The 113,113-nt window shown below is 73.3% G+C and carries 108 protein-coding genes, 1 pseudogene and 1 riboswitch (1 of these 110 cut by a window edge); of the genes and pseudogenes, 69 read left to right on the forward strand and 40 right to left on the reverse strand.

The window, feature by feature from the left end:
- A pseudogene (locus AB0D32_RS11810) lies at nt 1-174 on the forward strand (IS5/IS1182 family transposase); the annotation flags it as partial.
- A 5-nt stretch (nt 175-179) separates the two neighbouring features.
- Here AB0D32_RS11810 and AB0D32_RS11815 read toward each other — a convergent pair.
- Together AB0D32_RS11815 and AB0D32_RS11820 are read right to left on the reverse strand one after the other, a co-directional pair.
- Entirely contained in the window at nt 180-494 is a 315-nt protein-coding gene (locus AB0D32_RS11815) for a hypothetical protein (protein WP_357088116.1), read from the reverse strand.
- Between the two features lie 129 nt (nt 495-623).
- On the reverse strand, nt 624-2,303 hold the full coding sequence (locus tag AB0D32_RS11820) for a DNA repair helicase XPB (RefSeq protein ID WP_357088119.1): 1,680 nt from the start codon (nt 2,301-2,303) through the stop codon (nt 624-626).
- A gap of 176 nt (nt 2,304-2,479) precedes the next feature.
- Between AB0D32_RS11820 and AB0D32_RS11825 the strand changes: the two genes are divergently transcribed.
- Both AB0D32_RS11825 and AB0D32_RS11830 read left to right on the forward strand, forming a co-directional pair.
- Complete coding sequence (locus AB0D32_RS11825; protein ID WP_357088122.1) at nt 2,480-3,367, forward strand: L,D-transpeptidase family protein; 888 nt, start codon at nt 2,480-2,482, stop codon at nt 3,365-3,367.
- A 124-nt stretch (nt 3,368-3,491) separates the two neighbouring features.
- A complete protein-coding gene (locus AB0D32_RS11830; RefSeq protein WP_357088125.1) occupies nt 3,492-3,740 on the forward strand; it encodes a hypothetical protein in 249 nt (82 codons plus the stop codon).
- Between the two features lie 10 nt (nt 3,741-3,750).
- On the opposite strand, the gene AB0D32_RS11835 is transcribed toward AB0D32_RS11830, so the two are convergent.
- Complete coding sequence (locus AB0D32_RS11835; protein ID WP_357088128.1) at nt 3,751-6,231, reverse strand: helicase-associated domain-containing protein; 2,481 nt, start codon at nt 6,229-6,231, stop codon at nt 3,751-3,753.
- Nucleotides 6,232-6,314: 83 nt separating this feature from the next.
- Here AB0D32_RS11835 and AB0D32_RS11840 point away from each other — a divergent pair, with 83 nt between their 5' ends.
- Nucleotides 6,315-6,938 carry a haloacid dehalogenase-like hydrolase gene (locus AB0D32_RS11840; RefSeq protein ID WP_357088130.1) on the forward strand — a complete coding sequence of 208 codons (624 nt, stop codon included), beginning with the start codon at nt 6,315-6,317 and terminating at the stop codon, nt 6,936-6,938.
- A 34-nt stretch (nt 6,939-6,972) separates the two neighbouring features.
- Nucleotides 6,973-7,359 carry a cold shock domain-containing protein gene (locus AB0D32_RS11845; protein ID WP_357088132.1) on the forward strand — a complete coding sequence of 129 codons (387 nt, stop codon included), beginning with the start codon at nt 6,973-6,975 and terminating at the stop codon, nt 7,357-7,359.
- On the opposite strand, the gene AB0D32_RS11850 is transcribed toward AB0D32_RS11845, so the two are convergent.
- Entirely contained in the window at nt 7,320-8,195 is an 876-nt protein-coding gene (locus tag AB0D32_RS11850) for a 1,4-dihydroxy-6-naphthoate synthase (RefSeq protein WP_357088134.1), read from the reverse strand. The genes AB0D32_RS11845 and AB0D32_RS11850 overlap by 40 nt on opposite strands.
- Before the next feature lie 745 nt (nt 8,196-8,940).
- Here AB0D32_RS11850 and AB0D32_RS11855 point away from each other — a divergent pair.
- Complete coding sequence (locus AB0D32_RS11855; protein WP_357088136.1) at nt 8,941-9,804, forward strand: GNAT family N-acetyltransferase; 864 nt, start codon at nt 8,941-8,943, stop codon at nt 9,802-9,804.
- A gap of 31 nt (nt 9,805-9,835) precedes the next feature.
- Here the strand turns inward: AB0D32_RS11855 and AB0D32_RS11860 are convergent, their stop codons facing one another.
- Together AB0D32_RS11860 and AB0D32_RS11865 are read right to left on the reverse strand one after the other, a co-directional pair.
- Nucleotides 9,836-10,486 (reverse strand): futalosine hydrolase, encoded by a 651-nt coding sequence (locus AB0D32_RS11860; RefSeq protein WP_357088138.1) that lies wholly within the window; start codon nt 10,484-10,486, stop codon nt 9,836-9,838.
- Nucleotides 10,483-12,213, reverse strand: a complete 1,731-nt coding sequence (locus AB0D32_RS11865) for an MFS transporter (RefSeq protein WP_357088140.1) — start codon at nt 12,211-12,213, stop codon at nt 10,483-10,485. The genes AB0D32_RS11860 and AB0D32_RS11865 overlap by 4 nt, the downstream gene beginning before the upstream one ends.
- An 87-nt stretch (nt 12,214-12,300) precedes the next feature.
- Here AB0D32_RS11865 and AB0D32_RS11870 point away from each other — a divergent pair, with 87 nt between their 5' ends.
- Entirely contained in the window at nt 12,301-13,140 is an 840-nt protein-coding gene (locus tag AB0D32_RS11870; protein ID WP_357088142.1) for a DUF3027 domain-containing protein, read from the forward strand.
- A gap of 34 nt (nt 13,141-13,174) precedes the next feature.
- On the opposite strand, the gene AB0D32_RS11875 is transcribed toward AB0D32_RS11870, so the two are convergent.
- Entirely contained in the window at nt 13,175-13,423 is a 249-nt protein-coding gene (locus tag AB0D32_RS11875; RefSeq protein ID WP_357088145.1) for a DUF2530 domain-containing protein, read from the reverse strand.
- An 87-nt stretch (nt 13,424-13,510) separates the two neighbouring features.
- Between AB0D32_RS11875 and AB0D32_RS11880 the strand changes: the two genes are divergently transcribed.
- The 5 genes from AB0D32_RS11880 to thpR all read left to right on the forward strand — a co-directional run bounded on the left by AB0D32_RS11880 (nt 13,511) and on the right by thpR (nt 18,112).
- Nucleotides 13,511-14,989 carry an NCS2 family permease gene (locus tag AB0D32_RS11880; RefSeq protein WP_357088147.1) on the forward strand — a complete coding sequence of 493 codons (1,479 nt, stop codon included), beginning with the start codon at nt 13,511-13,513 and terminating at the stop codon, nt 14,987-14,989.
- Between the two features lie 121 nt (nt 14,990-15,110).
- Nucleotides 15,111-15,560, forward strand: a complete 450-nt coding sequence (locus AB0D32_RS11885; RefSeq protein ID WP_357088150.1) for a MarR family transcriptional regulator — start codon at nt 15,111-15,113, stop codon at nt 15,558-15,560.
- Nucleotides 15,561-15,628: 68 nt separating this feature from the next.
- Nucleotides 15,629-16,912, forward strand: a complete 1,284-nt coding sequence (locus tag AB0D32_RS11890; protein WP_357088154.1) for an MFS transporter — start codon at nt 15,629-15,631, stop codon at nt 16,910-16,912.
- 100 nt (nt 16,913-17,012) lie between these two features.
- Complete coding sequence (locus AB0D32_RS11895) at nt 17,013-17,522, forward strand: hypothetical protein (protein WP_357088156.1); 510 nt, start codon at nt 17,013-17,015, stop codon at nt 17,520-17,522.
- A gap of 11 nt (nt 17,523-17,533) precedes the next feature.
- Nucleotides 17,534-18,112: an RNA 2',3'-cyclic phosphodiesterase gene (gene thpR / locus AB0D32_RS11900; RefSeq protein ID WP_357088158.1), complete on the forward strand. Its 579-nt coding sequence runs from the start codon at nt 17,534-17,536 to the stop codon at nt 18,110-18,112.
- Nucleotides 18,113-18,123: 11 nt separating this feature from the next.
- Here the strand turns inward: thpR and AB0D32_RS11905 are convergent, their stop codons facing one another.
- The 4 genes from AB0D32_RS11905 to AB0D32_RS11920 all read right to left on the reverse strand — a co-directional run bounded on the left by AB0D32_RS11905 (nt 18,124) and on the right by AB0D32_RS11920 (nt 22,989).
- Nucleotides 18,124-19,110, reverse strand: coding sequence for an aldo/keto reductase (locus tag AB0D32_RS11905; RefSeq protein ID WP_357088160.1), 987 nt, complete (start codon nt 19,108-19,110; stop codon nt 18,124-18,126).
- 75 nt (nt 19,111-19,185) lie between these two features.
- Nucleotides 19,186-20,265 carry a septation protein SepH gene (sepH, locus tag AB0D32_RS11910; RefSeq protein WP_357088162.1) on the reverse strand — a complete coding sequence of 360 codons (1,080 nt, stop codon included), beginning with the start codon at nt 20,263-20,265 and terminating at the stop codon, nt 19,186-19,188.
- Nucleotides 20,266-20,451: 186 nt separating this feature from the next.
- Nucleotides 20,452-21,579, reverse strand: coding sequence for a phosphoserine transaminase (serC, locus tag AB0D32_RS11915; protein WP_357088164.1), 1,128 nt, complete (start codon nt 21,577-21,579; stop codon nt 20,452-20,454).
- Nucleotides 21,580-21,882: 303 nt separating this feature from the next.
- Nucleotides 21,883-22,989 (reverse strand): citrate synthase 2, encoded by a 1,107-nt coding sequence (locus AB0D32_RS11920; protein WP_357088168.1) that lies wholly within the window; start codon nt 22,987-22,989, stop codon nt 21,883-21,885.
- 285 nt (nt 22,990-23,274) lie between these two features.
- Here AB0D32_RS11920 and pdxH point away from each other — a divergent pair, with 285 nt between their 5' ends.
- The 6 genes from pdxH (at nt 23,275) to AB0D32_RS11950 (ending at nt 28,236) form a co-directional block, all read left to right on the forward strand.
- A complete protein-coding gene (gene pdxH, locus AB0D32_RS11925) occupies nt 23,275-23,904 on the forward strand; it encodes a pyridoxamine 5'-phosphate oxidase (RefSeq protein ID WP_357088575.1) in 630 nt (209 codons plus the stop codon).
- Nucleotides 23,901-25,202, forward strand: a complete 1,302-nt coding sequence (locus tag AB0D32_RS11930; RefSeq protein ID WP_357088170.1) for an MFS transporter — start codon at nt 23,901-23,903, stop codon at nt 25,200-25,202. The genes pdxH and AB0D32_RS11930 overlap by 4 nt, the downstream gene beginning before the upstream one ends.
- A 53-nt stretch (nt 25,203-25,255) precedes the next feature.
- Entirely contained in the window at nt 25,256-26,185 is a 930-nt protein-coding gene (locus AB0D32_RS11935; protein ID WP_357088173.1) for an aldose 1-epimerase family protein, read from the forward strand.
- A 12-nt stretch (nt 26,186-26,197) separates the two neighbouring features.
- On the forward strand, nt 26,198-26,800 hold the full coding sequence (locus AB0D32_RS11940; RefSeq protein WP_357088176.1) for a nitroreductase family protein: 603 nt from the start codon (nt 26,198-26,200) through the stop codon (nt 26,798-26,800).
- Nucleotides 26,801-27,013: 213 nt separating this feature from the next.
- Entirely contained in the window at nt 27,014-27,319 is a 306-nt protein-coding gene (locus AB0D32_RS11945; RefSeq protein ID WP_089002310.1) for a type II toxin-antitoxin system VapB family antitoxin, read from the forward strand.
- A 152-nt stretch (nt 27,320-27,471) separates the two neighbouring features.
- Nucleotides 27,472-28,236, forward strand: a complete 765-nt coding sequence (locus tag AB0D32_RS11950; RefSeq protein WP_357088181.1) for a DUF4230 domain-containing protein — start codon at nt 27,472-27,474, stop codon at nt 28,234-28,236.
- 95 nt (nt 28,237-28,331) lie between these two features.
- Here the strand turns inward: AB0D32_RS11950 and AB0D32_RS11955 are convergent, their stop codons facing one another.
- Nucleotides 28,332-28,538: a PspC domain-containing protein gene (locus AB0D32_RS11955; RefSeq protein WP_357088183.1), complete on the reverse strand. Its 207-nt coding sequence runs from the start codon at nt 28,536-28,538 to the stop codon at nt 28,332-28,334.
- Nucleotides 28,539-28,827: 289 nt separating this feature from the next.
- On the opposite strand from AB0D32_RS11955, the gene AB0D32_RS11960 reads away from it, so the two are divergent.
- The 9 genes from AB0D32_RS11960 to AB0D32_RS12000 all read left to right on the forward strand — a co-directional run bounded on the left by AB0D32_RS11960 (nt 28,828) and on the right by AB0D32_RS12000 (nt 41,351).
- Complete coding sequence (locus AB0D32_RS11960; protein ID WP_357088186.1) at nt 28,828-30,198, forward strand: L-serine ammonia-lyase; 1,371 nt, start codon at nt 28,828-28,830, stop codon at nt 30,196-30,198.
- Nucleotides 30,199-30,255: 57 nt separating this feature from the next.
- Nucleotides 30,256-31,083, forward strand: a complete 828-nt coding sequence (locus AB0D32_RS11965) for an ABC transporter permease (RefSeq protein ID WP_357088189.1) — start codon at nt 30,256-30,258, stop codon at nt 31,081-31,083.
- A gap of 2 nt (nt 31,084-31,085) precedes the next feature.
- On the forward strand, nt 31,086-31,832 hold the full coding sequence (locus tag AB0D32_RS11970; protein WP_357088193.1) for an ABC transporter ATP-binding protein: 747 nt from the start codon (nt 31,086-31,088) through the stop codon (nt 31,830-31,832).
- A 41-nt stretch (nt 31,833-31,873) separates the two neighbouring features.
- Nucleotides 31,874-33,817: a DUF5941 domain-containing protein gene (locus tag AB0D32_RS11975; protein WP_357088577.1), complete on the forward strand. Its 1,944-nt coding sequence runs from the start codon at nt 31,874-31,876 to the stop codon at nt 33,815-33,817.
- Nucleotides 33,818-33,832: 15 nt separating this feature from the next.
- Nucleotides 33,833-36,043, forward strand: coding sequence for a bifunctional glycosyltransferase family 2 protein/CDP-glycerol:glycerophosphate glycerophosphotransferase (locus AB0D32_RS11980; protein ID WP_357088197.1), 2,211 nt, complete (start codon nt 33,833-33,835; stop codon nt 36,041-36,043).
- Between the two features lie 222 nt (nt 36,044-36,265).
- On the forward strand, nt 36,266-37,561 hold the full coding sequence (locus tag AB0D32_RS11985) for an ABC transporter ATP-binding protein (protein WP_357088199.1): 1,296 nt from the start codon (nt 36,266-36,268) through the stop codon (nt 37,559-37,561).
- A gap of 142 nt (nt 37,562-37,703) precedes the next feature.
- A complete protein-coding gene (locus tag AB0D32_RS11990; protein WP_357088202.1) occupies nt 37,704-38,168 on the forward strand; it encodes a DUF4442 domain-containing protein in 465 nt (154 codons plus the stop codon).
- 61 nt (nt 38,169-38,229) lie between these two features.
- Nucleotides 38,230-38,982 carry an HAD-IA family hydrolase gene (locus AB0D32_RS11995; protein WP_357088206.1) on the forward strand — a complete coding sequence of 251 codons (753 nt, stop codon included), beginning with the start codon at nt 38,230-38,232 and terminating at the stop codon, nt 38,980-38,982.
- Nucleotides 38,979-41,351, forward strand: a complete 2,373-nt coding sequence (locus AB0D32_RS12000; protein ID WP_357088209.1) for a glycoside hydrolase family 65 protein — start codon at nt 38,979-38,981, stop codon at nt 41,349-41,351. Before AB0D32_RS11995 ends, AB0D32_RS12000 begins: the two co-directional genes overlap by 4 nt.
- Nucleotides 41,352-41,525: 174 nt before the next feature.
- Here the strand turns inward: AB0D32_RS12000 and AB0D32_RS12005 are convergent, their stop codons facing one another.
- The gene (locus AB0D32_RS12005) at nt 41,526-41,705 is read right to left on the reverse strand and encodes a hypothetical protein (protein ID WP_357088211.1); all 180 of its coding nucleotides are present in this window, start codon (nt 41,703-41,705) and stop codon (nt 41,526-41,528) included.
- 161 nt (nt 41,706-41,866) lie between these two features.
- Between AB0D32_RS12005 and AB0D32_RS12010 the strand changes: the two genes are divergently transcribed.
- The gene (locus tag AB0D32_RS12010) at nt 41,867-42,526 is read left to right on the forward strand and encodes a dienelactone hydrolase family protein (RefSeq protein WP_357088214.1); all 660 of its coding nucleotides are present in this window, start codon (nt 41,867-41,869) and stop codon (nt 42,524-42,526) included.
- Nucleotides 42,527-42,545: 19 nt separating this feature from the next.
- Here AB0D32_RS12010 and AB0D32_RS12015 read toward each other — a convergent pair whose 3' ends face one another.
- Nucleotides 42,546-43,676 (reverse strand): AI-2E family transporter, encoded by a 1,131-nt coding sequence (locus AB0D32_RS12015; protein ID WP_357088217.1) that lies wholly within the window; start codon nt 43,674-43,676, stop codon nt 42,546-42,548.
- Between the two features lie 190 nt (nt 43,677-43,866).
- Between AB0D32_RS12015 and AB0D32_RS12020 the strand changes: the two genes are divergently transcribed.
- Together AB0D32_RS12020 and AB0D32_RS12025 are read left to right on the forward strand one after the other, a co-directional pair.
- Nucleotides 43,867-44,049, forward strand: a complete 183-nt coding sequence (locus AB0D32_RS12020; RefSeq protein WP_357088219.1) for an antitoxin — start codon at nt 43,867-43,869, stop codon at nt 44,047-44,049.
- A 311-nt stretch (nt 44,050-44,360) separates the two neighbouring features.
- A complete protein-coding gene (locus tag AB0D32_RS12025; protein WP_357088222.1) occupies nt 44,361-44,597 on the forward strand; it encodes a ferredoxin in 237 nt (78 codons plus the stop codon).
- 123 nt (nt 44,598-44,720) lie between these two features.
- On the opposite strand, the gene AB0D32_RS12030 is transcribed toward AB0D32_RS12025, so the two are convergent.
- The 9 genes from AB0D32_RS12030 to eccB all read right to left on the reverse strand — a co-directional run bounded on the left by AB0D32_RS12030 (nt 44,721) and on the right by eccB (nt 52,524).
- Nucleotides 44,721-45,605: an aminoglycoside phosphotransferase family protein gene (locus AB0D32_RS12030; RefSeq protein WP_357088579.1), complete on the reverse strand. Its 885-nt coding sequence runs from the start codon at nt 45,603-45,605 to the stop codon at nt 44,721-44,723.
- A 137-nt stretch (nt 45,606-45,742) separates the two neighbouring features.
- Nucleotides 45,743-46,420, reverse strand: coding sequence for a C39 family peptidase (locus tag AB0D32_RS12035; RefSeq protein WP_357088225.1), 678 nt, complete (start codon nt 46,418-46,420; stop codon nt 45,743-45,745).
- A gap of 224 nt (nt 46,421-46,644) precedes the next feature.
- Nucleotides 46,645-47,052, reverse strand: a complete 408-nt coding sequence (locus AB0D32_RS12040; RefSeq protein ID WP_357088228.1) for a TIGR03618 family F420-dependent PPOX class oxidoreductase — start codon at nt 47,050-47,052, stop codon at nt 46,645-46,647.
- A gap of 133 nt (nt 47,053-47,185) precedes the next feature.
- On the reverse strand, nt 47,186-47,518 hold the full coding sequence (locus tag AB0D32_RS12045; protein WP_357088231.1) for a YkvA family protein: 333 nt from the start codon (nt 47,516-47,518) through the stop codon (nt 47,186-47,188).
- A 46-nt stretch (nt 47,519-47,564) separates the two neighbouring features.
- The gene (locus AB0D32_RS12050; RefSeq protein WP_357088234.1) at nt 47,565-48,383 is read right to left on the reverse strand and encodes a hypothetical protein; all 819 of its coding nucleotides are present in this window, start codon (nt 48,381-48,383) and stop codon (nt 47,565-47,567) included.
- Nucleotides 48,384-48,627: 244 nt separating this feature from the next.
- Nucleotides 48,628-49,008, reverse strand: a complete 381-nt coding sequence (locus AB0D32_RS12055; RefSeq protein WP_357088236.1) for a hypothetical protein — start codon at nt 49,006-49,008, stop codon at nt 48,628-48,630.
- Nucleotides 49,009-49,197: 189 nt separating this feature from the next.
- Nucleotides 49,198-50,478: a WXG100 family type VII secretion target gene (locus AB0D32_RS12060; RefSeq protein WP_357088238.1), complete on the reverse strand. Its 1,281-nt coding sequence runs from the start codon at nt 50,476-50,478 to the stop codon at nt 49,198-49,200.
- The gene (locus tag AB0D32_RS12065) at nt 50,471-50,839 is read right to left on the reverse strand and encodes a hypothetical protein (RefSeq protein WP_357088241.1); all 369 of its coding nucleotides are present in this window, start codon (nt 50,837-50,839) and stop codon (nt 50,471-50,473) included. Before AB0D32_RS12065 ends, AB0D32_RS12060 begins: the two co-directional genes overlap by 8 nt.
- A gap of 107 nt (nt 50,840-50,946) precedes the next feature.
- Nucleotides 50,947-52,524, reverse strand: coding sequence for a type VII secretion protein EccB (eccB, locus tag AB0D32_RS12070; RefSeq protein WP_357088244.1), 1,578 nt, complete (start codon nt 52,522-52,524; stop codon nt 50,947-50,949).
- A gap of 151 nt (nt 52,525-52,675) precedes the next feature.
- Between eccB and AB0D32_RS12075 the strand changes: the two genes are divergently transcribed.
- The gene (locus tag AB0D32_RS12075; protein WP_357088246.1) at nt 52,676-53,857 is read left to right on the forward strand and encodes a type VII secretion protein EccE; all 1,182 of its coding nucleotides are present in this window, start codon (nt 52,676-52,678) and stop codon (nt 53,855-53,857) included.
- A gap of 22 nt (nt 53,858-53,879) precedes the next feature.
- On the opposite strand, the gene eccD is transcribed toward AB0D32_RS12075, so the two are convergent.
- Nucleotides 53,880-55,277: a type VII secretion integral membrane protein EccD gene (eccD, locus tag AB0D32_RS12080; protein ID WP_357088249.1), complete on the reverse strand. Its 1,398-nt coding sequence runs from the start codon at nt 55,275-55,277 to the stop codon at nt 53,880-53,882.
- Between the two features lie 169 nt (nt 55,278-55,446).
- Between eccD and eccCa the strand changes: the two genes are divergently transcribed.
- From eccCa to AB0D32_RS12130, 10 genes are all read left to right on the forward strand, one after another.
- Nucleotides 55,447-59,409, forward strand: coding sequence for a type VII secretion protein EccCa (gene eccCa / locus AB0D32_RS12085; RefSeq protein WP_357088252.1), 3,963 nt, complete (start codon nt 55,447-55,449; stop codon nt 59,407-59,409).
- 99 nt (nt 59,410-59,508) lie between these two features.
- Nucleotides 59,509-59,931, forward strand: a complete 423-nt coding sequence (locus AB0D32_RS12090; RefSeq protein ID WP_357088255.1) for a YbaB/EbfC family nucleoid-associated protein — start codon at nt 59,509-59,511, stop codon at nt 59,929-59,931.
- 16 nt (nt 59,932-59,947) lie between these two features.
- Nucleotides 59,948-60,241, forward strand: a complete 294-nt coding sequence (locus tag AB0D32_RS12095) for a hypothetical protein (RefSeq protein ID WP_350920436.1) — start codon at nt 59,948-59,950, stop codon at nt 60,239-60,241.
- A 31-nt stretch (nt 60,242-60,272) separates the two neighbouring features.
- Nucleotides 60,273-60,998: a hypothetical protein gene (locus AB0D32_RS12100; RefSeq protein ID WP_357088259.1), complete on the forward strand. Its 726-nt coding sequence runs from the start codon at nt 60,273-60,275 to the stop codon at nt 60,996-60,998.
- Nucleotides 60,999-61,286: a hypothetical protein gene (locus tag AB0D32_RS12105; RefSeq protein ID WP_357088262.1), complete on the forward strand. Its 288-nt coding sequence runs from the start codon at nt 60,999-61,001 to the stop codon at nt 61,284-61,286.
- Between the two features lie 164 nt (nt 61,287-61,450).
- Entirely contained in the window at nt 61,451-61,759 is a 309-nt protein-coding gene (locus AB0D32_RS12110) for a WXG100 family type VII secretion target (protein ID WP_101413904.1), read from the forward strand.
- A 28-nt stretch (nt 61,760-61,787) separates the two neighbouring features.
- The gene (locus tag AB0D32_RS12115) at nt 61,788-62,066 is read left to right on the forward strand and encodes a WXG100 family type VII secretion target (RefSeq protein ID WP_101413905.1); all 279 of its coding nucleotides are present in this window, start codon (nt 61,788-61,790) and stop codon (nt 62,064-62,066) included.
- A gap of 81 nt (nt 62,067-62,147) precedes the next feature.
- The gene (locus AB0D32_RS12120) at nt 62,148-63,740 is read left to right on the forward strand and encodes a S8 family serine peptidase (protein WP_357088266.1); all 1,593 of its coding nucleotides are present in this window, start codon (nt 62,148-62,150) and stop codon (nt 63,738-63,740) included.
- A gap of 33 nt (nt 63,741-63,773) precedes the next feature.
- A complete protein-coding gene (locus AB0D32_RS12125; RefSeq protein WP_357088268.1) occupies nt 63,774-64,355 on the forward strand; it encodes a hypothetical protein in 582 nt (193 codons plus the stop codon).
- Between the two features lie 17 nt (nt 64,356-64,372).
- Nucleotides 64,373-65,680 carry a pentapeptide repeat-containing protein gene (locus tag AB0D32_RS12130; protein ID WP_357088270.1) on the forward strand — a complete coding sequence of 436 codons (1,308 nt, stop codon included), beginning with the start codon at nt 64,373-64,375 and terminating at the stop codon, nt 65,678-65,680.
- A 116-nt stretch (nt 65,681-65,796) separates the two neighbouring features.
- On the opposite strand, the gene mycP is transcribed toward AB0D32_RS12130, so the two are convergent.
- On the reverse strand, nt 65,797-67,044 hold the full coding sequence (mycP, locus tag AB0D32_RS12135; protein ID WP_357088272.1) for a type VII secretion-associated serine protease mycosin: 1,248 nt from the start codon (nt 67,042-67,044) through the stop codon (nt 65,797-65,799).
- A 92-nt stretch (nt 67,045-67,136) separates the two neighbouring features.
- Complete coding sequence (locus AB0D32_RS12140; protein ID WP_357088276.1) at nt 67,137-67,478, reverse strand: MarR family winged helix-turn-helix transcriptional regulator; 342 nt, start codon at nt 67,476-67,478, stop codon at nt 67,137-67,139.
- 212 nt (nt 67,479-67,690) lie between these two features.
- On the opposite strand from AB0D32_RS12140, the gene AB0D32_RS12145 reads away from it, so the two are divergent.
- Nucleotides 67,691-68,443 (forward strand): carbonic anhydrase, encoded by a 753-nt coding sequence (locus AB0D32_RS12145; protein WP_357088278.1) that lies wholly within the window; start codon nt 67,691-67,693, stop codon nt 68,441-68,443.
- A gap of 81 nt (nt 68,444-68,524) precedes the next feature.
- Here AB0D32_RS12145 and AB0D32_RS12150 read toward each other — a convergent pair whose 3' ends face one another.
- Both AB0D32_RS12150 and AB0D32_RS12155 read right to left on the reverse strand, forming a co-directional pair.
- Nucleotides 68,525-69,541, reverse strand: a complete 1,017-nt coding sequence (locus AB0D32_RS12150) for a hypothetical protein (RefSeq protein ID WP_357088280.1) — start codon at nt 69,539-69,541, stop codon at nt 68,525-68,527.
- A gap of 3 nt (nt 69,542-69,544) precedes the next feature.
- Nucleotides 69,545-69,676: riboswitch (cyclic di-AMP (ydaO/yuaA leader) on the reverse strand.
- 166 nt (nt 69,677-69,842) lie between these two features.
- Nucleotides 69,843-71,195, reverse strand: a complete 1,353-nt coding sequence (locus AB0D32_RS12155) for a YibE/F family protein (RefSeq protein WP_357088283.1) — start codon at nt 71,193-71,195, stop codon at nt 69,843-69,845.
- Nucleotides 71,196-71,415: 220 nt separating this feature from the next.
- On the opposite strand from AB0D32_RS12155, the gene AB0D32_RS12160 reads away from it, so the two are divergent.
- On the forward strand, nt 71,416-71,916 hold the full coding sequence (locus AB0D32_RS12160; RefSeq protein ID WP_357088285.1) for a hypothetical protein: 501 nt from the start codon (nt 71,416-71,418) through the stop codon (nt 71,914-71,916).
- Between the two features lie 79 nt (nt 71,917-71,995).
- The gene (locus tag AB0D32_RS12165; protein WP_357088287.1) at nt 71,996-72,628 is read left to right on the forward strand and encodes a DUF305 domain-containing protein; all 633 of its coding nucleotides are present in this window, start codon (nt 71,996-71,998) and stop codon (nt 72,626-72,628) included.
- A gap of 88 nt (nt 72,629-72,716) precedes the next feature.
- Here AB0D32_RS12165 and AB0D32_RS12170 read toward each other — a convergent pair whose 3' ends face one another.
- A complete protein-coding gene (locus tag AB0D32_RS12170; RefSeq protein ID WP_089002271.1) occupies nt 72,717-73,019 on the reverse strand; it encodes a metal-sensitive transcriptional regulator in 303 nt (100 codons plus the stop codon).
- 149 nt (nt 73,020-73,168) lie between these two features.
- On the opposite strand from AB0D32_RS12170, the gene AB0D32_RS12175 reads away from it, so the two are divergent.
- The 4 genes from AB0D32_RS12175 (at nt 73,169) to AB0D32_RS12190 (ending at nt 76,999) form a co-directional block, all read left to right on the forward strand.
- Entirely contained in the window at nt 73,169-73,378 is a 210-nt protein-coding gene (locus tag AB0D32_RS12175) for a heavy-metal-associated domain-containing protein (RefSeq protein ID WP_357088290.1), read from the forward strand.
- A 28-nt stretch (nt 73,379-73,406) separates the two neighbouring features.
- Nucleotides 73,407-74,405 (forward strand): hypothetical protein, encoded by a 999-nt coding sequence (locus AB0D32_RS12180; protein WP_357088292.1) that lies wholly within the window; start codon nt 73,407-73,409, stop codon nt 74,403-74,405.
- 10 nt (nt 74,406-74,415) lie between these two features.
- Nucleotides 74,416-76,674 carry a heavy metal translocating P-type ATPase gene (locus AB0D32_RS12185; RefSeq protein WP_357088294.1) on the forward strand — a complete coding sequence of 753 codons (2,259 nt, stop codon included), beginning with the start codon at nt 74,416-74,418 and terminating at the stop codon, nt 76,672-76,674.
- 151 nt (nt 76,675-76,825) lie between these two features.
- Nucleotides 76,826-76,999, forward strand: coding sequence for a CsbD family protein (locus tag AB0D32_RS12190; protein WP_357088297.1), 174 nt, complete (start codon nt 76,826-76,828; stop codon nt 76,997-76,999).
- Nucleotides 77,000-77,389: 390 nt separating this feature from the next.
- Here AB0D32_RS12190 and AB0D32_RS12195 read toward each other — a convergent pair whose 3' ends face one another.
- The 5 genes from AB0D32_RS12195 to yidD form a co-directional block, all read right to left on the reverse strand.
- Entirely contained in the window at nt 77,390-78,628 is a 1,239-nt protein-coding gene (locus AB0D32_RS12195; protein ID WP_357088299.1) for a DUF2786 domain-containing protein, read from the reverse strand.
- Nucleotides 78,629-78,757: 129 nt separating this feature from the next.
- The gene (locus AB0D32_RS12200; protein WP_357088302.1) at nt 78,758-79,717 is read right to left on the reverse strand and encodes a sensor histidine kinase; all 960 of its coding nucleotides are present in this window, start codon (nt 79,715-79,717) and stop codon (nt 78,758-78,760) included.
- Nucleotides 79,714-80,547 carry an MEDS domain-containing protein gene (locus AB0D32_RS12205; RefSeq protein ID WP_357088305.1) on the reverse strand — a complete coding sequence of 278 codons (834 nt, stop codon included), beginning with the start codon at nt 80,545-80,547 and terminating at the stop codon, nt 79,714-79,716. The genes AB0D32_RS12200 and AB0D32_RS12205 overlap by 4 nt, the downstream gene beginning before the upstream one ends.
- A 96-nt stretch (nt 80,548-80,643) precedes the next feature.
- Entirely contained in the window at nt 80,644-81,099 is a 456-nt protein-coding gene (locus AB0D32_RS12210) for an ATP-binding protein (protein ID WP_357088309.1), read from the reverse strand.
- Between the two features lie 48 nt (nt 81,100-81,147).
- On the reverse strand, nt 81,148-81,537 hold the full coding sequence (yidD, locus tag AB0D32_RS12215; RefSeq protein ID WP_357088312.1) for a membrane protein insertion efficiency factor YidD: 390 nt from the start codon (nt 81,535-81,537) through the stop codon (nt 81,148-81,150).
- Between the two features lie 184 nt (nt 81,538-81,721).
- On the opposite strand from yidD, the gene AB0D32_RS12220 reads away from it, so the two are divergent.
- The 9 genes from AB0D32_RS12220 to AB0D32_RS12260 all read left to right on the forward strand — a co-directional run bounded on the left by AB0D32_RS12220 (nt 81,722) and on the right by AB0D32_RS12260 (nt 91,321).
- Nucleotides 81,722-82,129: a four-helix bundle copper-binding protein gene (locus tag AB0D32_RS12220; protein WP_357088316.1), complete on the forward strand. Its 408-nt coding sequence runs from the start codon at nt 81,722-81,724 to the stop codon at nt 82,127-82,129.
- A gap of 154 nt (nt 82,130-82,283) precedes the next feature.
- A complete protein-coding gene (locus AB0D32_RS12225) occupies nt 82,284-84,398 on the forward strand; it encodes a heavy metal translocating P-type ATPase (protein WP_357088319.1) in 2,115 nt (704 codons plus the stop codon).
- A gap of 69 nt (nt 84,399-84,467) precedes the next feature.
- Nucleotides 84,468-85,076 carry a helix-turn-helix domain-containing protein gene (locus AB0D32_RS12230; RefSeq protein ID WP_357088324.1) on the forward strand — a complete coding sequence of 203 codons (609 nt, stop codon included), beginning with the start codon at nt 84,468-84,470 and terminating at the stop codon, nt 85,074-85,076.
- A gap of 1 nt (nt 85,077) precedes the next feature.
- Nucleotides 85,078-85,836 (forward strand): SRPBCC domain-containing protein, encoded by a 759-nt coding sequence (locus AB0D32_RS12235; protein ID WP_357088327.1) that lies wholly within the window; start codon nt 85,078-85,080, stop codon nt 85,834-85,836.
- A 315-nt stretch (nt 85,837-86,151) separates the two neighbouring features.
- On the forward strand, nt 86,152-87,747 hold the full coding sequence (locus AB0D32_RS12240) for an ABC transporter substrate-binding protein (protein WP_357088330.1): 1,596 nt from the start codon (nt 86,152-86,154) through the stop codon (nt 87,745-87,747).
- Nucleotides 87,714-88,784: an ABC transporter permease gene (locus AB0D32_RS12245; protein ID WP_357088333.1), complete on the forward strand. Its 1,071-nt coding sequence runs from the start codon at nt 87,714-87,716 to the stop codon at nt 88,782-88,784. Before AB0D32_RS12240 ends, AB0D32_RS12245 begins: the two co-directional genes overlap by 34 nt.
- Nucleotides 88,777-89,646, forward strand: coding sequence for an ABC transporter permease (locus tag AB0D32_RS12250; protein WP_357088336.1), 870 nt, complete (start codon nt 88,777-88,779; stop codon nt 89,644-89,646). Before AB0D32_RS12245 ends, AB0D32_RS12250 begins: the two co-directional genes overlap by 8 nt.
- A complete protein-coding gene (locus tag AB0D32_RS12255) occupies nt 89,643-90,659 on the forward strand; it encodes an ABC transporter ATP-binding protein (protein ID WP_357088340.1) in 1,017 nt (338 codons plus the stop codon). The genes AB0D32_RS12250 and AB0D32_RS12255 overlap by 4 nt, the downstream gene beginning before the upstream one ends.
- Nucleotides 90,656-91,321, forward strand: a complete 666-nt coding sequence (locus AB0D32_RS12260) for an ATP-binding cassette domain-containing protein (RefSeq protein ID WP_357088343.1) — start codon at nt 90,656-90,658, stop codon at nt 91,319-91,321. Before AB0D32_RS12255 ends, AB0D32_RS12260 begins: the two co-directional genes overlap by 4 nt.
- A 31-nt stretch (nt 91,322-91,352) precedes the next feature.
- On the opposite strand, the gene AB0D32_RS12265 is transcribed toward AB0D32_RS12260, so the two are convergent.
- The 4 genes from AB0D32_RS12265 to AB0D32_RS12280 form a co-directional block, all read right to left on the reverse strand.
- Entirely contained in the window at nt 91,353-93,473 is a 2,121-nt protein-coding gene (locus AB0D32_RS12265; protein WP_357088346.1) for a bifunctional copper resistance protein CopD/cytochrome c oxidase assembly protein, read from the reverse strand.
- A gap of 112 nt (nt 93,474-93,585) precedes the next feature.
- Nucleotides 93,586-94,221 carry a copper resistance CopC family protein gene (locus AB0D32_RS12270; protein WP_357088349.1) on the reverse strand — a complete coding sequence of 212 codons (636 nt, stop codon included), beginning with the start codon at nt 94,219-94,221 and terminating at the stop codon, nt 93,586-93,588.
- A 78-nt stretch (nt 94,222-94,299) separates the two neighbouring features.
- On the reverse strand, nt 94,300-95,055 hold the full coding sequence (locus tag AB0D32_RS12275; protein WP_357088352.1) for a zf-HC2 domain-containing protein: 756 nt from the start codon (nt 95,053-95,055) through the stop codon (nt 94,300-94,302).
- Between the two features lie 88 nt (nt 95,056-95,143).
- A complete protein-coding gene (locus tag AB0D32_RS12280) occupies nt 95,144-95,713 on the reverse strand; it encodes a sigma-70 family RNA polymerase sigma factor (RefSeq protein WP_357088355.1) in 570 nt (189 codons plus the stop codon).
- Nucleotides 95,714-95,914: 201 nt separating this feature from the next.
- Between AB0D32_RS12280 and AB0D32_RS12285 the strand changes: the two genes are divergently transcribed.
- Entirely contained in the window at nt 95,915-97,522 is a 1,608-nt protein-coding gene (locus AB0D32_RS12285) for an amidohydrolase (protein WP_357088357.1), read from the forward strand.
- A gap of 33 nt (nt 97,523-97,555) precedes the next feature.
- Here the strand turns inward: AB0D32_RS12285 and AB0D32_RS12290 are convergent, their stop codons facing one another.
- Nucleotides 97,556-98,539, reverse strand: a complete 984-nt coding sequence (locus AB0D32_RS12290; protein ID WP_357088360.1) for a hypothetical protein — start codon at nt 98,537-98,539, stop codon at nt 97,556-97,558.
- A gap of 146 nt (nt 98,540-98,685) precedes the next feature.
- Between AB0D32_RS12290 and AB0D32_RS12295 the strand changes: the two genes are divergently transcribed.
- The 10 genes from AB0D32_RS12295 (at nt 98,686) to AB0D32_RS12340 (ending at nt 111,331) form a co-directional block, all read left to right on the forward strand.
- Nucleotides 98,686-99,165, forward strand: coding sequence for a TrkA C-terminal domain-containing protein (locus AB0D32_RS12295; protein ID WP_357088364.1), 480 nt, complete (start codon nt 98,686-98,688; stop codon nt 99,163-99,165).
- Between the two features lie 122 nt (nt 99,166-99,287).
- A complete protein-coding gene (locus AB0D32_RS12300; protein WP_357088367.1) occupies nt 99,288-102,125 on the forward strand; it encodes a Na+/H+ antiporter subunit A in 2,838 nt (945 codons plus the stop codon).
- Nucleotides 102,122-102,601 (forward strand): Na(+)/H(+) antiporter subunit C, encoded by a 480-nt coding sequence (locus AB0D32_RS12305; RefSeq protein WP_357088369.1) that lies wholly within the window; start codon nt 102,122-102,124, stop codon nt 102,599-102,601. The genes AB0D32_RS12300 and AB0D32_RS12305 overlap by 4 nt, the downstream gene beginning before the upstream one ends.
- Nucleotides 102,598-104,178 carry a Na+/H+ antiporter subunit D gene (locus AB0D32_RS12310; protein ID WP_357088372.1) on the forward strand — a complete coding sequence of 527 codons (1,581 nt, stop codon included), beginning with the start codon at nt 102,598-102,600 and terminating at the stop codon, nt 104,176-104,178. The genes AB0D32_RS12305 and AB0D32_RS12310 overlap by 4 nt, the downstream gene beginning before the upstream one ends.
- Nucleotides 104,175-104,801 carry a Na+/H+ antiporter subunit E gene (locus AB0D32_RS12315; protein ID WP_357088375.1) on the forward strand — a complete coding sequence of 209 codons (627 nt, stop codon included), beginning with the start codon at nt 104,175-104,177 and terminating at the stop codon, nt 104,799-104,801. Before AB0D32_RS12310 ends, AB0D32_RS12315 begins: the two co-directional genes overlap by 4 nt.
- A complete protein-coding gene (locus tag AB0D32_RS12320; protein ID WP_350920563.1) occupies nt 104,798-105,061 on the forward strand; it encodes a monovalent cation/H+ antiporter complex subunit F in 264 nt (87 codons plus the stop codon). Before AB0D32_RS12315 ends, AB0D32_RS12320 begins: the two co-directional genes overlap by 4 nt.
- Complete coding sequence (gene mnhG, locus AB0D32_RS12325; protein WP_357088378.1) at nt 105,058-105,420, forward strand: monovalent cation/H(+) antiporter subunit G; 363 nt, start codon at nt 105,058-105,060, stop codon at nt 105,418-105,420. The genes AB0D32_RS12320 and mnhG overlap by 4 nt, the downstream gene beginning before the upstream one ends.
- A 279-nt stretch (nt 105,421-105,699) precedes the next feature.
- A complete protein-coding gene (locus AB0D32_RS12330; RefSeq protein ID WP_357088381.1) occupies nt 105,700-106,929 on the forward strand; it encodes a trypsin-like peptidase domain-containing protein in 1,230 nt (409 codons plus the stop codon).
- Between the two features lie 287 nt (nt 106,930-107,216).
- Complete coding sequence (locus tag AB0D32_RS12335) at nt 107,217-110,270, forward strand: amino acid adenylation domain-containing protein (protein ID WP_357088582.1); 3,054 nt, start codon at nt 107,217-107,219, stop codon at nt 110,268-110,270.
- A gap of 2 nt (nt 110,271-110,272) precedes the next feature.
- Nucleotides 110,273-111,331, forward strand: coding sequence for an LLM class flavin-dependent oxidoreductase (locus AB0D32_RS12340; protein ID WP_357088585.1), 1,059 nt, complete (start codon nt 110,273-110,275; stop codon nt 111,329-111,331).
- Here the strand turns inward: AB0D32_RS12340 and AB0D32_RS12345 are convergent.
- The gene (locus tag AB0D32_RS12345; protein WP_357088384.1) at nt 111,288-112,223 is read right to left on the reverse strand and encodes a thioesterase domain-containing protein; all 936 of its coding nucleotides are present in this window, start codon (nt 112,221-112,223) and stop codon (nt 111,288-111,290) included. The two genes, AB0D32_RS12340 and AB0D32_RS12345, sit on opposite strands and share 44 nt — an antisense overlap.
- Before the next feature lie 250 nt (nt 112,224-112,473).
- Between AB0D32_RS12345 and AB0D32_RS12350 the strand changes: the two genes are divergently transcribed.
- Nucleotides 112,474-113,113: the start of an SDR family NAD(P)-dependent oxidoreductase gene (locus tag AB0D32_RS12350; protein WP_357088387.1), read on the forward strand. The gene runs 4,760 nt beyond the window's last position; only the first 640 of its 5,400 coding nucleotides appear in the window; its start codon is at nt 112,474-112,476; its stop codon lies off the right edge, out of view.

A 113,113-nucleotide genomic window follows, 5' to 3' on the forward strand; every position in this document is an offset into this window, starting at 1 on the left:
TCCAAGGGCGGCCGCCCACCCGCCTTCGACCCGCAGCTTTACCGGCTACGCCACGCCGTCGAGAACGGCATCAACCGACTCAAACGCCACCGCGGGGTCGCCACCCGATACGACAAACTCGCCGTCCGCTTCCAAGCCGTCCTGACCATCGCGATCATCACCGAATGGCTCTGACCGGCTTATGAAACACGCCTTAGCTGCGACACGCGCTGCGGGGAGATGCCAAGTAGCGCGCCCGCGTCGCGGACCGTGTAGCCCTTTGCGAGTAGTGCGCGTGCGGCGGTGACGGTCGCCTCTTCGGCGGACTCTTCGGCCTTGCGTAACTCGCTGCGGGCCCTGCGAGCCCGGGTCACCTCTTGCGGCAGGTCGGGCTGCACGTCAACGTCGAAGCTGTGCGGGGCGACGTCGAGCATGAGGGCGATGGCTTCACGTGCCATGCCTTCGACCTGGTCGAGACGGCGAGCCTGAGAGAAAACACCCTTGATCTCCGGCACGCTGATCGCCCACCAAGCACCCGAGCGTACGCATCTGGCGGTGTACCTCATCGGCGACAGCTCCCCTCTCACCTCAAGCCCACGTCGGCACGTCCGGCGGAAGCTCAGGGTCGCCTGACGGGTGTGCAGTCAGTCGATCGTCGGCAGCTTCGGCCCCAGGACGTCGTCGGCGTCGACGATCGTGTACGCGTAGCCCTGTTCGGCGAGGAAGCGTTGCCGGTGCGCCGCGTACTCGGTGTCGATGGTGTCGCGGGAGACGACGGTGTAGAAGTGGGCCTGTCGGCCGTCGGCCTTGGGCCGCAGCACCCGGCCGAGCCGCTGTGCCTCCTCCTGCCGTGACCCGAACGTGCCGGAGACCTGGATCGCCACGGCCGCCTCGGGCAGGTCGATGGAGAAGTTGCCGACCTTCGAGATGACGAGGGTGCGCACCTCGCCGGAGCGGAACGCGTCGAAGAGCCGTTCGCGTTCCTTGTTGGTGGTGGAGCCCTGCACGATCGGGGCGTCGAGGTATTCGCCGAGTTGGTGGAGTTGGTCGATGTAGCCGCCGATGACGAGCACCTGCTCGTCGGGGTGCCGGTTGACCAGGGCCTTGATGACGGGCAGCTTGGTGCGGGCGGTCGCTGCCATCCGGTAGCGTTCCTCGGCTTCCGCCGTGGCGTACGACAGGCGCTCCGCGTCGGTGAGGGTCACCCGCACCTCGGTGCACTGGGCGGGGGCGATCCAGCCCTGTGACTCGATGTCCTTCCAGGGCGCGTCGTACCGCTTCGGGCCGATCAGGCTGAACACGTCGCCCTCGCGGCCGTCCTCGCGTACCAGAGTCGCCGTGAGGCCCAGCCGGCGGCGGGCCTGGAGGTCCGCGGTGAACCGGAAGATCGGCGCGGGCAGCAGGTGCACCTCGTCGTAGACGACCAGACCCCAGTCGCGGGCCCCGAACAGGTCCAGGTGGGTGAAGGCGCCGCCGCGCCGCGAGGTGAGCACCTGGTACGTGGCGATGGTGACCGGCCGGATCTCCTTGCGCTCGCCCGAGTACTCCCCGATCTCCTCCTCCGTCAGGGACGTGCGGGCGATCAGCTCGCGCTTCCACTGCCGGCCGGCGACCGTGTTCGTGACGAGGATCAGGGTGGTCGCCTTCGCCTCGGCCATCGCCGCCGCCCCGACCAGCGTCTTGCCGGCGCCGCATGGCAGCACCACGACGCCCGACCCGCCGGCCCAGAACGCCTCCACGGCCTCCCGCTGGTACGACCGCAGCGTCCACGGCTTCCCGCCGTCCTTGCCGGCCTCGGCCAGCTCGATCGGGTGCGCCTCGCCGTCGACGTAACCGGCCAGGTCCTCCGCCGGCCAGCCGAGCTTGAGCAGCGCCTGCTTGAGCCGGCCCCGCTCGGACGGGTGCACCGCGATCGTGTCGTCGTCGAGCTTCGCGCCGAGCATCCCGGCGAGCTTCTTGCTCTTGGCGACCTCGATCAGCACCACCCGGTCCAGCGCCCGCAGCACCAGCCCGTGCGCCGGGTCGTTGGCGAGTTGGAGGCGGCCGTACCGGTCCATCGTCTCGGCGACGTCGACCAGCAGCGCGTGCGGCACCGGGTAGCGCGAATACTTGATCAGCGAGTCCACCACGCCCTCGGCGTCGTGGCCGGCGGCGCGCGCGTTCCACAGCCCCAGCGGGGTCAGCCGGTACGTGTGCACGTGCTCGGGGGAACGCTCCAGCTCGGCGAAGGGCGCGATGGCCATCCGGCACGCCTGCGCGTCGGGGTGGTCGATCTCCAGCAGCAGGGTCTTGTCCGACTGCACGATCAGGGGTCCGCCGCTCACGCCAGCGCCTCTCCTCCACCTCGGGTCGTCGGCTGTCCGGAAGGCGACTGACCCGCCCCAGGCCGACCCACCAGTGTTGCACGTAACCGGGTGAGCACAGAAAAATCTGGCCACCAGGAGCAACCGGAGCGGTCCTCGCAACGTCTAGCAAAGAGGACAACTGTCAGGGAGGCGTCATGAAGCACGTCCGGATCACCACCCGGTTCGTCGCCCTGGCCGTGGTCACGCTGGTCGGCGCCGGTGCGTGCGCGTTCGATCCGCAGGCCGACGGTGGCGGGGGCGGGGGACCCGTCGCGGCCGGGGCTGTGGAGGGGGCAACGGGGGCGAGCGGTACGCCCGGGCCTGACCAGCGGGCGAAGCCCGGCACGACCCCGCCGAAGCCGAAGGCCACGCCGACCCGGAGCACGCCGAAGCCGAGCACGCCGAAGCCGACGCGTCCCGCGGCGAAGCCCACCGGGTCGCCGTCCGCCGCCGGCTGCCCGCAGGGCGAGCACCAGCGCGAGGTGGAGACCCACCTGGCCCGGCTGGGCGGGTTCGGCCCGGTGACCGTCGACGGCCGGCAGTCCGCCGCCGACTGCGCCGCCATCAAGAAGTTCCAGAAGCGGTACGACATCCGCCCCGCCCACGGCCGCGCCGGGCCCACCACCCACGACGTGGCGAAGCGGCTCGCCGCCACCGACACCGCGAGCTGCCGGGCCGGCTCGGGCACCACCTTCTGCATCGACCTGACCCGGCAGACCACCTGGGTCATGCGCAGCGGCAAGGTGCTCGTGAAACCGACCGTGACCCGTACGGGCATGCCCGGCTACCGCACCCCGGCCGGCACCTTCAAGATCAACTACCGCAACATCAAGGAGTGGTCCGACCCGTACGAGGTGTGGCTGCCGTACTGGCAGCACTTCACCCAGGGCATGGGCTTCCACCAGACGACCACCTACCTGCATGACAAGTCGATCGGCTCGCACGGTTGCGTCAACCTGCTGCGCGGCGACGCCGTCCGCTACTGGGAACTGGGCAAGGTCGGCAGCAAGGTGGTGCTGATCGGGCGGCGCCCCGGCACCTGAGCAGCCCCTCCGCCGGGCCGAAGGCGTCGCACATCTCGTCCGATCAGGGGTTTATCCCCTGTCACCTTCGGCAACGGGGTGACACGCTGGACGCAGGCGTCGAACCGGACGGGGAGGGCTGGAGATGACGGTCGACCGTGAACTGGTCCCGGAGCACGCCCCCGAGCACGACCGATCCCCCACGGAGGAGGTCTCCACCGCCACCGTGGTCGCGTACGCGGTGGCCGCGATCGTGCTCGTCGGCTGGTTCCTCTTCGGCTGGCTGGTGCTCGAGCAGGGTTTCGTCGACTCGGTCGGCGAGTCGGCCGGCGCCGGGTTCGCGCTGCTGCTGATCGTGTCCGTCGTCGGGACGGTACGCCGCAGCCGGCGCTGACCCGACCCGTTCAGTCCTCCCGCACCGCCGCCGTGACCCGGTGCAGGGCGAAGGTGTGCAGCATCTCCGTCCGCTCGTCCTCGGCGCGCAGGTAGCCGGCCCCGATCGACACCGGCCGGACGAGCCGGGACGCGGTCGCCCCGTGCGCGTCGACGTAACCGACCCAGACCAGCGCCCTGTCCCGCACCGCCTGCTGGAGCACGGCGAGGGCGTCGCTGTGGGAGTGCACCGGCGCCGGGCCGGTACGCCCGACCCCGCCCCGGACCACGGCCGGTGCCCGCCGGGCGGCCCGGGCCGCCGCGTCGCCGCGCCGGATGTGCTCCACCACGCCCAGCAGGCGCGGCATGGCCAGCTTCGGGGTGGTCAGCGGGTCGAGCGTCCGGGTCGTCACCGGCACCCGGGCAGGTGCGCGCCGGGTCTTCGGGCGAGCGAGCACCGCCGCCCCGCTCGCGTCCTCCGGCACCGGCGCGTAGCCGGCGTCACGCAGCGCCGTCAGCATCCGGCCCACGTGGTACGGCGTCGACAGCACCGTCGGCGCCAGCCGGCGCAGCGCCAACGACTCCAGCCGCCGGTCGGCGAGCACCTCGGTCAGCAGCGCCTCGTCGTCGCTGCGCACATACCCCCCGGCGGAGCCGACCCGCAGCCCGCCGTGCTTGCGGGCCACGTCGTCCACCAGGTAGCTCAGCCCCTGCGGAACGGGGGTGCGGGACCGCTGCCGGAACAGGGCGTGCAGGTCGTCGGCCGAGTAGCCGGCGTCCAGGGCCCGGCGCACGCTGGCCGGGGTGACCCGGTGCACGCTGGCGCCACCCGCCGACTCGTGCTCCGCCACCGCCTCCAACTCGGCGGCGAGCGCCGGGTCGGGCGGGCCGGGCACCACGACGGTCAGGTCCGCCTGCACGAGGAAGTGGTCGACCGGGGCGGGCAGCAGGGCGTCCAGCGCGCGTACGGCACTGGACGGGTCCCCGCTCTCGGCGTCCGTCCGCAGCCCGAGCGGGTCGTCCCCGCCCCGCTCGTCGGCCGCGGTCACGTCGGCGAGCAGCAGCCGCCCGTACGAGGTGAGCGCCCCCAGCCCCGTCACGCCCAGCGTGGCAGCCTCGGCCAGCACCTCGCGGTGCGCGGCCTCCCGCCCCCGGCTGCGCCGCGGCGCCCGCCAGTCGAGCAGGGCCAGCACCTCCTCGGGGGCGGGCCCGGTGGCCGGCTCCAGGCCGGCGAGCACCTCGAGCACGGCCCGCCGGGCGGCCGGCGCGCCGGCCCGTTCCGCCTCGGCGGAGAGCACCGTGATCGGCCGGTCCCGGTCGTCGCGCTGCCCCACCAGCCCGGCCTGCCGGGTCATGGTCAGCCAGGCGCGGGCGAGCTGTTCCCAGCGCTGCGCGAGCGTGCCGGCCCGCCACACCTCGTACCCGGCGGTGGGCAGGACCTGCTGGTCGGCGCCGTACCGGGTGGTGGTGGCCCCGGGCAGGTCGACCTCGCCGACGAGCCCGCCCGCGTACGCCGCCTCCAGCAGCAGGGCCGCCGTCGGCTCGTCCACCCCGACGGCCCGGGCCAGCCGGCGCAGGTCGCGGACGCCCAGGCCGCCCGAGCGGAGCACCGGCGCCGGTTCGGCGGCGAGCTGCTCCAGCAGGGCCTCGGTGTGGCGTACCACCTCCATGGTCTGACCGGTCCCGGCCGAGTCGGCGACCTTCGGCTCGCGCGGCGGGGTGACCACCGGCGGTGGGCTGCTGCGCAGCGGGCCGAGCGGGCCGCTGTCCCGGCGCAGCAGCAGGCCGACCTCCCGGGGCAGCTCGACGGTGCCCGTGGCGCCGGCCTTGCCGCCCGAGACCGGCACCAGCAGGTGGTGGTCGACGAGCCAGCGCACCGGCGAACCGGTGGGCGCGCCGCCGTTGGTCGGGTCCGGGGGCAGGTCGTCCTCCGCGCCGACCGGGGGCGCCTGCAACGCGCCGGCAGGCACGCTGCCGACCGGCGGTCCGGCGGCCAGCCGATCCAGGATCGCCCGGGCCGAGGGCGGTGCGGCCAGCAGCGTCCGCCGCAGTTTCGCCGGGTCCGCGCAGAGGGCCGCCGCCCGCGGGTCCAGGTCCGCCGCCGGTCGTCCCAGCCCCGCCGGGTACGGCGAGACCTCGTCGACGCTCGCCACCACGTGCAGGCCGCTCTCGGGGCCGTACAGCAGGAAGAGCGCGCGCAGCCGGTTGACGGCGGCACGGACGGTGGCGGGGGCGGGCCGGTGCGGGCCGGCGGTGGCCATGGCGAGCACCGCCTCGGTGGAGGTGGTCCCGTCGGCCGCGTCCCGGGTCAGCCGGGCGGCGTCCAGCACCAGCAGGGTGAACTGGTCCAGCGCGTCGAGCGCGCGGGCCACCGAGACCCGGGACTGGGCCCGGGTGGCGAGCGCGGAGACGTCGGCCGGCACGGGCACGACGAGGTCCGGTCGCAGCTGGAGGAGGGCGGCGAGCGACTCGTCGGGCAGCGACCGCAGGTGGTCGGCGAGTGAGGTGGTCATTGTCGTTCCACGCTAGCCCGGACGGGGGTCCTCCCGCCCCTCGGACGTCCGGCTGACCCGGGGATGGGCGGTACGTTCTCCGCATGGCAGCGCTGACGGTCGGCTTCGACCTCGACATGACCCTGGTCGATTCGCGTCCCGGCATCGCCGACACCTTCCGGGCGTTGACCGCGAGTACGGGGGTGCACGTGGACGCGGTGGCCGCCGTGTCCCGGCTCGGCCCGCCGCTGCGCACCGAGATCGCCCGCTGGTTCCCGCCGGAGCAGGTCGACGCGGCCGTCCGGACGTACCGCGAGCTGTATCCGGCGTACGCGATCACGCCCACCGTCCCGCTCCCCGGCGCCGCCGCCGCGATCGACGCCGTACGCGAACGCGGCGGGCGGGTGCTGGTGGTCACCGCCAAGCTGGGCCGCCTGGCCCGGCTGCACCTCGGCCACCTCGGCCTGGTGGTCGACGAGGTGGCCGGCGACCTGTTCGCGGAGGAGAAGGCGACGGCCCTGCGGCAGCACGGCGCGACCCACTACGTGGGCGACCACGTGGCGGACATGGTGGCCGCTGGCGCGGCGGGCGTTCCCGGCATCGCGGTCGCCACCGGCCCGTGCACCGTCGACGAGCTGCGCGCGGCGGGGGCGGAGGTGGTGCTGGATGATCTCACCGGATTCCCGGCGGCGCTGGACGGCATGATCCGGCTAGCCTTGGAGCGGTAGACGTTCCAAGCTCAAGCGAAGCAGGGGTTCTCAGGTGCCGACGGGTCGAGTGAAGTGGTTTGACGCGGCCAAGGGATACGGATTCGTCACCAGTGACGAGGGTGGCGACGTGTTCCTTCCCAAGACCGCGCTACCGACGGGTGTCTCCGAACTCAAGGGCGGCCAGCGGGTCGACTTCAGCGTGGTGGACAGCCGCCGGGGCGCGCAGGCGATGGGGGTCAAGCTGCTCGACGTGCCGCCGTCGATGGCGGAGCTGCGTCGCCGGCCGGCGGAGGAACTGCACGGCCTCGTCGAGGACATGATCAAGGTGCTGGAGGCGAAGGTCCAGCCGGACCTGCGCCGGGGTCGTTTCCCGGACCGCAGGACGGCGCAGAAGATCGCTCAGCTGGTCCACGCGGTCGCCAACGAGCTGGAGGTCTGAGGCACGAGCCCGGCGTCGGCGGCCCGGCCGAGCAGCGCCTCCACGGCGGCGAACCCCGCGTCCCCCAGGTCGGCGGTGAACTCGTTGACGTAGAGCCCGATGTGCCGGTCCACCACGTCGGGCTCCATCTCCTGCGCGTGCGCGAGCACGTACTCCCTGCTGGCGGCCGGATCGGCCCAGGCCTGGCGGACCGACTCGCGGATCCATCCGGCTGCGGCCTGCGGGTCGACCGCGCCGCGCCGGGCCAGGATGGCGCCGAGGGGAATGGGAAGGCCGGTGTCGGCCTCCCACCACTCGCCGAGGTCGACGAGGGCGGTCAGGCCGTGCCGTCGGTAGGTGAACCGGGCCTCGTGGATGACGAGTCCGGCGTCGTACCGGCCGGCGGCGACGCCCGGCATGATCTCGTGGAACGGTACGACCTCGATCCGCGCCGGAGGCCGCTCGGCCGCCCACAGCCGGAAGAGCAGGTACGCCGTGGTCCGGTCACCCGGCACCGCCACGGTGGCGCCGCTCAGGTCGGCGCGGCCGGCAGGGTCGGGACGGTCGGCGTGGCCGGGACGGTCGGGGTGGCCGCTGCGGGTCAGCACCAGCGGGCCGCAGCCACGGCCGAGCGCACCCCCACAGGGCAGCAGGTGGTAGTCGTCCAGCAGCCACGGCAGCGCCGCGTAACTCACCTTGACCAGGTCGAACGCCCCGCGTTCGGCGGCCGTGTTGGTGACGTCCACGTCGGCGTACGTGACGTCGACCGGCGGGGCGCCGGGCACGCGGCCGTGCACCAGGCCGTGGAAGACGAACGTGTCGTTGGGGCAGGGCGAGATCGCCAGCGAGAGCGCCACGCCCCCACCGTAGCCCCGCGCTGTGCGGGTCACCCGATCGTGGCAGCCTCGATGTGACCTGGATCCGTTCCGTCGAGTCAGCGGCCACCCGGCCGGGTGCGGCCTGTCCGCGGCGGTGGCGGCCGAGGGGTTCCATCCACCCCCGCACGGACGAACGCGCGCCTGGCGGACAGGAGCGTGTGTCCCGCTCTGCCGGTTAACCTTGCCCGGCGGCGCCTTTCGAGCTGATGTCGTAAACGATTCAGCCCTGCACGATGCCCGCCGCCACTGACCCCCGCCATCCGCTGCCGCCGTCGTCCGCCGCCCCCGTCGTCCGCCGCCCCCGTCGTCCGCCGCCCCCGTTGTCCGCCGCCCCCGTCGTCCGCCGCCCCGTCGTCCTCCGTGCGCCGCAGTCCGTCGTGCGCCGTCGTCCGTCGTTAAGGCCTGCCGCTGCCGCCTGACAACCGCTGCTCGTCCGCGGCTCCGCAGCACCCTTGTCGTTCGGCTGCGGTCCTTTCTGCGACCAGAGCATGATCATCTGTTCGCGGCAGCTGGCGGGTTGCAGTGTTTGATGTCGTAGACGATTCAGCTCTACAGCGTCGTAGCAGAGTCCGGTTCGAGCCCGTGGCCAGGCCGTTTCAGCCGGTTGACGAACTGGCGCGACGGTCCGGCCGGCCGGTCGATGGCCGATGTTTGTCCACAGGTTTGTCCACAGGCGGCGGGTGGTTGTTGAGGACACAGCGTTGCGCCGGGGAGCATGTTTTCCGTGGCAGAGCTGACGGATTCCGTTGACCTTGGCGCGACCCTGCGGGCTCTGCGACGCCGAGCGGACCTGAGTCAGCGGCAACTGGCCGAGCGGTCCGGGGTGCCTCAGGCGACTCTGGCCCGGATCGAGTCGGGCCGGGCTGCCGACCCACGGTTCCGGACGGTGGAGCGGCTCGTCCGGGCTGCCGGTGGGGAGGTGGCAATCAGCGTGCGCGACACCACCGCGAGCGCCGACACCGCCGACACCGCCGGAGCGGCCGGAAACGCCGGCCGGTCGCTGCCGGCAGTGCCGCACGACCAGTTGCGGGACGGAGCGGGACGTCGCTATCCGGCTCACCTCGACGTCTGGGAGGTGAATGAGCCGAAGGACTGGCCGGGTGCCTGGTGGGCGAACTGGTACAACCTGCCCCCGGCGCTCTGGCCGCTACCGCTACCACCGGCCACATACGAGCGGAGTCGTGCCTACCGGGATCGGCGTCGACGGGCCGAGGAGATCCGGCGGACGGTCCGGCTGCGACGGGTGACTGACCGTGGCCTGCCGGCGACGTCGTGGCGGTTCGTGGCCGAACTGCCAGGTGGCGAGCTGGTCGGCGAGCTGCGGGCCCACGAGCGCAGCCCACACCTGGTGTACGGCGACGACCCGAGTGAGGAGCGGGAGATCGTCATCGACGGTGTCCTCGTCGCCGGGGACTGCCGCCGGCTCGGCATCGGGCGCCGGCTGGTCGGACTGCTCGCGGACGAGATGGACCGGGCGGGTATCCGGACCGCCCACGCGATCGCCGAGTTCGGCGGCGTCGACCTGCTGCTCGGCTGCGGATACCGGCTGGAGGCGAGCCGGCCGTGGGCCCTGCGGCTCGACCGTTGACCAGCGGCTGCGGACTGACCGTCAGGCCAGGTCAGGGCAGGGCCGCTGCGGCGGTGGTGAGGGCGGCGAGTGCCTCGCGCATACGCCAGGCGTCGCGGTCGCGGGGGCCGATCGGGTTGGAGACGGTACGCAGTTCGACGAAGGGGACGCCGGCCTGCGCGGCGGCGACGGCCACGCCGTACCCCTCCATGGCCTCGGCGACCGCGTCGGGGTGACGCCGGCGCAGGGCGTCCGTGCTGGCTGCGGTGCCGGTCACGGTGCTGACGGTCAGCACCGCGCCCACCGTTGCCGTCGGCAGCCCGGCCCGCAGGGCGGCCAGCAGCTCCGGGTCGGCGGCGAGCGTGACGCCGCCACCGAGCCACTCCGGGGGCATGCCCAGCTCGTCCACGGGAAGGAAGCCCGCCGGTGACTCGGCGCCCAGGTCGGCGGCGACGGAGCCGGAGCCCAGCACCGTCGCGCCGACCTCCACCCGGCCGGCGAAGCCGCCCGCCACGCCCGCGCTGACCACAGCACGGTACGGACGCCCGGCTGCCTCGGCGAGCACCAGCAGCCGGGCTGTGGTGGCGGCGGCCACGGCCGGCCCCACCCCCACCGGCAGCACCGTCGTCGACGGGTCCGTGAGGCCCGCGCGGACGGCCTCGGCCTCGGCGGGCACCGCCGTGACCACCAGCAGGCCCCTCACGGCAGTGGCCCCTGCGGTTCCCTGCGGGTCTCGTCGTCCGCCCCGCCCGGCCCGCCGACGGCCGACGACGGCCGGTAGATGTGGTATCCCGGCGGGGCCAGGGCCGGGTCGTCCAGCGGCGAGCCGACCTGCGCCGGGGCGGGCGACACCGGCGCCGCCTCGGCCTCGGTGTCCGCGCCGGCGTCGGTGCCCGTGCCGGCTCTGGTGCCCTGACCGGCCCTGAGGTCCGTGCCGGCTCTGGCATCCTGGCCGGCCGTGGTGTCCTGGCCGACCCGGGTGTCCGCGCCGGGACGGGTGTCCGTGTCGGGTTCGTCGGTCTTGTCGGCCAGTTCGTCGTCGGCGAGCGGGCGACCGACCAGGCGTTCGGCGCGCAGGCGGCTCGCCACCACCACGCCCCGGACGGCGGCCAACGTGCCGACCCCGGCGACGACGGCGATCCCGATCCGGCCGTCGAAGGGTACGAGCCCCAGCCCGCCCCCGGCGACGAACGCGAGCATCAGCACCGTCTCGGAGTGGGCGAACGAGCTGGCCCGTAGCCGCTCCGGTATGCGTTCCTGGATCGAGGCGTCCACCGCGAGCTTGGCGATGCCGCTGATCAGCGCGGCCACCAGGCAGAGCAGGGCGACCATCGGCAGCGAGAACATCACCGTGGTGAGGACCCCCACCCCGCCCACGATGATCATGCCGCTGGACTGGAGCGCGACGGGTCGGTGGATGCGCAGCCGGGTGCCGATCGCGGTGGCGAGGAAGGTGCCCACGGCCAGTGCCGCACCGACGAGGCCCAGCGCCCCCTCGTCGCCCAGGTCCCGGCCGAAGACGACGGTGGTCAGGTCGCCGGCCTTGATCGCGAAGGCGAGGAAGAGCAGCAGGAAACCGTAGACGCCGCGTAGCGTCGCGGAGTTGATCAGGGTGGCCATCACGAGCCGGCCGGCGGGCCGCCCCCGGCCCAGCGGGCGGTCACCGTTGCGCCTGCCGAGCGCCCGCAGCGGCCGGGGCACCCGCTCCGGCGGCTCGGAGTCGGCCTTCGGCGGCAGCCGCAGGGCGATCACCATGCCGACCAGGAAGATGACCGAGGCGACCCGGAGCGGCCACTGCGGCCCGAACCAGAAGGCGGCCAGACCGATCGGGGCGACCAGGGCGCCGGCCACCGTGCCGTACACGCTGGCCCGGGCGCCCACCTGGGAGAGGCCGAGCCCCTCCGGCAGCAGTCGCGGGACGGCCGCGGACCGGGCCACCCCGTACGCGCGGGAGAGCGCCAGCACGCCGAAGGCCGCCGGATAGAGGCCGAAGCCGTGGATGTAGTCGGAGATCAGCCAGGCCAGGAAGGCGCGGCCGAGCATGGTGGCGGCGAGCGCGTACCGGCGGCCGTGACGGAAGTGGTCGAGCAGCGGGCCCACCACCGGGGCGAGCATGGCGAACGGCACCATGGTCACCAGCAGGTAGAGGGCGACCTTGCTGCGCGCCTCGCCGAGCGGGACGTTGAAGAAGATCGTGCCGGCGAGCCCGATGGCGATCAGCGTGTCCCCGGCGCAGGAGACCGCGTGCAGGTCGAAGAGGCGGACCATGCCGACCTCGCCCCCGGCACCCCGGGTGCGGGCCCGGCCCGCCCGGCGGGTCATCCAGCGTCCACCGCTGACCGAACCGCGCAACAGCAGGCGGACGGCCTTGATGCCGGTGCCGACGGTCCGCCCGAGCGCGGACCGCCCGGAGCGGGAGAACGACGGCATGCCCACCATCCTCACCCATCCGGTCCGTCCGCGCCGCACCACTGTCCCAGAACGTCGTCGGCGGGTGCCTGTCGGTCAGCCGTACGCATGGGGAACAATGGTCTGGTGACCAGGCCCGCCTCCGCCCGTGCCGCTCGTCTCGACCAGGTATGCGCCGCCGCCGTCGAGGTGGCACGTGACGCCATCACCGAGGTCGACCCCTCGGACATCGGCGACCACCTACAGGCCGTCGCGGAGGGCGACCGGCTCGTCACGCACTACTTCGAGTGCCGCCTCGCCGGCTACCGCGGCTGGCGGTGGGCGGTCACCGTCACCCGCGTGCCGCGCAGCCGCCACGTCACCGTCTGCGAGACGGTGCTGATTCCCGGCACGGACGCGATGCTCGCCCCCGGCTGGCTGCCCTGGCAGGAGCGGCTCAAGCCGGGCGACCTCGGCCCCGGCGACCTGCTGCCCACCCCGGCGGACGACGACCGGCTCCAGCCCGGCTACCTGCTCTCCGACGACCCGGCGGTCGAGGAGACCGCCTGGGAGCTCGGTCTCGGCCGGGCCCGGGTGCTCTCCCGGGAGGGCCGCAGCGAGGCCGCCCAACGCTGGTACGACGGCGACCACGGCCCGTCGGCCGCGATCTCGACCGCAGCCCCCGCCGCCGCCCGCTGTGGGACCTGCGGCTTCTACCTGCCGCTCGCGGGCGCCCTGCGGCAGTCCTTCGGTGCCTGCGGCAACTTCTACGCCCCCGACGACGGTCGGGTGGTCAGCGCCGACCACGGCTGCGGGGCGCACTCGGAGACGCTGATCGAGACCGCCGACACCCCGGTCGACGACCTGCCGACGGTCTACGACGACAGCGCGGTCGAGCCCGTGGCGGTCAGCCGGGCACCGGGCTCCGTCGAGGCCGCGGAGCCGGCGGAGCCGTACGGCCACCCCTGACGGAGCTGGCGCGACGCCGACCGGGCGCTCTTCCTCACACCTCGGCGCGGCGGCGACGCCGGTTGGCGTCGTGCCGCATCATCACGGCGAGACCGGGGAAGCCCCACAGGAAACCGGCCAGGCAGGTCCACAGCCAGTCCTGGTGATCGTGTGCCGTCAGCCAGTCGCGGAAGAAGACCAGCAGCACCAACCCGGCGAGCGCCCACGCCGCTATCCCGGCGAGAGCGAACGGCACCATCGGCGGGTCGAGCGGCTCCGGCCGCGGTGGCTGCTGCTTCGGCACGCGGCAAGCGTACGCGATCAATTTTTCCTGCTGGCCGGTGATCTGCGACGATGCGCGCGACAACGGTAGATCACCTGCGAGGATCTGATGAAAGTAGCGCCGCCCGAGAACGGCACACCACCCGACCCAGCACACCCGCGTAGCGGTTTCGACCGGTTCTTCGAGATCTCCGCCCGTGGCTCGACGATGAGCCGCGAGGTACGCGGTGGCCTGGCGACCTTCTTCACGATGGCGTACATCGTGGTGCTCAACCCGCTCATCATCGGTGGTGCCGTCGACGGCGACGGCCAGAAGCTCCCCATTCCCGCCCTGGCCGCGGCCACGGCCCTGGTCGCCGGCCTGATGACCATCCTGATGGGTGTGGTCGGCCGGTTCCCGCTGGCGCTCGCCGCCGGCCTCGGCGTCAACGCGCTGGTCGCGTACGAGATCGCCCCGGAGATGACCTGGGCGGACGCGATGGGCCTCGTGGTGATCGAGGGTGTGATCATCGCGGTGCTGGTGCTGACCGGCCTGCGTACGGCGGTGTTCCGTTCGGTGCCGACGCAGATGAAGACGGCGATCGGCGTCGGCATCGGCCTCTTCCTGACCATCATCGGCCTGGTCAACGCCGGTTTCGTCCGCCGGGTGCCGGACTCGGCGAACACCACGGTCCCGGTCGGGCTGGGCTTCGACGGCAGCCTGGGCAGTTGGCCCATGCTGGTCTTCGTGGTGGGTCTGCTGTTGACCGTGGTGCTGATGGTGCGCCGGGTCAAGGGCGCGATCCTGATCGGCATCCTCGGCTCCACCGTGCTGGCGATCGTCGTCGAGGCGTTGGCGAACATCGGGCCGTCCTTCGTCGACGGCAAGCCGAACCCGAAGGGTTGGGCGCTGAACGTCCCCGAGCTGCCGGCGACCTGGGTGGACGTGCCGGACCTGTCGCTGCTGGGCAACTTCAACGTGTTCGACTCGTGGAGCAAGGCCGGCTGGCTCGTCGTCCTCATGTTCGTGTTCACCCTGCTGATCACGGACTTCTTCGACACGATGGGCACGATGGTCGCGGTCGGCCAGGAGGGGAAAATGCTCGACGAGCGGGGCACCCCGCCGCGGGCCAAGGAGATCCTGCTGGTCGACTCGATCGCGGCGGCGGCCGGCGGTGCGGCGAGCACGTCCAGCAACACGTCGTACATCGAGAGCGCCGCCGGTGTGGCGGAGGGTGCCCGGACGGGCGCGGCCAACCTGGTCACCGGCGGGTTGTTCCTGCTGGCGATGTTCCTGGCGCCGCTGGTCGTGGTGGTGCCGTTCGAGGCGGCGTCCACCGCCCTGGTGGTGGTCGGCTTCCTGATGATGACCGCGGTGCGGACGATCGACTGGTCCGACTACGAGATCGCGATCCCGGCGTTCCTGACGATCGCGGTGATGCCCTTCACGTACTCGATCTCCAACGGCATCGGTGCCGGCCTGATCTCGTACGTGGTGGTGAAGCTCGCCAAGGGCAAGGCCCGGGAGATCCACCCGCTGCTGTACGGCGTGGCCGCCCTCTTCGTGCTGTACTTCCTGCGCGGGCCGATCGAGTCCGTGGTGCTCTGACCACCTTCTGCTCCGGGCCGGTGGCCGAATCGGGCGTCCGGCCCGGAGCAGGGGTGAACCTCCCCGTGAGCCTGGTCATATCGCATCTCATTCGCCAAGCTAATTAGTTAGGCTAACTATCGTGACGGAGCGGACGGTGACGGCGAAACGCATGCCACCGGCGCAGCTGGCACCCCAGCTGCGTGATGCGATCACCCGGCTCAACCGACGGGTCCGACAGGCCCGGCCGGTTGGCGACCTCACGGTCACCCAGCTCTCCGCGCTCACCAGCCTCCAGCTGGCGGGTGCGCTGACGCCTCGGGAACTGGCCGACGTGGAACGGGTGCAGCCGCCCACGATGACCAGGATCGTCGCGAAGTTGGAGGAGCGCGGCCTCGTGCAGCGCACCCCCCATCCAACCGACGGCCGGCAGGTCATCCTGGCGGTGACCGAAGGAGGACGGGCGGTGCTCGAACAGTTCGAGCGGGTCCGCGACGAGTGGCTGGCCAGCCGGCTGGCCGCGCTGACCGAAGCCGAACGGGAGACCCTGCGGCAGGCGGCCGAGATCCTTCAGCAGGTCGCCCGCGCCTGACCCGCGCGTCGTGCCACCGCGCCGTCCGACGTCGATGACGCGTACGACCGCGAGGAGGCGCACTAAGAGTGCGGGCAAAGATGAGCACGATGTTCCAGTCCCTAGAGGTTCGCAACTACCGGCTTTTCGCATCCGGGCAGCTGATCAAGCTGATCGGCGTCTGGATGATGTTCATCGCCCAGGACTGGCTGGTCCTCGAGCTCTCCGACAACTCCGCCACCGCGCTCGGCGTCGTCACCGCACTCCAGTTCGCCCCCGTGCTGCTGCTCACGCTGCTCTCCGGGCGGCTCGCCGACCGCTACGACAAGCGGATGCTGCTCTTCGTCGCGAACGCGTTCTGGACCGTGCTGGCGCTCGCCATGAGCCTGCTGGTGATCACCGGCGTCGTGCAGCTCTGGCACGTCTTCGCGTTCGCGGCCCTGCTGGGCGTCGCCAACGCCGTGGAGACCCCGGTCCGGCAGGCGTTCGTCTCCGAACTGGTCGGCACGCCGCTGCTGCCGAACGCGCTCTCGCTGAACGCGGCCGTGTTCAACTCCGCCCGGATCGTCGGGCCGGCCGTCGCGGGCCTGGCCATCGCCGCCTTCGACGTCGGGCCGGTCTTCCTGTTCACCGCCGTCAGCTCGATCGCCCCGCTGGTCACCGTGATCCAGATGCGCCCCGCCGAGCTGCACCGGGAGGTGCTGCCGCCGCGCGACGAGCGGGCGTCGGCCAAGGTGATCGACGGGCTCCGCTACGTCTCCCGCCGCCCCGACCTGCTGCTGCCCATGGCGGTGATGTCGGTGATCGGCATGTCGCTGTTCAACTTCCAGCTCACCCTCGCCGCGCTGGCCAAGACCGTGTTCCAGACCGGTGCGGCCTCGTTCGGGCTGTTCAGCACCGCGCTGGCCGTCGGCGCGCTGGTCGGCGCGCTCGCCGGCACCGGGCGGCGTAGCCGCCCGTCGGTGTGGCTGGTGCTCGGCGCGGCGGTCGGCTGCGCCAGCTTCGGCACGCTGGTGGGGGTCGCCCAGGCGTACTGGATGGTGGTGGCGCTGCTGCTGCCGACCGGGTTCTTCATGGTGTTCTTCGCCCAGGCCGCCAACCAGCGGGTCCAGCTCGGCACGGACGCCGCCTTCCGCGGCCGGGTGATGGCCCTCTGGGTGCTGGTCTTCCTCGGCACGAACCCGGTCGGGGCGCCGCTCATCGGCTGGGTCGCCGAGACCTACGGCGCCGGCGCCAGCATCTGGATGGGTGGGCTGATCTCGCTGGCCACCGCCCTGGCCGCGCTCACCTGGCAGCTCCGCCGCTCCGGCGCCCGGCTGCGTTTCCGCATCCTGCCGATGCCGCGCTTCTACGTCACCTCCACGGACTGCTGAACGTCCCCGCCGTCCCGGGATGGGCCGACCGGTCCCATCCCGGACGACGGATGACACGAAAGCGGTGGCGATCAGGGGTCACGCGGCTTAGCGTCGATATGTGGAGCCTGGGCGCGCGCTGCTGTTGATCCTGGCCTTCGTCGCCGTGGCCAGCCTGCCGGCGGTGATCGCCATGATCTTCTGCGCCGACGAGATCATCGACCGGGTCGCCTGCGGCTACGCCGAGTGGCGGGAGCGCCGGCGGGAGCGGCGCACCATCGGCCGCCTCGACCGGGCCGTCGAGGCCGACGCGCTGACCCGCGACATCGACCTCAGCGCTCTCGACCGGCCCGACCGGCGCCCGCTGGAGGAACTCGCCGCCGACCTGCGCCGCCTGCGCAGCCAGCGGGTCGGTTTCGACGGCCGCCAGCCCGTCTGGCACGGCATGGTCCTCAAGGCGTACGACGACCGGCTCCGGCTGGCCTGCCAGGCGCTCGGGCTCACCGAGCACCTGGCCGAGCTGGAGGGCGTCGACCTGGAACTGGAACGGGTCCGGGTAGAGGGCGTACTGCACGCCGCCGGGCTGACCCTGCCCGCCGCCCGGGCGAGCCACCGGCAGCGCCACCGCTGAGGCCGGCCGGCTTGAGACTCTTCGTCGCGATCTACCCGCCGTCCGAGGTGGTCGCGCACCTCGGCGTGCAGGTCGCCCGGCTGCGGGCCGGCGCGAGGGCCGCCGCCGGGATCGACGTCCGACTCGCCGACCCGGCCGACGCGCACGTCACCCTCGCCTTCCTCGGCGACGTCGAGGCGGAGCGGCTGGTCGCGGTCCAGAGCGCGCTCGGGCTCGCCGCCGACCGGTTCCGGGACGGCCGCCCCGCCGCGCCCCGGCTCCGGCTCGCCGGTGGCGGGCGGTTCGGGCAGGACCGGTCCACGGTGCTCTGGGTCGACCTGCGGGGCGAGGTGGAGTCGGTGGAGACCCTGGCCCAGCTCATCCGCTCCCGGCTACGACACGCCGACCTGTCGTACGACGAGCGGCCGTTCCGCCCGCACCTGACCGTCGCCCGCCCCGGCGACCGGATGTCACCGGTCGACGTGGCTGCCGACACGGCCACCCTCGACGACTACGAGGGCCCGCAGTGGCCGGCGACCGAGATGGTGCTCGTGCGCAGCCACCCCGGCCCCCGCCACACGTACGAGCGGCTGGCCGCCTGGCCCCTCTGACCGACGGGGCTCTACCAGGCCCAGGCCTCCGGGCCCGGCCCGCCGTTGCCGACGGGTGGGAAGAGCTCGTCCAGCCGGGTGAGGGTGTCCTCGTCGAGGGAGACGGCCAGGGCGCCCAGGGAACGGTCGAGCTGGTCGACGGTGCGCGGCCCGATGATCGGGGCGGTCACCCCGGGCCTGGACAACAGCCAGCCGAGGGCCATGTCCGCAGCGTCGTGACCGAGGTCGCCGCAGAGCTTCTCGTACGCCTCGATGGTCGGCCGGTGCTCGGCGAGCGCGTCGGCGGAGCGACCGCTGGCCCCGCGCGCGGCCCCGCCCTCGGCCATCTTCCGCAGTACGCCGGCGAGCAGCCCGCCGTGCAGCGGCGACCACGGGATGATGCCCAGGCCGTGGTGTTGCGCAGCCGGCACCACCTCGAGCTCGACGTGTCGGGTCATCAGGTTGTAGATGCACTGTTCGGAGACGAGACCGAGGAAGTGGCGCTTCCCCGCCGCCTCCTGCGCCACGGAGATGTGCCAACCGGCGAAGTTGGACGATCCGACGTAGAGCACCTTGCCCTGGGCGACCAGGGTCTCCATGGCCTGCCAGATCTCCTCCCACGGCGTGCTCCGGGAGACGTGGTGCATCTGGTAGAGGTCGATGGTGTCGGTCTGGAGGCGGCGCAGCGAATCCTCGCAGGCCCGGACGATGTGCCGGGCGGAGAGGCCCTGCTCGTTGGGCCAGTCGCCCATCTTGCCGTAGACCTTGGTGGCCAGCACGACCTTCTCCCGCCGGCCGCCGCCCTGGGCGAACCAGCGCCCGATGATCTGCTCGGTGATCCCCTCACCGGTCTGCCAGCCGTAGACGTCGGCGGTGTCGAAGAAGTTGATCCCGTGTTCGAGGGCCCGGTCCATGATCGCGAAGCTGTCCGGCTCGGTGGTCTGCGGCCCGAAGTTCATCGTGCCGAGGCAGAGGCGGCTGACCGACAGGCCGGTACGGCCAAGGTTCGTGTACTCCATGAGGCCACCCTGCCACGGCGGGACTTCGAGCGCCTCGCGTCGACGCCGGCGACGGTCGTCGCCGGCGTCAGACGGTCACGAGGACTCGCGGGCGGCCGGGCCGCTGCCGAAGAGCACGTCGTCCCAGCTCGGCAGGCGCTTGCGCGGCTTGCCACCGGCGTCGGTCGCCTCGGCGGCTGCCGCCGGCGCACCCGTGCGCCGGGGCCGGAGCACCGCCAGCGACGGCACGGCCGGCACCTCCTTCGGCGCGTCCGAATCGTCGTCGAAGGCGGAACCCTGACCACCGCCGAGCAGTGCCGCCGCCCCACCGCCGACCGGCCGCTGGCGCGGCGCGTCCTGCCCGGCCAGGGCAGCCGGGGTACGCGGTTCGAGGCCGCGGCCCGAGGTCGAGCCCAGCGGACGGTCGAGGGAGGCGAGCAGGGCGTCCCGCCCGGCCCGGATCGGATCGCGGCCGGGGCGGCTGTGCTCGGCCGCCGCCGGCAGGCCGTGCCCGCCCCGGCTCGGCTCGCCGCGCGACGGACCGGGCAGCGCGTGGCCGCCCCGCTCCGGCGCCGGCTCCTGGCCGAGGATCGGGGTGGGGCGCTCGGCGCAAAGATATTGCGCCATGTCGTCGTGCGGGGTGACCGTCTGCCGGGTCTTGTCGAGATCCCAGATCGCCTGCGCGGTCGCCTTGCCCGACGGCCAGGTCGCCACGATCCGCCAGGTGCCGTCGTCGCGGCGCCACGCGTCCCAGGAGATCTTCTCGGTGTCGATCCCGTGCTGGGCCAGCCGGCCGTTGACCACCTCGGCGAGCGGGGTGGGCTTCTCGGCGCCCTTGAGCCGGGTGCGCCGGGCGTGCTGGGCGAGCATCGCCCGCTCCTGGAGCACCGGGCCGGCGTAACGCAGCACCCGGTCGACCGGCACGCCGGCGATGCGGGCGACGTCCTCGGCGGACTCGCCGGAGCGGATCTTCGCCTGGATGTCCCGTGGAGAGAGTGAGGGCACCGGGTCGACGCCGGCCGCCGGGGCCACCGCGAGCGGCGGGGCACCGGGCTCGGCGTGCAACGCGCCGGCGATGCGCTCGTCGATGGGCAGGGCGAGCAGTCGCCCGACCTCGTCGGCGAGCACCATGGCCTGGCCGTCCTCGGAGAGGGCGACGAAGCGTACTGGGCGCATGCGTTGCCTCCGTCCCGCTTCGCTGGCCGTCACGCCACGAGCCGGCCACCCGGGCGTCCTCGCACCACCGTACGCGCATCTGCCCGGAGGTGGGGGATGCGACACCCGCATGTCGTGACTGAGCTGCGGCAATGATCACGGTCGGTGGCCGCCGACACATTCTGCGGCCACCGACCGTGACGACGATCAGAGCCGCTCGACCACGTAGTCGATCGACGCGGTAAGGGCCTCGACGTCGGCCGGCTCGACGGCCGGGAAGAGCGCGACGCGAAGCTGGTTGCGGCCCAGCTTCCGGTACGGCTCGGTGTCCACGATGCCGTTGGCGCGCAGCACCTTGGCGACCGCGGTGGCGTCGACGGAGTCGGCGAAGTCGATGGTGGCGACCACGTTGGAACGCAGCGCCGGGTCGGTGACGAACGGCGTCGCCACCTCGGAGCGCTCCGCCCAGCCGTACACGATCGCGGCGCTCTCGGCCGTGCGCTTGGCCGCCCAGGCCAGCCCGCCCTGGGAGTTCATCCAGTCGGTCTGCTCGGCGGCCAGGAAGATCGTGGCCAACGCCGGCGTGTTGTAGGTCTGTTCCAGCCGCGAGTTGTCGATCGCGGTGACCAGGTCGAGGAAGGCCGGGATGTACCGGCCGGACGCCTTGATCTCACCGGCGCGGTCCAGCGCGGCCGGGGACATCAGGGCCAGCCACAGGCCACCGTCGGAGCCGAAGCACTTCTGCGGCGCGAAGTAGTAGACGTCGGTCTCGCCGACGTTGACGTCCAGGCCGCCGGCGCCCGAGGTGGCGTCGACCAGCAGCAGCGAGCCCGGGTCGGCGCCGGCCACCCGGCTGATCGGCACCGCGACACCCGTCGAGGTCTCGTTGTGCGGGGTGGCGTAGACGTCCACCCCGGCCTCCGCGGCCAGGGTGGGGGCGCTGCCGGCCTCCGACTTGCGGATGGTCGGCTCGCCGAGGAACGGGGCGTCCCTGACCGACTTGGCGAACTTCGCGCCGAACTCGCCGAAGCTGGCGAACTGTGCCCGGTCCCGGACCAGGCCGAACGTCGCGACCTCCCAGAACGCCGTGGTGCCGCCGTTGCCCAGCACCACCTCGTAGCCCTCGGGGAGGGAGAAGAAGTCGGCGATGCCGCGGCGCAGCCGGGCCACCTGGTCGCGGACGGTCTTCTGCCGGTGCGAGGTGCCCAGGTAACTGGTCGTCACGTCGGCGAGGGCGGAGACCGCCGCCGGACGGACCTTGGACGGCCCGCAGCCGAACCTCCCGTCGGCGGGCCTGAGGTCGTCGGGAATCCGGATGGTCGGTGCGTCAGCCACGGTTGTCGAGATCCTTCCGCATGGGCGAGAGCGGGCCCGGTGTTCAGGTGGGCGCGGATCGACGGCGGACGCGCGCTCAGGCGCACGACGTGGCCGGGACCCGGGCCCGGTCCGGCGACACTGCCGGCCTTCATCCTCCCACCCGGGCCGGCCCATTCGGCTGCTGGTCCCACCAGCGGCGCTGAGTCGTGCACCACAACGCCAGCCGGCGCCGCCCCGGCCGCCGCCGCCCGCGGGTGCCCAGGTGTGAGGAAGGGCCTCTTCCTATCGCCCAGGCGATAGGAAGAGGCCCTTCCTCACAGGTCAGACGCCGTGCGGGATGGCGTCCCAGCCCTCGACCTCGCTCGGCTTGCGGGTGCCCGGGCCGACGTAGCGGGCCGACGGGCGGACCAGCCGCTGGAGCTTCTTCTGCTCCAGGATGTGCGCGCTCCAGCCGCCCATCCGGGCGCAGGTGAACATGGAGGTGAACATGTGCGCCGGCACCTCGGCGAAGTCCAGCACCACGGCCGACCAGAACTCGACGTTGGTGGCGAGCACCCGGTCCGGCCGGCGGGCCTGGAGCTCGGCCAGGGCGGCCTTCTCCAGCGCCTCGGCGATCTCGAAGCGCGGCGCGCCCAGCTCCTTGGCGGTGCGGCGCAGCACGCGGGCGCGCGGGTCCTCGGCCCGGTAGACGCGGTGACCGAAGCCCATCAGCCGCTCGCCCCGGTCGAGGACGCCCTTGACGTAGCCCTCGGCGTCGCCGCTGCGCTCGACCACCTCCAGCATGCTGAGCACGCGGGACGGGGCGCCGCCGTGCAGCGGGCCGGAGAGGGCGCCGATGCCGGAGGAGATGCAGGCCGCGGCGTCCGCGCCGGTGGAGGCGACGATCCGGGCGGTGAAGGTGGAGGCGTTCAGGCCGTGCTCGGCGGCCGAGATGAAGTAGGCGTCGACGGCCTTGACGTGCCGCGGGTCCGGCTCGCCCCGCCAGCGCTTCATGAAGCGCTCGACGATGGTGGACGCCTTGTCGATCTCCTTCTGCGGCACCGCCGGCAGGCCCAGGCCGCGCGCCGACTGGGCGACGAAGGAGAGCGCGGTGACCGACACCCGGGCGAGGTCCTCGCGGGCCTGCTCGTCGGAGATGTCGAGCAGCTGGTTGAGACCCCAGTACGGGGCCAGCATCGCGACCGCGGACTGCACGTCCACCCGGATGTCGCCGGAGTGCACCGGCACCGGGAACGGCTCCGCCGGCGGCAGGCCCGGGCCGAACCGCCCGTCGACCAGCAGCGCCCACACGTTGCCGAAGGAGACCTGACCGATCAGATCCTCGATGTCGACCCCGCGATAGCGCAGCGCGCCGCCCTCGCGGTCGGGTTCGGCGATCTCGGTCTCGAAGGCTACGACGCCCTCCAGCCCGGGTTTGAAATCGGCCATCTCGTTCTCCTGGATCTGCTCGGTGCGCCCGCCCGGGGCTCCGGTCCCGGCCCAGCCGGGCGAACGCCTTAGGCGACCCTCAGGGATGTGTTCGTGACATCTTGCCTGCTGGGTAACCAGATCCGCGACCCACAGCGAATGTGCCGCACGCGACATCCCCGGTCGGGGACGCCCGGGCCGCGTCGGTGACACTGGGCGGTACGGGCTGGCCTGCGCCGCAGGGGGTGGGTCGGGCTGACGAGAAGGAGAGGGAACGTGACGGGGGACACAGCCCGGCCGGCCGCCATGCGTAACGAGTACGCCGCGGAGCTGGGCCTTTCCGACGCTGACCTGGCCGCCGACTGGCACAGCCAGTTCGCCCGTTGGTTCGCCGACGCGGTCGCCGCCGGGCTGCCCGAACCGAACGCGATGGTGGTCGGTACCGCCGACGCCACGGGCCGCCCGAGCGCGCGGACCGTGCTGCTGAAGGGGTACGACCCGCAGGGCTTCGTCTTCTTCACCAACTACGGGTCGCGTAAGGGCGCCGAGGCGGCCGCCAACCCGTACGTGAGCCTCGTCTTCCCCTGGTTCCCGATGCACCGGCAGGTGGTGGTGGCCGGCCGGGTCGAGCGGGTCGACCGGGCGGAGACGGAGGAGTACTTCGCCAGCCGGCCGCGCGGCTCCCAGCTCGGCGCCTGGGCCAGCACCCAGTCCCGCGTGATCCCCGACCGGGTCGTGCTGGACGAGGCGTACCGGGCGGCGGCGGAGCGGTTCGCCGAGGTCGAGCCGATCCCCGCCCCGCCGCACTGGGGCGGGCTGCGGGTGCGGCCCGAGTCGGTGGAGTTCTGGCAGGGCCGGGCCAGCCGGCTGCACGACCGGCTGCGGTTCCGGCTCACCGGGCCCGGGGAGTGGATCGTCGAGCGGCTGGCGCCGTGACCCAGCTCAGGGACGCCCGGGCACGAGGGCTGCGCCGGTTCGCGATCGACGTGAGTCCGCTGGCCGTGCCGGCGTACCGGCGGATGTGGCTGGGCAACGGCATCGCGATGTTCGGCATCCAGCTCACCGCGGTCGCCGTGCCGGTGGAGATGTACGCGCTGACGGGAAGCTCCCTCTGGGTCGGCCTGATCGGGATCGCGGCGTTCGTACCGCTGCTGGTCTTCGGGCTGTGGGGCGGCGCGGTCGCCGACGCGCACGACCGGCGCAAGGTGCTGCTGGTGACGGCGGCGGTGCTCTGGGCCGCCACGCTCGGCCTGGCGGTACAGGCCGTGCTCGGGATCGGCAGCCCGCTGCTGCTGCTCGCCCTGGTGGCGGTGCAGTCGATCGCCTTCGCGGTCAGCTCGCCCACCCGCAACGCGATCCTGCCCCGGCTGGTGCCGGCGGAACTGGTGCCGGCGGCGAGCACCCTGAACTTCACCACCTACACGGCCGCCTCGGTGTTCGGCCCGCTGGTCGCCGGCCTGATCTTCGCCTGGTGGGGCACCGGCCTCGGCCTGCCGATCGCGTACGCGGCCGACGCGGTGCTCTACACGGTCGCCGTCTGGGCGACCGTGAAGCTGCCGGCCATGCCACCGGAGCCGGACCCGGACGGAACGGACACCCCACGGCGGGCCGGGCTGGCCAGCATCGTCGACGGGCTGCGCTACCTGGCGACCACGCCGGTGTTGCTGCTCTCCTTCGTCATCGACCTGATCGCGATGGTGCTGGCGATGCCCCGGGCGCTCTTCCCCGAGGTCGCCGAGGAACGGTTCGGCGGCGGCGCGGCGGTCGGCTGGCTCTACAGCGCGATCGCGGCGGGCGCGATGCTCGGCGGGCTGACCTCCGGCTGGATCGGCCGGCTGCGCCGGCAGGGGCTGGTGCTGGTGGGGGCGGTGGTCGGCTGGGGCCTGGCCGTGGCGGCGGCCGGGCTGGCCGGCCAGCTCTGGCTGATGGTGCTGCTGCTCGCGGTGGCCGGGGCGGCCGACCTGGTCAGCGCGGTGCTGCGGCAGTCGATGCTGCTGGTCTACGCGCCGGACCGGATGCGTGGTCGGCTCATGGGCGTCAACACGGTCGTCATCGCCGGCGGCCCGCGCCTCGGCGACCTGCGGGCCGGCGCGGTGGCGGCCGGCTTCGGCGGCGGCGTCGCCTGGGTCGGCGGCGGGCTGCTCTCGGCGGCGCTCGCGGTGCTGCTCGCGGTGGCGTTCCCGGTGCTGCTGCGCTACCGGGCGGCGGCGTCCTCCGGCGAAGGCCGGGCGTGACGGGCCCGGTCGGGGCGAGCGACGGCGGAACGGGAACCGTTAGGGTCCCCCGCATGGACACCCCCGACCAGCGTCCGCCCTCGGGCGCACAGTGGACCATTTCCGCCGCCGGCCACGAGGCCGTCATCGTGGAGGTGGGCGGTGGGGTCCGGACATACCGTCTCGACGGGACCGACTGCCTCGACGGGTACGACGCCGACGAGATCTGCCCCGGCTGCGCGGGGCAGGTGCTGACCCCCTGGCCGAACCGGATCCGCGACGGGCGCTACACGTTCGGCGAGCGGTCGTTGCAGCTCACGCTCAGCGAGCCGGACCGGGCGGTGGCGATCCACGGGCTGGTCAACTGGGTGCCGTGGCGACTGGTGGAGCGGTCGCCCGAGGCGGTGACCGTCGGCTACGACCTGCCGCCGCAGCCGGGCTACCCGTGGCCGCTGCGGCTGAGTACCCGGTGGAGTGTCGGCCCGGACGGGCTGCGCGCGGAGCACGAGGCGACGAACCTCGGCACCGAGCCCGCGCCGTTCGGCTTCGCCGTGCACCCGTACCTGCGGGTGCCCGGGGTGGCGGTGAACGACCTGTCGATGCGGCTGCCGGCCCGGATGCGGTTGCAGGTGGACTCGCGGCTGCTGCCGATGGGCGGCACCCCGGTCGCCGGCACCGAGTACGACTGGACCAGCCCCCGCCGGCTCGGCGACGCCCGGCTCGACCTCACCTTCGGTGACGTGATCCGCGACGACGACGGCGGTTCGGTGGTGAGCCTGGCCGCCCCGGACGGGGTGGCGGGGGTGCGGATCTGGGCGGACCGGGAGTTCGGCTGGTGGCAGGTGTTCACCGGCGACGCCCTGCCCGGCGACCGGCGACGCCGCTCCGTGGCGGTGGAACCGATGACCTGCCCGCCGGACGCGTTCCGCTCGGGGCGCGACGTGATCACCCTGAAGCCGGGTGCGACGTGGCGGGGTGTGTGGGGCGTACGGCCCGGGGCCTGAGCGGGGGAGCGCATGGAGTTCAGCGAGGTGGTCCGGCGACGCCGGATGGTGCGTAACTACGACCCGGACCGTCCTGTCCCGCCCGACGTGGTGCAGCGGCTGCTCGACCACGCCGTCCGCGCGCCGTCGGCCGGCTTCGCCCAGGGCTGGGGTTTCCTGGTGTTGGAGACGCCGGAGGACCGGGAGCGGTTCTGGGCGGCGACCACGCCGGGCGGCGGCGGCCGGGAACGGTGGCTGGCGGGGATGCGCCGGGCCCCGCTGATCGTCGTCCCGCACGCGAACCGGTCGGCCTACCTGGAGCGGTACGCGGAACCGGACAAGGGCTGGGCGGACCGCTCGACGGAGCGCTGGCCGGTGCCCTACTGGTACGTGGACACCGGCTTCGCCGCCCTGCTGATGCTGCTGACCGCCGTGGACGAGGGGCTGGGGGCCTGCTTCTTCGGCATTCCGTCGCCGCGCCTCGACGCGTACCGGGAGGCGTTCGGGGTGCCGGCGGAGTACGAGCCCGTCGGTGCCGTCACGGTGGGTTATCCTGCGCCCGACCACCGGTCACCGTCGCTGCGCCGGGGGCGCCGCCCGGTGGAGGAGGTGGTCCGGCGGGGGCGGTGGAGCTGACCGGGGGGCGATGTCCGGTCAGGTGCCTCATCAGGTGTTTCGTCCGGTGGCGAATCGGACGGTGGGTAGTGAAACTGACATCAGGGAGCAGAACGCGGTGTGCCACCGCCCGCTACGCTGGCACGGTCATCGGTGCCGCGGGTCGCGGTGCCGCGCCGCGACCCGACCCGGTGTCGTGGGTCGGCCCTGCCAGGGGGAGGGGAGCGTACCGTCGTGATCTTCAGAGCGGTTCGGGACGGGCGTCCCTACCCGGAGCACAACCTGACGCTCAAGCAGTGGGCGGAGATCCCGCCGAGGCCGCTGCGCCTGGACCAGTTGATCACCACCAAGCGCGAGCTGGCGCTGGACAAGCTCCTCGCCGAGGATTCCACCTTCTACGGTGACCTCTTCCCGCACGTGGTGCAGTGGAACGGCGGGCTCTACCTGGAGGACGGGCTGCATCGCGCCCTGCGGGCGGCGCTCCAGCAGCGCAACCAGATCCACGCCCGGGTGCTCGTCCTCTCCGGGCCGATCGAGTAGCTCGGCCGGTCGGCTTTCCGACCCGTGCTGACCTGCGGTTTCGCCAAACCGGCGCGGCGGTTCCGCCCGGTCGTTCCGCTCAGCGAGCGGCTGTCGTACGAGAGCCGTACCGTCATCTTCAGACGACGTGTCTGACGAGGACGGTGAGGGCCATGGCCCGCGACGGTGACATCAACGAGCCCACGAGGGAGTTTCCCGGCTACCCGACCGGCGAGGCGCTCAAGGAACGGTCGGCTGTCACACCCGAGGCGGAGCGGGGTGCGCCACAGCCGGCGGGTGGCCCCGCCCGGGGCCTGCTCTGGGTGCTCGGCGTGGCGGCGATGGCGGTGGTCGTGCTGCTCGGCGTGCAGGCCACGGGTCTGCTGCCGGACTTCCGCAACCCGTTCGCCAAGGAGCAGACCGACCGCAGCCAGCCGCCCCTGCTCAAGTCGATCCAGGATCTCAGCCGCTACGTCGCGGCCGAGGGCAACTTCCAGGTGGTCGTCGATCTCCAGAACGACCGGCGCAACGTGCCCGACTGGCTGCTCAGCCAGCGCACCCTCTTCGTCGGCGCGGGCAGCGTCGAGGCGTACGTCGACTTTGCCAAGATCTCCGAGGGTGCGGTGGTCGAGTCGGCCGACGGCAGGTCGGTGGAGATCAAACTACCGGCGCCGCAGCTCGGCAAGGCCAACCTCGACCTGGAGAAGAGCTACGTCTTCGCCGAGGAGCGCGGGCTGCTCAACCGGGTCGGCGAGCTGGTGAAGGGCGACCCCAACCGCCAGCAGCAGGTCTACCAGCTCGCCGAGGAACGGATCACCGGCGCCGCCCGCGACAGCGGCCTGACCCAGCGGGCCGAGGGGAACACCCGCAAGATGCTGGAGGGACTGCTCCGCTCCCTCGGCTACGAGAAGGTGACGGTCACGTACACCGCTCCGTGACGGCGGGCCCCACCGACGCGACGGCGCCCGCCCCGGTCGACGGGACGGGTGCCGCTGCGGTGCTCACCTCCGTGGCTGGGCGGGGGTGGGGTGGATCAGTAGCGGGCGGCGGCGTAGCGGTCCTCGTTTGGCATCAGGACCCAGAGGACCAGATAGATGACGACCTGGGTGCCGGGCAGCAGCAGCGACAGCAGGAACAGCAGCCGGACGAAGCCGGCCGACCTGCCGAAACGCTGGGCCAGGCCGGCGCAGACGCCGGCGAACATGCGCCCCTGGCGGGGCCGGACCAGTTTGCGACTCATCGTCGTACTCCCACTCTGCGGCGTACGCCGCCGCTGTCCTCAACGGTAGGAAGGGGTGGCCGCCGCGCCCTCGGTCGCGAGGAGGATCGGCGGCGCCCGTACCCGTAGGTGGTTACCCAGGGAGCACCCCCGCGACGCCCCCGGTCCGCGATCACGGGCAGCCGCTGAGCTGGGCGGGTAGGCTCGCCGGTTGGGCACCCACACCCCGGGTGCCGCACGGCCGCCCGGACCGGGTCGGCCACGAACGGGCCGGCACCCCGCGAGGGTACGACGGCGAGGAAGTGCAGTCATGATCAGCGTTTTCGACCTCTTCAGCGTCGGTATCGGGCCGTCCAGCTCGCACACGGTGGGGCCGATGCGGGCAGCCCGCACCTTCGCCGCCGGGCTGAAGGCCGACGGGTTGCTGGCCGGCACGGTGCGGGTGCAGGCGGAACTCTTCGGCTCGCTGGGCGCCACCGGGCACGGCCACGGCAGCGACCGGGCGGTGCTGCTCGGGCTGGCCGGCGAGGCCCCGGAGACGGTCGACACCGACACGGTCGACGCGCGGGTCACCCGGATCCGCGCCGAGCGTCGGCTGAGCCTGCTCGACGCGCACGAGATCGACTTCGATCCGGACCGGGACGTGGTGCTGCACCGGCGCCGCTCGCTGCCGTACCACCCCAACGGGATGACCTTCGTCGCGTACGACGACAGGGGCGCGGAGCTGCGGGTCCGGACGTACTACTCGGTCGGTGGCGGATTCGTGGTGGACGAGGCGGCGGCCGGGGCGGACCGGATCAAGCCGGACGCCACGCGCGTACGGCACCCGTTCCTCACCGGTGCGCAACTGCTGGACGTGACCGCGTCGACGGGGCTGTCGATCAGCGAGGTGATGCTCGCCAACGAGCTGTCCTGGCGCAGTGGGGGCGAGGTGCGCGCCGGCCTGCTGGAGATCTGGCGGGTGATGCGGGAGTGCGTCGAGCAGGGCTGCTCGCGGGACGGGGTACTGCCCGGCGGGCTGAAGGTCCGCCGCCGCGCCGCCGAGCTGCGCCGCAGCCTGGAGACGGAGTCCGACTCCACCGACCCGCTGCGGGCGATGGACTGGGTGACCCTCTTCGCCCTCGCCGTCAACGAGGAGAACGCGGCCGGCGGCCGGGTCGTCACCGCACCCACCAACGGGGCGGCCGGGATCATCCCGGCGGTGCTGCACTACTACACCCGGTTCGTCCCGGGCGCCTCCGAGGACGGGGTGGTCCGGTTCCTGCTGGCGGCAGGCGCGATCGGCGTGCTGTTCAAGGAGAACGCCTCGATCTCCGGCGCCGAGGTGGGCTGCCAGGGCGAGGTGGGCTCGGCCTGCTCGATGGCCGCCGCCGGGCTGGCCGAGGCGCTGGGCGGCACCCCGGAGCAGGTGGAGAACGCCGCCGAGATCGGCATGGAACACAACCTCGGGCTCACCTGCGACCCGGTCGGTGGTCTGGTGCAGATCCCCTGCATCGAGCGGAACGCGGTGGCTAGCATCAAGGCGATCACGGCCGCCCGGCTGGCGCTGCGCGGCGACGGGGTGCACCACGTCTCGCTGGACAAGGTCATCAAGACCATGCGCGAGACCGGCGCGGACATGAAGGTCAAATACAAGGAGACGGCGCGCGGCGGACTGGCCGTCAACGTGATCGAGTGCTGAGGAATCTCGCTCACCGACTGCTAGCCTGTCGTCCGTCCGGTGAGGCGGGAGGCGGCGGTGACCTCTGGCATCGCGGCGTTGTGGTCGCACCGCACCTCGCTGCGCATCCTCGTCAGGCGCGACCTCGCCGTGAAGTACCAGCAGTCCGTGCTCGGGTACCTCTGGTCGCTGATCGAGCCCCTCGGCATGGGGGCGATCTACTGGTTCGTCTTCGGGGTGCTGTATTCCCGGGACACCAACCGCCACCTCGGTGACGCGGCCGACTCGTACCCGCTGTTCCTGCTCACCGGGATCTTCGCCTGGATGTGGACCAGTTCGGCGCTGAGTGAGGCGACCAACGCGCTGACCGGCCAGGCGAGGCTGATCACGACGATGAACGTGCCACGGCAGGTCTTCCCGATCGGCCGGGTCACCGGCCGCTTCGCCGAGTACGCCGCCGGCCTGCCGATCCTGCTGGCCATCGCCATCGGGTACGCCGCGTCCGGCGGGATCCGGCTGGGCTGGTCGCTGCTGGCCCTGCCGCTCGCGGTGGCGGTGCAGGCGGTCCTGCTGGTCGGGCTGGCGCTGCTGCTCTCGGCGACCAACGTGCTGATGCGCGACGTCGAGCGCTTCATGCGGCTGGTCGTCCGGGTGCTCTTCTACGCCACCCCGATCATCTACCCGTTGAGCCTCGTGCGGGACGCCGGACTGCCGGGCTGGCTGAAGGTCGCGTACGAGCTGAACCCGCTGGTCGGCATCTTCCAGCTGCACCACGCGGTCTGGTACCCGGACGAGTTCCCGGACGCCCGGTTGCTCGCCACCACCGTCGGCGTCAGCCTGCTGGTGCTGGCCGCCGGCTGGTGGTCGTTCCGCCGGCTCGAACCCGCCGTGCTCAAGGAACTGTAGAGATGGCCGACCCGATCATCGAGGCGGAGGGGCTCGGCATCCGGTTCGTCCGCAACCGGCGGCGGCAGTTGCGGCTGCGGGAGCTGTTCATCCACGGGGGGCGGCGTGGCGCGGCCGACGGCCGGTTCTGGCCGCTGCGGGATGTGTCGTTCTCGGTCCGGGCGGGGGAGACCGTCGGCGTCATCGGCCGCAACGGCACCGGCAAGAGCACCCTGCTGCGGCTGATCGCCGGCGTGCTCATCCCCGACGAGGGCCGGATCCGGGTGCGCGGGGACGTCGCGCCGCTGCTGGAGCTCTCCGCCGGGTTCTCCAACGACCTGACCGGGCGGGAGAACCTCTACCTGGTCGGCGGTCTGCACGGGCTCTCGGCGAGCTACCTGCGGCGACACTTCGACGACATCGTCTCGTTCGCGGGCGAGCAGGTGGAGCGCGCCGTCGACACGGCGGTGCGGCACTATTCGTCCGGCATGAAGGTCCGGCTCGGGTTCGCCATCATCTCGCACCTGCCGCACCCGATCCTGCTCATGGACGAGGTGACCGCGGTCGGGGACGACGAGTTCCGCAAGAAGTGTTATGCGACGATCGACCGTCTGCTCGGGGAGGGGCGAACACTGGTGCTGGTGTCACACAACGAAAAGGACCTGACCCGGTTCTGCCGTCGGGGGCTGTACCTCGACGGGGGCCGGCTGAGCGTCGACGGCACGATCGCCGAGGCGCTGCACGCGTACCACGCCGCGGTTCCGCGGTGACGCTCGCGATCGTGCTCGCCGCCGACGCCCCGGCCGCGAGCCTGCCGACCGGCTCGGGCGAATCCCTCGCCGATCGGCTGGCCGACCAGCTGCGTCGGGCCGGGGCGGACGAGGTGCGTCAGGTCGCCGACCTGGCCGAGCTGGCCACCCTCGTCGACGCGGCCACCGGCCCGGTGCTCGTCACCGGCGCCGACCTGGTCGCGCACACCGCCGTCCTGCGGCACCTGGCCACCAGCCCGGTCGGGCCGACGGTCGCGCTGGTGCTCACCGACCCGCCCGGGCACGGGCGCACGGCCGTGCGCGAGGAGCGCGGCCAGGTGGTCGAGGCCGGGCCGGCGGAGACGCTCGGCGGCGGGGCGACCGGCGTCTTCGGCGGCGCGCTGCGGGTCGGCGTCGACGACCTGCCGTCACTCGCCGCCGCCGCGCGCGCCGCCGCCGGGGTGACGCCCGCCGCCGCGCCGCCGGTGACCGGGCCCGCCGTGGACCGGCTCTTCGCGGGCCTCACCGGGCTCGGTGGGTTGACGTTCGCCCAGCGGGTACGCCTGCTCGTGGCGCACCGGGTGGGCGACCCGGCGGGGCTGGCCGCCGCGGAGGCGGCCGTGGCCGCCGTCGACGAGGACCGGGCCGAGCTGAAGCTCTCGGTGAAGGAGCGGGACGACTTCTTCACCACCTTCTTCGTCAGCACCTGGTCCCCGTACGTGACGAAGGCGTCGGCCCGGCTCGGGCTCGGCCCGACCGCCGTCACGATGATCTCGGTGGCCTTCGCGGTGGCCGCCGCCGTGCTCTTCGGCGTCGGCGGGCGCCCGGCGCTGGTCGTCGGGGCGGTGCTGCTCTACCTCGGCTTCGTGCTGGACTGCGTGGACGGCCAGGTCGCCCGCTACACCCGGCACTTCAGCGCCTGGGGCGGTTGGCTGGACACCATGGCCGACCGGGCGAAGGAGTACGTGGTCTACGCCGGCCTCGGCTTCGGGGCGACCCAGGCCGGCTTCCGGTACGGCTGGGCGCTGGCGATCGCCGCGATCACCCTGCAGACCGTCCGGCACATGACGGACACCTGGTACGGCGTGCTGCACGACGAGGCGGCCCGCCGGCCGAAGGCGACGGAAGCCGGGGGAGGTGGCATCGGCGACAAGTTGAACGCCGCCTCCAACCGGGTGCAGGCCGACACGGGTTCGGTGTCGTACTGGCTGAAGCGGACGGTGGTCTTCCCGATCGGGGAGCGGTGGGCGCTGATCGCGCTGACCGTGGCGCTGTTCGGCCCGCTGGTCAGCCTGTACGCGGTGCTGGCCTGGGGGGTGCTGGCCTTCGCGTACACCGGGGCGCTGCGTACGCTGCGGGCCCGCTGGATGCGGGTGCCGGTGCTGGACACGGTCGACGCCACCCTGTACCGCGACGACGGGCCGCTGGTCGCCCGGTTCCCGCTGGCCCGCCGGCCGGGGCCGCTGACGTTGGCGGTCCTGTCCGCGCTGCCGGCGGTGATCCTGTTGCTCGTCGCGCTACGCGGGGGCGAGGCCGCCCCGCCGCCCCGGTGGACGCTGCTGCTGGCCCTGGCGGGGCTGCTGCTGGCCGGCGGCGGGGCGCGGGCGGCGCACGACGGGCCGCTGGACTGGCTGGTCCCGGCCGCGTTGCGGGCCGGCGAGTTTCTGTTCGCCATCGCGGTCGGGGTGGTCGGCGACGTGCCGCCGTGGCTGATCTTCGGGTACCTCTTTGTGCTGACCCTGCACCACTACGACCTGACCGCGCGGCTGGAGAAGCGGCAGGCCGCCCCGCCGCTACACGGTGGCACGCTGGGCTGGGAGGGGCGGTCGGTGCTGCTGGCCCTGGCGGCGATCGTCGGTTTTGCGGGTATCGGGATGGCTACACTCGGTACGTACCTTCTCGTGGTTTTCGTGGGGAGTGTCGCCCTCGCCTGGGTCGTCCTGCCCGCCCGCGCCGCGCGGGCGTCGGTGGGCCTGGTCGGCGCGGGAGGTCGCTCGCCGGGCTGACGGAGGGGCCGGCCGATGACCTTGATCAGCTTCGTCGTGCCGGCCTACCGGGTGCAGGGATACCTGCGCGAATGCCTGGACTCCATCCTCGACCAGCCGGTCGACGACATCGAGGTGATCGGTGTCGACGACTGCTCGCCGGACGACAGCGGCGAGATCCTCGCCGAGTACGCGGCCCGCGACCGGCGGATGCACGCCGTCCGGCTGACGGAGAACGTCGGGCTCGGTCCGGCCCGCAACCTCGGGCTGGACCGGGCCACCGGCGAGTACGTCTGGTTCGTCGACGGCGACGACTGGCTCGCCCCCGACTGCCTCGCCGAGGTGGTCGAGCGTCTCCGCGCCAGCCGGCCGGACGTGCTCCTGGTCGACCACGTCCGGACGTACTGGAACGACACCACCAGCCCCAGCGCCATGGCGGAGGTGTTCCCGGAGCCACCCGGCGAGGAGACCTTCCGGCTGCGGGACCGGCCTGAGGCGCTGGGGCTGCTGCACACCGCCTGGAACCGGCTGGTCCGCCGGCAGTTCCTGCTCGACCTCGGGCTGCGCTTCGCCCCCGGCTGGTACGAGGACGTCTCGTTCAGCTACCCGGTGCTGATGGCCGCCGAGCGGATCGCCGTGCTGGACCGGGTCTGCGTCAACTACCGGCAGCGCCGCACCGGGGCGATCACCAGGACCAGGGGTGAGCGGCACTTCGAGGTCTTCCACCAGTGGCACCGGGTGTTCCGGCTGATGGACGACTGGGGGCCGACGGTCGACGACCTGCGCCCCGCGGTCTTCGAGCGGATGATCTGGCACTACCTGAGCGTGCTCGGCAACGGGGAGCGGATCGCCCCCGAGCTGCGGCCGGCCTTCTTCGCCCGGATCACCGCCGACCACACGCGCTGGATGCCCCCGGGTGGCTACCCGGCGCCGGCCGGTGCGGAGGGGCTCAAGCACCGGCTGGTGGCCACCGGCCGCTGGCGTACGTTCAGCGCGCTGCGCACCGCGTACCAGGCGCGGGACGCCGCCCGGCGTACCGCCCGCACCACCCGGCGGCGGGTCGCGCCCCGGGCCCGGCAGGTGGCCAGGCTGACCCGGGACACCCTGCTGCGGGAGTACTACCGGGCCGAACTACGCCGGCCGGTCGACCCGACGCTGGCCGTCTACGCGGCCTACTGGTACCGCGGGTACGTGGACAACCCGGCGGCCGTCTTCGAGGCGGCCCGGCGGCTGGCGCCGGAGGTCCACGGGGTGTGGATCGTCCGGCGGGACCGGGTGCACACCGTGCCCGAAGGCGTCGCGTACGTGGTCGCGGGGACGCCCGCCTACTACCGGGCGCTGGCCCGGGCGCGGTGGCTGGTCAACAACGTCAACTTCCCGGCCTTCGTCCGCAAGCGGCCGGGCACCGTGCACGTGCAGACCCACCACGGCACGCCGGTGAAGGTGATGGGGCTCGACCAGCAGCGGTACCCGATCGGCGCGGTCGGGATGGACTTCGCCGGGCTGCTGCGCCGGGTGGACCGGTGGGACTACAGCGTCAGCGCCAACAGCTTCTCCAGCCAGATGTGGGAACGCGCGTACCCGGCCGCGTACACCACCCTGGAGGTCGGCTACCCGCGCAACGACCGGCTGGTCACCGCGACCACCGAGGAGATCCTCCGGCTGCGCGCCGGGCTCGGCCTCGGCCTCGGCGAGCAGGTCGTCCTGTACGCCCCGACGCACCGGGAGCACCTGCCCGGCTACCGGCCGCCGTTCGACCCGGAGCGGCTGCTCGACGCGCTCGGCCCGGCCGGCCGGCTGCTGATCCGCAGCCACTACTTCCACGACCGGGACCGGAGCACCCGGCGGCCCACCCGGGACCGGGTACGCGACGTCAGCGACCATCCGCGGGTGGAGGACCTCTACCTGATGGCGGACGTGCTCATCACGGACTACTCCTCGGCGATGTTCGACTACGCGGTGCTCGACCGCCCGATCGTCCTCTACGCCCCCGACTGGGAGGCGTACCGGCTGGCCCGCGGCGTCTACTTCGACGTGACCGCCCAGCCGCCGGGCGCGGTGGCGACCAGTTTCACCGGCCTGCTCGACCTGTTCCGCACCGGCGGGGTCGACTCGGCGGCGACGCGCGAGGCCCGGCAGCGGTTCCGGGACCGGTTCTGCGCGCTCGACGACGGGCACGCCGCCGAGCGGGTGGCCCGCTGGGTCTTCCTCGGCGAGCAGCCGGAGCCGGGCGGGCCCGGCTGCTGACGGCGACGTCGCCCCGGCTGCCGGCGCGGTGCTCCGGCACGGCCGGACCGGATCCCGGCGGGACGCGTCGGACCGGACCACGGCGGGCCGCGGCCGGACCGCTGACCGGTGGACGTCACAGGGCCGTCACAAGCCGAACATGGCACGTTTACCCGATGTGCGAACCCGATGATCCTCGTCACAGTCATTCCGGGTTCGGTCGCGAGCTGGGGGGAGGGCACGGTGACAACCGTCGCGCTCAAGGATGTCTCGAAGGTGTTCAGGGACGGCACCCTCGCCGTCGACAGCGTCAATCTGGACGTTGTCGACGGCGAGTTCATGGTACTGCTCGGCCCCTCGGGCTGCGGGAAGTCCACGGTGCTGAGGATGGTCGCCGGGCTGGAGGACCCGACGTCGGGCGCGGTGCTGCTCGACGGCGAGCTGGCCAACGACCTGCCGCCGCGCGACCGGAAGATCGCCATGGTCTTCCAGGACTTCGCGCTCTACCCGCACATGACGGTCGGCGACAACATCGCCTTCCCGCTCCAACTGGCTGGGATGGAACCCGCGTCGCGTGGCGAGCGGGTCACCGACGTGGCCAGCGCGCTCGGCATCGGCGACGTGCTCGGCCGCAAACCCAGCCAGCTCTCCGGCGGGCAGCGCCAGCGGGTCGCGATGGGCCGGGCGATCGTCCGCCGGCCCGGCCTGTTCCTGATGGACGAGCCGCTGTCCAACCTCGACAGCGGGCTCCGGGCCGAGCTGCGCGCGGAGATCTCCGGCCTGACCCGGGAACTGGGCGTCACCACCATCTACGTCACCCACGACCAGGCCGAGGCGCTGACCATGGCCGACCGGGTCGCCATCATGCGAAAGGGCGTGCTCCAGGACGTCGGCACCCCCACCCAGGTCTACGGCCGCCCCGCCACCCTCTACGTGGCCGCGTTCCTCGGCAGCCCGCGGATGAACCTGCTGGAGGCCTCGGTCTACGTCCACCTCGACCGCTACGTGACCCTCACCCTCGGCGACCAGGTGCTCCACCTGCCGTGGGACGACATCCGCAGCCGGGCCGTCGCGCACTACCACGGGGAGCGGATCGTGGTCGGCATGCGGGCCGAGGCGCTCACCCCGGTCGCGCCGGACACCCGGGGCGACGTACTGCACGGCCGGATCCGCTACCTGGAGCACCACGGGCACGAGTCGCTCGCCTTCCTCGACATCGGGGCCACCGCGATCGTGGTGGACGAGATGGGCACCCGGGTCGACGCGCCCACCAGCCAGCGGGGCCTGCGCCGCGTCGGGCAGGTCGTGCAGCGGCTGACCGGTCGCGCCGCCGAGGAGGAGCCTGCTCCGGCCACCGCCGCCCGCACCAGCGTCCTCAACGACCCGGGCCGGCACCACCGTCGCCCCGCCGAGCTCGCGGTGCGGCTCGCGCCGTACCCCGGGGTCTCCGCCGGTCACGCCCTGGCCGTCTCCGTACGCATGGACGCGCTGCACTTCTTCGACGAGCGCGGTGACCGGATCGACGTCGGCTGGCGCTGACCGCCGGCGGCGCCCCGCGCAGCGCCTCGGTGATCAGGACGCCATGGACGTTACCCGGCCGTTTTAGGGTCAATGGCGTCCCGATCACCGATGTGGCCTGGGGTGGGTTGTGGGTGAAGTTACTGGCTAGTAGCGTCGGGTCATGACCATCGACTCGCGCCAGGTGGCGGCCGGCATCATCGAGGCCGTGCCGTTCGCCCGCACGCTCGGTATCGAATTCGTCGAGGTGGCTCCCGAGGCGGAGAGCGGGGTGCGGGCGACCGTACGGTTGCCCGACTCGCCGGCCACCCACAACCACGTCGCCGGCCCGCACGCCGGTGCCATGTTCACTCTCGGCGAGACCGCCTCCGGCGCAGTCGTGCTGGCCGCGTTCGGGCAGCTGCTCGACCGTGCCACGCCGCTGGCGGTACGGGCCGAGATCGCGTACCGGAAGCTGGCCCTGGGCCCGGTGCGGGCCACCGCGCGCCTCGGCCGGCCGGTCGCCGAGGTGGTCGCGGAACTGGAGTCCGGCCGGCGGCCGGAGTTCCCGGTGCGGGTGGAGATCGCCACCGAGGAGGGCAAGCCGACCGGCGAGATGACCGTGGTCTGGACGCTGCGCCCGAACTGAGCCGCGCAGCGAGCGGACCGAAAGCGGTTTGCGGGCGCGGAGGTCTGGATAGATTCGTACCGTGCTGGGCCTACCTGCTCATGTGACCGCCTGCCTCTTCGATCTGGACGGTGTGCTGACGCAGACCGCCCGGGTGCACAACGCCGCCTGGGCCGAGACGTTCGACGGCTTCCTGCGCCGCCGCGCCGCCACCACGGGCGAAGCGTTCCGCCCCTTCGATCCGGGGCCGGACTACAACCGTTACGTCGACGGCCGGCCGCGTGCCGACGGGGTGCGCACCTTTCTCGCCTCCCGGGGGGTCGTGCTGCCCGAGGGGTCGCCCGACGACCCGCCGGACGCCGACACCGTCAACGGGGTCGGTAACAGCAAGAACGTGTTGCTGCTGGAACAGCTGCGCACCCACGGCGTGGACGTCTACCCCGGCTCGGTCGACTACCTGAAGGCGGCCGCCGCTGCCGGCCTGCGCCGGGCGGTCGTCACGGCCAGCGCGAACGGCCGGGAGGTGGTTGCCGCCGCCGGACTGGAACCGCTGCTGGAGGCACGGGTGGACGGGCTCGTCGCCCGTTCCGAGGGGCTGCGCGGCAAGCCGCAACCGGACACCTTCCTGGCCGGCGCGAGGCTGCTCGGGGTCGACCCGCGCAACGCCGCCGTCTTCGAGGACGCCCTCGCGGGGGTCGCCGCCGGGCGAAGCGGCGGGTTCGGGTACGTGGTCGGGGTGGACCGGGTCGGCCAGGCCGACGAACTGCGGGCGCACGGCGCCGACATCGTCGTCACCGACCTTGCTGACCTGCTCGACACCGGAGAGTTCGCGTGATCCGGGAGCGCGCCTATCCGGTCGAGCCGTGGTACGTCCGGGAGACGCGGCTGGACATGGACGTCCTGGCCCAGTCCGAGTCGGTCTTCGCCCTCTCCAACGGGCACGTCGGGCTGCGCGGCAACCTGGACGAGGGGGAGCCGCACGGCCTGCCCGGCACGTACCTCAACTCCTTCTACGAGCTGCGCCCGCTGCCGTACGCAGAGGCCGGTTTCGGGTTCCCCGAGTCCGGCCAGACGGTCGTCAACGTGACCAACGGCAAGCTGATCCGGCTGCTGGTCGACGACGAGCCGCTCGACGTCCGCTACGGCGAACTCCTCGCCCACGAGCGGGTCCTCGACCTGCGCGCCGGCACCCTGCACCGGGAGCTGCACTGGCGCTCCCCGGCCGGTCGCGAGGTCAAGGTCCGCAGCACCCGGCTGGTCTCGTTCACCCAGCGTGCCGTCGCCGCGATCAACTACGAGGTGGAGGCGGTCGACGGACCGCTGCGGCTGATCATCCAGTCGGAGCTGGTGGCGAACGAGACGCTGCCCGCGCAGAGCCGGGACCCGCGGGTCGCGGCCGTGCTGGAGTCGCCGTTGCAGGCCGAGGAGGAACTCACCACCGACGACGGCGGGCTGCTGATCCACCGGACCAAGGTCTCCGGGCTGCGGGTGGCCGCCGCGATGGAACACGAGGTGTACGCCCCGGGCCGCAAGACCATCGAGTCGGAGGGGTACGAGGACTGGGTCCGTACCACGATCGGGTGTGTGCTCAAGCCCGGCGAGACGCTGCGGGTGGTCAAGTACCTCGCCTACGGCTGGTCGAGTCGCCGGTCGCTGCCGGCGATGCGCGACCAGGTCGAGGCGGCCCTCACGGGTGCGCGGCTCGACGGCTGGGACGGGCTCCGCCGCGAGCAGCGCGAGTACCTCGACGAGTTCTGGGACACCGCCGACGTGGTGGTGGAGGGTGACCCGGAGATCCAGCAGGCCGTCCGGTTCGGCATGTTCCACGTGCTCCAGGCCGGGGCCCGGGCCGAACGGCGGCCCCTCACCGCGAAGGGCCTTACCGGCCCGGGGTACGACGGGCACGCGTTCTGGGACACCGAGATGTTCGTCCTGCCGGTGCTCACCTACACCCACCCGGCCGCGGTGCGGGACGCGCTGCACTGGCGGCACGGCACCCTGGCCGCCGCCCAGGAGCGGGCCCGGACGCTCAACCTGGAGGGTGCGGCGTTCCCCTGGCGCACCATCGAGGGATCGGAGTCGTCGGGGTACTGGCCGGCGGGCACGGCGGCCTTCCACATCGCGGCCGGCGTCGCCGACGCCCTGCGGCGCTACGTCCAGGTCACCGGCGACACCGCGCTGGAACGCGAGATCGGGCTGGAACTGCTGGTGGAGACCGCCCGGCTGTGGCGGTCGCTGGGCCACCACGACCGGCACGGCCAGTTCCACATCGACGGGGTCACCGGCCCCGACGAGTACACGGCGGTGAAGAACGACAACATCTACACCAACCTGATGGCGCAGCGGAACCTGGTCGCCGCCGCCGACGCCGTGATGCGCTACCGGGACGAGGCGTTCCACCTCGGCGTGACCGACGAGGAGTCGGCCGCCTGGCGGGACGCGGCGGCCTCCATGCACATCCCGTACGACGAGGAGATCGACGTCCACGAGCAGGTGGAGGGGTTCACCCGGCTCCAGGAGTGGGACTTCGAGCACACGCCGCCGGAGAAGTACCCGCTGCTGCTGCACTACCCGTACTTCGACCTCTACCGCAAGCAGGTCGTCAAGCAGGCTGACCTGGTCCTGGCAATGCACTGGCGGGGCGACGCCTTCACCCCGGAGGAGAAGCTGCGCAACTTCCTCTACTACGAGCGGCGGACGGTACGCGACTCGTCGCTGTCGGCGTGCACCCAGTCGGTGCTGGCGGCCGAGGTGGGCCACCCGGAGTTGGCGCACGTCTACCTGCGCGAGGCCGCGCTGATGGACCTGCACGACCTCAACGAGAACACCCGTGACGGCGTGCACATGGCCTCGCTCGCCGGTGCGTGGATCGCCCTGGTGGCCGGGTTCGGCGGGCTGCGCGACCACGACGGCAACCTGTCCTTCGCGCCACGGCTGTCCAGCCGGCTCGGGCGGCTGGAGTTCTCGCTCCAGTGGCGCGGCATGCGGCTGCGGGTGGACGTCCGGTCGGACCGGACCACGTACGCGCTGCGCCACGGCGAGCCGGACGACGTGCTGGAGTTACGCCACCACGGCGAGACGGTCCGGGTCAGCCGCGCGGAACCGGTGACGCTGCCGATCCCCCCGGCGGAGGTGTCCGGGCCGGCCCCGGAGCAGGCTCCGGGCCGTGCTCCCCTGCTCCGCCTGCCGGAGAACGAGCCGTGACCGACGCCGCCGGCCCGCGTGACGAACGCGGGCCGGCGGCGTGTGGATCAGCGTGGGCCCCGCCGTGGCGGCGGGCCGGCGGCGTGGATCAGCGTGACCTGCTGCCCCGGTGCGGCGGCCGGCCGGCGCCGGTCAGAGCGGCTTCCGGGCATGACAGGCGGCCTGCTGCGCCGGTCAGAGCGGTCTGCCCTGTGACGGGCGGCCGGCTGCGTCGCGGGGCGCCATCGCCCGCGGGTCGTCGGCCGTGCGCGCCTGGGCCGCGTCGTCGGCCCAGTCCCGGCCGCGCTCGGTGTCCTGTTCCCGCCGGTCCCGGTCGGCGGTCTGCTGCTGCGACTTCCGCTGCTGCTGGGCCATGACGATCCTCGCGATCCGTCGGGGCGCGGTTGCGCCGGTACGGCCTGCGGTCACCCGTCGCCTACCCGAGGCCCCCGGCGACAAACGCCGGGGCTGCTTGCCGGCGCCGCGGACGGGTATGCGGCAGCGAGGGGGGACGACCGAGGACGTACGGAGGCGAGATGGACGTGCGCAGCAGTGCGGTGACGATCCCGGCGGGGGAGGCGGAGCTTCCGGCCGACCTGCTGGTGCCGCCGGAGCCGGCCGGCGTGGTGCTCTTCGCGCACGGTAGCGGCAGTTCCCGGCACAGCCCGCGTAACACGGCAGTGGCGCACGTGCTCAACCGTGGCGCCCTCGGCACCGTGCTGGTCGACCTGCTGACCCCGGCGGAGGACCGGGTGGACGCCCGTACGGCCGAGCTGCGCTTCGACATTCCCCTGCTCGCCGATCGGCTCGCCGCGATCGTGGACTGGCTGGCGGCGGAGCGGCCCTTCGGCGCGGTGCCGGTCGGGTTGTTCGGGGCCAGCACCGGGGCCGCCGCGGCCCTGGTGGCGGCGGCGGCCCGACCGGAACTCGTCGGCGCGGTGGTCTCCCGTGGCGGCCGTCCCGACCTGGCCGGCCCGGCCCTCGGTCAGGTGCGCGCGCCCACGTTGCTGCTGGTCGGCGGCCTGGACGAGCAGGTGATCACGCTCAACGAGCAGGCGCAGGAGGCGCTGCCGGAGACGGCCGAGCTGACGGTGATCCCGGGGGCGACCCATCTCTTCGAGGAGCCGGGCGCCCTGGAACAGGTCGCCCACTGCGCCGCCGACTGGTTCACCACGCACCTCTCCGCCTCCCGCTGAGCGCCGGCCACCGGCCGGGTCAGGTGGAGGGCGGCGGTGTGACGGTGGGCGTGGGGTGTTGGCGGTGTTGCTGAATGGTGTCGATGATTCGCCACACGACGGCGGTGACCGGCACCGAGACGAAGGCTCCGGCGATGCCCGCGACCAGGGTGCCGGCGGTGACCGCCACCAGGATCACCGCCGGGTGCAGGCGTACCTGACGCTTCATGATCAGTGGCTCCAGCAGGTTGCCCTCGACCTGCTGCACGATGATCACGGCGGCCAGGACGAGCAGCGCGGTCACCGGCCCCTTCGCCGCGAGCGCGACCAGCACCGCCACGGCGCCGGCCACGGTCGCCCCGATGATCGGGACGAAGCCGCCGAAGAAGGTGATGAGCGCGAGTGGGAAGGCCAGCGGCACCCGGAGCACCACCAGGGCCACGCCGATGCCGATCGCGTCGATCGCGGCGATCATCATCGTGCCCCGGCTGTACGCGCCGAGCGTCCGCCAGCCCGCCCGGCCCGCCTCGGCGGTCACCGCCCGGTTCGGTCCGGTCATCCGGGACAGCGTCCAGTGCCACATCGAGCGGCCGTCCTTGAGCAGGAAGAACAGCAGGACGAGTGCGAGCAGTGCCGAGCCGAGCACCTCGGCGGCCGTCCTGGCGCTGGACACCGGGTCGAGGGAGCCCTGCCCGAGGCCCTGACGGGCCTGATCGAGCAGCCGGTCGAGCTGCTGGTCGCTGACCGGCAGCGTGGAGGTCACGAACTCCCGGGTCCGGCGCAGGCCCTGTCCCAGTTCCTGGCTCAGCTCGCTGAACTGACCGGCGGTGAGGCTCCACACCAGCGCGCCGACGCCGACCAGCACGCCGAGCAGCAGCAGCACGGTGAGCAGGGCGGCCGGTGCGGCGGGCAGCCGGAGCCGGCGCAGCGCGAGCTGCACCGGGTCGAGCAGCGCGGTGAGGAAGATGGTGGCGGCGAGCGCGATGGCCAGCGGCGCGAGCAGCACCGCGATCTTCCCCAGCAGGTACAGCCCGGCGACGGTCACCACCAGGCAGGCGCTCCACACCACGGCCGAGCGGACCAGCCAGGGAAGCGCGGCCCAGGTCTGTCGGGGACCCGCGCCGCGGCCCGCCGCCCCTTCGGGCGTACGCCCGGCATCGTCTGCGACCACGTCGGCCCTCCTCGATCTCCGGCGAGTCGGTACCCGGCCGGCGTCCTTCCGACACCCGCGTCCCCTTGCACGCTAGATAGGTGGGCGAGGCGTCGGAGGGCCTAACGACCGTTTTCCGGCCGTCTGTCCGTCTGTTTGCATCGCCCGTCCCAGGGAAGGCGGAGGTCCGACCCGGATTCGAGGAGGCCCGATGAGCGACTTCATGGACAAGGCCAAGGACTTCGCCGACAAGCACGACAAGCAGGTCGACCAGGGCGTGGAGAAGGGCGGCGACATGGCCGACCAGCGCACGGGCGGCAAGTACGACGAGCAGATCGACAAGGGTGTCGACCAGGCACAGGCGCGTACCGGGGAGGGCGACCAGGTTCGCTGACCGCATCGGGCCGTCCCGGGTCGCCGCGTGTCGGTGGCCCGGGACGGCTGCTTTCGTACGGATCGACGAACGCCGCTAGCCAAGGCTCGGCCACTGTCGATACCATCCGCAGTCGAAGCATGACTCATCGTGGAGTTGTCCCCGAGTGGACCGGCACCCGACCCCTGGGGTGCCGCGACGAGAGGAAGCCTGCTGGTGACCGAGGCCCCCGAGACGACCGTCCCCCAGCGCTGTCCGTTCAGCGACCCCGACCGGCTCAACCTCGATCCGCTTCCGGGGCCTGCTCGCCATGCCGGTGAGCTGGTGATCCGATGAGCGCGAAGAACGAGCAGTGGCGGGTGCACGTGGACCCGATGCGGTGCATCGGGTCGGGGATCTGCGCGGGTACCGCGCCGGGGCACTTCGTGCTGGTGGGCGGGTTGTCCCGCCCGCTGGCCGAGCGGGTCGCACCGGACGACGCGCTGGTGGACGCGGCGGACTCCTGCCCGATGGAGGCGGTCATCGTGTCCGAGGCGGACGGCCTGCGCCGGATCGCCCCGGAACCCTGACCCGTCCCGACACCGGGACCTGCCGCTACGCCGGGATCGCCGCTACACCGGGATTCGCCGCGGTGCCGGGACCGTCACGGCCGCCGGGGACCCGTCCCGGCGTCGTCCGGCCGGGACCGCGCCTCAGTCGAGGACGGCGTCCAGGGTGCGTCGGGCGGTCTCGGCCATGACCGGGTTGCTGTCGACGTAGTAGGAGAGGGCGCCGATGGCCTGGACCACGGCCCAGCCCCGCCCGCGTGCCCAGGTCGCGTCGTCGACCCCGAGCACCCGCCGGTAGGTCTCCCGCGCGTCGGGCCGCAGCAGGTTCCACGCCGGCATGAGGTCGACCGCCGGGTCGCCGACGCAGGCCGTCTCGAAGTCGATGACCGCCGCGAGCCGGCCCTCGCGGACCAGCAGGTTGCCCGGCATCAGGTCGGCGTGGAGCCACACGTCGGGCCCGTCGTGCACGGGCGCGTCCCGGCACTCCCGCCAGATCCGGGCGAGCCGCGCGGTGTCGGTCAGGCCGACGCTGTCGGCCAGGCACCCGCGCACGAAGTCGTCCCGGCCCGCCAGCGGGCCACCCCGGGAGTGCCCGGACCACACCAGACCGCCGGTGTCGACGTCGTGCAGCGCCCGGACGAACCCCGCGAGGTCGCGGGCGAACCCGACCGGGTCGCCGATGCTCCGGTCGCTCGCGGTCTCGCCGGGAATCCAGCGGTACGCGCTCCACGGCCCCGGGTAGCCCTCGCCCGGCTCGCCGAGGGCCAGCGGCTCGGGAACCGGCAGCGGCACGTGCGGCGCGAGGCGGCGGACGTTCTCCTGCTCCCGTCGCAGGTCCTCGCGGAGTTCGGGGTCGAGGCCGGGGCGCAACGGGAAGCGCAGCACGATGTCGTCGCCGAGGCGGAAGAGCACGTTCACGGTGCCGTACGAGGTGACCGGGCGCACCGGCCGGTCACGCCACAGGGGAAACTGGTCGGCGACGAGGGCGGCGACGACGTCCACGGTGACGTCGACCTGGTCGGCATGCATCTTCACCGGCCGATCCTCGCTGCCGGCCCACGGACTGGTCGACCCGTTTTCGGCCCCCGGCCATGCCCGGTGCCGGCCGTCCCGCCGGAACGCGCAGGGGCCGGCCCCGTGCGGGCCAGCCCCTGCCAGGGGTCGGCTCAGGACGAGTAACCGCGCTCGGCGATCCAGTTGGCGACCTTCTCCAGGGTCATCCAGTACTCGCCCTCGGGGGCGGCCGGGTCGGCGATCCGGACGAGGTCGCCGCCGTCCCGGTAGCCCACCAGGGTCAGGTAGTGCCCACCCTCGTACGAGTGCGGGTTGCCGGCGGTGTCGACCGCGGTGCCCTTGATGTTGGCCACCACCGGCCGGCCCCTGTCCAGCGCCGCGACGACGTCGGACCGCAGCCGGTCGACCTGCTCCGGCTTGGCCACCGGGTCCGGGATCTCGGTGGTCCGGTACCCGCCGCCGGTCAGCTCGTTGAGCACCCGGGTGGTGTCCAGGGCCGAGTCGGTGCCGGCCTCGGTGGTACCCAGCTTCTTCGCGACCTCGTCCTGAGGGAGCGCCTTGCCCAGCGCCGAAAGGGCGATGCGGGTCGCGGCCGGGCCGCAGTAGTAGAAGTTGGGCTGCGCCTGGTACTCGATGCCCACCCTGCGCTCGGCCCGCCGGTCGGCGCGGCCGTTCTTGTCGGCACGGCCGTCCCGGTCGGTGTGCACCGAACCGGCCGGGGTGATCGCCGCCGGTGCCGCCTGGGCGGTCACCGCCGGACCTGCGAGGCATCCGCCGGCGACCAGCAGGCCGACGACGGAGAGGCCGCTCTTCTGGACGATCGGGCTCATGGTCGGGCTCCAATCGGGGGTCGACGCCTCCGGGGGCCGGGGGCGCACAGCACCGGGAGAGGCGCTCGGCTCGGGGGTCTCGGTGGCCCGGGGCGGTCGGCCCACGGGCGTGCTCAGGGGATGCAACGGCCCTGATCAGGCGGGCATTCCGGGCCCAGGCCGGGGCGCGTGCCCCGCCGCACGTCGAGGTTCGTGTCCCGTCCGGGGACGAACCGGTCAGACCGTTACAGGCTTCCCAGCAGGCGGGTCACGGTGATCTCGATGACCACCCGGTGCGGATTCGGGCGGGGCGTCCGGTAACGCTCGGCGTACCGGCGTTCGGCCTCGGCGACCGCCGCCCGGTCGGAGCGCAGCACGGCCCGTCCCTCGATGGTGAGCCAGCGTCGTCCGTCGACGTGGCAGACGGCCACCGGGGCGCCCCCCGGCCCCGCGGCGGCGACGTGTCGCGCCTTGCGGGACGCCCCGTCGGTGATCACCCGGGCCAGGCCCGTCGCCGCGTCGAAGGTGACCCCCACCGGTACGACGTGCGGGGTGCCGTCCGGGCGCGGAGTGGTCAACGTGGCCAGGTGCCGTTCCCGGCAGAACGCGACGACCCGTTCGTCCTGCGGTGTCAGTCGACGGTCGCCCGGCATGTCCGTCCCCTGTCTTGCGCGGTTGCGGCACCGATCATGGCAGCGCGGCACCGATCGTGGCAACGCGGCACCGATCGTGGCAACGCGGCACCGATCGTGGCAACGCGGCACCGACCAGGCACCGCGGCACCGATCATGGCACGCGGCGGCGGGCCCGGTCGGGGTCGGACGGCGCGTCGGGTGTGCCGGGCAGCGGGGCGTTCGCGGCGCGACGCCGCCGGACCAGCCGGCCGAGGTAGAGCAGCGCGCCGGTCAACACCGCCATGTCGTCCAGGTAGATGGGGTCGGGAAGCAGGTCCACCGGCAGGATGGTGTAGATCAGCGCGCCGTAGAAGGCGACCTTGCCGTTCACGCCGAGCGTGCCGAGCAGCCGGCGGGCGCGGATCACGCGGACGGCCAGCACCACCGCGCCGACCAACGTGGCGACCGCCACGACGCCGACGACGACCCACGCCTCCCTGGACATACCGTCACGCTAGCCCAGCGGAACCGGTTCCGCCCGGTCCTGCCGGTCAGTACGCGACGACCGCCGCCCGGCCCTGGGCCACCGCCGGCACCTCCCGGCCGGTCACCGTCGGAAACTCCCGGGTCTGCTCCACCGCCGAGGCGCCCTCGATCAGCGGCAGCAGCGACTGCGACTCCTCGGGTTGGCGGTTGACCGCGGCGAACGTCTCCTCCCGCAGGCTGCGCGCCGCCTCGGCGGCGGTCTCGGCGGCCCGCCACGCGGCCTGCTCCCGCTCCCGGGCCGCCTGCTGCCGGGCGAGCAGGTTGTCCCGTACCGCCCGGCGCAGCACCAGCTCCTGCTCGACCGGGTGCAGCCGGGGGTCCCAGCCGTTGCGGTGCGCGAAGACGTCGCTGAGCTGCTCCACCGACAGATCCTTCCGCCAGTACGCGTCGAGGGCGGCCCGGTGCAGGAAGCGCTCGCGCTCGGCGTACTCGGCGGGCGTCCGCACGGTACGCGGAAGGGGCATCGCCTCGGCGACGGCCAACCGGCGGACGTCCGCCTCGGCGGCCTCGTACGCCTGCCAGGCGGCCTCGACCTCCTCCTGTGCGGTCAGCCACTCGGCCCGCAGCCGGGCGGCGGTGGTGGCGGACCGTTCCGCGGCCACCGCGACCTCCTCGGCGTACCGGGAACGCTCGCGCGCCTCCTCGGCCCGTTCCAGCTCGCTCGGCATGGCGGCGCGACGGATCCGGGAACCGGCGTCGAACCGGAGCCGGCCGGGCCGCAGCAGCAGGCCGGCCACGGTGACGGCGACGACGCCGAGCAGGCTCAGCCAGATCACGGCGGCCCGGGGCACATCGAGCAGGACGGAGGAGAACACGTTTTGCATGGTCAGCACCTCGCAATCGATCGAGGGAATCGACAGGGTCTGTGCCCGGCGTGCGGGCGGGTGGGCACTCGCGGGCCGCGTGCGGGGCGTACGGCTCCGGCAGCGGGCGGCCCCGGGGCGGCAGGCCGACGGGCGGACGCCGGCGACGTGGCGTCCGGAGCATCGGGGCGGGGTGGACGGACGCGTCGTACGACGGCGGTCCGTGGCGGCCGGTGCCCCGGATGCGGAGCCGGTGGCCGACGGGTCAGGCGGTGGGCGGACCGCGCCGGGCGGGAACACCCCGGCCGGGGCCACGGGCGGGGGCGTCCGGGCGGGCGGCCGGAACGGTGGAGGCGCCGGCCGAGGTGTCGGCCCGACGGGCCGTCTGCGGGGCGGCGGTGTGGTCGGCCTGCTCGGCCGTCGGCCCGTGAACCGGCAGCGACTGTGCGGCTCGAAGGCTCGCGGCGGCCGGACCGACGGCGATGACGGCGGCCGGACCGGGGACGGCGGCGGACGGCGTCGGTGCGGTGGCCGCACCTCCGAGGCCCACGGCGAGCACCAGCGCGGCGAACGCCAGCCGGGTCAGCTCACGCAACGAGCGCAGCGTGACCGACCAGAACGGGTCGACGGACGCTACGGACGGCACCCGTCCAACCTATCGCCCGGGCCAGGCTCATGCAGCGTGGCGACGGCCCGGGATCGGGTGACAGCCACCACCATGTCCGAAGTGGATCACCGGATCGGAGAGCGGCGCGTTCGCCGTAAACGATGCGGACGTGCGACGGCCCACCCGGTGGTGCGCCCGCCGGATGGGCCGTTGTCGTGCGAGTGTGCGTCAGCCGTCGGTGCCGAGCACGGGCGGAGCGGCGGCGGCGCCGTCCCCCCAGACCATGTCGTCCTCCGTCAGCCAGGTCAGCCGGCCGTCGGCGTCGTCGTCGTGCACTCCCTGACCGGCGCCGAGGATGCCGTGGCGGTTGCCCGCACCGCGGGCGCCACCCGGCCGCCCGGCACCGGTGGCCGCCCGGTCGCCGGCCCCCTGCCGTGCGCCGTCCCGCGAGTTGTCGAAGCGCCGGCCCATCCCCGTCGCGGACCGGTTGTCCGCCACCGGACTGCCGCCGGCGGACCGCACGGCCGAGTTCGGCGCGCTGCCGCTCGAAGCGGCGAGAGCCCCGGTGCCGAGCACACCGCCCGCCGGGCTGCTGCCCTGCGGGCCGAACTGGAGGCCGGCCGAGGCCGTCGAGGTGCCGCCCGGCCCGCCAGGGCCCGTCACGGGGGCCGGGCTGGTGGTCAGGGGCGTGGCCCCGGCGAGGGAGGTGCCCGTGTCCACGATGCCGGGCGCGCCGCCGACCGCGCCGCCGCCCGGATGTCCGCCGCCGACGGCGCCCGGGATGAGAGCCCCGGAGTCGCCGCCGCCCGGTCCGGAGCCCGGCCGGTCGGGCGCCGCGACGGTCGCCTTGTCCCGCCGGCCGGTGAGGCCGGTGGTGGTCGGCGTGGCCGTCGGCGTGGTGGCGCCCGGCCCGCTGCGCGGGGTCGTGGAGGGATCGCGGCTGGTCAGGCCCGGGGTGTCGGGGTGCGGCGGAGGCGGCGGGACGAGCCGGCCGTACGCGGAGAGGTCATAGCCGGCGGCCAGCTCGGCCACCACGTTGACCATGCGCTTGTGCGCCTTCTCCTGCTCGGCCTTGTCCTGCTGGTGGCCCAGCAGCCCGCCGACCACCATGCCCGGCACGCCGAACACGGCACCCTTGGCCGCGCCGGAGATCGCCTGGTCGTGGTCGTCGGTCTCGGCCGGGCTCTCCGCCTGCTTGCGGGCGGTGCGCAGCTCGCCGGCCATCAGGGTCAGGCCCCGGCTCACGTCCGCCATGCCCTCGCCGAGCTTGTCGGCGTAGTCGGTGACGAGCGTCAACCGGCGCTGGAACTCCTGCGAGGCCGAGCCCGTCCAGGTGTTGGCGAGCTTGTCGAGGTCGCCGCTGAGCTCGCGGGACAGCCCGTCGAGCATGCCCTTGAGCGACGTCCACTGCGCGGCGACGCCGTCGATCTGACCCGGCTGGCCGGCCATCACGGCGTCGTAGAGCTCCTGATGGCTTACGGGCTGGTAGCGGCTGGTGTACTCAGACACGGGGAGCCTCCTTCCGCTTCAGCGCGTCGTCCACCCCGTTCAGCGCGGCGGAGATGTCGGCGGAGTTGGCCGCGTTGCGCTCCTCGGCGGTGCGGTAGTTGGCCAGGATCGTCGCGGTGGCACTCTGCGCCGCCTTCACCGCGGCACGCAGCCGGTCGACCTGGTCCACGTAGGACTGCTGGATCTCGGAGTAGCGGCGGGAGTTCTGCGTGGCGTCGGTGAACGAGCCCAGCGCCGGGGGCCGGCACTGCATCTCGGTGCTCAGCTTCCGCAACGCCTTCTCCGCCTCGGCCAGCCGGTTGGCCAACTTCTGGTGGAAGTCTTCCAGGGACATCAGGTCGACTGTCGTGCGCCCGGTCATGGCAGCATCCCCGTACGTCATCGTCGATAACCGTTGGCAGGGCACAGGTTAGTCGACCGGCGCGACTCGGGCGACCCGCCGCCGGCACCGATCCACCAGGTGCGTACTCAGTCGCCCGACCCGGGGGAGGCCGGCGACGTGCCGGGAGAGGCCGGCGCCTTCGACGTGGGTCCGCGGGAGGGCGCCGCCGGCGTGCCGGACGTGCCGGACCGCTCCGGCGTCGGGCTTGCCGGGGGCTTCGTGGGGCTGGCTGTCGGCTTCGCCTGGCCGCCCGTCGGGGCCGACGGCGCGGGGCCGGGCGCGAAGTGGGAGAGCGCGTCGTCCCGCGAGAGGGTCGGCCCCGTGGGCACGAGGGCCAGCAGCGACGCGGGTACGGCCAGCGGGGTGACCCCCTCGTAGCCGAGGGCCGACATGGCGCCGACGCCGAGCGGGTAGCGGACCCCCTGGGCGCTGATCAGGTAGACGGTGGCGCCGGGGGCGGCCGTGCCGCTCTCGCCCGAGCCGGGCGTGGCCTGCACGAGCACGCCCTTGCCGCCGGGCAGCAGCACGCCCTCGGCGGTACGCACCCCGTCGCGCGCGCCCTGCCGCACCGGGACCGCGCCGGCCGCGGCCAGCTCCGTCGGCACGCGGTCGAAGACCTCCAGCGTGGTGGTGGGCGGCCCGCCGTCGGCGCCCGCCCGGTAGGTCGCGCAGATCGCCGTCCGGCCCGCGGTGGCCGGGTGCAGCGCGGGAAGGGCCTGCGGCATCCCCGCCTCCTCCGCCCGCTGGTCGGTCAGCAGCCTGCCGGCCTGCGCCGGGGTGATGTCGGTGACCTGGCCGCCGTCGCGCAGCAGCAGCAGCGCGCTGATCTCGCCGATCGCGGAGAGCCCCTCCCGGGTGAGCACGTAGTGCTGGCCCGCCGCCCGGAAGACCTGGCCGACCCTGGCCGGGCGCTCGAGCAGGCTGCTCGCCTCGTCCTCACCGGCGATGGCCGGCTTGCGCAGCACCGGCCCGGCCGGCACGGCGTTGAGCAGCTGCTGCCCCACCGACAGGCGGGGCGCGTTGGCCATCCGCAGCGCGGCCAGCGCCGAGTCGCCGCCCGTCACCTGCAACCGCCGGTCGCCGGTGAGCAGGTGCCGCTGGCCGTCGGCCTCCACCAGCACGCCCCGGTCGCCGAGCGGCGCACCACCGGGCAACGGGCGGTCGATCACCACCCGGGTGCCGGACCGGCGGGGATCGGCCGCGTCCGGCACGTCGCAGACGGACCAGGGCAGGCCCGTGAGGGACTTGCGGTCCGGCAGCGCGTCGGGGGCGCCGACGATGCCGACCGTACGCCCCCGGGGCCGGTCCCGGATCGACGCCTGGGACATCGTGCGTACCTGCGGGGCCGGCTCGTTGATGATCAGGCGGGCGGAGGCGTAGTTGAGGGTGGGGTGCAGTTGCCCGTCGACGAAGACGTACGTCGCCCCGGTCTCCCGCTCGATCACCAGGGTGTTCGGCTCCAGCGGCGCCGTGTTGCCCGTGAACTGCCCGTACGCGCCGACGCCGCCGAGCACCACGGCCGCGGCGATGACGCTGCCGAAGACCGCCATGCCGAGCCGCCGCATCGGCAGGTTGCTGGTCTCCGGGTCGCCCGACAGCAGCGCCGAGACGATCCGGCGGGTGACGAAGCGGTACGCCTGCACCTGATCGCGGCGGGTCCGCATTACTTACCTCCGGCGGGGGGTGGGTCCGCGACGAGCAGGTCCGAGTCGGTGTCGCGGGCTTCCCTACGATAAGGGGCCGTCGACGGGTCACCGGGACCAGCGCCCGACCTGATCCGGCGGACGCTCCGCCGTCCAGAAAGGACTGTCAGCGATGACGCAGGTTCAGGCGCCACCCGGTCGTCCGGCACCGCAGCCGTCCGGCGTCGCCCAACGGCCGGTCGTGCCGGCGGGCGGGCGCGACCGCGGTCGGATCGGGCCCGTGGCCGTGGGGCAGCTCGTGGTGCTGGAACTCTGCGCCCTGGCCGTCTGGGCGGCGCTGGGCGGGCCGGTCTGGCTGGCCGGCGCCGTCGGGGCGCTGTCGCTGGCGGTGGTGGTCGCCGTCTTCGCCCGACGGGGTGGCCGCTGGTGGTACGAGGACCTGCTGCTGCGCCAGCGGCTGCGGCGGCGACGGGAGGCGGCCAGGAGCACCGTCGCGGCCGGCGGCGGGGCCGATCCGAGGCTGGCCGCCCTGGCCCCGGAGTTGACTGTGACGGAGCTCACAGATCGCGGCATGCGCCTCGGCATCGGGCAGGACGCCCAGGGCTGGTTCGCGGCGGTGGCGTTGCAGGGCCGCGCCGGGGCGCCCGCCGGGTCGGTCGAGGCGTCGGTGCTGGACCGGGCGGTGCGGGTGCTCGCCGACTTCACCGGCCCGGTCACCCGCGCCCAGGCGATCTCGCACACCCTGGTCTGGTACCCGGCGCCGGGCGCGCCACCCGCGGCCCACCGGACGGTCTGGCTCGCGCTGCGGCTCTCCGTACGCGACGCCCGCGTCGAGACCGTCAGCCGGGGCGGCGGCGTGCACGGCGTGCACCGCACACTCTCCGCCGGGATCGGCCGGCTGGGCAAGGCGCTGACCGCGGCCGGGCTCGCCCACCGCCCCCTCAGCCGCGACGAGCTGCGCGCGGCGGTGGTCTCGGCGGCCGGGCTGGACCTGGCGCCGACGCCTCCGGCGGAGACCTGGACCGGACTGCGCGGCGGCGGCTGGACCCAGCGCTGCCTGGTCCTGCGTCCCCGGGCCGACGCGCCGTTCGGCCCGCTGGTGGACGCGGTGACGGCGACGTCCGCCCCGTCGCACACCCTGGCCGTCGTGGTGCTGCCGGCCGGGCGGGTCGCCCCGCCGATGCTCCGGGTCGCGGCGCCCGACGACCACGTGGAGGCGCTGGTCAAGGCGGTGCGGGAGGTGGCGCGCCGGTCCGGTGCCCCGGCCCGCCCGGTGGACGGCCAGCACGGCCCGGGCGTCTACGCCACCGCCCCGGTCGCCACCACCGTCACGACCCTGCACCCGACCGACTGAGAACGAGGGACGGGAGAGCGGGTCAGGGCCGGAGGTTGACGATCCAGCCGTAGAGGCCGACGACCCAGACGGCCAGCGGGACCAGCGCGATGATCAGCAGGATCTCCACGATGTCGAGCAGCCGGCCCCAGACCGGGGAGATCCGCTTGCCGGCCACGGTGAGCCCGTAGATCAGGCTCACCACGGCCGCCAGCACCAGGCCGCCGAGGATCAGGCCGAGGCGTACCGCCGTCGAGCCGTTGCCGAACGTGGCCGCGGCAGTCAGGCCGAGCCCCGCGGTGCCGGCGAACAGCACCGGGGTGCGCTGGGCGCGACCCAGGAACGGCCGGGCCCGCAGCAGCGACAGCAGGGCCAGCACGAGGCAGAGCAGCACCGCCGGCAGGCTGCCGTGCAGCGCGAGCACCACCTGGGCGCCGAGCACCAGCAGCGACACCGTCCAGAGCAGGCCGGTCAGGAACTCGTCGGCCCGTTCGCTGAGCTGGAGGACCTGCCGGCCGTCCACCGACTCGGTGTCGCTCTTCAGGTCGTCAGGACCGGTCGGGATGGACGGAACCGGCAACCGGGCCAGCCGGTACGCCGCCATCGGCAGCGCCGGCACCGCCCCGAACGAGACCGCGGCGACGATCGCCGCGGCGGCCGGCGCGTCGGTGTCGAAGACCAGGCTGACCAGCGCGCCGAGACCGGTGAGGGCACCGACCCCGACCGCGCCGAAGAAGAGCGGGAGCCGGTCGCCGACGGCCAGGGCGGCCACCGCCGCGCAGAGCACCACCGCCGTGGTGCCGAGGAGCACGTGCGGGGCGGCCAGCCCGGACAACGGGCGGTCGCCGGCGAGCACGAGCAGGCCGCCGACGCCCGCGTACGCCAGACCGACGACCCCCAGCACCGACCCGGTCGCGCTGTCGGCGGCGGCCCGGGACAACACGGCCGCGGCGACGACCAGGGCGACCGCGACGACCAGCGCGGCGACCGCGCCGGGCAGGTGCGGCGGCCCGGTGAACAACGCCGCCACCGCGCCGGCGCCGAGCGCCGCGGCGGCGAAGAACACCGCGAAGGAACGGGTGGTGCCGACCTGCCAGGCGCCCGGGCGCTGGTTGGTGGCGGTGGCCACGGCGTCGACCACGTCATCGAAGACGATCTCCGGCGCGGTCGCGGACCGGGGATTGAAGTAGAGGACCTCGCCGTCGCGGATGCCGAGCTGCGTGGCGGTCCGGCCGCCGTCCAGCGGCTGGCCGCCGAGCCGGGCCAGGCTCCAGCCGCCGTGCCGCACCCCCTCGTCGGCCAGGTCCTCACCCGCGTAGCGGAGCAGCGTCGGCAGCAGGTCGGCGAGCGGTACGTCGGACGGCAGCGCGAGATCCATCCGGGTGCGGGGTGCCACGATGGTGATCCGGCTCAGGCCGCCGGTCGCCGTCTTCGTCGCCACAGTGGCCTCCTCGCGCTCTTCTACGATCACCCCTGGCCGGCGGTGCCGACGCACGGGTTCCTGACGCCCACGGGAGATTACCTACGATGGCGGGCACGTACGATGCCCACCCGGACGACTCCGGTCGCTCGCCGAACTTCATCAGGGCCGCTTCTGGGAGGAGACAGCCGTGAGCACGGTGGTGTTCCGCCGGCTCCCGCGTCAGCCGGGGCCTGCGCTGCCGCGAGGCGAGGTGCTGCTCGAGTCGCCTCCGGAACTGCCCGAGCCGACCCCACGCGGGATGGGGCAGCTGCTGATGATCCTGCCCATGGTCTGCGGCGTGGGCGCCATGGCGTTCCTCTACGCCGGCCGGGGCGGCGGCACGATGACCTACATCGCCGGTGGCCTCTTCGGTGTCTCGATGCTGGGCATGGCGATCGGGTCGCTGAGCAACGGCAACAACGACAAGGCCGAGCTGAACGCCGACCGGCGCGACTACATGCGCTACCTGGCCCAGATGCGCAAGCGCACCCGGCGCGCCGCCGAGCAGCAGCGGGCGGCGATGGCCTGGCGGCACCCGGAGCCGGACGCGCTCTGGTCGATCGGCGCCTCCCGGCGGCTGTGGGAGCGGCGGATCACCGAGGACGACTTCGGCGAGACCCGGATCGCCACCGGTCCGCAGCGCCTGGCCGTGGAGATCGTCCCGCCGGAGACCAAGCCGGTCGAGGACCTGGAGCCGATGAGCGCCATCGCGCTTCGTCGCTTCGTCCGCGCCCACTCGACCGTGCCGGACCTGCCGACCGCGCTCTCGGTACGGGCGTTCAGCCGGGTGGTGCTGCGCGGCGACCGGGAGCCGGTGCTCGACCTGACCCGGGCCGCGCTCGGCCAGCTCGCCACCTTCCACGCCCCGGACGACATGGTCGTCGCGATCGTCGCCGCGCCGGACCGGCAGGCGGCCTGGGACTGGGTCAAGTGGCTGCCGCACAACCACCACAGCGCCCGGACCGACGCGGCGGGCGCGCGCCGGATGGTCTTCGCGAGCCTCGCCGAGGCAGAGGAGTCGCTCGCCGACGAGCTGGCCGGCCGGCCCCGGTTCGCGCCGGAGGCGAAGCCCCTGACCGCCGCGGCGCACCTCGTCGTGGTGATCGACGGCGGTGAGGTCTCGGCGGCCTGCCAGCTCATGGGGCCGGGGCTGCTCGGCGCGACCGTGATCGACCTCTCCGGCACCGTGCCCCGCGACGCCGGCCGCTGGCTGCTCTGCCTCGACGTGGGCGACGGCAGCTCCCTCGAACTGGTCCGCGGCACGTCCTCGTCCCGGCTCGGCCGGCCGGACCGGCTCACCGAGGCCGCGGCCGAGGGGCTGGCCCGGCAGATCGCCCCGTACCGGCTGTCGCAGCAGCAGACCACCTCGGACGAGCCGCTGGCGAAGAGCATGGAGCTGCCGGACCTGCTCGGCATCGGCGACGCCGCCGCGGTCGACGTGCAGTACACCTGGCGCCCGCGCAGCCACCGCGACCGGCTGCGCATCCCGCTCGGCGTCGGGCCGGACGGCAACGTGGTGGAGTTGGACTTCAAGGAGTCCGCGCACGAGGGCATGGGCCCGCACGGCCTGATCATCGGCGCGACCGGCTCCGGCAAGAGCGAGCTGCTGCGGACGATCGTCGGCGCGCTGGCGGTGACACACTCCTCCGAGGAGCTGAACTTCGTCCTGGTCGACTTCAAGGGCGGCGCCACGTTCGCCTCGCTGGACGCGCTGCCGCACACCAGCGCGGTGATCACCAACCTGGCCGACGAGCTGACGCTGGTCGACCGCATGAAGGACGCGCTGGCCGGCGAGATGAACCGCCGCCAGGAGGTGCTGCGGGCCGCCGGCAACTACGTCTCCCGCTACGACTACGAGAAGGCCCGGGCGGCCGGCGAGCCGCTGGACCCGATGCCCAGCCTGCTGATCATCTGTGACGAGTTCAGTGAGTTGCTCGCCGCGAAGCCCGACTTCATCGACCTCTTCGTGATGATCGGTCGGCTCGGCCGGTCGCTCGGCGTGCACCTGCTCCTGGCCAGCCAGCGGCTGGAGGAGGGCAAGCTGCGCGGCCTGGACACCCACCTGTCGTACCGGATCGGTCTGCGTACCTTCTCGGCCGTGGAGAGCCGGATCGTGCTCGGCGTGCCGGACGCGTACGAGCTGCCCAGCGCCCCCGGCCACGGCTACCTGAAGACCGACACCAGCACCATGCTGCGGTTCCGGGCCGCGTACGTGTCCGGGCCGTACCGGGCGCCGGGGCAGGCCGCCGCGTCGTCGCGGGCGTTGGTGCAGCGCCGGATCGTCCGGTACGGGGTGGACTTCGTGCCGGTGCAGAACCCGACCCTGCCGGTGCCGGACGCGCCCGAGCCGGAGCAGCCCACCGACGGCAAGGCCGTGGCGATGCTGGACGTGCTGATCGACCGGTTGAACGGGCGGGGCCGCCCCGCTCACCAGGTCTGGCTGCCGCCGCTGGCGGAGCCGCCGGGCCTGGGCGAGCTGCTGCCGCCGCTGAGCGTCGACAAGAGGTTCGGCCTCTGCACCGCCTCGTGGGCCGGTCGCGGGCGGCTGGCCGCTCCGGTGGGCATCGTGGACCGGCCGTACGAGCAGCGCCGCGACCCGATGCTGGTCGACCTCTCCGGGGCCGGCGGCAACGTGGTGATCGTCGGCGCCTCGCTCAGCGGCAAGAGCACGATGCTGCGCTCCATGCTCGCCTCGCTCGCGCTCACCCACACCCCGCGTGAGGTGCAGTTCTTCTGCCTCGACTTCGGTGGTGGCGCGCTGCGCAGCCTGGACGGGCTGCCGCACACGGCCGGCGTGGCCGGGCGGCGGGACACGGAGGCGGTACGCCGCACGGTGGCCGAGGTGGTGGGCGTCCTGGACGACCGGGAGAACCGGTTCGCCCAGCACGGCATCGACTCGGTGGCCAGCTACCGCCGTCGCCGGGCGGCCGGGGAGTTCGCCGACGACCCGTTCGGCGACGTCTTCCTCGTCGTCGACGGCTGGAACACCCTGCGCCAGGAGTACGAGGAACTGGAGCAGACCATCACCACCCTGGCCAACCGCGGCCTGGGCTTCGGCGTGCACGTGGTGCTGACCGCCGTCCGGTGGGCGGAGATCCGGATCAACATGCGGGACCTGCTCGGCACCAAGCTGGAACTTCGTCTCGGTGACCCCAACGAGTCGGAGATCGACCGGCGGGCGGCGGCGAACGTCCCGAGCGGCTCGCCCGGTCGTGGCCTGACCCGCGACAAGCTGCACTTCCTCACCGCCATCTCCCGGATCGACGGCCGGCGCGACATCGACGACCTGACCGAGGCGTCCATCGCCCTGTCCCGGCACGTCACGGAGGCCTGGACCGGCCAGCCGGCCCCGAAGGTGCGGCTGCTGCCGCGCAAGCTGTCCGCCAGCGAGCTGGCCCGGGTCGTCGACCGGTCGGCGCCGGGCCTGCCCATCGGCGTCAACGAGTCGGCGCTGGCCCCGGTCTACCTCGACCTCGTCAACGAGCCGCACCTGACGGTCTTCGGGGACGCCGAGTGCGGCAAGACCAGCCTGCTGCGGCTGATCGCGCGGGGCATCACGGAGCGGTACACCCCGGCCCAGGCCCGGCTGGTCATCGCCGACTACCGGCGCGGTCTGCTCGGCGCGGTCGAGGGGGACCACCTGCTCGACTACGCGCCGTCGAACCAGGTGTTCGCGCAGGGGCTCGGCTCGATCCGCAGCGCCCTGTCCAACCGGCTGCCCGGCCCGGACGTCACCACCGCGCAGCTGCGCGACCGCAGCTGGTGGAAGGGACCGGACCTCTACGTCCTGGTCGACGACTACGACCTGGTCGCCTCGGGCGGGAACAACCCGCTCAGCGCCCTGCACGAGCTGCTGCCCCAGGCCCGCGACATCGGCCTGCACCTCATCATCACCAGGCGGGTGGGTGGCGTGGCCCGGGCGCTCTACGAGCCGGTCCTGCAACGCCTGCGCGAGCTGGACCAGCCCGGCCTGCTGATGTCCGGCAACCGCGAGGAGGGCGCGGTCTTCGGCACGCTGCGGCCGAGCCCGCAGCCGCCGGGCCGGGGCACACTGGTGCGCCGGCGGGACGGCCAGCAGCTCATCCAGACGGCCTGGTCAGAGCCGGGCTGAGGGGATGCCGCGCCAGTCCGGCCGGGCTGACGGGGCGGACCGACGGGACGGCATCCGGTAACCTGCGGCACGAGCGCCGCAGCCGACGAGAGGACCGCTTTGAGCACATCGTGGACGCCCCCGGGCGGGGGAGCGGCCGGCCTCGAGGGACTTCTGCGGCAGGCGCAGGAGCAGCAGCGCAGGCTCGCGGACTTCCAGCGGCAGCGCGCCGAACTGCGGGTCACCGGCGAGAGCCCGGACGGCCTGGTCCAGGTCTCCGTCGACGGTGACATGAAGGTCGGCGACATCGAGATCAACGCGCGGGCGATGCGGCTCGACAGCTTCGACCTGGCCGAGTCCCTCCAGGCCGCGATCGACGCCGCGTACTCCGCGCACGCGGAGCGGCAGCGCGAGCTGGTGGAGGAGATGGTCGGCGGCGCGGACCTGGTCCGGCAGGCCGAGGCGGGCAAGGTCACCCCGGAGGACTGGTTCCGCCACTTCGGGGTGGACCTCAACGACCCGCTGCGCCGGCTGCGCGGCTGACGGTAAGGGGAGGACAGTGGCGAACGAGGTCGACGTCGGCGCGATTCGGGGCGCCGCCAAGAAGCTCGCCGCGGAGGACGGCCCGAAGGCCTTCCTGCGGAACGCGAAGGAGAAGCTGGACGAGGTCAAGCTGTCCGGCCTGTCCATGACCATCCTGGGCATCGGTGCCGTGGGCCGGCACAACGCGGTGATCGACGAGCACGTCGACAACCTGCGCACCGGCATCGAACACCTGCAGAAGGCCGCCGACAACCTCGAGAAGACCGCAAGCAACTGGGAGAAGTCGGACCAGCCCTGGGTGGTCAAGTGATCCCGCAGGCGCAGGACGCAGGGAGGCCCTGATGCCGGAGATCCTGATCGCCAATTCCTCGGGTTCGGTGGTGGGGACGCACAGCGTCGCTGCGCAGACCGCGCCGGTCCGTACGCTGGCCGGTGCGGCCCGCGCCAACTGGGCCTGGCTCGTCGGCGCCGGCGTCCTCATCATCGCGATCGTCCACCTCGAGTCCTTCGACAACGACGAGATCTCCAAGGCCGTCAAGAACTGGGGTGACGCGGCCGCCTATCTCGGTGGGGACCAGTTCGGCAAGGCGATGGAGAGCGTGCCGCCGTCCGCCGAGGAGTGGAACTTCGAGGACCGTGAGGCGTTCGACAAGTTCGTGCTGCAGCTCAACATGGAGGTCTCGGCCCTCGCCGACGCGCTCAACGCCAACAAGGACGCGTTGCAGGGGCTCCAGGACCACTACAACGCCGTGATCGACGCGCTGGTCGCCGTGTTGACGACGATCCTGATCGCGGTGATCGCGGCGGTGGCGCTCCAGGCGTTCCCGCCCACCATCCCGCTGGCGAACGCGATCGGGGTGGCCGGCCTCACCGCCAGCATGGCGATCATCGCCTTCGTCTTCCAGGACATCGGGTCGTTGCTCTCCACCATCACGAGCTCGTTCCGGGGTGCCGACGTGCACCAGTTCACCGCCGAGTCCAAGCCGGGCTTCGCGTCGGGGCCCGACCCCGACATCAAGGACGTCAAGATCGACTGGGTGCAGGATTCGGGGTTCTACACGGCCTGAGTGGCCGGACGGAAGGTGGGTGGCACCGTGTGGCAGACAGGCGCGTTCGCGTACGCACTGGTCACCATCCCGGTCTTCGTCGTCCTCGGAGTGGTCGCGCAGCTGACCCGCTCGCGGCTGGCCCGACGGTTGATGGAGATCGTTCTGCTCAGTGGCGTGGCCGCGTTCGCGCTGGCTCTCGGCACCCTCGCGGACGACGGGACGCAGTGGACTCTGGTGGTGCTGCTGGTCGCCCTTTTCGTCGTCGGCGTGGTGATGCACGTCCGCTCGTACTTCCGTTCAGCCTAGGGAAAGTGGCCTCGTCGAGCGGTTGTCGCGCCATGTGGGGCAGGGCTGCGCGGATTGGACACCGTCCGCTACGGTCTTGACTGAGTGTCCGTCGGTGGGTGATTGCCTTGCGGCGGGGGAGGGCGCGGCGACTGCCGCCACAAGATGACGGAAGGGTGTGAAGCATGGCGTTCGAGGTCGAAGCAGCGACTCTACATACCGCCGCGGGTGACGTGCGCTCCACGCGCAGCGATGTCGACGGCGAGCTGAAGAAGCTGTGGAACGTGGTCGACGACCTGGCCATCGCCTGGAAGGGGCAGGCGTCCACCGGCTTCCAGTCGCTGATGCAGCGCTGGAACGAGGACACGGCCAAGCTGCTGACGGCGATGGACAACATCGCCGACCTGCTCGACAAGTCGGGTACGACGCACCAGGTCAACGACGAAGAGCAGCAGCAGATGCTGGACAAGTTCCACTCTGCACTCAACCCGTGATCCGCCGAGACGAGCAGAGGAGGAACTCATGAGCATCAAGGTTGACTACGCGGTCCTCGAGAGCAGCAACCAGCAGATGATGGCCATCTCGAAGACCATCGACGAGAAGCTGGACACGCTGCGTTCGATGCTGTCGAAGCTCCAGTGGGACGGCGAGGACCGGGCTGCGTACGAGCAGCACCAGGCGCAGTGGGACGCCGCCGTCCGGGACATCAACAAGATCCTGAACGACATCGGTGGCGCCGTGGGCATCGCCCGCGAGAACTACGTCAGCACCGAGATGAGCAACGCCAAGGCGTGGAACTGACACAATCGCCGACGCGGCTCCGGTCCGGTTCGACCGGGCCGGAGCCGCGTCGCGTTGTGCGCCGATAGTCCCGGGAGAATCATGCGTGCGAGGAAGCCTTCGTGGCCCAAGCTCAGGCTGACCGTCGCCGCGCTGGCGTTGGTCGTCGGCGCCGGCTCCGGTCCACTGGCCGCGCCGGCTCCGGCACGCGCCGACACGGTACGCGGCCTGCAGTGGTACCTCGACACGCTGAAGATCCCGCAGGCCCACAAGATCACCAAGGGTAAGGGCGTCACCGTCGCGGTCATCGACAGCGGGGTCGACGCGAGCCTCCCGGATCTGCGGGGTCAGGTCCTGCCGGGCAAGGGCGTGGGAGCTGCCACCTCCTCCGACGGCCGGCGCGACGACGACAAGAAGTTGGCCCACGGCACGGCGATGTCGGGGATCATCGCCTCGCGCGGTGGCGGTGAGATGCGGCATCTCGGCATCGCGCCGGAGGCCCGGATCCTGCCCGTCGCACTCGGCCGGCCCTTCGACACGGGGGACGTCGCGGAAGGCATCCGGTGGGCGGCCGACGCCGGCGCGGACGTGATCAATTTGTCGATCGGGTCCGACGTCCAGCCGACCCCCGAGGAGACCGCTGCCGTCCGGTACGCCCTGGACAAGGACGTCGTGCTGGTCGCCTCGGCCGGCAACCGGAAGCAGGGCAACCGGGGCGTCGGCAGCCCGGCGAGCATCCCCGGCGTCATCGCGGTGACCGGCCTGGCGAAGGACGGCGGGCACTTCGCCGAGAGCATCGGCGGGCCGGAGGCCGTGCTCGCCTCGCCGATGGAGGGCATCATCTCCCCCCGGCCGAAGTCGGTCTCGGCCAACGGCTACGGCCTGGGCAGCGGCACCAGCGACGCCGCCGCGATCACGTCCGGCGTGGTGGCGCTGGTCCGCGCGAAGTACCCGGACCTGAACGCGGCCAACGTGGTGAACCGGTTGATCCGCACCGCCCGCGACCAGGGCCCGAGTGGCCGCGACAGTCAGTACGGCTTCGGCGCGATCGATCCGCTCGCGGCGCTGACCCGCTCCGTGCCGGCGGTGGACGCGCACCCGCTGCTCGCCGGTGCCGCCGACGGCGCCGCCCCGTCCGGGGGCGCGGCGACGCCGTCGAAGGACGACGGTCCGGCGGTGTCGATCAGCATGAAGAAGGACACCGGCGCGCTGGTCCAGGGGGCGCTCTGCCTGCTCCTGCCCCTGGCGTTGCTGATCCTCGTGATCGTGCTGGTGCGCCGGTCCCGGCGGAAGGCGGCCACCGGCCCGGCCGGCCCGCCCGGCTACCCGCCGCCCGGCGGCCCCCATGTCGGTCCACCCGGCTATCCGCCCGGTGGTCCGCAGACCGGTCCGCCCGGCTACCCGCCGCCCGGCTATCCGCCGCCCCCCGGTTACCCGCCGTCCGGCGGCGCACCGGGACGGCAACCCGGCAACCCGCAGTTCGGCGCGCCCGGATACCCGCCGCCGGGCGGGACCCAGCCGGGCATGCCCGCACCACCTCAGGCGGGACCCCCGCCCGGGTACGGCCCGACGCCCACCGGCGGACCCAACCCGTACGGAGCGCCGCCGACGCCCCAGGCCGGTACCTGGCAGCCGCCCGGCGCCGCGCCGACAGCACCCCCACCTCCGCCGGCTCCCGGCGGGCACCAGCAGTAAGCCAGATTGTCAGTCGGCGACGGGGAGGAACCGATGACGGACGACCGGACGAGCCCACGGGTGGACAGGACGGAGCAGCCGGAAGAGATCCGGGTGGACACTCCGTACATGCCCATCACCCCGCTGGTGCCCACGGCACACATCAGCGGCATCACGATGGACAACGTCAACCGGGCACAGACCCCCTCCGGCCTGGTGCCGGGGGCCAGCGAGAGCGGCGACAACACGGAGTGGGACGCGTCCAGCCTGGACAGCGCCATCGAGTGGCTCGAGTCGCACGCCTCCTTCCTCAACAAGCAGTCGTACACGATGGTCGAGATCCAGGACAAGATGGGCGGCACGGCTGCCGCGGGTGGCCTGAACGGCGTGGGCGGCGGGGCGACGAGCCCGCTCGGCGCCTTCGACCGGGCGGGAGACCTGGCCCGCAAGCACGGCAGCCTCTTCACCACGACGCAGCAGAGCGTCCGCAAGCTCGCCGAGGACCTCTACCAGGCCGCCAACGCGCTGCGCGAGGTCAAGGAGAACTACGAGACGGCGGAGAAGGCGAACGCCATGTCCGCTGCCGAGATGGAGCGCGCCTTCAGCGAAGCCGCCACCAGCGGATCCAACGGCTGAACGGGGAGGGTGACAGGATGCCGAGCTGGGAAGAGATGTGCCAGCAGATCGTCGTCGCGGGCAGGCCGGGCGACGTCACCAGCGCCGCGCTGGGCTGGGAGCAACTGCTGAAGAACCTGAACTCCGTCAAGGAGAGCCTGGACAAGAACGTCACCGATCTCGGTGAGGTGTGGAAGGGCCCGGCGTACGACTCCTTCAAGACGCACGTCAAGCAGATCGCCACGGACACGGGCCGGGTCGTCGACGACGCCGAGAAGCACAACGGCATCGTCCAGTCGCTGAAGACCGCCGCCGACAAGTTGAGTGCCGCGCAGGCGGACTTCCCCATCCCCGCGAGCTGCGTCAACGACGTGCTCGAGGCGCGCAACGGCCGACTCGTGATCGACACCGGGCTCTTCGAGATGAAGGTCAAGCCCGACTTCCTGGGCCTGCTCGACCCGCTCACCTCGCTCGCCGACTGGATCAACGACAAGTCCGAGGAAGCGGCCAAGGTCTACACCCAGGTCAGCGGCGACTACGTGACCATCGACTCGGGCACGCCCGGTGATGTCAGGCCGGCGATCGACGACCGAAGCCCGGACGTGGATACGCCGAACCTCGACAAGCCGGGCTCGGTGAACCCGAACATCGGCAACCCGAACGTGGGGAATCCGAACGTCGGCAACCCGAACGTCGGCAACCCGAACGTGGGAAACCCGAACATCGACAAGTTCTCTCCGGGGAAGCCGGATCTCGGCATGCCCGACACGAAGACCCCGGACATCGGCTCCGGCGCGCACCCCGACCTCTCCGGCGGTTACCAGCCGGACACCGACAGCCTCGCCGACGACTACGGCAGCGGTCTGGCCGGCGCCGGCGCCCCGACCGTTCCCGCCCTCGGCGGTGGCGGTGGCGGTATGCCCAGCACCTCGGGGCTGGGCGCCGGCGGCGGGCTGGGCTCCGGTGGCGGGTTGGGTGGCGGTGGCGTGATTCCGGGCGGCGGTTCGCTCGGCCGGCCGGTGAGCCCCAACATGGGTCCGATGATGGGCGGCGGCGCGGCCGGCGCCGGTCGCAACGGCGGCCGGGGCGGCGGCAAGCTCGGCGCAGGTGGAATGGCGCCGATGATGGGTGGCGCGGCCGGTGGGGGCGGTCGTGGCGGCGGCCGTGCGGGTGCAGCCGGTGCGGGCGCCAAGGGCGTCGGTGCCGGCGCACGGGGCTTCGGTGGCATGGCCGGCGCGGGTGGTGCCGGCTACGGCGAGGAGGAGACTCCCCGCAACACCTGGCTGGAGGAGGACGACGACGTCTGGGGCGCCGACGGCGGCGGTACGCCCGGCATCCTGCGCTGACAGCGTCGGCTGAGCGCCGTCCACCGCACGGTGGGCGGCGCTCAGCGCTGTCCGGGGCCGTGCGGTGCCCGCCGGGAACGCCCGGTGTCGCTGGTGGGGTGGTACCGGGACGGGCGTCAGCCGGTGGTGACGTCCGCCCCGGACGGGCGGCGGCCCGGGCGCCAGCCCCGACGCCGCCCGCGGATCAGGATCGGCTTGACGGAGAGCAGCAGCCCGGCGATGAGCGCGCCGACGGCGGCGACCCAGAGCGCGACGGTGCCCTGCCAGGCCAGCGGGTCCGCGGTGGAGGGCGGCGGGGGCATCGCGCCGGCCGGCGGGTCGGTACGGGTGCCGAGCAGGCCCGCCACCGCCCGGTACGGATTCACAACCCCGTGTCCGACCTCGGCGTTCTTTCCCTCGGGCGGGCTGTCGGCCGTCCGGAACAGCCGGTCGGCTACCTGCTCCGGGCCGAGGCCGGGGTGGGCGGCCCGGACCAGCGCGGCCACCCCGGAGACGTACGCGGCGGCGAAGCTGGTGCCGCCCTGCGGCTCGAAGAGGTAGCCCTCGCCCCCGGGGGCCGGGCCGAGGATGTTCAGCCCGGGCGCCGCGACGTCGACGTAGTTTCCGCTCACCGAGCTGCCGACGTGGCCGCCCGCCTCGTCCACCCCGGCGACCGCGATCACCCCGGGGTAGGCGGCGGGGAACGCGGGGCGGTCCTGCTGGTTCTCCTGTCGGTTGCCGCTGGCGGCCACCACGACCACCCCCTCGTCGAGGGCGTAGCGGACGGCGTCGGCGAGCTGCTGCCGGTCCTGGGTCACCAGCGACAGGTTGATCACGTCGGCGCCGTTCTGCACCGACCAGCGGATAGCGGCGGCGATCTGCCCGGGCAGCCCCTCGTCGGTGGTGGTCTTGGTGTTGGGCAGTACACGTACGGGAAGGATCCTGGCCTGCGGCGCGATGCCGCTGAACGACGCGCCGGTGCCCTCCTTCCCGGCGATGATGCCGGCGACGATGGTGCCGTGCCCGGCCTCGTCGCAGCGGCCCTCCTGCTGCGGCAGGCCGTTGAAGTCCCGGCCCACCCTGACCTGGCCCTTGAGGACGGGGTGGCTGGCGGAGACGCCGGAGTCGATGACCGCCACCGTGACGCCGGCACCCCGGGAGATCCGCCAGGCCGCCGAGGGTTCGAGTCTCTGCAACGGCCACGGCATCTCGGCGGGGGCGGCGACGCCGTCAGGGCCGCAGTCGGGGACCGCCGCGGCGGCCGGCGACGGAGCGACGACGGTGGTGCCGAGCAGGATCGCAGCCGCTCCACAGAGGACCGCGCGGGCACCACGCCCGGGTCGGCGGGCCGGCCCGGGACCGCCCGGTCGGAAACTCTCGCGCACGCGGTGAGATTACCGCCGTGGGCCGAGGGCGCGTGCCACCGCCTCCGGGCGGAGTCGTGGCAGCGCCCCGTGGACGCGTGGGACCTCGGCTGTCAGGAGCGCTCGCCGGCCTCGGACGGCTCCGGCTCGTCGGCGAAGAGGGCGAGCAGGGCACCGACCTGTCGGTCCGCCTCGGCCGGGTGCCGGAACCGGCCGGCGGGGTTGAGCGTGTACTCGTTGCGTCGGCCCACCCGGGTGCGGTTCAGGTATCCGCCGGCCTCCAGGTCGGCGACGATCGCCTGGGCAGCCCGCTCGGTGACGCCCACCTCGTCGGCGACGTCGCGTAGCCGGGCGGTGGGGTTGCGGGCGATGGCGAGCAGCACGTGCCCGTGGTTGGTGAGGAAGGTCCAGTTGCGGGTGCTCCCGTTCTCCCCTGTCGTCGCCATGCCCGCCATCGTATGGCCCCTGCTTCGGGTTCGGCTTCGCGCCCTCGTGGCCGGCGGGCGTGCGAGGGGCCGTCCGCTGCCGCACAAGGGGCCGCCGAACATATGAAATGCATATCACGCATCCCTTGACGTACCTTGCGCTGCGTGTGACTGTGATGGCAGCCCGCGTCCAGCGTCGGCCCGGGTGACCAGGCCGTTCACGTGAGGAAGCGAGGTGGCGGATGAGCCGTCCCGGATCGCCAGGCACTCAACCGGGCCCGGAGCGGACGCTCCCGGCGTCGACCACGGGCGAAGCCCCCGTCGATGTCGGCACCGCGTCCGTCGCTCCCGCGAATCCCGGGCAGGCACTCGCCGAGCTGCTCGCCGGCAACCGGCGGTTCGTGACCGGCGCCCCGCGCCACCCCAACCAGGACGCCGGGCACCGCGCCGCGGTCGCCGACGGGCAGCACCCCTTCGCGGTGATCGTCGGCTGCTCCGACTCCCGGCTCGCCGCCGAGATCATCTTCGACCGGGGCCTCGGCGACCTCTTCGTGGTCCGCACCGCCGGGCACACCATAGGTCCCGAGGTGCTGGGGAGCGTGGAGTACGGCGTGACGGTCCTGGGCACGCCGCTGGTGGTGGTGCTCGGGCACGACTCCTGCGGGGCCGTCCAGGCGGCGCGTACGGCGGACGCCACCGGCACCCCGCCGGCCGGGCACCTGTGCGCCGTGGTGGACGCCGTGGTGCCCAGCCTGCGCCGGGCCGCCGCCGAGGGCGTGGACGACATCGACCGGATCGTCGACATCCACATCGCGTACACCGTCGAGGCGATGCTGAGCCGATCCGAGGTGCTCGCGGCGGAGGTGGCGGCCGGCCGCTGCGGGGTGGTCGGCATGTCGTACCGGCTGACCGCCGGCGAGGTGCGGACGGTGGCCGCGGTGCCCGTCGGCGCGGTCGACAGGCCGGAACCGTCGGCCAGCGCCGCGCTCGCCTGACCCGAGCCGCTGACGGCACCCGTACGACGAGACCGGGCCGTCCCGCCGAGGGGCGGGACGGCCCGGTCCGTGCGGGCTCGACTAGAGCAGTGACACGTGCACGTGGTCGGTGTGGTTGGACGGGCCGCTGTAGGAACTCCAGCCCGTCGCCGGGAACCAGATCTGCCGGTTCCAGATCACGTAGTAGATGCCGAGCCGGTCGGCGTTTCGGACCAGGAACGCGGTCAGGTTGTTGCCGTACATGAAGGTGTCGTCGTTGTGCCAGGGGGAGAAGCCGCTGCGCTGGAGCGACCAGTCGCACGCCCGGCCCTTCGGATGCTCGTACGGCCCACCGGAGCGGTAACAACCGACGAAGCGGTTGAACTTGGCCCGTTTGACCTCGTTGTACATGTGCAGGGTGCGTGCGGTGATGCAGCCGGAGGTGGTGGGGTCGTTCTCGGTGCAGGACAGCGGCTTCCAGTCACCGTTGGCGGTGCGGCCCGGCGCCATCCGGGCCACCGGGGATTCGGCCACCACCTTGCCCTTGGTCAGCCCGTTGCCGCCGACCAGCGCCAGCGCCTTCTTCGCCTCTTTCGTTTCACGGTTCAACTCGTTCGTGAGCTTCTGCTGCTCGCGGACCTCGGCGTCGAGCGCCAGCTTGGCCTGCTCGGCGCGGTTCTTGACCGCGTTCACCTCGGCGAGCTTCTTGGAGTTGACCAGATTGAGTTCGTCGAGGGCGGCGGCGCGCTGGACGAACGAGTCGGGGCTGGCGGTGTCCAGCAGCATCGACACCGCGCCGATCCGCCCGGTCCGGTACGACTGGGCGGCGATCTGGCTCACCTGCGGGGCCAGGAGCGCCAGCTCGGCCTGCGCCCGGCTGAACTCCCGGTCCAGCTCAGTCTGGCGGTCTTGCGACTTCTTCAGCTTGGCCTGGGCCTGCACGTAGGCCCGGTTCCGGGCCTCGATCAGGTCGCCGAGCAGTTTGGGCTCGTCGTCCCCGTGGCCCGAGGGCTTGGGCGGGGTGGGCGCGGCCATCGCCGGGAGAGGACCGGCGAAGACCGCCAGGGCGGCGAACACGGCCACCACGGGCGTCAACCAGCGGCGTAGGGGTGCCGTCACAGTTTTCCCTTCCGTCGACCGCCGACCGGGTTAGCTGACGGGTTCGGGGCGGAAGTGGCCCCTACCGCTGTCGCGGATTCACCCCACGTACCTGGGTCCCCGGCTCGCCTGGTGGCGATTGGGCGGCGGCACCGCAGGCGCCGCTGCGCGCCTTCGGCGGTGACCGGCAGCGAGGTTACCTGAGACCCCTCCCGGGGATCTACGCCCCTAAGCCGACTAAATGCGTTATTTCGTGATGGCGGACGGTGACCAGTGACGCGTCTATCAGGTGGGACGTCCTGATCGGTCACGCTGAGGAGTGTCACCATGCCGTGTCTGTGCTCCTGTCCCGGTCGGGCCATCCGGCAGGGATGGCGGACGATGTGTCTCCGGCCCGCGGCCCACTGAGTGCCTCCAGCGCCTCGGACCGGTCGACCGCCGGCCGGGGCGTCGGCGCGGGCGCGGGCACGGTGGCGTCGGTGGCGTCACCGCCGCGCCGGCCGGCCGTGGTCACCACGGCCGCCAGCCCCGTGGTCAGTGGCACGGCGGCGATCAGGCCCAGGGTCGCGACCGCGCTGCGGACGATCTCCTGCGCCAGGAACTCGCTGGTGAGGATCTGGGTCACCGCCCGCGAATCGGCGGTCAGCAGGAGCAGCACCGGCAGCGAGGCGCCGGCGTACGCCAGCACGATGGTGTTCACCGTCGAGGCGATGTGTGCCCGGCCGACCCGGGTCGCCGCCCGGTAGAGCTGCACCCGGGACAGCCCGGGATTGGCGTGCGCCAGCTCGGTGACCGTGGCGGCCTGGGTGACCGTGACGTCGTCGAGCACGCCGAGGGAGCCGATGATGATCCCGGCCAGCAACAGGCCGTGCAGGTCGACGTCGGCCTGGTACATCGACAACGTGGTGGCGTCCTCGCTGCCGAACCCGGTCAGGTGGGTCGCGGCGGTGGCGATCGTGCCGAGGACGCCGGTCAGCACCAGGCTGCCCAACGTGCCGAGCACGGCCACCGAGGTCTGCGCGGTGACACCGTGGGTGAGGTAGAGCACCACGAACATGATCAGGGCGGCGCCGACGACCGCGACCAGCAGCGGCGGGCTCCCGGCGCTGATGCCGGGCAGCACGAACGTCAGCAGGATGGCGAAGCTCGCCGCCAGGCCGGCCAGGGCGGCCAGCCCGCGCCACCGCCCGAAGGCGACGATCGCGGCAGCGAAGAGCACCACCAGCCAGACCAGCGGCTTGCCGCGCTGGTGCTCCGCGATGTTGTAGGTGCTGGCCGTGGGATCGGCGGGGTCGGTGAGCTCGACCAGGATGATCTCGTCGTCCACGGCGACGGTCGGCGCACCGGGGCCGGCGGGCACCGGTGTCTGAACCTGTCGGCCGGCGTCGGGGCCGTCGTCCACCCGCACCGTGACCGTGCCACAAGGGCCCTGCGCCGCGCCCGGGCTCCCCTCCGGGGTCTCCTGGGCCGGCGGACACGGCTCCGTCACCACCCGCGTCACCGTGCCGTGGTAACGGGGTGACTCGGGGCCGTCCGCAGGATCCGGCGCGTCCCACGGCCACAGCACCAGGGCCGCGATCAGCGTGGCGACGAAGAGGGGGACCACCGTCGCGACGAGGATCCGCCGTACCCCTGGCGGGGCGGACGGAGCGGGACGGGTGTGGTCGGCGCCCATCGAGTGTCTCCCAACGAATCCAGGGCGGGGTGCGTGCCGGCCGATGTGGAATCCGGAGGGCCACCGGCCGAATGGTAGTCACCCCGGCATCCGGGCGCAGGTCGTGCGGGGCGGTGTCGGGGCGCGGACCGCTGGACGCCCGCCGCCGGTGCCGCCTGTTCAGGTGCCGTGTGGCCCGGTGCTTTCCGTACAAACGGGTCGACACGCTAGCGTGTCGGGTGTGCGGACGACGGTGACGGCGGCATGGGGGGTCCGACTCCTGCTGCTCGTCTGCACGCTGCTCGGTCTGGCCGCGATGCACACCATCGGCCACGACTCGCACGCGACGGGGCATACCGCCGAGGCGTCCGCACACGCCGTGGCCGCGCCCGATCCGCACGCAGACGGGGCGGACGCGTCGATGCCGCCCCGCCACGACACCACCCTCGCGTACGCCGCGATGGCGGCCTTTCCGGCCGTTGCGGGCTGTCCCGGTGGCTGCGCGTCCGATCGGCTCCTGCCGTTCGGCGACACGGGCGGAGAACTGCCCGGGTGGGGCGTGTGCCTGGCCGTGCTGGGTGCCTTCGCGGCCCCGCTGCTGGTCGCCGCGCTGCTGTCGACCGGCGTACGCGCCGTCGGCCCGTCGGGGCGCGACTCGGTCGGCTCCTTCCCGTCGCCCCGGGCCCCGCCGCCCTTGCCGGTCGGCCTGCGGCTCGCCACGGTCGCGGTGCTGCGTAGGTAGGACGCCCGGCCGCGGTCCGGTCCACGCCGTTCCGCGTCCTCGTCGTGCTGCGTACGTTTCGACACCGAAAGGCCCAGACGTGACCACTCGTACCCTTGCGCGCCGTGCCGCCCTGGCCGGCGCCGCCCTGACCGCCGCCCTCGCCCTGACCGCCTGCGGCAGCGACGACCACTCGTCCCCGAACATGGGACACGGCACGCCCGGCACCGGCGGGCCGTCCGCCACCGCCAGCGGGGCGGCAACGTTCGGCGACGCCGACGCGATGTTCGCCCAGATGATGATCCCGCACCACCGGCAGGCGGTGGAGATGGCGGACCTGGCCGAGACTCGGGCGGCGGATCCGGAGGTCAAGAAGCTCGCCGCGGAGATCAAGGCGGCTCAGGCACCCGAGATCGCGACCATGAGCGGCTGGCTGGCGGCCTGGGGGCGGCCGGTGCCGTCGCCGGGCGCCGAGATGCCGCACATGGACCATGGCGGGATGCCCGGCATGATGTCCGACGCCGACATGAAGAAGCTGGCGGCGGCCTCCGGCCGGGAGTTCGACAAGCAGTTCCTGACCTTGATGATCGCCCACCACGAGGGCGCGGTCACCATGGCCCGGGACGAGCTCGCCCGGGGCGTGAACGCGGAGGCCAAGGCCATGGCCGGGCAGATCGTCAGCAGCCAGCAGGCCGAGATCGACACGATGAAGAAGATCCTCGGTCGGTTCTGACCCGGCCGCCCCGGCGTCCCCGTCCAGGGGGCGCCGGGGCGCCGCACCCGAGCCTCGACGGGCGCGGCCGGGCGGCGGTCCCGCCGGATCAGCCGCGCTTCATCAGCCGGCCGACGGCGGCCATCATCTCGGTGGCCATCTCGTCGGCACGGCCCTCGGCCGCACCCTCGTGCATACAGTGCCGCGCGTGCCCGTCGAGCAGGCCGAGCGCGACCTTGTCCAGGGCGGCCTGGATCGCGGAGATCTGGGTGAGCACGTCGATGCAGTAGCGGTCGTCGTCGACCATCTTCTCGATGCCACGGACCTGTCCCTCGACGCGGCGCAACCGCGCGAGCAGCTGATCCTTGGTTGCGGTGTAGCCCCTGGTCGGGGTGGGCGTCGGTGTGGTCATGGGTTCGAGGATACCGTACCCCTCGGGGGTATGGTAGTGTCGTCCCTGGCCGGATACCCCCACGGGGTACCGGTACGGAGAGCAGGCGCCGGTCTGCCTCCTGCTTACCCCCCGGGGGTATAGGCTGGAGGCGTCGAGAGGAGAGTCCGATGATCACCACGACGTACCAGGTGCAGGGCATGACCTGCGGGCACTGCGCCACCTCGGTCAGCAACGAGGTGGGCGCGATCCCGGGCGTCAGCGACGTCCAGGTCGACGTCGCCGCCGGTCGGGTCACCGTCACCAGCGAGGGCCCGTTGGAAACCGACACTGTGCGCGCCGCCGTCGACGAGGCCGGTTACGACCTCGTCGGCGCCTGACGGCGAGCACGGGGAAACGAGGAACACCATGAACACGGCGACGAAGCTGAGCGGTTTCGCCCTCGGCCTCGCAGTGGTGTTCGGCGCGACGTACGGGGTCGGCCGGGTGGCCGACCCCGTGGCGCCGCCCGTCGAAGCCCCGCATGACGCCACCGGCGGTCACGGGAACGACGGCGAGGCCGGACACGGGGGCGACAACGGCGCGGCGGCACACCTGCCCGGCGGCCTGCTCGTCTCCGACCGCGGGTACACCCTCCGCCCGGTCGGCGCACCGGCCGGGCAGTTCGCCTTCCAGGTCACCGGCCCGGACGGCCGGGCGGTCACCGCGTACGACGTGGCGCACGACAAGCGCATGCACCTGATCGTGGCCCGCCGCGACCTCTCCGGCTTCCGGCACGTGCACCCGGAGATGCAGCCGGACGGCACCTGGCAGGTCGACACGCCGCTCGGCGGGCCCGGTGTCTGGCGGGCGTTCGCCGACTTCACCCCGACCGGGGGCGAGGCGCTGACCCTCGGCGTCGACGTGACCGTCCCCGGCACGCTGACCGAACGACCCCTGCCCGCCCCGGCGGCCAGCACGACGGTCGACGGCTACACCGTCACCCTCGCCGGCGCCCCGCAGCCCGGCCGCACCGCCGAGCTGACCCTGACCGTGAGCCGCGACGGCGCACCGGTCACCGACCTGGAGGCCTACCTCGGCGCGTACGGCCACCTGGTGGCGCTGCGCCAGGGCGACCTGGCGTACCTGCACGTGCACCCGAACGGCGAGCCGGGTGACGGGCGGACCAGGCCCGGCCCCGAGGTGAGCTTCTCCGCCGAGGTGCCGTCGGCCGGCGCCTACCGGCTCTACCTCGACTTCAAGCACGGCGGCGTGGTGCGTACCGCCGAGTTCACCGTCGTGGCCGGCAGTCCGACCGGGGCGAGCGCCCCGGCCGCGACGGGCGCCCCGGCGGCGAGCACACCCGCCGCCACGAACCCCCCGACCGCCGACGCCAGCCACGGCGTCCCCGGTCACGGGCACGACTGACGGGACCGTGATGACGACCAGCAGCAAGCCCCTGCCGTACGCGCCGAACCAGATCGAGCTGGCAATCGGCGGGATGACCTGCGCCTCCTGCGCCAACCGGATCGAGAAGAAGCTGAACCGGATGGACGGGGTGACCGCCACCGTCAACTACGCCACCGAGAAGGCCACCGTCCGGTACGCCGACGAGGTCACCCCGGACGACCTGATCGCCACGGTGGAGAAGACGGGCTACACCGCAGTCCTGCCGCCCCCGCCCACGCCTGCCGGCGGCGAGCCGGCCGCGGCTGAGCCGGTGGACGAACTGCGTGGTCTGCGTACCCGGCTGTGGGTCTCGGCCGTGCTCACCGTGCCGGTGATCGCGCTGGCGATGGTGCCCGCCTGGCAGTTCGACTTCTGGCAGTGGCTGTCGCTGACCCTGGCCGCCCCGGTCGTGGTCTACGGCGGTCTGCCCTTCCACCGGGCGGCCTGGATCAACCTGCGGCACGGCGCGGCGACCATGGACACCCTGGTGTCGCTCGGCACCCTGGCCGCGTTGGGCTGGTCGGTCTGGGCGCTCTTCCTCGGCACCGCCGGGACGCCGGGAATGACCCACCCCTTCACCCTCGCCATCGACCGCACCGACGGCGCCGGCAACATCTACCTGGAGGCGGCGGCCGGGGTGACGTTGTTCATCCTCGCCGGCCGCTACTTCGAGGCGCGGGCGAAGCGGACCGCCGGCGCGGCCCTGCGCGCCCTGCTCGAGCTGGGCGCCAAGGACGTCGCGGTGCTGCGTGACGGCACGGAGACCCGGATCCCGGTGGACCAGCTCGCCGTGGGGGACCGGTTCGTGGTCCGCCCCGGCGAGAAGATCGCCACGGACGGCGTCGTCGACGAGGGCACGTCGGCGGTCGACGCCAGCATGCTCACCGGCGAGTCCGTCCCGGTCGAGGTCGGTCCGGGCGACCCCGTGGTCGGCGCGACCGTCAACGCGGGCGGCCGGCTGGTGGTCACCGCCACCCGGATCGGTGGCGACACCCAGCTGGCCCAGATGGCCCGGCTGGTCGAGCAGGCGCAGACCGGCAAGGCGGCCGTGCAGCGGCTGGCCGACCGGATCTCCGGCGTCTTCGTGCCGATCGTGATCACCCTCGCGGTGGGCACCCTCGGCTGGTGGCTCGGCAGCGGGTCGGGCGCCACCGCCGCGTTCACCGCCGCCGTGGCGGTGCTGATCATCGCCTGCCCGTGCGCCCTCGGGCTGGCCACGCCGACCGCCCTGCTGGTCGGCACCGGCCGGGGCGCGCAGCTCGGCGTCCTGATCAAGGGACCGGAGGTGCTGGAGTCCACGAAGCAGGTGGACACCGTCGTGCTGGACAAGACCGGCACCGTCACCACCGGCCGGATGACCCTGGTGGACGTGGTCCCGGCGACCGGCGAGGACCGCGCCGAGTTGCTCCGGCTCGCCGGGGCGCTGGAGGCCGCGTCCGAGCACCCGATCGCCCAGGCGATCGCCGCCGGGGCGGCCGAGGCGGGCGCGCTGCCCCCGGTGACCGGCTTCGCCAACTCCGAGGGGCTCGGCGTGAGCGGGACGGTCGACGGCCGGGAGGTGCTGGTGGGCCGGCTCCGGCTGCTGCGCGAGCGCGGTCTCGACGTACCGGAGGAGATCGAGCGGGCAGCGAGCACGGCGGAGACCGAGGGACGGACGGCGGTGCTGGCCGGCTGGGACGGCCGCGCCCGCGGGATCCTCGCGGTGGCCGACGTGGTCAAGCCGACGAGCCGGGCGGCGGTCGCACAGCTCCGCACGCTCGGCCTGACCCCGATCCTGCTGACCGGCGACAACACCACCGTCGCCCGCGCGGTGGCGGCCGAAGTGGGCATCGACGAGGTGATCGCCGAGGTGCTGCCCGCCGACAAGGTCGACGTCGTGCGGCGGCTCCAGGACGAGGGACGGGTGGTGGCGATGGTCGGCGACGGGATCAACGACGCCGCCGCGCTGGCCCAGGCCGACCTCGGCCTGGCCATGGGCACCGGCACGGACGTGGCGATCGAGGCATCCGACCTGACCCTGGTCCGGGGCGACCTGATGGCCGCCGCGGACGCGATCCGGCTCGCCCGGCGCACCCTCGGCATCATCAAGGGCAACCTGTTCTGGGCCTTCGCCTACAACGTGGCGGCCCTGCCGCTGGCCGCCGCCGGCCTGCTGAGCCCGATGATCGCCGGTGCCGCGATGGCCTTCTCCTCGGTCTTCGTGGTCGCCAACAGCCTCCGGCTGCGTGGCTTCCGCTCGGTCGCCTGACCCTTCCACCCCGTGCCGCCCGGCCCCTCGACGGGCCGGGCGGCACGGTGCGCTGCCGGTGGATCGCTGACGCTCGGTCACCGGGGCGGTTGGGCGGCGGCCGGGCGGGGTACATCGGGGGCGTACCGGCACCGCTGATCGGGAGGTTGACATGGGTTACGACGACAAGATCAATAACGCGTCCGAGAACGCCGCCGGCAAGCTGAAGGAGGGCGCCGGCCGGGCCACCGACAACGAGCGGCTCGAGGCCGAGGGGCGCAACGAGCAGGCGGGCGCCAAGCTGAAGCAGGCCGGCGAGAAGATCAAGGACGCCTTCAGGAGCTGACCCGCGTACGCGAGCACCGCCGGGCCGGCCGAGAGCCGGCCCGGCGGAAGGCGTACCGGTCCGGGGCGGCCGACGTGTCCCCCGGGCGGCACCACTCGTTTGCAGGACGACGTCCTGTCGCCCCGGCACCGGTCGAACCCGTGCCGTCCACAGGGGTGGCCGAGACCCGAACGGAAGGTCTCCCGTGTCCCGATCCGTCGTGTACGCGCGGCGCGCCGCCGCCGCGGTGGCCCTCGGGGTGCTGGCCATGGGGTGCCAGGAGACCGTGCAGGAGAAGGCCGCCGCGACCGGCGAGTCCCCACCGAGCCCGACGGTCCCGGCGAGCGCCACCCCGAGCCCGTCCCCGGTCGCCACGACCGCCGCCAACACCGTCGCGCCGCTGGCGAGCGGTCAGCGCCGGCCGCGTACCTGGCGTTTCGGGGCAGGGCCGGCACCGAGGGAGGCGCGGTCGGCGGCGGAGGTGCCCGACGACCAGCCGTCGGCGTCCCGGATGGTGAGCCGGGAGCGGGTGACGCCGGGGAAGAGCGCGTCGACGCGTTCGCGTACCGCCTCGGCGCGGGTGGCGAGCACCGGTAGCAGCCGTTCCGGCCCGGCCTGCGCCGCCGCCTCCTGGTCGGCCGTGTCGGTGGCGGCCCGTAGCCGCTCGCCGATCCGCAGCGCGAAGGCGTTGAGGAACGACTCGTCGTAGTCCCGGGTCCGCCGGCCGGCGCCCTTGGTACGCCGTTCGCCCCGACCGCGCAGCATCGCGGCGGTGGCCTGCACCAGCAGCGAGGTGTAGAGCAGCTCGACGGCCTCCAGGTCGGCCGGCCAGCCCAACACGGTGGTGAAGCCGAGGTCGTCGGACCAGACGGCCTCGCAGCGGTTCGCCGCCGCCACCTCCTGCGCCAGCAGCGCCTTCGCGCCCGCGTACGGGGGCTCGGTGCCGAGGCGCACCCCACCGGGTCGGTCGGCGGGCTCGGCGACGCCGGCCAGCAGCGCCTGGTCGATGCTGTGCCGGGCGATCAGTTCCTGCGCCTTGCCGGTTAGCGCCTCCGCCTCGGCCGGGTAGGTGGTCGACTCCGCCTTGGCCAGCAGCGCCCGCACCCGGCCGAGCATCCGGGAGCCGCTGCCCGACCCGTCACGTGCGACGTCGGCCACGGACGCGCCGGGTGGCGGTCGCAGCACGGCGACCGGCGGGAGCCCCTCGACGAGGGCCAGCGCGTCGACCGCCGCCCGCAGCGCGGTGAACCGGTCGCACCCGGCGCGGGCCGACCAGGCGGCCAGGTGGCCCTCGTCGGCGTCCCACCAGACCGCCGCGCCCAGGTCGCGGAGCTGGTCGTCCCACCACGGTGGCACCGGCCCGGTCAGGTCGCGGCGCTGCGCGGCGAGCGCGTCGGCGACCAGCCCGGCCGCGCGGGGGTCGAGCCGGCGGGCGGCGAGCCGGGCCAGGTCGACCGGCTGCCAACCGCGCTGCGCGAGCCGGCCGACGCCCCGGGCCAGGCGGTGCAGGAGCGCGCCGTCCACCGCCGCCTGGCCGTCCGCGGCGCCCGTTCCGATCATCAGCCGGTCCAGCTGCCGCTCCGCGAGGCGTACGTCGGTGCCGCGCACCGCCGCGAGCGCGTCGTTGATCAGTTCCTCGGCGTCCGGCACGGCCGCGTCCTCCTGGGGTCTGCTTCTTCCGCGCCGGGAAACGATCGTCGCCCGCCCGCCGAAGGTACCCCCGGGCCGGTCCGCCGTCCGCCGGTCGTGACCGGTGCCACCGGCGCGCGAGGCCGTCAGTCAGCCGACGTACGTGTTTCCGGCCGTCAGCCGCAGCACGAAGCCGTCGTCGCCGCGCTGCCAGGTCACGTGGTTGCAGGACTGGTAGGTGATCCACACACCGAGCCCGCCCGGGGTGCCGTCGGACGCGGGGAGCAGCCCGCAGAACGGGTCGCCCGGCCCCTCGCCGCCGTCGCTGACCGTCGCCAGGATGCGGTCGTCGCCGGCCCAGACGCGTAGCCGGACCGGCGGCCGGCCGTGGCGCAGCGCGTTGGTGACGATCTCGCTGACCGCGACGACGAGATCCTCCACCTCGTCGACGGGCACCTGGCCGTGGTCGGCCTTGCGTACGGCGGCGCGCGCCTCGGCGGCCGTCGGGTCGACCAGCTCGACGGCCGGCGGCTGCGCCTGGGCGGGGTCGGCCACGATCGGGCGGTTCTCCCGCAGGTACTCCGCGGGCGGGGTCCAGGTCGGGCTGGGCACGTGCCGCCCGTCGGCGGTGGCGAACCGGGGGTGTGTCCGGGCCACGTCCGCCATGACCCACGGCGGTGTGATCCGGGTGTCGTACGCGCACATGCTCCACAGTGGGAACTCGTCGTACGCGTGGTTGATCGCCGACTCGTAGCGGGCCCACCAGTCCCAGGTCGCGCCGAACGAGGCCGGGGGCATCTCGCCGACGATCCGGATCTGCCCGGCACCGGCGGCCAGCTGCTCGGCGAGGAGTTGGCGGTAGGACCGGATGGCCCCGGCGGGCCGGGCGTAGACGTCGCCGCCCGAGAGGAACTGGACCGGGGCACCGGCCGGCAGTGCCGAGCGGACCAGCCCGCCGGTGCGCTCGCCCAGGGCCACGAAGGTCGGCTCGCCCGCCTCGGCGCCGCCGAGCAGGAACGGCACCACCACCGCGAGCAGTTCGTCGTCGGAGGCGTAGCGGATCGCCTCGTGGTAGTAGCCGTGGTGCCCGGCTGCCGCGCCGGTCCTCATGGCGTGACCTCGACCCGGACCCCGGGCAGCTCCAGCAGGTCCACCAGTCGGGCCGCGGACGAGCGGGGAGTGCGCAGCACGGCGGTCGCGCCGCGTTGGCGCGCGTACTCGGCCAGGTGGGTGAGGGCGCGGTGGTCCAGGAAGCGCAGGTCGGCGGCCGACAGCACCAGCTCGCCGTCGGTGGGCCGCAGGTCGGCGCGGTCCAGGGCGGTGCGGAACAGCTCGTGGTTCGACATGTCCAGCTCGCCGGCCAGCGCGGCGTGCCCGTCTTCGGGCGCCACCGCGTACAACCGGAACAGCAGGCCCTCGACATTGGTCTGCGGATGCATGCAGGCCAGCTCGGTGACCGCCCGGTCGCCCAGCGTCGGCCGGTGGTAGGCGCACATGGCCGCGAACGGCCGGGTGCGCATGTAGCGGTCGATCTGGTGCTCGTAGCGGGTGAAGACGTCCAGCTTGGCCGGGGTGCGGACCAGCTCGGTGGCCTCCGCGACCACGCGCAGCCCGGTGTGGCCGGCGGCCAGCGCCTCGTCGGTGGCGGCGGCATAGGCCGCGACCTGCGTCGCCGGGTCGACGACGTGCTCGGGCGAGTAGGTCGCGACCAGGGGTACCACGGCGGCGGCTCCCCGGCGCGCGGCGGCGGCGAAGTCCGGCAGGGCGCGCAGCCGCTCGGCCACCTGGTCCGAGGGCTGTGGGGTGATGTACCAGAAACGCTCGCCGGCGGCGAGGCTCGCGGCCAGGTGGCGCTCCGCCTGGTCGGCGAGGGACTCCGGGTCGTCGTACGTCCAGCACACGTGACCACCCGGCACGGCCTGCCGCTCTCTGCTGATCACGCTGGTTGCCTCACGACAACGAGTGTAGGCCGTGTGGAGACGAGGCCCACGCCCCCGACCTGGCCGGGATTCCGGCGCCCCGCAGGCCGGCAGCCGTCAGGTGCTCCGCGCGCCGTCGAGGTGCGCGGAACGGGGGAAGGACGCCCAGATGTTCTTGGTGTTCTCCGTGGCGTACCAGCCGACGTCGAGGGAGAGGGCGCGGGCCAACTCCAGGCCGCGCCCGCCGTCGCCGACGGGCCGGGCCTCGGCCAGCTCCGGCAGGGAGCCCAGGTCGTGGTCGGCGACGTCGAGGATGAGGTGGTCGTCGGTGGCGAGCAGCCGGACGATGGTCGGCGGGATCCCGTGGCGCAGGGCGTTCGTGGCGAGCTCCGTGGCGATCAGCGCGACGAGCTCGGGGACCTCCTCCAGGGCCTCGCCCTCACCGAGCACGTCGCCGGTCAGTTCCTCGTGCAGGGACGCCCGCAGGGCGCGCAGGTCCGCCGCCTCCGACAACGTCCACCGCCGTAGCTCGCTGGACTGTGGTGGTGGTGGGGAACTGCTCAGCTGACCCATTGACTCGCTGTACCCGATCTCCGGGCGGCTCACGCCACGACGGACGGGTCAGCGCACCGGGTCGTGGGTGCCACGCGCCACCCCCGGGCGGCAGCGACGCACCCGCTCGGCGGCCATCCGGCCCCCCACCGCCAGGCCGTGCCGTTCCACCGCGGTCAACCCGTACGCCCCGCACGTGGGGGTGAACCGGCACCGCCCCGGCCAGTGCGGCGACAGCCACCGGCGGTAGCCCCGGATCGCCGCGACCCCCGCCCGGTCCAGCGCCGGCGCACGGGTCGCCGCGGCCGTCGCCGAGCCGACCATCAGCAGGGTGGAGAACAGGCCCAGGTCGCAACAGTCGCAGCAGCCGTCGGGGTTCCTCGACTTCGCCTTCGACTTCGCCATGAGGTCCTGCTGCCGGCGGTTCTCGCGGGCCGTCTCCCAGATGCGCCTGAACATGGGGCGATCATCGGTCAGCGCCACAGCCGGCGCGCCGCCACCCCCTGACCGGGCCGGTCGGTGGGACCCGGACGCGGCGGCCCGCCCGGTCGATGCGGGACCGGACGGCCACGAGTCGTCGGAAAAGCCGCATGCGGACACCTGTCGCGGGTAGTGAACAGACAACGACCGAGAGGAGAACGCCGTGCCCAGCACCACGATGCCGATGCTCGAGACGTACCCCAAGTCGATCAATCTGGACCGGGCCAGGCTGGCTGCCGTGATCGAGGCCCTGAACGCGTGCGCCCAGGCCTGCACCGCGTGCGCCGACGCCTGCCTGAGCGAGGACATGGTCGCCGAGCTGGCGAAGTGCGTACGGACCAATCTGGACTGCGCGGACATCTGCACGACGACCGCCCGGGTGTTGTCCCGGCACACCGGCTACGACGCCAACATCAGCCGCAGCCTGCTGGAGGCGTGCGCCGTCGCCTGTAGGTCCTGCGGTGACGAGTGCGCGGGTCACGCGGGCATGCACGAGCACTGCCGGGTCTGCGCCGACGCCTGCCGCGCGTGCGAGAAGGCCTGTCGTGAGCTCCTCGCCACCATGAGCTGACGCTTCCGGAGACCTGCCGTACGCGGACCGGCGCCGGCACCCCGCACGGGGTGCCGGCGCCGGTCCGTCGTGGCGCGGTCGGCGCACGCGACATGTCGGGCAATGGCCCTTCGAATACCCATAGGGGGTATATGGTGACGGGGAGGAGGCGGAGATGTCCCAGAGCCCGCACCACGAGCACGGCGACCACCGGCCGCCCGAGCCGGCGCCGGGTGAGCCGCCGCCCGCCGGAGAGCACGCCCACGACGAGGGCGGGCATGGCGGCCACGACAAGCACGCCGGGCACGACCCGGAGGAGTTCCGCCGGAAGTTCTGGCTGAGCCTGGTGCTGACCGTGCCGATCGTCCTGACCAGCGAGATGGTGATGGACTGGTTCGGCTACCGGCTGGAGTTCCCGGGGATGGCGTGGGTCGGCCCGGTCCTCGGCACGGTGGTCTTCCTCTACGGCGGCTGGCCGTTCCTGGTCGGCGCGGTGCGGGAGGTGCGCGACCGGGCGCCCGGCATGATGCTGCTGATCGCGATGGCCATCACGGTGGCGTACGTCGCCTCGGCGGCCACCGCGCTCGGCGCCTTCGACCTGGACTTCTGGTGGGAGCTCGCGGCCCTGGTCACGATCATGCTGCTCGGGCACTGGCAGGAGATGAAGGCCATCGGCCAGGCGCAGGGCGCGCTGTCCGCCCTGGCGGCGCTGCTGCCCGACGACGCCGAACGGGTGACCGCCGACGGCGGGGTCGAGCGGGTGTCCGTGACGGACCTGCGGGTCGACGACCTGGTGCTGGTCCGGCCGGGCGCCCGGGTACCGGCCGACGGCCGCATCACCGAGGGCGACGCCGAACTGGACGAGTCCATGGTCACCGGCGAGTCGCGGCCGGTCTCCCGCGGCGTCGGTGACCGGGTGGTCGCCGGCACGGTCGCCACCGACGCGGCGATCAGGGTGCGGGTCGAGGCGGTCGGCGAGGACACCGCGCTGGCCGGCATCCAGCGCCTGGTCGCCCAGGCCCAGCAGTCCAGCGGTCGCGCGCAGGTGCTCGCCGACCGGTTCGCCGCCTGGCTGTTCTACATCGCGACCGTGGGGGCGCTGGCGACCCTGGTGACCTGGGCCGTGCTCGGCGACCCGGACGAGGCCGTGGTGCGTACCGTCACCGTCCTGGTGATCGCCTGCCCGCACGCGCTGGGCCTGGCCATCCCGTTGGTGATCGCGCTGTCGACCGCCGTGGCGGCCAAGGGCGGGATCCTGGTCAAGGACCGGCTGGCGCTGGAGCGGATGCGTACGGTCGACGCGGTCCTGTTCGACAAGACCGGCACCCTGACGCGGGGCGAGCACGTGGTGTCGGGGGTGGCGGCCACCGGCGGCGGCAGCGAGGACGACGTGCTCGCCCTGGCGGCGGCGGTGGAGGCGGACAGCGAGCATCCGCTCGCCCGGGCCATCGTGGCCGCCGGGGCCGAGCGCGGCGTGGCCCGGCGGGCGACGGGGTTCCGCTCGCTGACCGGGCGCGGCGTCCGCGCCGAGGTCGACGGCACGGCGTACGCCGTCGGCGGTCCCGCCCTGCTCCGCGAGTTGGGCGCAGAGGCGCCGGACGACCTGGCCGACCGGCAGGCCGACTGGTCGCGTCGGGGCGCGGCGGTGCTGCACCTGCTGCGTCTCGACGGCGACACGGCCACCGTGCTCGGCGCTCTCGCGCTGGAGGACCAGGTGCGCCCCGAGGCCCGGGAGGCGATCGCCGAGTTGCGACAGCAGGGCGTCGGCAAGATCGTGATGATCACCGGTGACGCCCGGCCGGTCGCCGACGCGGTCGCCGCCGACCTCGGTTTCCGTCCCGGCGTCGACGAGGTCTTCGCCGAGGTGCTGCCCGCCGACAAGGACGACGCCGTGGCCGACCTGCAACGGCGTGGGCTGCGGGTGGCGATGGTCGGTGACGGGGTGAACGACGCCCCCGCGCTGGCCCGCGCCGACGTGGGCATCGCCATCGGCGCCGGCACCGACGTGGCGATCGAGTCCGCCGGGGTGGTGCTCGCCTCGTCCGACCCGCGCGGGGTCACCGGCGTGATCCGGCTGTCCCGCGCCTCGTACCGGAAGATGATCCAGAACCTTGCCTGGGCCGCCGGCTACAACGTGGTGGCCCTTCCGCTGGCCGCGGGCGTGCTGGCCTGGGCCGGGGTGACACTCAGCCCGGCGGTCGGCGCGGTCCTGATGTCCGCCTCGACGATCGTGGTGGCGCTCAACGCCCAACTGCTGCGCGGGGTGCGCCTGCGCCCGCAGGAGGGCTGAGGGGCCGCAGGTATCACCGACCAATCGAGCTTCCTTGACAGAAAAATCTGTCGGTGGGACGCTGGCGGCATGTTCGAGATCGCAGTGATCGAGGATCCGGCGGCGGCCGAGGTGTCGCTGGACCCGATGCGGGCGCGGCTGCTGGCAGCCCTCGCCGAGCCGGCCTCGGCGACGATGCTCGCCGCCCGTATCGGGCTGCCCCGACAGAAGGTCAACTACCACCTCCGGGCGCTGGAACAGCACGGCCTGGTCGAGTTGGTGGAGGAGCGCCGGAAGGGCAACGTCACCGAGCGGGTCATGCGCGCCACCGCGGCGTCGTACGTGATCTCGCCGGCGGCCCTCTCCGCCGTGCGGCCCGATCCGGCGCAGTCGCCGGACCGGCTGTCGGCGCGGTGGCTGCTGGCGCTGGCCGCCCGGCTCGTGCAGGACGTCGGCGCGCTCATCACCGGCTCGGAGCGGGCGAAGCAACGGGTGGCGACCTTCGCCGTCGACGGCACCGTCCGCTTCGCCTCGGCCCGCGACCGGGCGGCCTTCGCCGAGGAGTTGGCGGCCACCGTCACCGCCCTGGTCGGCAAGTACCACGACGAGAACGCCCCCGGCGGCCGTGAGTACCGGGTGGTGGTCGCCCTGCACCCCAGCGCCGACGCCGACGCCGCAACCACCAACGAGGAGCAGTGACATGGGACACGACTTCGAGCTGCGCAAGGACGTCGAGCTGGCGGCCACGCCCGAGCAGGTGTGGGAGGCCATCTCCACCGGTCCGGGCATCGACTCCTGGTTCATGGGCCGCAGCGAGGTCGAGCCGGGCGAGGGCGGCCTGACCCGCCTGACGATGGCCGGCCACGTCGAGGAGGCGACGATCACCGCGTGGGAGCCCGGCAGGCGGCTCGCCGACCGCACCGAGCCGGCCCCGGACGGCACCTTCATGGCCGTGGAATACCTCATCGAGGGCCGTGACCAGGGCGGCACGACCCTGCGGCTCGTGCAGAGCGGCGTCCTCGGGGACGACTGGGAGGCCGAGTACGAGGCGATGGCGGTCGGCTGGGACATGTACCTCGGGACGCTGGCCGCGTACCTCGCCCACTTCCCCGGTCGGGCGGCGACCCCGGTCTGGGCGTTCCGTTCTGGCGTGGGCGGCGCGGACCGGGTGTGGGCGGCCGTGGCCGGTGCACTCGGCGTCGCCGGCCCGATCGCCGAGGGGGAGCGGGCCCGGTTCACCGTCGACGGCCTGCCGCCGGTCGAGGGTGTCGTCGACCTCGCCGGCCTACCGACCTACGTCGGTGTCCGCACCGCCGACGCGCTCTACCGGTTCCTCTACTCGGGCGCCGAGCGGGGCGACGCCCTGGTCCTCGGCCACCACGTCTTCGCCGCCGGGCAGGACCCGGCCCGGGCCGAGCGGGCCTGGCAGGGCTGGCTGACCGCCCTGCCCGTCGGCTGAGTGGGTCGGGCAGGGCCGGCTGGCCGCCCTGCCCGTCGGCCGATCCGCCGGGCACCCGCCGCCGACCGGCCGCTGTCCCGTCGCGAACGGGTGTGACCTGGGCGACACGGCCTGCGGAGGGCTTGTTGCATAACCTTGGCAACTGCGGGATGCTGGCGACAGCAGTAGGGTGCCCCGGCGCGCGATGATCAGGACCACCGTCGGGGCGTCCGCCCGCTCGTGACCGTGGACCACCACGGGCGCGGTCGGTCCAGATCAGGACGCCGGGCGACGTGAGGCCAGCGTCGTGCGGAAGAACAGCCCCGGGAGCATGTGATGGGTACGCCTGTGTCCAAGCGCGTGACGGCGATCGCCGTCGCCGGTGTCCTCGCCGTGGCCGGCTGCTCGTCGCCGACGACCACGTCGACGGGGGCCGGCGGTCCCGGCACCCTCGTGGTGGCGACCGGAGGCGAGCCGGACGCGTTGAACCCGGTGCTCAACTACGGGGTCGACGGCGGCTCCCTGATCTTCGACGGGCTGGTCGCCCGCGACGACCGCAACCAACTCGTGCCGGCGCTGGCCCGGGAGCTGCCGACCGTGTCGGCGGACGGCCGGACGGTCACCGCGAAGCTGCGCGACGGCGTGCTGTTCCACGACGGCACCCCGTTCACGGCCCAGGACGTGGTCTTCACCTACCAGGCGGTGCTGGACCCGAAGGTCGACTCCACGCTCCGCTCCGACCTGGACATGCTCGCCTCGGTCGCCGCGCCCGACCCGTCGACCGTGGTGTTCAGCCTCAAGTACGCCTACGCGCCCTTCGCACAGCGGCTGGCCCTGGGGATCGTGCCGGAGAAGGCGCTGGCCGGGCAGGACATCAACAAGGCCGAGTTCAACCGCAAGCCGGTGGGCACCGGCCCGTACCGCGTGACCTCGTGGACCCCGGGCGACCGGCTCGTGCTCGCGGCCAACGAGAAGTACTGGGGTGGCAAGCCCGCCAACAGCGGCGTGGTGGTGGCGTTCGTCGCCGACGACAACGTACGCGCGCAGCGGACGCGGGCGGGGGAGTTCGACGTCGCGGAGCTGGCCCCGAAGCTGGCCACCGGGTTCGACGGGCAGGCCGGCTACCGGGTGCAGCGGGTGCCCACCGCCGACTACCGGGGCGTGATGCTGCCGATGGGCAACCCGGTCACCGGCGACCTCGCGGTGCGCCGGGCGCTGAACGCGGCGATGGACCGCGCCGCGATGGTCACCGGCCTGCTCGGCGGGGCGGGCGAGCCGGCGTTCGGGCCGGTCCCGCCGACGTCGGAGTTCGCCGAGCCGTCCATCGTCGGCAAGCCCTCCGCCGACCCGGCCGCCGCGACCGCGGCCCTCGACGCGGCCGGCTGGAAGCCGGGACCGGACGGGATCCGGGTCCGGGACGGTCGGCAGGCCGCGTTCGCGCTCATGTACCCGGCGACCGACAGCCTCCGCAAGGAGTTCGCCCTCGCGTTCACCGCCGACGCCAAGAAGGTCGGCATCAAGATCACTCCCGAGGGCCTGAGCTGGGACGCGATCACCCCACGGATGAAGAGCGACGCGCTCGTCATGGGCTACGGCACCCCGTACGACCCGGACTTCGTCACCTACAAGCTGTTCGGCTCCGCCTTCGCCGGCCAGGGCTTCTTCAACCCCGGCTCCTACCGGTCCGAGGTGGCGGACAAGGCGTTGCAGGACGGCCGCGCCAACGCCGACCCGGCCACCCGCAAGGCCGCGTACGCCACGTTCCAGAAGCAGCTCGCCACCGACATGCCGTGGGTCTTCCTCGCCTACCTCGAGCACACCTACGTGGTGAAGGACGCGGTCGTCGGGGTGACCCCGCGGGTGGAGCCGCACGAGCACGACGTGGCCAACAGCCTCTGGTGGAACATCCACACCTGGACCAGGAAGTCGTGACGACGCCCGCCCCGGTGGCGGCGCCACCTCCGGTCAAGGCTCCCGCCCGGCGGTCCCGCCGGCTCGCGGGGGCCGGCGCCGTGGTGCGCCGGCGGCTGCTGGTGGCCGTGCCCATCCTCGCCGCCACCAGCGTCGGCATGTTCGCCCTCGGTGCGGCCTCGCCCATCGACCCCGCCCAGCAGTACGCGGGCGCGGCGGCGTTCACCACCAGCGAGGAGAACCTGGCGCAGATCCGCGCCAACTGGGGCGTCGACGACCCGCTGCCGGTGCAGTACCTCCGCTGGGTGGGCAACCTGCTCCAGGGCGACCTGGGCTGGTCCACCAGCCGCCACGAACCGGTCACCTCCGTGCTGGCCGCCCGCGCCGGCTGGACCCTGCTGCTCGTCGGGGCCGCCCTGGCCCTCGTCCTCGTGGCGAGCCTGCTGCTGGGCACGCTGGCCGCGTACCGGCGCGGCGGCTGGTTCGACCGGGCGCTGCGCGCCACCGCGTACGCGGTGCAGTCGATGCCGGTGTTCTGGATCGGGCTGGCCGCGATCGCCGTGTTCGCCCTCACCCTCGGGTGGCTGCCGGCGGGCGGGCTCACCGACATCACCGCCACCGGCACCGACCCCGCCGACGTGGCCCGACACCTGATCCTGCCGGTGGGCGTGCTGGCGATCGCCCAGACGCCGTGGTTCGTGCTGTTCATCCGGGACGCCGTCGCCGAGAGCCTCCGCGACGACCACGTCCTTGCCGCCCGGGCCCGGGGGCTGCCCGGCCGCACCGTCCTGTTCGGCCACGCCCTGCGTACCGCGCTGCTGCCGTTCCTGACCCTCGTCGGCACCCACCTGCCCGAGATCATCGGCGGTGCCGTCCTGGTGGAGACCGTGTTCTCCCTGCCGGGTCTCGGCGCGGTCACCGTCCAGGGCGCGCTGGGCAGCGACTTCCCGCTGCTGGCCGCCACCACCCTGGCCACCACCGTCGTGGTGCTGACCGCGAACCTGGCCACCGACCTCGCCTACGCCGCCGCCGATCCCCGGGTACGCCTCGATGACTGACCTCTCCCTGCCCGTCCGGGTCCGGCGGCCCCGACCGCGTACGGGCCGGGCCGGTGCCGCCGTCGCCTGGGCCGTGCTGGTCGGGGCGGGCCTGGCCTGCCTCCTCGCCCCCGTCCTCTGGCCGCTCGACGAGAGCGCCGTCGACCTGGCCCGCACCCGGCTCGCGCCCTCCTGGGTGAACCCGGCCGGCACCGACGACCTGGGCCGCGACGTGGCCCACCGCAGCCTCTACGGCCTGCGCGTGTCCCTGCTCGTCGGGGCGGTCGCCGCGCTCGTCGCCACCGTGATCGGCGGCCTCGTCGGCGCGGTGGCCGGCACCCTCGGCGGCTGGGTCGACCGGGTGCTGATGCGGGTGGTCGACACCATCGCGGCGTTGCCGCACCTGCTGCTGGGCATCTTCATCGTCGCGATGCTGCGCCCGAGCCTGGGCGCGGTGATCCTCTCGATCGGGCTGACGCACTGGCTGTCCACCGCCCGCATCGTCCGCTCCGAGCTGCTCAGCCTGCGCAACCGGCCGTTCATCGACGCCGCGATCTCCGGCGGCGCCAGCCGTCCCCGGGTGATCCTCCGGCACCTGCTCCCGCACGTGCTGCCCCGGTTGGCGCTGGCCACGACGCTGATGGTGCCGCACGCCGTCTGGCACGAGACCGCGCTGTCCTTCCTCGGCCTCGGCCTGCCCCCGCACCTGGCCTCGATCGGCAACATGATCAACGACGGGCAGCGGTCCCTGCTCACCGGCGCCTGGTGGGCCAGCATCGTGCCCGGCCTGCTCCTCGTCGTCGTCACGCTGGCCCTGGCCGCCCTCACCGGCCGGTGGCGCGACCGCCTCGACCCGCGCGTACGAGCGGAGCTGAACCTGTGACCGCCACCCGCGAGCCCTCCGCCGCCCCCGCCGGCACCGCCACCGATGGTCGTCCCGGTCTGCTGGAGGTCGACGGGCTGACCGTCCGCTTCCAGCTCCGCGACGCCGTGGTGCAGGCCGTCACCGACCTGCACCTGACCGTCCACCCGGGCGAACTGCTGGCGGTGGTGGGGGAGTCCGGCTGCGGCAAGTCGGTGCTCGCCCACGCCCTGCTGGGCCTGCTCCCCGGCAACGCCACCGTCACGGGCCACGCCCACCTGCGCCCGCCCACCGGGGAACGGGTCGACCTGGTCGGCGCCTCCGAGCGCCACCTCGCCCGCGCCGTACGCGGACGCCGGGTCGGGCTGGTGCCGCAGAGCCCCGCCACCGCGCTGACCCCCGTACGGACGGGGCGGCGGCTGCTGGAGGAGACCCTGCGCGCCCACGGGCGCACCCGGCGCGAGGCGCCCGCGGCGGCCGAGCGGGTCGCCGCCGACGTCGGTCTCGACCCCGCCGACCTCGACCGCTATCCCCACGAGCTGTCCGGCGGCATGGCCCAGCGCCTGGCCACCGCCCTCGCCCTTGCCCCCGACCCGCCGCTGCTGCTCGCCGACGAGCCGACCACCGGCCTCGACCGTCCCCTGGTCGACCACACCCTCGACCTGCTGCGCCGTCGCTGCGACGCCGGCGGCGCCGTCCTGCTCATCACGCACGACCTGGCTGCCGCCCGCCGGGTCGCCGACACCGTCGCCGTCATGTACGCCAGCCGGATCGTCGAACGGGGGCCCACCGCCGAACTGTTCGCGGCGCCCGCCCACCCCTACACCGCCGGCCTGCTCGACGCCCTGCCCGAGCGGGCCTTCCGGCCGGTCCCCGGCCACCCGCCGATGCTCACCGACCTGCCGGACGGTTGTGCCTTCGCCCCACGCTGCGAACGCGCCACCGACATCTGCCGCACCCCGCCCGCCCCCACCGCCGGCACCCCGGGCCGGGTCGCCTGCCACCACCCGCTGACCCTCGGAGCGCCGGCATGACCAGCACCGCGCTCGCCGCCCACCAGATCGCGGTCTCCTACGGCGGCCGGCGCGTCCTCGACGGCGTCGACCTGCGTGTCGCCCCCGGCGAGACGGTCGGGCTGCGCGGGCCCTCGGGCAGCGGCAAGTCCACCCTCGCCCGGGTCCTGGCCCTGCTGCACGCCCCCGAGGCCGGGCACGTCAGCCTCGACGGCCACCGGGTCGCGGGCGCCCGGCACCGGCTGCCCGCCGCCGTCCGTACCCGTGTCGCGATCCTGTTCCAGAGCCCCCGCGCCGCCACCGACCCCCGGCTGGGCCTCGCCGACATCATCGCCGAACCGCTGCGCGCCACCGGCACACCCGCCGAGCAGGCGCGGGCCCGGGCGGCGGAGCTGGCCGACCTCGTCGGCCTCACACCCGACCTGCTCGCCCGCCGCCCGCACGCGGTCAGCGACGGGCAACTGCAACGCGCCTGCCTGGCCCGCGCGCTGGTGCACCGGCCGGACTACCTGCTCTGCGACGAGGCCACCGCCATGCTCGACGCCTCCACCCAGGCGCATCTCGCGGCCGTCATCACCGACTACCAACGGCAGCACGCGGCCGGGGTCCTGCTCATCACCCACGACCCGGCGCTGATGACCCGCTGGGCGACCCGGGTGGTCGACCTGCCGCCGTCGTCCTGACCGACCGTCCACCGTTGTCGCCGGCGGACCATCACCCGCCGGAGCCGGTGCGGTCGGTGCGGTCGGTGCCGCTGGCGGCGGCGAGGAAGGCGTTGTAGCGGGCCAGGTCGTCCGGCTCGCCGGTGGCCTCCGCGCGGGCGGCGGCCCGGTCGAGGCGGGCCTGTTCCCGCCCGTCGGCGCGGATCCACTGGCGGACCAGCACGACCAGGACGACCGCGGCCGGAATCTCACCGAAGGCCCACGCGATCCCGGCGCCCAACCTCTGGTCCTCGATCAGCGACGACGCCCAGTCGGGGTGGACGGCGAGATACCAGTCCGGGGCGATGAGGGTGGTGGTCTGCATCAGGACGAGGCCGAAGAAGCCGTGCGCCATCATCGACGCGAGATGGATGATCACCAGGAGGGGGTGGGAGATCTTCGGCCGGCCGGGGTCGACCCCGATGAGCACCCAGAACAGCAGGTACCCGGCGACCACGAAGTGGACGAGCATGGCCAGGTGGCCGAGGTGGGAGCGCATCAGCGTGCCGAGCAGGTCGCTCAGATAGAGGCCGAAGAGGCTGCCAGCGTAGATGCCCAGTGCGACCAGGGGATGGGTGAGCAGCTTCGCGGGCCGGCTGTGCAACACCAGCAGCAGCCACTCCCGGGCGCCCCGGACCTGCGGATCCTTGGGGCGACGCAGGGCGCGCAGCGCGAGGGTGACCGGGGCGCCGCCGACGAGCAGGATCGGCACCAGCATCGACAGCACCATGTGCTGCACCATGTGGGCGCTGAACAGCACGTACGCGTAGCGGGCCACGCCCAGGTTGGTGAAGGCGGCCAGCAGCAGCAGGCCGGCCAGCCAACTGGCGGTCCGGGCGACCGGCCAGCGGTGCCCGGCCCGGTGCAGCCGCCACACCCCGACCAGGTAGCCGCCGACGCCGAGGACGGTGAGGGTCAGGAAGAACATGTCCGGCAGCAGCTGGCCCACCAGGCGTTCCGGGGTCGGCGCGGCGGGCATCGGGAAGCCGAGCAGCTCGGTGACCGGATCGGCGTCGAGCGGGTCCTGCGTCACCGGGGTGGGGCTGCGGGACAACGCCACCGCCAGCCCGACGGTGGCGGCGAACACGACCAGCTCCCCGACGGCCAGCCGGGCGAACGCGCCGCGTCGGCCCGCGCGCAGGGCCGGCAGGGTCCGAGACCGGTGCACGGCACCGAGGACGCCCAGGACCACCAGGGCGGCGAGCTTGCCGAGGACCAGCCAGCCGTACCGGGACTGCCAGAGCTCGGCCACCGCGCCGAGGCGTACGGCGGCGCTGGCCGTACCGCTCACCGCGACGGCGACGAAACAGCCCAGGGCAAGGCGGCTGTACCGGTCGGCGGCGTCGGCCAGCTGCCGGCTGCGACGGATCATCAGCAGCGCCACCAGCCCGCCGACCCAGAGGGCGGCGGCCAGCACGTGCAGGGCGAGGCTCGACACCGCGATCTGGTGGTTGCCCGCGCCGGCGGCGTGCCCGGTGAACGCCGGCGGCAGCACCCCGACCAGTGCGACCAGTGCGGCCACGGCGGCGAGCCCACGCGACACCCCGACCCGGGCCAGCACCGCCACCAGCAGCGCCAGCCCCGCCTGGAGCAGCAGTGCCTGCCCCTGCGCGATCGAGGACGCGAAGCTGACCACGGTGGCGACGCCGAGCCCGTCCACGGGGACGCCGAGCAGGTCCGAGACCGTCAGCACGATCAGCGCCAGCGCCGCCACCGCCCAGCCCGCGGCCATCACGCCCGCGCGGCGCAGCAGCAGCCAGCCGTACGGGGAGACGCTCCGCCCGTCGCCGGGTAGCAGGAACGCCGCCGTCACCACCATCCCGATCGTCACGGTGGCGAGGCCGTCGGCGAGCAGCCGGACCACGGGCAGCGCCCACGTCGTGACCGGCCCCGGGTCCGGCAACCCGGGGATCGCGACCGCGAGCGCGCCGCCGGCACGCAGGCCGAGCAGGAGCACGGCCACCGCCGACGCCACGACCGCGACGGGCACGAGCCACGCGCCGGGACCCCGGGCCCCGGAACGGGCGACCGGCGTGCCCGGACCCCGCCCGGCGTCCTCCACCGCCGTCGCCGGCACGGGGTCGGCGCCCGGGCCCCGGGCGGGGTGGGCAGGGCGCGATGCGGTGTCTGGCACGTCGGTGTCCCTTGGTGTACGAGGAGGGCGTGGTGCGGTGGGAGAGGTGGCGGTGCGTGTCACGGGGATCGGCCGACGACCGCCCCCGACGTCGGTGCCGGGGCGCTGCCCGTCAGGGGGTCCGGCGGCGTCGGCGTAGCAGCAGCGCCGCCCCGCCGACGACGGCGACCAGGACCCCGGCGGCCACCAGCACGGTGGCGCCCGCCCCGAAGCCGCCCGAGTCGGTCGCCGCGGCGGCCGAGGGAGCGGCCCCGGAGTCGGTAGCGGCAGCAGCGGCGGCGGTGGGGCTGGCCGCCGCGGGCGCCCCGCCGGCCGGCGGGGCGGTGCTCGCCCCGGTGGTTTCGGGAGCGGCGCCGACCCCGCCGGCGACGACGAACCGGTACGACCCCTGCACGGGATGCCCGTCGGCGGAGACGATCCGGTAGGCGACGGTGTAGGTGCCCCCGCCCAGCGTCTCGTCGATCGTCACCGTGCCCTTCGTGCCGTCGACGGCCGGTGCCCCGGTGGGGACCTTCCGCCGGTCGGCGTCGGTCAGCGCGATGGTGGTGAAGGTCGGGTCGAGCCGCTGCGCGAACTCCAGCGTGATCCGCGTCGGCGGCGTCGACAGGCGGGCGCCGTCGGCGGGGCTGGCGGCGCGCAGCGTGTTGTGCGCGGCGGCGGGGGCGGCCGGTACGAGCAGCAGCGCGGCGGCGGCCAGCAGGGCGGCGCCGAGGGCCGCGGCGGTCGGACGGCGGAACCGGGTGTGCATGTCTGGTGCTTCTCCTGTTGAGGTGATCGGTCGAGCAGGTCCCGCTCGGCGGGACGCCACTGGTCGGGGAGGAACCGGTCAGGCCGCGCGGCGGTCGGAGGCGCGCGCGGAGCCGGGATACGGCGACGGGAGCAGCCGCAACCCCGGCGACTCCGCGGGTTCGTCGGCGGGAAGGCTCCAACGGGGTTCGTCCGGACGGCTGCGCCGCGTCGGGCCGTCGGGACGTAGCTTCCGGCGGGACAGGGCGACGACGATGACGTAGCCCGCGAGCAGGAAGCCGTGGCTGACCAGCCGGGTGGTTTCCACCTGGCCGGTCAGCAGGTCGTTGACCGACAGCAGCGCCAGCATGCCGACGAAGGCGGTCAGCATCGGCACCAGCCCGGTCGGGGGTGTGCGCCGGGCCGCGACGAACAGGAAGCCCGCGCCCACGGCGACGTTCCATGCCGCCGACTCGTGCCACAGGTGCCCAGACGCCAGGCCGCCGGTCGCCGCGTGCACGTGCGTGCTCGCGGTGCCGCGTCCGATCTGCGCCAGGCCCAGCACGAGTTGCAGCGCGCCGATCAGACCCAGCGCCGCCCGCAGGGTGAGCGCGCCCCGCTCCCGCCGGCGGCGCGGGATCGGCGCGGGCAGGGCGTCGAGGATGGCGTCGGTGAGGTCGTCACCGGTGACGGCGATCGACAGCCGGGCCCGACGGGTCACCGCCGTCGCCTGGTCGTACCACGTCCGGCAGCCGCCGCACTCGGCCAGGTGGGCCGCCACCGCCGTCCGCTCGGCGGCGGTCTCCTCCCCGTCCAACTGCGCTGACAGCACCTCACGCCACTGCTCACACCCCATGTACCGGTAGTCGGTCCGGAGGCGTCGTTGGTTCCCGCGCAGTTTTGCCGGGACAGCGTCTTCGCGCAGGTCAGCGGGGGAGCGTGGCTCAGCCGGTGGCGTTGCCGCCCCGGCGCGCGTCCGGTTCGGGCCGGCTGCGCACGGCGGCGACGAGATCTTCCCGGGCCCGGGCCACCCGGGAGCGGATGGTGCCCACCGGGCAGCCGCACACCTGCGCGGCCTCGGCGTAGGACAGGCCGAGAACCTGGGTGGCGACGAACGCCTCCCGCCGGTCCGTGGGCAACGCCGCGATGAGGCGTTCGAGCATCACCTGCCGGTCGAAGCCGCTGTGGGCCGGGTCGGGGGCGTCGTACCTGTCCGGCATCGGCACCGTGCGGGGCCGGGACGTCACGGTGCGGACGTGGTCCGCCGCGACCCGGCGGGCGATGGCGAGCAGCCACGTCCGGATCGAGGAGCGTCCGGCGTACGACGGCAACGACCGCATCGCCCGCAGGAAGGTCTCCTGCGTCAGGTCGTCCGCCTCGCGGGGCGAGACCAACGCGGCGAGGAAGCGGCGGACCTGCTGCTGGGTCGCCCGGACGAGCGCGGCGGCGGCGGCCCGGTCGCCCTGGCCCCCGGCCAGCGCCCACGCGGTGAGCTCCGCGTCGTCGTCAGCCATCCGGCACCTCCGAGTCGGGCCGCCTGGGGGCGGTCGCCCGACGACAATCACGACAGATTGTAGTAGTGACTGTCCGATAGCGTACCGCGACCGGCCCAGCGGGGGCCCACCGCCGGCACCACCCGGACGGGTGCCCCTGTGCCCGCCGCCCCGAGCTGTCTAGCATGGTGGCCCCCGACCGACCGTCGAAGCAGGCAGCCCATGACCGCTACGGTTTTCGAGAACGCCCAGATCCACACCCTCGACCCCGCCCGCCCACACGCCGAGGCGATGCTGGTGCGCGGCGAGCGGATCGTCGCCGTCGGAAACCTCGACGAGTGCCGGGACCGTGCCGGCGGCGGGGCACGCCGGGTCGACCTCGGCGGGATGACCGTGCTGCCCGGGCTGATCGACAGCCACCTCCACTCGGCGCTCTACGTGCGCGGTCTGGAGCAGGTGGACCTGCGCGGCACGACCAGCCTCGACGAGGCCCTGACGCGGATCGGGCGGCACGCCGCCACCCTGCCGCCCGACGCCTGGCTCTTCGGCGGGCGCTGGGACAGCCACAAGTGGGACCGGCCGGTGCAGCCGACCCGGGCCGACCTGGACCGGGTCTGCCCGGACCGGCCCGCCGTGCTGCCCACCATCGACGGGCACACCACCTGGGTCAACAGCGCCGCACTCCGGCGGCTCGGCATCGACGCCGACACCCCCGATCCGGTCGGCGGGCAGATCGTCCGCGACGAACGCGGCGAGCCGACCGGCATCCTGCGGGAGGCGGCGGGGGACGCGGCCTACGACATGATGCGCACCTCGCTCGCCGGTGACCTGGTGACGCAGTTGCGTACCCACCTGCCCCGGCTGCTCTCCGTCGGCCTCACCAGCATCCACGACCTCGACGGGCAGGACTGCCGGGCCGCCTACGAGACCCTGTACGCCCAGGGGGAGCTGCCGCTGCGGGTGCACAAGTCGATCCCGTCGACCGCGTTGGACGAGGTGATCGACCGGGGCTGGGCGACCGGCGACGGGGACCGCTGGCTGAGCACCGGACCGGTCAAGATCTTCACCGACGGGGCGCTCGGCTCGCACACCTGCCTGATGACCGAACCGTACGACGGCGAGCCGGGCAACCACGGCATCGCGGTCACCCCGGCGGAGGAGTTCGGGCGGCTGGTGGCGAAGGCGGCCGGGGCCGGCATCGCCGTCGCGGCGCACGCCATCGGCGACGCGGCGAACCAGATGGTGCTGGAGGCGTACGCACGCTGGCAGGAGTCGGCGCGCACCAACCCGACCGTCGCCGGGGCGGTACGGCGGCTGCGGCACCGGATCGAACACACCCAGCACCTGCGGCCGGCGGACGTGTCGCTGCTCGCCCGGCTGGGCGTGACCGCCTCGATGCAGCCCACCCACTGCACCAGCGACATCCCCCTGACCAGCAGGATGCTCGCCGGCCGGGACCTCGCCTCGTACGCCTGGCGCAGCCTGCTGGACGCCGGCGCGACGGTGGCGTTCGGCTCGGACGCCCCGGTGGAGGACCCCGATCCGTTCTTCGGTATCCACGCCGCGGTGACCCGGCAGCAGCCCGACGGCACCCCGCCCGGTGGCGTGGACCCGCACGAGCGGGTCGACCTCGACACGGCGCTGCGCTGCTTCACCGAGGCCGGCGCGTACGCCTCCTACGAGGAGCACCTGAAGGGGCGGCTGACCCCCGGGATGCTCGCGGACTTCATCGCGCTGCCCGTCGACCCGTACCGGGTCGAGCCGGCGGACCTGCGCGATCTCACGGTGGCGCTCACCGTGGTCGGCGGGGTCGTGCGCTGGCAGCGCTGATCCTGTAGTCGCCGAGCGGGGCGGGGCGGGCGGTCAGGGCCGCTCGGGTGGCAGGTCGACCACCAGCGCCGGGCCGGTCCGGCGACCGCCGCCGGGGCGTCGGGTCAGCGCGACCACGGCGTCCACGGGACGCGACAGTCGCAGCGCCTCGTCGGGCAGCCGGCGCGACCCGGCGGTGTGGGCGGACCTGTCGACGGGCGGGGTGATCGCCAGCCGCCGGGCACCCGCCGGTGCCCGCGCCACGCTCGTCGTCACCTCCGCCAGGCCGATCGGGCCCGCGTCGGGCAGGCCCCCGGGCCGCGTCCCGTCCCCGTCGTGCACGGTGACGTCCGGGCCGCCGCGGCGCAGCAGGGTGACGCTCCCGTCTCCGGAGACCTCGACCAGGGTGGCGGCGAGGTATCCGCCCGGGGAGACCTCCCGCACGAGGCGGTCGAGGGCGTCGGCGATCCGTGGCAGCGACCGTCCGCCGCGCCGGGACTCGGTGTGGAAGGTCGACTCCAGGGCCCGGGTGTGCTCGGGCCGGGCCAGGGTGGCCCCGTGCGCCACGCCGACGAGGACGCGCAGGCCGCCCCGCCGGAGCGGTACCGCCGCGGCGACCTCCCCGGGAGTGCGGCAGACGGCCAGTGCGGCGCGTTCCGTGCCGGCGGGCATGGCGAACACGGCGACGTCGCGCGGCGCGGGCACGCGGGCGACCGCGCGCTCCTCGCGACGTCGCCGGGTCCAGGCCAGCAGCGGTACGGCGGCCAGGCTCGCCACCGAGGCGCCGAGCGCCCAGGGCTCGGCGCGGTGCCCGGGTACGACGGGAACGACCACGGACGCCGCGAGCAGAACGGCCGCCCAGGCGGAGACCAGCGCGGCCACCCGGGGGCGGCTGGACACGCCGAGCAGCCCGGGAAGCAGCACCCAGCCGAGCGGTGTGCTCACCTCGGCGACGCCCATCACGAGGGCGTTGCCCGTCGCGCCGGCGAGGGCGGCCCGGGTCGACACCAGCGCCCCGATCCGCATCGTCCCGCCCATCCGTCGTCTTCGATAGCCGGTGCCCCCGGCAGGCTCCGGGGCGCGCCGTACGCCCTGTTCACCAGGTCGCCAAGGGTAGCCGGAAGGTGGGCGATCGTCTCCTGATCATGATAGGCAGGAGGTACGCGAGCGACGGGAGGTCGGCCATGCGGTTCGAACGTACGGTCATGGCCGGAATCGGTGTCTGCCAGCGCTTCACGACCGCCAGGGGCCAGCAGGCCGCCGTCATCTCGCACGTCAACGGTCAGCGTGACCTCGTCGTCTACCACCCGCAGGACCCGGACACGGCGCTGCACACCCTGGTCCTGGCGAAGGGCGAGGCGCAGGCGGTCGCCGCCGTGCTGGACGAGGCGGTGACGGTGGACCACGTCGCCGAGCTGGAGCGGCGGCTGCCCGGCGTCTCCGTGGTGCGGATACCGGTCAGCGTCAACTCGCCGGCCGGGGGGCGGACCTTCGTCGCCACCGGCCTGGCCAGACAGTCCCTGGCGCTGCTCGCGGTCGTCCGTGACGGCACGGTGGTCCCGACCCCCGGCGACGAGTTCGTCCTGCACGCCGGTGACGAGGTCGTGGTCGCGGGCACCGAGGCCGCGACCTCGGCCGCCGCGGACCTCCTCGCGGGTGGCTGACAACCGGTCGTCGCACCGTCCACCGACGCGGGACACCCTGCCGGGCCGGTATCGGCACTAGGCGGATCCGCTCCTTACCGGTTAGGGTTGGCTGACCGGCTGTCGAACTCTTGGGAGGGTATGTGCTGGTTCTGGTGGCGATCCATGCGCTCGCAGCCGTGATCGCCCCGGGACTGATACGTATCTGGGGGCGACGCGCTCTCTACCTGGTGGCCCTCGCCCCCGCGGCCACCCTGGGCTGGGCGCTCACCCGCGCCGAGACGGTCCGCTCCGGCACCCCGGTCGTCGAGACGGTCACCTGGGTTCCCCAGCTCGGGCTGGAGGTCGCCCTGCGGATGGGCACCCTGGCATGGCTGATGGTGGTGCTCGTCGGCGGGGTCGGGGCGTTGGTGCTCGCCTACAGCGCCCGCTACTTCCGCTCCGACGACCCGGGCCTGGGCCGTTTCGCGGCGGTCTTCGTCGCCTTCGCCGGGGCGATGCTCGGCCTGGTGGTCTCCGACGACCTGCTGCTGCTGTACGTGTTCTGGGAACTGACGACCGTCCTCTCGTACCTGCTGATCGGCAGCGACCCGACCCGGCGGGCCAGCCGGCGCGCCGCCATGCAGGCGCTGCTGGTGACCACCCTGGGCGGCCTGGCGATGCTCGCCGGGTTCGTCATGCTCGGCCAGCACGCCGGCACGTACCGCTGGTCGGAGATCGCCACCGACCTGCCCGGCGGCGGCTACCTGACCGTGGCCCTGGTGCTGATCCTGCTCGGCGCGCTGAGCAAGTCGGCGATCTTCCCGTTCAGCTTCTGGCTGCCCGGCGCGATGGCCGCGCCCACCCCGGTCAGCGCCTACCTGCACGCCGCGGCGATGGTCAAAGCCGGGGTGTTCCTCGTCGCGCTGATGGGACCGGCCGTGGCCGGCGCCACACCGTGGCGACCGGTGCTCCTCGCCGGCGGGCTGATCACCCTGTTCCTCGGCGGGTGGGCGGCGCTGCGGCAGGTCGACCTGAAGCTGCTGCTGGCCTACGGCACGGTCAGCCAGCTCGGCCTGCTGATGGTGGTCCTCGGCGCCGGCACCCGCGACACGGCGCTGGCCGGTGTGGCGATGGTGCTGGCCCACGCGCTGTTCAAGTCCACCCTGTTCCTCGTCGTCGGGATCGTCGACCATGCCGCTGGCACCCGTGACCTGCGAGAACTCAGCGGCCTCGGGCGTCGGGCGCCGGCCCTCGCGGTGGTGGCCTGCCTCGCGGCGGCCTCCATGGCCGGCCTGCCGCCGCTGGCCGGGTTCGTCGCCAAGGAGGCGGCGGTCGAGGCGTTCCTGCACGGCGGCGCAGCCGACCTGGCGGTGCTCGCCGGCATGATGCTCGGCTCGGCGCTGACCGTGGCGTACACGCTGCGTTTCGTCTGGGGCGCGTTCGCCACCAAAGGAGACGTGCCCGCCACCCAGGCCCGGCCGGTCGGGTGGCCCTTCCTCGCGCCGGCCGTCGTGCTCGCCGCCGCAGGCCTGGCGGTGGGGGTCTTCTCGCCCGCCGTCGACAGGTTCCTCGCCCCGTACGCGGACCTCTACCCGACCGCCGAGCCGGGCTATCACCTCGCGCTCTGGCACGGGCTGACCCTGGCGCTGGGCCTGTCGGCGCTGGCGGTCGCCGCCGGCGTCGGGCTGTTCCTCCTGCGCCACCGGGGCCGGCTGGGCCCGGCGGTGCGCCTGCCCTTCGACGGAGCGGCGGTCTACGACCGGCTCATCGGCGGGGTGGACCGGCTGGCGGTGGAGCTGACCGGCGCCACCCAGCGCGGATCCCTCCCGTTCTACCTCGGCGTCATCCTGCTGGTGCTGATCGCCTTGCCGGGTGGGGCGCTGCTGGCCGGGTTCCCCTGGCCGCAGCGGTTCCAGTTGTGGGACACCCCGTTGCAGGCCGTCGCCGCCGCGGTGGTGATCGTGGCCGCCGTGGCTGCCGCCCGCGCTCGGCGCCGACTCACCGCGATGATCCTGGTCGGCGTCGCCGGCTACGGCACCGCTCTGCTGTTCATCCTGCACGGCGCCCCGGACCTGGCCCTCACCCAGTTCCTGGTGGAGACCGTCACGATCGTCATGTTCGTGCTGGTGCTGCGCCACCTGCCGGCCAAGTTCTCCGAGCGGCCCATACGGGCCAGCCGGCGCGGTCGCATCGCGCTCGGCGTCGCCGTGGGCGTGGTCACCGCCGGCATGGCGTACGTCGCGGCCGGCGCGCGGGTGGCCACCCCGATCTCCGTCGACTTCCCCGACGCGGCCGTCTCCTACGGCGGCGGCAAGAACATCGTCAACGTGACCCTGGTGGACATCCGCGCCTGGGACACCATGGGCGAGATCGCCGTCCTGGTGGTCGCCGCCACGGGCGTGGCCAGCCTCATCTTCCGCCAGTCCCGGAACCTCGACCTGCGCAAAGGCATCCCCGGCGTAGGCCACACCGAATCGGTACGACCCCGCTGGCTGACCACCGGCGCCACCACCCGCCAGCAGTCGGTCATCCTCCAGGTCGTCACCCGGCTGCTGTTCCACGCCATCGTGCTCTTCTCGATATACCTGCTCTTCTCCGGGCACAACGCCCCGGGCGGAGGCTTCGCCGCCGGGCTGGTCGCCGGGCTCGCGCTGGCCGTCCGCTACCTGGCGGGCGGGCGCACCGAGCTCAACGGGGCCGCCCCGGTCGACGCCGGCAGGGTGCTCGGCGCCGGGCTGTTCGTCGCCATCGGCACGGGCCTCGCCGCGATGCTGCTGGGCGGGGAGTTCCTCCAGAGCGCCCTGCTGGACTTCTACGTGCCGGTCCTCGGCCACATCCACTTCGTCACGTCGGCCTTCTTCGACGTCGGCGTCTACCTCATCGTGGTCGGCCTGGTCCTGGACATCCTGCGCAGCCTGGGCGCGGAGATGGACCGCCAGCAGGAGACCGACCAGCAGGAGACAGAACAGGCCGACGACCGGACGAAGGAGCTGGTGTGAACCCGAACCTGACCTACGTCCTCGTGGTCGGTGTGCTCTTCGCCGCCGGGGTGACGCTGCTGCTGGAACGCAGCCTCACCCGGGTGCTGATGGGCGTCATCCTCCTCGGCAACGGCGCCAACCTCCTGCTGCTCACCGGCGGCCGGGCGGGCGGCCCGCCGATCGTCGGCACCACCGCCGAGGGCGACATGAGCGACCCGTTGCCCCAGGCCATGGTGCTGACCGCGATCGTCATCACCCTCGGCATGACCGCGTTCCTGCTCGCCCTGGCGTACCGCAGCTGGCACCTCAACGGGCACGACGAGGTGCAGGACGACGTCGAGGACCGCCGCATCATGGAGCTGGCCGACCGGGACGAGGGCCCGGGCACCGCCGACAACGACAACGGTGACGGCGACGGTGACGGCGACCCGGTCACCGTGCCCGCCGACGACCGGACGGCGAGCCCGGCCGGCGACGCGGGGAGGGGCCGATGACCTGGCTCGTACCCCTGCCGGTGGTGATGCCGCTGCTCGGCGCGGCCCTGACGCTGATGCTCGTCGCCCGGCCCCGCGCCCAGCGCTGGGTCAGCCTCACCGTCCTCTCCGCCACCGTCGCCGTGGCGGCCACGCTGCTGTTCCTCTCCTCCGTCGACGGGCCGATGGTCGTCGAGGTCGGCGGCTGGGTCGCGCCGCTGGGCATCGTCCTGGTCGCCGACCAGCTCGCCGCGCTGATGCTCGTCGTCTCCGCCGCCGTCACGCTCTGCGTGCTGGTCTACTCGATCGGGCAGGGCACGGCCGACGGCAACGAGGAGACGCCGCTGTCGGTCTACCACCCGACCTACCTCGTGCTGACCGCCGGCGTGTGCAACGCGTTCCTCTCCGGTGACCTGTTCAACCTCTACGTCGGCTTCGAGATCCTGCTGGTGGCCAGCTACGTGCTGCTGACCCTGGGCAGCACCGAGACCCGGATCCGGGCCGGCACCACGTACGTCGTGGTCAGCCTGCTGTCGTCGCTGATCTTCCTGGTCGCGATCGGCCTGGTCTACGCGGCGACCGGCACGCTCAACCTGGCCCAGCTCGTCGACCGGCTCGACGCGCTGCCGGACGACCTGCGGCTGGTCCTGCAGGGGATGCTGCTGCTCGCCTTCGGCATCAAGGCGGCCGTGTTCCCGCTGTCGGCCTGGCTGCCGGACAGCTATCCGACCGCCCCGGCCCCGGTCACCGCGGTCTTCGCCGGCCTGCTCACCAAGGTCGGCGTGTACGCGATCATCCGTACCGAGACGCTGCTGTTCCCCGGTGGCCGCACCGCCGACCTGCTGCTGGTGGTGGCGGCGCTGACCATGGTGGTGGGCATCCTCGGCGCGGTCGCCCAGTCCGACGTCAAACGGCTGCTGTCGTTCACCCTCATCAGCCACATCGGCTACATGCTGTTCGGCGTCGGCCTGAGCACCTCCCTCGGGCTGTCCGCGGCGATCTTCTACGTGGTGCACCACATCACCATCCAGACGACCCTGTTCCTCGCCGCCGGGCTCGTCGAACGCCGCGGCGGGAGCACCGCCCTGGACCGGCTCGGCGGGCTGGCCAGACTCTCGCCGCTGCTGGCCGTGCTGTTCTTCGTCCCGGCGCTCAACCTCGCCGGCATCCCACCGTTCTCCGGCTTCCTCGGCAAGCTCGGCCTCGTCCAGGCCGGCGTGGACGACGGCGGCCCACTCGCCTGGACGCTCGTCGCCGGCGGGCTGCTCACCAGCCTGCTCACCCTCTACGCCATCGCCCGCGTGTGGAACCTGGCCTTCTGGCGTGCCCCGCACCCGGACATGCCAGACGCCGGCGACACCGTCCGGGCCGCCCGCACCGACGGCGCCGAGCAGCCAGACCGGGAACCGTCCCCCGAGGCGTCCTCGGGTGCCGTGCTGCCCCGGCTGATGATCGGGTCGACCGCCGCCCTGGTGGTGCTCGGCCTGGCGCTGACCGTGGTGGCCGGGCCGCTGTTCGACATCAGCACCGACGCCGCCGACGACCTGCTGCGCCGGACCCCGTACGTCGAGGCCGTGTTCCCGGGAGGTGCCCCGTGACCAGCGACCCGGCGATCCAGGCGCGGCCGACGAACCCGCCGCTGACCCGCCAGTCCCGCCGACGCAACCGGATCATCGCCGTGACCGGGCTGACCAGCGTCTGGGTGCTGCTGTGGGGCACCTTCACCTGGGCCAACCTGTTCAGCGGGCTGGTGCTCTCCGCCGTGCTGCTGGCCGTGTTCCCGCTGCCGCCGGTGACCTTCGGCGGGCGGATCCGCCCCGTGCCGCTCGCGCGGTTCTGGGTGCGTTTCCTGCGGGACCTCGTGGTTGCCTCCGCCCAGATCGCCCGGCTGGCGGTGCGGTTCGGGCACCCCCCGCTCAGCGCGATCATCGCCGTGCCGCTGCGGGTCAACACCGACCTCAACCTCACGCTGACCGCCGAGGCGCTGTCCCTGGTGCCCGGCAGCCTCATCATCGAGGCCGACCGGGCGACCGGCACCCTCTACGTGCACGTCATCGGCGTCCGCGACCGCGCCGAGGTGGAGCGGTTCCGGCAGGGCGTACTGGACCTCGAAGCGCGGATCGTCGCCGCCATCGGCTCGCCCGACGAACTGCGCCGCGTGACGCAACCCGACCCCGCCGGCGCGCCGGAGCCGGCCCACCCGGAAGGGGCACCCAGATGACCGTCGTCGCCGTGACCGTCGCCGTGCTGCTCGCCGTGGCCGTCGGACTGACCCTCGTCCGCATCATCCGCGGTCCGTCCATCCTCGACCGTGCCGTCGCCACCGACGTCCTGCTCGCCGTCGTCGTCGCCGCCATCGCCACCGAGGCCGCCTACAGCCGCGACGCCACCGCCCTGCCCGTGCTGGTCGTCCTCGCCATCCTCGGGTTCGTGGGATCCGTCAGCGTCGCCCGGTTCGCGGCCCGGAGGAACGACAAGTGACGCTCGACGCCGTCCTCGATGTCATCGCCGCCGTCTGCCTGATCGCCGGCGCGCTGCTCTGTGTCGCCGCCGGTGCGGCGCTGGTGCGCTTCCCCGACCTGCTCGCCCGGATGCACGCGGCGGCCAAGCCGCAGGTGCTCGGCCTGCTGCTCGTGCTGCTCGGCTGCGCGCTGCGCCTGCGTACCGGCGTGGACATCACCACTCTCGTGCTCGTCGGCACCTTCCAACTCGCCACCGCGCCCGTCGCGGCGCACATGGTGGGCCGGGCCGGCTACCCGTACGCCGACATCCGCCGCGACCTGCTGATCACCGACGAGCTCGCGCCCGACCTGGACCGGATCAGCTCCAGCCGGTCCTGACCCGGCACCGGTCCGACCGGAGACCGACCCGAAGCACCAGCTGAGTCGTCTGTGACATCAGGGTCTGGGCCGCGGTGGCGCCAGACGGCGGTGAATCGTCTGCGACATCAGCTCGACAGCGGTCCGCGTGTGGATCCTCCGCCGACGGACACCGTCGCGGATCGTGGATCCGACCTGCCTTCGTAGATCGCAAGACATCGACATTCTTGCATGTCTCGATTGGTTCGTGTATGAAGGCTGAAAGCACTCTGGCTGCTGTTTTCCTGGGGAGGAGCGACGATGAAACATGCCCTACGCCGCCTGCGAACGGCGGCGGTCGCGCTCGGCGCCTGCACACTCGGGCTGAGTCTGCTGTCGGTACCCGCCGCCGAGGCGTACGCGGTCCAACCTCTCGCACCACACTCCGAGCGGGCACCCGAATCGGACCAGTTCTCGGCGGAGGGCGTCACCACGGTCGGTGAACTCCGTACCGTCGACGGCTCGCTGTCCTACGCCCGAAACGGCCGTACGCAGGTCATCCGGCACCCCGGCGCGACGTACGTCAAGGTGCACTTCAGCGCACTGCGACTGGCCCACGGCGACTACGTGACCGTGTCGAGCCCCGACGGCCGGGAGAGCCACCGGTACGACCGCTACCTCAACCGGGCGACCGGCTCCGACTACACCACCGACGGGCAGCCGGGCTTCTGGGCGATGTCGGTGGAGGGCGACACCGCGGTGGTGACGTTGCACAGCAGCCGCCCCTCCCGTGGCAGCGTCGCGACCATCGACCGGTTCTGGCGCGGCTACGACAGCACGGAGATCACGCAGCACAACTTCTCCACGCAGTCCGTGTGCAGCACTGACGCCCGCCGCGACGCGGTCTGCTACCAGAGCAGCCACCCCACCGAGTACGCCCGCGGCAACGCGGTGGCGCGGCTGCTGATCAGCGGCGGTGGGATGTGCACCACCTGGCGGATCGGCAACACCAACCGCATGCTGACCAACAAGCACTGCTTCTCGACGCAGGCCGCGGTCAGCGGCAGCGAGATGCAGTTCAACTACCAGTGCGCCACCTGTGGCGGCGCGAACCCCGGCGCCGGCACCAAGGTGAGCGGCGCGACCCTCTACAAGGTGAGCAGCGGCGGCTCCAGCCAGCTGGACTACACCCTCTACTCGGTGAACAACTTCGCCAGCATCCAGAGCTTCGGCACGCTTTACCTGGCGACCACCGCCACCACCACCGGCACGCGGATGTACATCCCGGGGCACGGCGACGGCAGCCCGAAGCGACTGTCGATCTTCGAGGACACCCAGAACGGTGCGACGTGCACCGTCAAGAACGCGAACTACAACACCTGGAACATCAGCTACAGCTGCGACACCTCCGGCGGTAACTCGGGCTCGCCGGTGCTGAACGCCAGCCACCGGGTGATCGCCCTGCACCACCTCGGCGGCTGCCCGTCGAACCAGGGTGCGAAGGCACACCTGATCTACAACGAGATCGCCAGCCTGATCGACAACGGCTGACGACCGCTGACGACGACGGGCCGTCGGGGCGCGCACCACGCCCCGGCGGTCCGTCGTGCCATGCCCTTGATACGACGTGACGCGCGCCGCTAGCCTGTCGGAGATCATTCGTCGCGGGGCGGCTCAGAGCCGTGTCTCAGGGGGTTCAGGTGCCGGGATCCCCAGTGCTCCGCCTGGGCCGGGTGGCAACCCTCCGTCCCACCCCGCTGCTGGTGCTCGACGCACCGCTTCACGACGACTGCCCTGACACCCTCGCCGCCGACCGTTCGAGGTGAACCGTGTTGTCCGTGAAGGAAAACGCGCTGTGGATGCTGGAGCGGTTGCTGCCGGGCAGCGGCGTGAACAACGTGCCGCTCGCGCTGGTCACGACGCAACGGTTGGACGTCGCGGCCGTGCAGGCGACATTGGACCAGTTGGCGCGGCGGCATCAGGCGCTGCGGACCCGGTTCGTCGAGGTTGACGGGCTGCCGGCGCGGGTGGTGGCGGAGTCCGTGCCGGTGCCGCTCGAGTTGGTGGAGGCGGCGGCGGACGAGGCCGGCCAGGTGTGCCGGGCTGCCGCGGCGCGGCCGTTCGACCTCACCGGGGACATCCCGGTCCGTGCCGTCCTGGTGCGGTGCCCGGACCGGGACGTCATCTGCCTGTGCCTGCACCATCTGGCTGTCGACGCGGTGTCGGGCGCGGTCCTGATCGAGGAGTTCGCGGCCCTGTATCCCGCGATGCTCGCCGACGGCCGACCGCCGGCGGAACTCGCCGGGCCCGGACCGGCGCCGGCGCTCGCCGGGCCGACGGCGGCGTCGCTCGACTTCTGGCACGGGCACCTGGCGGACCTGCCGGGCGTACCGGCGGCGTTGGCGTTCGGGCGGCCGGACCCGGCGACCCCGACGTTCACCGGCGGCACTGTCACCCGGCGCCTGTCCGCCACTGCGGTCGCCGGCATGCGGGACCTGCGCCGGGCGTGCCGCGCGACCGACAACATCGTGTTGCTGACGCTGTACTACGTGCTGCTGATGCGGCACGGCGCGGGCCGGGACCTGGTGGTCGGGGTGCCGGTCGACCTGCGGGACGGCGCGGCGCGGCGGGCGGTCGGCTACTACATGAACACCCTGCCGCTGCGGGTGGACGTGGCGCCGGAGCGTACCTTCGGGGAGTTGGTCCGGGAGGTCCGTCGGTTGTTCCTCACCGCGATGGACCACGCCGACGTCTCGTACGAGGAACTGGAGACGCCGCACACCCGCAACGAGGCGGCGTGGTGGGTGCCGCCGTTCCGCCACATGTTCAACCACCGCCCGCCCGCGGAGCCGATGACCGGCGGCCGGGACGAACTGGCGGCGGAGGTGTGGGAGGTCGACAGCGATCACAGCCGGCTCGACATCGAGCTGGTCGTGATGCGCGAGGGCGACGGCGTCACGCTGAAGGCGGTCTACGGTTCGGACGTCCACGACGCGGACGACGTCGCCGCGCTCCTGGCGCGGTACGAGGCGGTGTTGGAACGGCTGCCGGCTCAGCTCGACCGGCCGGTCGGGGGCCTCGACGTCTGGAGTGCCGCGGATCGGGTCGTGGTCGACGACGCCAACGCGACCTCGGTCGACAACCCGCTGAGCACGGTGGCGGAGGGAATCGCCGCGCAGGTGGCGGCCCGGCCGGAAGCGACGGCGATCGTCGATCGCGACGGCGTGACGTGGACGTACCGTGACGTGGCGGCGCGGACGGCCGGGGTCGCCGCGCTGCTGGACCGGGCCGGGGTGGGCGCGGGCGCGATCGTCGGCCTCTACGCCGAGCGGGGCTTCCCGTGCCTGGCGGCGGCCCTGGGCATCTGGCGCACGGGAGCGGCGTACCTGCCGCTCGACCCGGACCAACCGGCCGCGCGGCTCGCGTACGAACTCACGGATGCCCAGGTCAGCGTGCTGCTCGTGGACCAGGAGCCACCGCCGGGCGTGGTTCCCGCCGGCTGCCGGGTGATCGGGCTCGACGAGGTCGATCCGGATGAGCGCGACTCGTCGGCACCGCCGCCGGTGCCGACCGACCCGGCGTACGTCATCTACACCTCCGGCTCCACGGGGTTGCCGAAGGGTGTGGTGATCAGCCACGCCAACCTGGCGAACGTGGTGCGGCACTACCTCGTCGACATCGGCGTGACCAGCCAGGACGCCCTGCTCTGGCTGACGACCTACGCGTTCGACATCTCCGCTCTCGAGGTGTTCCTGCCCCTGGTCGCCGGTGGGCGGGTGGTCGTCGCCGACGACGCCGCCCGCAGCGACGGCGCGGTCCTGCTCGACCTGGTGCAGCGCTACGACGTGTCGGTGTTGCAGGCGACGCCGACGACGTGGCGGCTGGTGGTGGAGGAGGCGAAGGGCCGGCTGCGGGGACGCCGGGTCCTCTGTGGCGGTGAGCTGCTGCCGGCGCACCTGGCGCGGGCGCTGCTCGCGACCGGCTGCACGCTGTGGAACGTGTACGGGCCGACCGAGACGACGATCTGGTCCACCAGCGCGCTGGTCACCGACGTCGAGGCGGTCGTGACGGTGGGGCGGCCGATCGCGAACACCACCGTGGTCATCGCCGACGAGCATGGCCGACCGCAGCCGCCCGGAATGCCGGGCGAGGTGTGCATCGGCGGCGACGGCGTCGCCATCGGCTACCTGCGTCGCCCCGAGCTGACGGCGCAGCGGTTCGGTGAGCTCGGTGGTGCGGGCCGGTTCTACCGTACGGGCGATGTGGGCCGCTGGCGGCACGACGGCACGCTCGAGCTGCGGGGACGTACCGACCGGCAGGTCAAGCTGCGGGGCCACCGGATCGAGCTCGGCGAGGTCGAGGCGGTGCTGGAGCAGCATCCGCGGGTGAGCGCCGCCGCGGTGGTGCTGGCCGGCGACCCGAGCGGTGACGGCGGTCTGGTGGCCTTCGTACGTGGCGCCGGCACCGACATCGCCGACGACGTGTGGCGTTTCGCGAAGGACCAGCTCGCGTCGTACGCGGTCCCCACCGACGTGGCGGTGCTGGAGGCGATGCCGACGACCGGCAACGAGAAGGTGGACTATCCGACGCTGACCGCGATGGCCGAGCAGCGGGCAGCGGCTCGGCGAGCCCGAGCGGACGAGGCCGCGCCGGTCGCCGACGGTCTGGTGGGTGAGTTCGTGGCGTTGTGGCGGAGCATCCTCAAGGCACCGCAGCTGCACGAGCAGTCGCACTTCTTCCGCAGCGGTGGTCATTCGCTGCTCGCCGCGAAACTGGCGCAGCAGGTCACCCGGTCGACCGGCGTGAAGGTGTCGCTGTCGGCGGTCTTCTCGGCACCGACACCGCAGGCGCTCGCCGGATTCGTGCTGAGCCGTCAATCGGATGGGGCGTGACCATGAGGCTCGGGCTCAACCTCGGTATGTTGCACGACCGGACCAGTCTCGACGATCTGCTGACGTTGGCACAGGCGGCGGACCAACTGGGGTACGACGCGCTGTGGCTCGCCGAGGCGTACAGCAGCGACGTGCCGACGCTGCTGGGCTGGCTGGCCGCGCAGACCGAGCGGATCGACCTGGGCGCCGCGGTCATGCAGATTCCCGCGCGGGCGCCGGCGATGACCGCGATGACCGCCGCGACGCTCGACCTGGCCAGCGGCGGCAGGTTCCGGTTGGGGCTGGGGATCTCCGGCCCGGTGGTGTCGGAGGGCTGGTACGGGGTGCCCTTCGGGCAACCGTTGACCCGTACCCGGGAGTATGTGTCCGTGGTCCGCGCGGTACTGACCCGCCGGCCGGTCCGGTTCGCGGGACGGCACACGACGTTGCCGCTGCCGGGCGCGCCGGGCGAGCCGCAGCGGTTGACGATGCGCCCGTTGCGGCGCGACCTGCCGATCTACCTGGCGGCGTTGGGGCCGAAGAACCTGGAACTGGCCGGGGAGATCGCCGACGGATCGCTGTCGCTCTTCCTGCCGCCGGAGGGTGTCGCGGAGACCCTCGCGCATATCGCGACGGGCCGGAACCGGGCGTCGGGCGACAGATCCGAGTTTGATCTGGTCGCCACGTTGCCAATGGCCGTCGGCGATGACCTGGAGGCGTGCGCGAATCAGGTGCGGCCGTATGCTGCCCAATTCCTGGGCGTGGGTGGCAATGCCCGCAACTTCTACGTCGAACAAGCTGAGCGGCTCGGTTACGGCGACGCGGCGCACAGGGTGCGGAAGCTGTTCCAGGAAGGTGACCCGGACGCACTCGCGGCGGTGCCGTTCGAATTCCTCGACCGTACGTGCCTGCTCGGCTCCACTGCGCGGATCGAGGCCAGGGTGCGGGCGTACGCCGCAGCCGGTCTCAATACGCTGTCGGTTGCGCCCCGCGGTGCAACAATGGCCGAGCGAATTGCCGGGTTGCGGGAGATGGCGGCTATCTGGCGGCGTTGTGGGTTTCCGCTGCGGCATACTGAATGAGCCAGTCACGGAATTCGGTGGTCGCGAATATCTCCGTGTGTGAGGGGCTGTACCGGATGTCGACGCCGCCGCTGAACATGGTGGCGAGGTGTGCCATGACCTTGTCCTTGCTCTCGGCGATCGAGGTCAGGTAGGAATCGGTGAACCAGGCGGTCGCCGTGCTGGCGACCGGTGCCAGCGTGTCACCACCGGTGAGGCCGATCATGTCGGCGACGACCCCGAGCCCGCGGTAGAGGACGCGCTCCACCGGGTCCTGGTGGGGCCGTGGGTCGGCCATCCGTTCCAGCACCTGGGCGAGCGTCGTCTCGGTCGCGGGTTTGCGCAGCAGCCGCGCGGCCGGTTCGGGACGGCGCTTGAGCTGGTGCAGCCGGAACATGACGGCGTCGCGTCTCGACGCGGGCTCGTGCCGCAGGTCCGGGTCGATGAAGAACATCCGTTCGACCGTCTCCCCCTGGCTTTCCAGCAGGTTCGCCATCGCGACGGCGATGACGGCGCCGGCGCAGTACCCGGCGAGCCGGTAGGGGCCCGTCGGCTGCGCGGCACGGACCTGGTCGCTGTACCGGGCGGCGAGTTCCTCGATCGACGCGGGCGTGGGCTCGTCGTACCAGCCGGGGGCGCGCAGACCGATCAGGGGGGTCGGCAACCCGATCCCGTCGAGGTGCTTGAGGAACCAGTTCACCTCGCCGTCGGCGCCGTGCACCAGCCACGTCGCGGTGCCGCCTCCGTCCGCGAGGCGCAACTGGGGGCCGGGCCGGTTGATCGGCTGGTCGGCGATGAACTGACCGAGTTGTGCCGGAGTGAGCACGCTGAGTGCCGTCGGGTCGACGCGGAGGTGGAAGATCTCGAACAGGTCGCGTTGGATGCGTTCCCATTCCGCGTCGATGATGCCCAAATCACCGAGAGTGACGCTGGTTGGCGGTAGCTGTAACAGTCCCATCGCCTCGGCGACGACCATTTGACTGCCGACCGTCGCGTAATCGGCAAATTCGTTACTCAAACGGTTCGGGGCTTCTTCTGGCACGCGTCATTGTAGCTGGTGAACCGACCGGCGGGCGTGTCACACAAAGGCCCATTGACACGGACTGGGGGCGCGACTATCGTCCCGAAGGCTGGCCCGCCCAACAGTTTGTAAGGGAGTGTTTGTGGCAGACACTCACGGCACATCCGACAACGACATAGCTGTTGTCGGAGTGGCGGCACGGTTACCGGGCGCACGCAATGTCCGTGAGTTTTGGCGCAACCTCCAAAGCGGTGTGGAGTCTGTCGAGCGCTTCACCCCCGAAGTGGCTCGCGCACGGCAACTGCCGCCGGAAGAGACGGCTGCGCCGGGTTACCAACCGGTGACGGCCACCGCCGCCGATCTCGACCTGTTCGATCCTGAGTTCTTCGGATTCACGCAACGTGAGGCCGAGCTCTGCGATCCGCAGTTCCGGCTGTTCCTCGAGCTTTCCTACACCGCGCTCACCGATGCGGGCTACGACCCGCGCGGCATCGGGCAGCGGGTGGGCGTCTTCGGTGGCGCGACCACGAACCGGTACCGGCTCGACTACATCGAACGCAACCGCGCCGTCAGTCGTGCCGCCGGTCTGACCAGCATGAGCACCGGCAACAACCCGGACTACATCGCTCCGCTGGTGTCGTACCGCCTCGGGTTCATGGGGCCGAGCGTGTCTGTCTACACCGCGTGCTCGACGTCCCTGGTCGCGGTGCACCAGGCGATGCAGGCGCTGCGCCGCGGCGAGTGTGAGGTCGCGATCGCCGGTGGTGTGCAGATCGACCTGC

The sequence above is a fragment of the Micromonospora sp. NPDC048170 genome, assembly GCF_040652795.1.
Taxonomy (GTDB): domain Bacteria; phylum Actinomycetota; class Actinomycetes; order Mycobacteriales; family Micromonosporaceae; genus Micromonospora.

Excerpts from the sequence above, each read along its gene's own strand:
- AB0D32_RS12260 (WP_357088343.1), top strand. The coding sequence starts at position 90,656 with ATGACCAGCACCGCGCTCGCCGCCCACCAGATCGCGGTCTCCTACGGC.
- AB0D32_RS12140 (WP_357088276.1), bottom strand. The coding sequence starts at position 67,478 with ATGGCGGGCATGGCGACGACAGGGGAGAACGGGAGCACCCGCAACTGG.
- AB0D32_RS12050 (WP_357088234.1), bottom strand. The coding sequence starts at position 48,383 with ATGCAAAACGTGTTCTCCTCCGTCCTGCTCGATGTGCCCCGGGCCGCC.
- AB0D32_RS12185 (WP_357088294.1), top strand. The coding sequence starts at position 74,416 with ATGACGACCAGCAGCAAGCCCCTGCCGTACGCGCCGAACCAGATCGAG.
- AB0D32_RS12210 (WP_357088309.1), bottom strand. The coding sequence starts at position 81,099 with ATGGGTCAGCTGAGCAGTTCCCCACCACCACCACAGTCCAGCGAGCTA.
- AB0D32_RS11880 (WP_357088147.1), top strand. The coding sequence starts at position 13,511 with ATGAAAGTAGCGCCGCCCGAGAACGGCACACCACCCGACCCAGCACAC.
- AB0D32_RS12030 (WP_357088579.1), bottom strand. The coding sequence starts at position 45,605 with ATGCATGCCGACCAGGTCGACGTCACCGTGGACGTCGTCGCCGCCCTC.
- AB0D32_RS11950 (WP_357088181.1), top strand. The coding sequence starts at position 27,472 with ATGGCCCGCGACGGTGACATCAACGAGCCCACGAGGGAGTTTCCCGGC.
- AB0D32_RS12235 (WP_357088327.1), top strand. The coding sequence starts at position 85,078 with ATGGGACACGACTTCGAGCTGCGCAAGGACGTCGAGCTGGCGGCCACG.
- AB0D32_RS12170 (WP_089002271.1), bottom strand. The coding sequence starts at position 73,019 with ATGACCACACCGACGCCCACCCCGACCAGGGGCTACACCGCAACCAAG.
- AB0D32_RS11905 (WP_357088160.1), bottom strand. The coding sequence starts at position 19,110 with ATGGAGTACACGAACCTTGGCCGTACCGGCCTGTCGGTCAGCCGCCTC.
- AB0D32_RS12330 (WP_357088381.1), top strand. The coding sequence starts at position 105,700 with ATGAAACATGCCCTACGCCGCCTGCGAACGGCGGCGGTCGCGCTCGGC.
- AB0D32_RS12240 (WP_357088330.1), top strand. The coding sequence starts at position 86,152 with ATGGGTACGCCTGTGTCCAAGCGCGTGACGGCGATCGCCGTCGCCGGT.
- AB0D32_RS12190 (WP_357088297.1), top strand. The coding sequence starts at position 76,826 with ATGGGTTACGACGACAAGATCAATAACGCGTCCGAGAACGCCGCCGGC.
- AB0D32_RS12120 (WP_357088266.1), top strand. The coding sequence starts at position 62,148 with ATGCGTGCGAGGAAGCCTTCGTGGCCCAAGCTCAGGCTGACCGTCGCC.
- eccB (WP_357088244.1), bottom strand. The coding sequence starts at position 52,524 with ATGCGGACCCGCCGCGATCAGGTGCAGGCGTACCGCTTCGTCACCCGC.
- AB0D32_RS12075 (WP_357088246.1), top strand. The coding sequence starts at position 52,676 with ATGACGCAGGTTCAGGCGCCACCCGGTCGTCCGGCACCGCAGCCGTCC.
- AB0D32_RS12145 (WP_357088278.1), top strand. The coding sequence starts at position 67,691 with ATGAGCCGTCCCGGATCGCCAGGCACTCAACCGGGCCCGGAGCGGACG.
- AB0D32_RS11940 (WP_357088176.1), top strand. The coding sequence starts at position 26,198 with ATGGAGTTCAGCGAGGTGGTCCGGCGACGCCGGATGGTGCGTAACTAC.
- AB0D32_RS12175 (WP_357088290.1), top strand. The coding sequence starts at position 73,169 with ATGATCACCACGACGTACCAGGTGCAGGGCATGACCTGCGGGCACTGC.
- AB0D32_RS12045 (WP_357088231.1), bottom strand. The coding sequence starts at position 47,518 with ATGTCCAGGGAGGCGTGGGTCGTCGTCGGCGTCGTGGCGGTCGCCACG.
- AB0D32_RS11870 (WP_357088142.1), top strand. The coding sequence starts at position 12,301 with ATGGGGAACAATGGTCTGGTGACCAGGCCCGCCTCCGCCCGTGCCGCT.
- AB0D32_RS12040 (WP_357088228.1), bottom strand. The coding sequence starts at position 47,052 with ATGCCGGGCGACCGTCGACTGACACCGCAGGACGAACGGGTCGTCGCG.
- AB0D32_RS12005 (WP_357088211.1), bottom strand. The coding sequence starts at position 41,705 with ATGGCCCAGCAGCAGCGGAAGTCGCAGCAGCAGACCGCCGACCGGGAC.
- AB0D32_RS11980 (WP_357088197.1), top strand. The coding sequence starts at position 33,833 with ATGACCTTGATCAGCTTCGTCGTGCCGGCCTACCGGGTGCAGGGATAC.
- AB0D32_RS12290 (WP_357088360.1), bottom strand. The coding sequence starts at position 98,539 with ATGGGCGGGACGATGCGGATCGGGGCGCTGGTGTCGACCCGGGCCGCC.
- AB0D32_RS12110 (WP_101413904.1), top strand. The coding sequence starts at position 61,451 with ATGGCGTTCGAGGTCGAAGCAGCGACTCTACATACCGCCGCGGGTGAC.
- AB0D32_RS11970 (WP_357088193.1), top strand. The coding sequence starts at position 31,086 with ATGGCCGACCCGATCATCGAGGCGGAGGGGCTCGGCATCCGGTTCGTC.
- AB0D32_RS11835 (WP_357088128.1), bottom strand. The coding sequence starts at position 6,231 with ATGACCACCTCACTCGCCGACCACCTGCGGTCGCTGCCCGACGAGTCG.
- AB0D32_RS12200 (WP_357088302.1), bottom strand. The coding sequence starts at position 79,717 with ATGAGGACCGGCGCGGCAGCCGGGCACCACGGCTACTACCACGAGGCG.
- AB0D32_RS11990 (WP_357088202.1), top strand. The coding sequence starts at position 37,704 with ATGACCATCGACTCGCGCCAGGTGGCGGCCGGCATCATCGAGGCCGTG.
- AB0D32_RS12020 (WP_357088219.1), top strand. The coding sequence starts at position 43,867 with ATGAGCGACTTCATGGACAAGGCCAAGGACTTCGCCGACAAGCACGAC.
- AB0D32_RS12065 (WP_357088241.1), bottom strand. The coding sequence starts at position 50,839 with ATGACCGGGCGCACGACAGTCGACCTGATGTCCCTGGAAGACTTCCAC.
- AB0D32_RS12340 (WP_357088585.1), top strand. The coding sequence starts at position 110,273 with ATGAGGCTCGGGCTCAACCTCGGTATGTTGCACGACCGGACCAGTCTC.
- AB0D32_RS12155 (WP_357088283.1), bottom strand. The coding sequence starts at position 71,195 with ATGGGCGCCGACCACACCCGTCCCGCTCCGTCCGCCCCGCCAGGGGTA.
- AB0D32_RS12295 (WP_357088364.1), top strand. The coding sequence starts at position 98,686 with ATGCGGTTCGAACGTACGGTCATGGCCGGAATCGGTGTCTGCCAGCGC.
- AB0D32_RS12275 (WP_357088352.1), bottom strand. The coding sequence starts at position 95,055 with ATGGGGTGTGAGCAGTGGCGTGAGGTGCTGTCAGCGCAGTTGGACGGG.
- AB0D32_RS12310 (WP_357088372.1), top strand. The coding sequence starts at position 102,598 with ATGACCTGGCTCGTACCCCTGCCGGTGGTGATGCCGCTGCTCGGCGCG.
- AB0D32_RS12230 (WP_357088324.1), top strand. The coding sequence starts at position 84,468 with ATGTTCGAGATCGCAGTGATCGAGGATCCGGCGGCGGCCGAGGTGTCG.
- AB0D32_RS12280 (WP_357088355.1), bottom strand. The coding sequence starts at position 95,713 with ATGGCTGACGACGACGCGGAGCTCACCGCGTGGGCGCTGGCCGGGGGC.
- AB0D32_RS12035 (WP_357088225.1), bottom strand. The coding sequence starts at position 46,420 with ATGAGCCCGATCGTCCAGAAGAGCGGCCTCTCCGTCGTCGGCCTGCTG.
- AB0D32_RS12250 (WP_357088336.1), top strand. The coding sequence starts at position 88,777 with ATGACTGACCTCTCCCTGCCCGTCCGGGTCCGGCGGCCCCGACCGCGT.
- AB0D32_RS12320 (WP_350920563.1), top strand. The coding sequence starts at position 104,798 with ATGACCGTCGTCGCCGTGACCGTCGCCGTGCTGCTCGCCGTGGCCGTC.
- AB0D32_RS11955 (WP_357088183.1), bottom strand. The coding sequence starts at position 28,538 with ATGAGTCGCAAACTGGTCCGGCCCCGCCAGGGGCGCATGTTCGCCGGC.
- pdxH (WP_357088575.1), top strand. The coding sequence starts at position 23,275 with ATGCGTAACGAGTACGCCGCGGAGCTGGGCCTTTCCGACGCTGACCTG.
- AB0D32_RS11935 (WP_357088173.1), top strand. The coding sequence starts at position 25,256 with ATGGACACCCCCGACCAGCGTCCGCCCTCGGGCGCACAGTGGACCATT.
- AB0D32_RS11865 (WP_357088140.1), bottom strand. The coding sequence starts at position 12,213 with ATGCCGTCGTTCTCCCGCTCCGGGCGGTCCGCGCTCGGGCGGACCGTC.
- AB0D32_RS11830 (WP_357088125.1), top strand. The coding sequence starts at position 3,492 with ATGACGGTCGACCGTGAACTGGTCCCGGAGCACGCCCCCGAGCACGAC.
- AB0D32_RS12125 (WP_357088268.1), top strand. The coding sequence starts at position 63,774 with ATGACGGACGACCGGACGAGCCCACGGGTGGACAGGACGGAGCAGCCG.
- AB0D32_RS12180 (WP_357088292.1), top strand. The coding sequence starts at position 73,407 with ATGAACACGGCGACGAAGCTGAGCGGTTTCGCCCTCGGCCTCGCAGTG.
- AB0D32_RS12025 (WP_357088222.1), top strand. The coding sequence starts at position 44,361 with ATGAGCGCGAAGAACGAGCAGTGGCGGGTGCACGTGGACCCGATGCGG.
- AB0D32_RS11825 (WP_357088122.1), top strand. The coding sequence starts at position 2,480 with ATGAAGCACGTCCGGATCACCACCCGGTTCGTCGCCCTGGCCGTGGTC.
- AB0D32_RS12100 (WP_357088259.1), top strand. The coding sequence starts at position 60,273 with ATGCCGGAGATCCTGATCGCCAATTCCTCGGGTTCGGTGGTGGGGACG.
- AB0D32_RS12270 (WP_357088349.1), bottom strand. The coding sequence starts at position 94,221 with ATGCACACCCGGTTCCGCCGTCCGACCGCCGCGGCCCTCGGCGCCGCC.
- yidD (WP_357088312.1), bottom strand. The coding sequence starts at position 81,537 with ATGTTCAGGCGCATCTGGGAGACGGCCCGCGAGAACCGCCGGCAGCAG.
- sepH (WP_357088162.1), bottom strand. The coding sequence starts at position 20,265 with ATGCGCCCAGTACGCTTCGTCGCCCTCTCCGAGGACGGCCAGGCCATG.
- AB0D32_RS12285 (WP_357088357.1), top strand. The coding sequence starts at position 95,915 with ATGACCGCTACGGTTTTCGAGAACGCCCAGATCCACACCCTCGACCCC.
- AB0D32_RS12010 (WP_357088214.1), top strand. The coding sequence starts at position 41,867 with ATGGACGTGCGCAGCAGTGCGGTGACGATCCCGGCGGGGGAGGCGGAG.
- AB0D32_RS11920 (WP_357088168.1), bottom strand. The coding sequence starts at position 22,989 with ATGGCCGATTTCAAACCCGGGCTGGAGGGCGTCGTAGCCTTCGAGACC.
- AB0D32_RS12225 (WP_357088319.1), top strand. The coding sequence starts at position 82,284 with ATGTCCCAGAGCCCGCACCACGAGCACGGCGACCACCGGCCGCCCGAG.
- AB0D32_RS11960 (WP_357088186.1), top strand. The coding sequence starts at position 28,828 with ATGATCAGCGTTTTCGACCTCTTCAGCGTCGGTATCGGGCCGTCCAGC.
- AB0D32_RS11840 (WP_357088130.1), top strand. The coding sequence starts at position 6,315 with ATGGCAGCGCTGACGGTCGGCTTCGACCTCGACATGACCCTGGTCGAT.
- AB0D32_RS12130 (WP_357088270.1), top strand. The coding sequence starts at position 64,373 with ATGCCGAGCTGGGAAGAGATGTGCCAGCAGATCGTCGTCGCGGGCAGG.
- AB0D32_RS12115 (WP_101413905.1), top strand. The coding sequence starts at position 61,788 with ATGAGCATCAAGGTTGACTACGCGGTCCTCGAGAGCAGCAACCAGCAG.